The 113,379-nt window shown below is 70.9% G+C and carries 101 protein-coding genes and 1 riboswitch (1 of these 102 only partly in view); of the genes, 54 read left to right on the top strand and 47 right to left on the bottom strand.

The window, feature by feature from the left end; translation table 11 throughout:
• Both ACZ48Z_RS38875 and ACZ48Z_RS38870 read left to right on the top strand, forming a co-directional pair.
• Window positions 1-383, top strand: the 3' portion of a protein-coding gene (locus ACZ48Z_RS38875; protein WP_468740627.1) for a dihydrofolate reductase family protein. The gene continues 184 nt to the left of window position 1, outside the view; only the last 383 of its 567 coding nucleotides appear in the window; the start codon falls outside the window, past its left edge; it ends in the stop codon at window positions 381-383.
• Window positions 384-506: 123 nt separating this feature from the next.
• Complete coding sequence (locus ACZ48Z_RS38870) at window positions 507-1,886, top strand: alpha-amylase (RefSeq protein WP_468740626.1); 1,380 nt, start codon at window positions 507-509, stop codon at window positions 1,884-1,886.
• Here ACZ48Z_RS38870 and ACZ48Z_RS38865 read toward each other — a convergent pair.
• Window positions 1,862-2,200, bottom strand: coding sequence for a hypothetical protein (locus ACZ48Z_RS38865; RefSeq protein WP_468740625.1), 339 nt, complete (start codon window positions 2,198-2,200; stop codon window positions 1,862-1,864). The genes ACZ48Z_RS38870 and ACZ48Z_RS38865 overlap by 25 nt on opposite strands.
• A gap of 176 nt (window positions 2,201-2,376) precedes the next feature.
• Here ACZ48Z_RS38865 and pulA point away from each other — a divergent pair, with 176 nt between their 5' ends.
• The 3 genes from pulA (at window position 2,377) to ACZ48Z_RS38850 (ending at window position 9,854) form a co-directional block, all read left to right on the top strand.
• On the top strand, window positions 2,377-7,773 hold the full coding sequence (gene pulA / locus ACZ48Z_RS38860; protein ID WP_468740624.1) for a pullulanase-type alpha-1,6-glucosidase: 5,397 nt from the start codon (window positions 2,377-2,379) through the stop codon (window positions 7,771-7,773).
• A gap of 73 nt (window positions 7,774-7,846) precedes the next feature.
• Complete coding sequence (locus ACZ48Z_RS38855) at window positions 7,847-9,466, top strand: SpoIIE family protein phosphatase (RefSeq protein ID WP_468740623.1); 1,620 nt, start codon at window positions 7,847-7,849, stop codon at window positions 9,464-9,466.
• A gap of 28 nt (window positions 9,467-9,494) precedes the next feature.
• On the top strand, window positions 9,495-9,854 hold the full coding sequence (locus tag ACZ48Z_RS38850; RefSeq protein WP_468740622.1) for a 5-carboxymethyl-2-hydroxymuconate Delta-isomerase: 360 nt from the start codon (window positions 9,495-9,497) through the stop codon (window positions 9,852-9,854).
• Window positions 9,855-9,859: 5 nt separating this feature from the next.
• Here ACZ48Z_RS38850 and ACZ48Z_RS38845 read toward each other — a convergent pair whose 3' ends face one another.
• From ACZ48Z_RS38845 to ACZ48Z_RS38835, 3 genes are all read right to left on the bottom strand, one after another.
• A complete protein-coding gene (locus tag ACZ48Z_RS38845) occupies window positions 9,860-10,549 on the bottom strand; it encodes a TetR/AcrR family transcriptional regulator (protein ID WP_468740621.1) in 690 nt (229 codons plus the stop codon).
• Window positions 10,550-10,639: 90 nt separating this feature from the next.
• Window positions 10,640-12,565 (bottom strand): hypothetical protein, encoded by a 1,926-nt coding sequence (locus ACZ48Z_RS38840; protein WP_468740620.1) that lies wholly within the window; start codon window positions 12,563-12,565, stop codon window positions 10,640-10,642.
• A gap of 49 nt (window positions 12,566-12,614) precedes the next feature.
• Window positions 12,615-13,115: a tetratricopeptide repeat protein gene (locus ACZ48Z_RS38835; RefSeq protein WP_468740619.1), complete on the bottom strand. Its 501-nt coding sequence runs from the start codon at window positions 13,113-13,115 to the stop codon at window positions 12,615-12,617.
• Between the two features lie 126 nt (window positions 13,116-13,241).
• On the opposite strand from ACZ48Z_RS38835, the gene ACZ48Z_RS38830 reads away from it, so the two are divergent.
• The gene (locus tag ACZ48Z_RS38830; protein ID WP_468740618.1) at window positions 13,242-13,661 is read left to right on the top strand and encodes a hypothetical protein; all 420 of its coding nucleotides are present in this window, start codon (window positions 13,242-13,244) and stop codon (window positions 13,659-13,661) included.
• 82 nt (window positions 13,662-13,743) lie between these two features.
• Here the strand turns inward: ACZ48Z_RS38830 and ACZ48Z_RS38825 are convergent, their stop codons facing one another.
• From ACZ48Z_RS38825 to ACZ48Z_RS38815, 3 genes are all read right to left on the bottom strand, one after another.
• Window positions 13,744-15,324 carry a DUF1996 domain-containing protein gene (locus ACZ48Z_RS38825; protein WP_468740617.1) on the bottom strand — a complete coding sequence of 527 codons (1,581 nt, stop codon included), beginning with the start codon at window positions 15,322-15,324 and terminating at the stop codon, window positions 13,744-13,746.
• Between the two features lie 182 nt (window positions 15,325-15,506).
• A complete protein-coding gene (locus ACZ48Z_RS38820; protein WP_468740616.1) occupies window positions 15,507-16,160 on the bottom strand; it encodes a LuxR C-terminal-related transcriptional regulator in 654 nt (217 codons plus the stop codon).
• Window positions 16,151-17,416 (bottom strand): sensor histidine kinase, encoded by a 1,266-nt coding sequence (locus ACZ48Z_RS38815; RefSeq protein ID WP_468740615.1) that lies wholly within the window; start codon window positions 17,414-17,416, stop codon window positions 16,151-16,153. Before ACZ48Z_RS38815 ends, ACZ48Z_RS38820 begins: the two co-directional genes overlap by 10 nt.
• Before the next feature lie 320 nt (window positions 17,417-17,736).
• On the opposite strand from ACZ48Z_RS38815, the gene glnII reads away from it, so the two are divergent.
• The 5 genes from glnII to ACZ48Z_RS38790 all read left to right on the top strand — a co-directional run bounded on the left by glnII (window position 17,737) and on the right by ACZ48Z_RS38790 (window position 21,706).
• On the top strand, window positions 17,737-18,765 hold the full coding sequence (glnII, locus tag ACZ48Z_RS38810) for a glutamine synthetase (RefSeq protein ID WP_468740614.1): 1,029 nt from the start codon (window positions 17,737-17,739) through the stop codon (window positions 18,763-18,765).
• 86 nt (window positions 18,766-18,851) lie between these two features.
• On the top strand, window positions 18,852-19,775 hold the full coding sequence (locus ACZ48Z_RS38805; RefSeq protein WP_468740613.1) for a DUF6891 domain-containing protein: 924 nt from the start codon (window positions 18,852-18,854) through the stop codon (window positions 19,773-19,775).
• An 88-nt stretch (window positions 19,776-19,863) separates the two neighbouring features.
• Entirely contained in the window at window positions 19,864-19,986 is a 123-nt protein-coding gene (locus ACZ48Z_RS38800; RefSeq protein ID WP_106981153.1) for a hypothetical protein, read from the top strand.
• Window positions 19,987-20,067: 81 nt separating this feature from the next.
• Entirely contained in the window at window positions 20,068-20,643 is a 576-nt protein-coding gene (locus tag ACZ48Z_RS38795; protein WP_468740612.1) for a winged helix-turn-helix domain-containing protein, read from the top strand.
• A 61-nt stretch (window positions 20,644-20,704) separates the two neighbouring features.
• Window positions 20,705-21,706 carry an SDR family oxidoreductase gene (locus ACZ48Z_RS38790; RefSeq protein WP_468740611.1) on the top strand — a complete coding sequence of 334 codons (1,002 nt, stop codon included), beginning with the start codon at window positions 20,705-20,707 and terminating at the stop codon, window positions 21,704-21,706.
• Window positions 21,707-21,856: 150 nt separating this feature from the next.
• Here the strand turns inward: ACZ48Z_RS38790 and ACZ48Z_RS38785 are convergent, their stop codons facing one another.
• Both ACZ48Z_RS38785 and ACZ48Z_RS38780 read right to left on the bottom strand, forming a co-directional pair.
• Window positions 21,857-22,525: an RlpA-like double-psi beta-barrel domain-containing protein gene (locus tag ACZ48Z_RS38785; protein ID WP_468740610.1), complete on the bottom strand. Its 669-nt coding sequence runs from the start codon at window positions 22,523-22,525 to the stop codon at window positions 21,857-21,859.
• 107 nt (window positions 22,526-22,632) lie between these two features.
• Window positions 22,633-22,995, bottom strand: a complete 363-nt coding sequence (locus ACZ48Z_RS38780) for an arsenate reductase family protein (protein WP_468740609.1) — start codon at window positions 22,993-22,995, stop codon at window positions 22,633-22,635.
• A gap of 163 nt (window positions 22,996-23,158) precedes the next feature.
• Between ACZ48Z_RS38780 and ACZ48Z_RS38775 the strand changes: the two genes are divergently transcribed.
• On the top strand, window positions 23,159-23,473 hold the full coding sequence (locus tag ACZ48Z_RS38775) for a hypothetical protein (RefSeq protein ID WP_468740608.1): 315 nt from the start codon (window positions 23,159-23,161) through the stop codon (window positions 23,471-23,473).
• A 45-nt stretch (window positions 23,474-23,518) separates the two neighbouring features.
• On the opposite strand, the gene ACZ48Z_RS38770 is transcribed toward ACZ48Z_RS38775, so the two are convergent.
• A complete protein-coding gene (locus ACZ48Z_RS38770; RefSeq protein ID WP_468740607.1) occupies window positions 23,519-24,718 on the bottom strand; it encodes a winged helix DNA-binding domain-containing protein in 1,200 nt (399 codons plus the stop codon).
• A 248-nt stretch (window positions 24,719-24,966) separates the two neighbouring features.
• Here ACZ48Z_RS38770 and ACZ48Z_RS38765 point away from each other — a divergent pair, with 248 nt between their 5' ends.
• Window positions 24,967-26,325: a DUF2252 domain-containing protein gene (locus ACZ48Z_RS38765; RefSeq protein ID WP_468740606.1), complete on the top strand. Its 1,359-nt coding sequence runs from the start codon at window positions 24,967-24,969 to the stop codon at window positions 26,323-26,325.
• A 50-nt stretch (window positions 26,326-26,375) separates the two neighbouring features.
• On the opposite strand, the gene ACZ48Z_RS38760 is transcribed toward ACZ48Z_RS38765, so the two are convergent.
• Window positions 26,376-28,013, bottom strand: a complete 1,638-nt coding sequence (locus ACZ48Z_RS38760; protein WP_468740605.1) for an alpha/beta fold hydrolase — start codon at window positions 28,011-28,013, stop codon at window positions 26,376-26,378.
• A gap of 106 nt (window positions 28,014-28,119) precedes the next feature.
• On the opposite strand from ACZ48Z_RS38760, the gene ACZ48Z_RS38755 reads away from it, so the two are divergent.
• Window positions 28,120-28,422 (top strand): hypothetical protein, encoded by a 303-nt coding sequence (locus ACZ48Z_RS38755; RefSeq protein WP_468740604.1) that lies wholly within the window; start codon window positions 28,120-28,122, stop codon window positions 28,420-28,422.
• A 4-nt stretch (window positions 28,423-28,426) separates the two neighbouring features.
• Here ACZ48Z_RS38755 and pspAB read toward each other — a convergent pair whose 3' ends face one another.
• The 5 genes from pspAB to glnA all read right to left on the bottom strand — a co-directional run bounded on the left by pspAB (window position 28,427) and on the right by glnA (window position 33,350).
• Window positions 28,427-29,011 carry a PspA-associated protein PspAB gene (gene pspAB, locus ACZ48Z_RS38750; RefSeq protein ID WP_468740603.1) on the bottom strand — a complete coding sequence of 195 codons (585 nt, stop codon included), beginning with the start codon at window positions 29,009-29,011 and terminating at the stop codon, window positions 28,427-28,429.
• 2 nt (window positions 29,012-29,013) lie between these two features.
• A complete protein-coding gene (gene htpX, locus ACZ48Z_RS38745; RefSeq protein WP_468740602.1) occupies window positions 29,014-29,931 on the bottom strand; it encodes a zinc metalloprotease HtpX in 918 nt (305 codons plus the stop codon).
• A 97-nt stretch (window positions 29,932-30,028) separates the two neighbouring features.
• On the bottom strand, window positions 30,029-31,471 hold the full coding sequence (locus ACZ48Z_RS38740; protein ID WP_468740601.1) for a hypothetical protein: 1,443 nt from the start codon (window positions 31,469-31,471) through the stop codon (window positions 30,029-30,031).
• A gap of 79 nt (window positions 31,472-31,550) precedes the next feature.
• Window positions 31,551-31,808, bottom strand: a complete 258-nt coding sequence (locus tag ACZ48Z_RS38735; protein WP_468740600.1) for an SCO2583/SCO2584 N-terminal domain-containing protein — start codon at window positions 31,806-31,808, stop codon at window positions 31,551-31,553.
• 132 nt (window positions 31,809-31,940) lie between these two features.
• Window positions 31,941-33,350 (bottom strand): type I glutamate--ammonia ligase, encoded by a 1,410-nt coding sequence (gene glnA, locus ACZ48Z_RS38730; protein ID WP_468740599.1) that lies wholly within the window; start codon window positions 33,348-33,350, stop codon window positions 31,941-31,943.
• Window positions 33,351-33,550: 200 nt separating this feature from the next.
• Here glnA and ACZ48Z_RS38725 point away from each other — a divergent pair, with 200 nt between their 5' ends.
• Complete coding sequence (locus ACZ48Z_RS38725) at window positions 33,551-34,021, top strand: RDD family protein (RefSeq protein ID WP_468740598.1); 471 nt, start codon at window positions 33,551-33,553, stop codon at window positions 34,019-34,021.
• Between the two features lie 154 nt (window positions 34,022-34,175).
• Window positions 34,176-35,426, top strand: a complete 1,251-nt coding sequence (locus ACZ48Z_RS38720; RefSeq protein WP_468740597.1) for a lipase family protein — start codon at window positions 34,176-34,178, stop codon at window positions 35,424-35,426.
• 66 nt (window positions 35,427-35,492) lie between these two features.
• Here ACZ48Z_RS38720 and ACZ48Z_RS38715 read toward each other — a convergent pair whose 3' ends face one another.
• From ACZ48Z_RS38715 to lipB, 4 genes are all read right to left on the bottom strand, one after another.
• Window positions 35,493-36,194 (bottom strand): DUF4191 domain-containing protein, encoded by a 702-nt coding sequence (locus tag ACZ48Z_RS38715; RefSeq protein ID WP_468740596.1) that lies wholly within the window; start codon window positions 36,192-36,194, stop codon window positions 35,493-35,495.
• Between the two features lie 65 nt (window positions 36,195-36,259).
• Window positions 36,260-36,484, bottom strand: a complete 225-nt coding sequence (locus ACZ48Z_RS38710) for an SCO2195 family GlnR-regulated protein (protein WP_468740595.1) — start codon at window positions 36,482-36,484, stop codon at window positions 36,260-36,262.
• 255 nt (window positions 36,485-36,739) lie between these two features.
• Complete coding sequence (gene lipA, locus ACZ48Z_RS38705; protein WP_468740594.1) at window positions 36,740-37,705, bottom strand: lipoyl synthase; 966 nt, start codon at window positions 37,703-37,705, stop codon at window positions 36,740-36,742.
• 74 nt (window positions 37,706-37,779) lie between these two features.
• A complete protein-coding gene (lipB, locus tag ACZ48Z_RS38700) occupies window positions 37,780-38,580 on the bottom strand; it encodes a lipoyl(octanoyl) transferase LipB (protein WP_468740593.1) in 801 nt (266 codons plus the stop codon).
• Between the two features lie 244 nt (window positions 38,581-38,824).
• Between lipB and ACZ48Z_RS38695 the strand changes: the two genes are divergently transcribed.
• Entirely contained in the window at window positions 38,825-40,261 is a 1,437-nt protein-coding gene (locus tag ACZ48Z_RS38695; RefSeq protein WP_468740592.1) for a regulator, read from the top strand.
• Window positions 40,262-40,385: 124 nt separating this feature from the next.
• On the opposite strand, the gene ACZ48Z_RS38690 is transcribed toward ACZ48Z_RS38695, so the two are convergent.
• Both ACZ48Z_RS38690 and ACZ48Z_RS38685 read right to left on the bottom strand, forming a co-directional pair.
• Complete coding sequence (locus ACZ48Z_RS38690; protein ID WP_468740591.1) at window positions 40,386-41,771, bottom strand: NAD(P)/FAD-dependent oxidoreductase; 1,386 nt, start codon at window positions 41,769-41,771, stop codon at window positions 40,386-40,388.
• Window positions 41,772-42,019: 248 nt separating this feature from the next.
• Entirely contained in the window at window positions 42,020-42,916 is an 897-nt protein-coding gene (locus ACZ48Z_RS38685; protein WP_468740590.1) for a TIGR01777 family oxidoreductase, read from the bottom strand.
• Between the two features lie 71 nt (window positions 42,917-42,987).
• Here ACZ48Z_RS38685 and ACZ48Z_RS38680 point away from each other — a divergent pair, with 71 nt between their 5' ends.
• Complete coding sequence (locus ACZ48Z_RS38680) at window positions 42,988-43,476, top strand: GNAT family N-acetyltransferase (protein ID WP_468740589.1); 489 nt, start codon at window positions 42,988-42,990, stop codon at window positions 43,474-43,476.
• A gap of 29 nt (window positions 43,477-43,505) precedes the next feature.
• Here ACZ48Z_RS38680 and ACZ48Z_RS38675 read toward each other — a convergent pair whose 3' ends face one another.
• Window positions 43,506-44,690, bottom strand: a complete 1,185-nt coding sequence (locus ACZ48Z_RS38675) for a MarP family serine protease (RefSeq protein WP_468740588.1) — start codon at window positions 44,688-44,690, stop codon at window positions 43,506-43,508.
• Window positions 44,691-44,939: 249 nt separating this feature from the next.
• Here ACZ48Z_RS38675 and ACZ48Z_RS38670 point away from each other — a divergent pair, with 249 nt between their 5' ends.
• Entirely contained in the window at window positions 44,940-45,800 is an 861-nt protein-coding gene (locus ACZ48Z_RS38670) for a peptidoglycan recognition protein family protein (protein ID WP_468740587.1), read from the top strand.
• Between the two features lie 55 nt (window positions 45,801-45,855).
• Here ACZ48Z_RS38670 and ACZ48Z_RS38665 read toward each other — a convergent pair whose 3' ends face one another.
• The gene (locus tag ACZ48Z_RS38665; protein WP_468740586.1) at window positions 45,856-46,983 is read right to left on the bottom strand and encodes a lipid II:glycine glycyltransferase FemX; all 1,128 of its coding nucleotides are present in this window, start codon (window positions 46,981-46,983) and stop codon (window positions 45,856-45,858) included.
• Between the two features lie 159 nt (window positions 46,984-47,142).
• On the opposite strand from ACZ48Z_RS38665, the gene ACZ48Z_RS38660 reads away from it, so the two are divergent.
• Entirely contained in the window at window positions 47,143-47,379 is a 237-nt protein-coding gene (locus ACZ48Z_RS38660) for a hypothetical protein (protein ID WP_468740585.1), read from the top strand.
• A 7-nt stretch (window positions 47,380-47,386) separates the two neighbouring features.
• Here the strand turns inward: ACZ48Z_RS38660 and ACZ48Z_RS38655 are convergent, their stop codons facing one another.
• The 4 genes from ACZ48Z_RS38655 to ACZ48Z_RS38640 form a co-directional block, all read right to left on the bottom strand.
• Window positions 47,387-47,905, bottom strand: coding sequence for a DUF4240 domain-containing protein (locus ACZ48Z_RS38655; protein ID WP_468740642.1), 519 nt, complete (start codon window positions 47,903-47,905; stop codon window positions 47,387-47,389).
• A 77-nt stretch (window positions 47,906-47,982) separates the two neighbouring features.
• Window positions 47,983-48,957, bottom strand: a complete 975-nt coding sequence (locus ACZ48Z_RS38650) for a helix-turn-helix transcriptional regulator (protein ID WP_468740584.1) — start codon at window positions 48,955-48,957, stop codon at window positions 47,983-47,985.
• Window positions 48,958-49,134: 177 nt separating this feature from the next.
• Window positions 49,135-51,840 carry a pyruvate dehydrogenase (acetyl-transferring), homodimeric type gene (gene aceE / locus ACZ48Z_RS38645; RefSeq protein WP_468740583.1) on the bottom strand — a complete coding sequence of 902 codons (2,706 nt, stop codon included), beginning with the start codon at window positions 51,838-51,840 and terminating at the stop codon, window positions 49,135-49,137.
• Window positions 51,841-52,435: 595 nt separating this feature from the next.
• Complete coding sequence (locus ACZ48Z_RS38640) at window positions 52,436-53,059, bottom strand: GntR family transcriptional regulator (RefSeq protein ID WP_468740582.1); 624 nt, start codon at window positions 53,057-53,059, stop codon at window positions 52,436-52,438.
• Window positions 53,060-53,273: 214 nt separating this feature from the next.
• On the opposite strand from ACZ48Z_RS38640, the gene ACZ48Z_RS38635 reads away from it, so the two are divergent.
• The gene (locus ACZ48Z_RS38635; protein WP_468740581.1) at window positions 53,274-53,942 is read left to right on the top strand and encodes a hypothetical protein; all 669 of its coding nucleotides are present in this window, start codon (window positions 53,274-53,276) and stop codon (window positions 53,940-53,942) included.
• A 59-nt stretch (window positions 53,943-54,001) separates the two neighbouring features.
• Here ACZ48Z_RS38635 and sucB read toward each other — a convergent pair whose 3' ends face one another.
• The 3 genes from sucB to ACZ48Z_RS38620 form a co-directional block, all read right to left on the bottom strand.
• A complete protein-coding gene (gene sucB / locus ACZ48Z_RS38630) occupies window positions 54,002-55,795 on the bottom strand; it encodes a 2-oxoglutarate dehydrogenase, E2 component, dihydrolipoamide succinyltransferase (protein ID WP_468740580.1) in 1,794 nt (597 codons plus the stop codon).
• A 56-nt stretch (window positions 55,796-55,851) separates the two neighbouring features.
• Window positions 55,852-57,240 carry a dihydrolipoyl dehydrogenase gene (gene lpdA, locus ACZ48Z_RS38625; protein ID WP_468740579.1) on the bottom strand — a complete coding sequence of 463 codons (1,389 nt, stop codon included), beginning with the start codon at window positions 57,238-57,240 and terminating at the stop codon, window positions 55,852-55,854.
• 419 nt (window positions 57,241-57,659) lie between these two features.
• Entirely contained in the window at window positions 57,660-59,189 is a 1,530-nt protein-coding gene (locus ACZ48Z_RS38620) for a leucyl aminopeptidase (protein WP_468740578.1), read from the bottom strand.
• A 290-nt stretch (window positions 59,190-59,479) separates the two neighbouring features.
• Between ACZ48Z_RS38620 and ACZ48Z_RS38615 the strand changes: the two genes are divergently transcribed.
• Window positions 59,480-60,265: an endo alpha-1,4 polygalactosaminidase gene (locus tag ACZ48Z_RS38615; protein WP_468740577.1), complete on the top strand. Its 786-nt coding sequence runs from the start codon at window positions 59,480-59,482 to the stop codon at window positions 60,263-60,265.
• Window positions 60,266-60,273: 8 nt separating this feature from the next.
• Here ACZ48Z_RS38615 and ACZ48Z_RS38610 read toward each other — a convergent pair whose 3' ends face one another.
• Complete coding sequence (locus ACZ48Z_RS38610; protein ID WP_468740641.1) at window positions 60,274-61,071, bottom strand: adenosylcobinamide-GDP ribazoletransferase; 798 nt, start codon at window positions 61,069-61,071, stop codon at window positions 60,274-60,276.
• Window positions 61,072-61,144: 73 nt separating this feature from the next.
• On the opposite strand from ACZ48Z_RS38610, the gene ACZ48Z_RS38605 reads away from it, so the two are divergent.
• Window positions 61,145-61,909, top strand: coding sequence for a hypothetical protein (locus tag ACZ48Z_RS38605; protein WP_468740576.1), 765 nt, complete (start codon window positions 61,145-61,147; stop codon window positions 61,907-61,909).
• A gap of 286 nt (window positions 61,910-62,195) precedes the next feature.
• Here the strand turns inward: ACZ48Z_RS38605 and ACZ48Z_RS38600 are convergent, their stop codons facing one another.
• The 3 genes from ACZ48Z_RS38600 to cobT form a co-directional block, all read right to left on the bottom strand.
• Complete coding sequence (locus tag ACZ48Z_RS38600) at window positions 62,196-62,975, bottom strand: hypothetical protein (protein ID WP_468740575.1); 780 nt, start codon at window positions 62,973-62,975, stop codon at window positions 62,196-62,198.
• A gap of 10 nt (window positions 62,976-62,985) precedes the next feature.
• A complete protein-coding gene (locus ACZ48Z_RS38595; protein ID WP_468740574.1) occupies window positions 62,986-64,797 on the bottom strand; it encodes a phosphatidylglycerol lysyltransferase domain-containing protein in 1,812 nt (603 codons plus the stop codon).
• Window positions 64,798-64,927: 130 nt separating this feature from the next.
• Window positions 64,928-66,115 (bottom strand): nicotinate-nucleotide--dimethylbenzimidazole phosphoribosyltransferase, encoded by a 1,188-nt coding sequence (gene cobT, locus ACZ48Z_RS38590; RefSeq protein ID WP_468740573.1) that lies wholly within the window; start codon window positions 66,113-66,115, stop codon window positions 64,928-64,930.
• A 126-nt stretch (window positions 66,116-66,241) separates the two neighbouring features.
• Here cobT and ACZ48Z_RS38585 point away from each other — a divergent pair, with 126 nt between their 5' ends.
• The gene (locus tag ACZ48Z_RS38585; RefSeq protein ID WP_468740572.1) at window positions 66,242-67,021 is read left to right on the top strand and encodes a class I SAM-dependent methyltransferase; all 780 of its coding nucleotides are present in this window, start codon (window positions 66,242-66,244) and stop codon (window positions 67,019-67,021) included.
• On the opposite strand, the gene ACZ48Z_RS38580 is transcribed toward ACZ48Z_RS38585, so the two are convergent.
• Entirely contained in the window at window positions 67,010-68,212 is a 1,203-nt protein-coding gene (locus ACZ48Z_RS38580) for a bifunctional adenosylcobinamide kinase/adenosylcobinamide-phosphate guanylyltransferase (RefSeq protein WP_468740571.1), read from the bottom strand. The two genes, ACZ48Z_RS38585 and ACZ48Z_RS38580, sit on opposite strands and share 12 nt — an antisense overlap.
• 173 nt (window positions 68,213-68,385) lie before the next feature.
• Here ACZ48Z_RS38580 and ACZ48Z_RS38575 point away from each other — a divergent pair, with 173 nt between their 5' ends.
• A complete protein-coding gene (locus ACZ48Z_RS38575) occupies window positions 68,386-68,601 on the top strand; it encodes a hypothetical protein (protein ID WP_328746706.1) in 216 nt (71 codons plus the stop codon).
• A 224-nt stretch (window positions 68,602-68,825) separates the two neighbouring features.
• Here the strand turns inward: ACZ48Z_RS38575 and ACZ48Z_RS38570 are convergent, their stop codons facing one another.
• Together ACZ48Z_RS38570 and ACZ48Z_RS38565 are read right to left on the bottom strand one after the other, a co-directional pair.
• Entirely contained in the window at window positions 68,826-69,527 is a 702-nt protein-coding gene (locus ACZ48Z_RS38570) for a methyltransferase domain-containing protein (RefSeq protein ID WP_468740570.1), read from the bottom strand.
• An 83-nt stretch (window positions 69,528-69,610) separates the two neighbouring features.
• A complete protein-coding gene (locus tag ACZ48Z_RS38565) occupies window positions 69,611-70,288 on the bottom strand; it encodes a DUF3043 domain-containing protein (protein WP_468740569.1) in 678 nt (225 codons plus the stop codon).
• A gap of 261 nt (window positions 70,289-70,549) precedes the next feature.
• On the opposite strand from ACZ48Z_RS38565, the gene ACZ48Z_RS38560 reads away from it, so the two are divergent.
• The 7 genes from ACZ48Z_RS38560 (at window position 70,550) to ACZ48Z_RS38530 (ending at window position 77,573) form a co-directional block, all read left to right on the top strand.
• Window positions 70,550-71,335, top strand: a complete 786-nt coding sequence (locus ACZ48Z_RS38560) for a PspA/IM30 family protein (protein ID WP_389107146.1) — start codon at window positions 70,550-70,552, stop codon at window positions 71,333-71,335.
• Between the two features lie 22 nt (window positions 71,336-71,357).
• Window positions 71,358-71,636 (top strand): PspA-associated protein PspAA, encoded by a 279-nt coding sequence (gene pspAA, locus ACZ48Z_RS38555; protein ID WP_468740568.1) that lies wholly within the window; start codon window positions 71,358-71,360, stop codon window positions 71,634-71,636.
• 67 nt (window positions 71,637-71,703) lie between these two features.
• On the top strand, window positions 71,704-72,936 hold the full coding sequence (locus ACZ48Z_RS38550) for a sensor histidine kinase (RefSeq protein ID WP_468740567.1): 1,233 nt from the start codon (window positions 71,704-71,706) through the stop codon (window positions 72,934-72,936).
• Window positions 72,933-73,613 (top strand): response regulator, encoded by a 681-nt coding sequence (locus ACZ48Z_RS38545; RefSeq protein WP_468740566.1) that lies wholly within the window; start codon window positions 72,933-72,935, stop codon window positions 73,611-73,613. The genes ACZ48Z_RS38550 and ACZ48Z_RS38545 overlap by 4 nt, the downstream gene beginning before the upstream one ends.
• Window positions 73,614-73,713: 100 nt before the next feature.
• The gene (locus ACZ48Z_RS38540; protein ID WP_468740565.1) at window positions 73,714-74,136 is read left to right on the top strand and encodes a YciI family protein; all 423 of its coding nucleotides are present in this window, start codon (window positions 73,714-73,716) and stop codon (window positions 74,134-74,136) included.
• Window positions 74,129-75,274, top strand: a complete 1,146-nt coding sequence (locus ACZ48Z_RS38535) for an RNA polymerase sigma factor (RefSeq protein ID WP_468740564.1) — start codon at window positions 74,129-74,131, stop codon at window positions 75,272-75,274. Before ACZ48Z_RS38540 ends, ACZ48Z_RS38535 begins: the two co-directional genes overlap by 8 nt.
• Window positions 75,275-75,341: 67 nt before the next feature.
• Window positions 75,342-77,573 (top strand): protein kinase domain-containing protein, encoded by a 2,232-nt coding sequence (locus ACZ48Z_RS38530; RefSeq protein WP_468740563.1) that lies wholly within the window; start codon window positions 75,342-75,344, stop codon window positions 77,571-77,573.
• A gap of 18 nt (window positions 77,574-77,591) precedes the next feature.
• On the opposite strand, the gene nadA is transcribed toward ACZ48Z_RS38530, so the two are convergent.
• The gene (nadA, locus tag ACZ48Z_RS38525; protein ID WP_468740562.1) at window positions 77,592-78,776 is read right to left on the bottom strand and encodes a quinolinate synthase NadA; all 1,185 of its coding nucleotides are present in this window, start codon (window positions 78,774-78,776) and stop codon (window positions 77,592-77,594) included.
• 298 nt (window positions 78,777-79,074) lie between these two features.
• Between nadA and ACZ48Z_RS38520 the strand changes: the two genes are divergently transcribed.
• Window positions 79,075-79,431, top strand: a complete 357-nt coding sequence (locus tag ACZ48Z_RS38520) for a HesB/IscA family protein (RefSeq protein ID WP_468740561.1) — start codon at window positions 79,075-79,077, stop codon at window positions 79,429-79,431.
• Between the two features lie 102 nt (window positions 79,432-79,533).
• On the opposite strand, the gene ACZ48Z_RS38515 is transcribed toward ACZ48Z_RS38520, so the two are convergent.
• Window positions 79,534-81,528, bottom strand: a complete 1,995-nt coding sequence (locus ACZ48Z_RS38515; RefSeq protein WP_468740560.1) for a hypothetical protein — start codon at window positions 81,526-81,528, stop codon at window positions 79,534-79,536.
• Between the two features lie 164 nt (window positions 81,529-81,692).
• Window positions 81,693-81,902, bottom strand: a complete 210-nt coding sequence (locus tag ACZ48Z_RS38510) for a hypothetical protein (protein WP_468740559.1) — start codon at window positions 81,900-81,902, stop codon at window positions 81,693-81,695.
• 151 nt (window positions 81,903-82,053) lie between these two features.
• Here ACZ48Z_RS38510 and ACZ48Z_RS38505 point away from each other — a divergent pair, with 151 nt between their 5' ends.
• Window positions 82,054-83,028 carry a carbohydrate kinase family protein gene (locus ACZ48Z_RS38505; protein WP_468740558.1) on the top strand — a complete coding sequence of 325 codons (975 nt, stop codon included), beginning with the start codon at window positions 82,054-82,056 and terminating at the stop codon, window positions 83,026-83,028.
• Between the two features lie 57 nt (window positions 83,029-83,085).
• On the opposite strand, the gene ACZ48Z_RS38500 is transcribed toward ACZ48Z_RS38505, so the two are convergent.
• Complete coding sequence (locus ACZ48Z_RS38500) at window positions 83,086-84,447, bottom strand: aminotransferase class V-fold PLP-dependent enzyme (RefSeq protein ID WP_468740557.1); 1,362 nt, start codon at window positions 84,445-84,447, stop codon at window positions 83,086-83,088.
• A gap of 243 nt (window positions 84,448-84,690) precedes the next feature.
• On the opposite strand from ACZ48Z_RS38500, the gene ctaC reads away from it, so the two are divergent.
• The 4 genes from ctaC (at window position 84,691) to ACZ48Z_RS38480 (ending at window position 89,205) form a co-directional block, all read left to right on the top strand.
• Window positions 84,691-85,683, top strand: a complete 993-nt coding sequence (gene ctaC / locus ACZ48Z_RS38495; RefSeq protein WP_468740556.1) for an aa3-type cytochrome oxidase subunit II — start codon at window positions 84,691-84,693, stop codon at window positions 85,681-85,683.
• The gene (gene ctaD / locus ACZ48Z_RS38490; RefSeq protein ID WP_389107110.1) at window positions 85,680-87,416 is read left to right on the top strand and encodes an aa3-type cytochrome oxidase subunit I; all 1,737 of its coding nucleotides are present in this window, start codon (window positions 85,680-85,682) and stop codon (window positions 87,414-87,416) included. The genes ctaC and ctaD overlap by 4 nt, the downstream gene beginning before the upstream one ends.
• Window positions 87,413-87,811, top strand: coding sequence for a cytochrome c oxidase subunit 4 (locus ACZ48Z_RS38485; RefSeq protein WP_468740555.1), 399 nt, complete (start codon window positions 87,413-87,415; stop codon window positions 87,809-87,811). Before ctaD ends, ACZ48Z_RS38485 begins: the two co-directional genes overlap by 4 nt.
• A 131-nt stretch (window positions 87,812-87,942) precedes the next feature.
• The gene (locus tag ACZ48Z_RS38480) at window positions 87,943-89,205 is read left to right on the top strand and encodes a L,D-transpeptidase (RefSeq protein ID WP_468740554.1); all 1,263 of its coding nucleotides are present in this window, start codon (window positions 87,943-87,945) and stop codon (window positions 89,203-89,205) included.
• Between the two features lie 93 nt (window positions 89,206-89,298).
• On the opposite strand, the gene ACZ48Z_RS38475 is transcribed toward ACZ48Z_RS38480, so the two are convergent.
• Complete coding sequence (locus tag ACZ48Z_RS38475; RefSeq protein ID WP_468740553.1) at window positions 89,299-89,700, bottom strand: response regulator; 402 nt, start codon at window positions 89,698-89,700, stop codon at window positions 89,299-89,301.
• A gap of 145 nt (window positions 89,701-89,845) precedes the next feature.
• Between ACZ48Z_RS38475 and ctaE the strand changes: the two genes are divergently transcribed.
• The 7 genes from ctaE to ACZ48Z_RS38440 all read left to right on the top strand — a co-directional run bounded on the left by ctaE (window position 89,846) and on the right by ACZ48Z_RS38440 (window position 99,090).
• On the top strand, window positions 89,846-90,466 hold the full coding sequence (gene ctaE / locus ACZ48Z_RS38470) for an aa3-type cytochrome oxidase subunit III (protein ID WP_266565888.1): 621 nt from the start codon (window positions 89,846-89,848) through the stop codon (window positions 90,464-90,466).
• A 61-nt stretch (window positions 90,467-90,527) separates the two neighbouring features.
• A complete protein-coding gene (qcrC, locus tag ACZ48Z_RS38465) occupies window positions 90,528-91,337 on the top strand; it encodes a cytochrome bc1 complex diheme cytochrome c subunit (protein WP_468740552.1) in 810 nt (269 codons plus the stop codon).
• Window positions 91,334-92,389 carry a cytochrome bc1 complex Rieske iron-sulfur subunit gene (gene qcrA, locus ACZ48Z_RS38460; protein WP_468740551.1) on the top strand — a complete coding sequence of 352 codons (1,056 nt, stop codon included), beginning with the start codon at window positions 91,334-91,336 and terminating at the stop codon, window positions 92,387-92,389. The genes qcrC and qcrA overlap by 4 nt, the downstream gene beginning before the upstream one ends.
• A complete protein-coding gene (qcrB, locus tag ACZ48Z_RS38455; RefSeq protein WP_468740550.1) occupies window positions 92,386-94,023 on the top strand; it encodes a cytochrome bc1 complex cytochrome b subunit in 1,638 nt (545 codons plus the stop codon). The genes qcrA and qcrB overlap by 4 nt, the downstream gene beginning before the upstream one ends.
• Window positions 94,024-94,143: 120 nt before the next feature.
• On the top strand, window positions 94,144-95,208 hold the full coding sequence (gene trpD, locus ACZ48Z_RS38450) for an anthranilate phosphoribosyltransferase (protein WP_468740549.1): 1,065 nt from the start codon (window positions 94,144-94,146) through the stop codon (window positions 95,206-95,208).
• Between the two features lie 72 nt (window positions 95,209-95,280).
• Window positions 95,281-95,397, top strand: a riboswitch (SAM riboswitch).
• Window positions 95,398-95,521: 124 nt separating this feature from the next.
• Complete coding sequence (locus ACZ48Z_RS38445; protein ID WP_468740548.1) at window positions 95,522-96,883, top strand: aminotransferase class V-fold PLP-dependent enzyme; 1,362 nt, start codon at window positions 95,522-95,524, stop codon at window positions 96,881-96,883.
• A 68-nt stretch (window positions 96,884-96,951) separates the two neighbouring features.
• Entirely contained in the window at window positions 96,952-99,090 is a 2,139-nt protein-coding gene (locus tag ACZ48Z_RS38440) for a protein kinase domain-containing protein (RefSeq protein ID WP_468740547.1), read from the top strand.
• Here ACZ48Z_RS38440 and ACZ48Z_RS38435 read toward each other — a convergent pair whose 3' ends face one another.
• Both ACZ48Z_RS38435 and ACZ48Z_RS38430 read right to left on the bottom strand, forming a co-directional pair.
• A complete protein-coding gene (locus tag ACZ48Z_RS38435; protein WP_306982661.1) occupies window positions 99,091-99,372 on the bottom strand; it encodes an Lrp/AsnC family transcriptional regulator in 282 nt (93 codons plus the stop codon).
• Window positions 99,369-100,109, bottom strand: coding sequence for a rhomboid family intramembrane serine protease (locus tag ACZ48Z_RS38430; protein ID WP_468740546.1), 741 nt, complete (start codon window positions 100,107-100,109; stop codon window positions 99,369-99,371). Before ACZ48Z_RS38430 ends, ACZ48Z_RS38435 begins: the two co-directional genes overlap by 4 nt.
• Window positions 100,110-100,273: 164 nt before the next feature.
• On the opposite strand from ACZ48Z_RS38430, the gene ACZ48Z_RS38425 reads away from it, so the two are divergent.
• From ACZ48Z_RS38425 to ACZ48Z_RS38405, 5 genes are all read left to right on the top strand, one after another.
• Window positions 100,274-100,513 carry a hypothetical protein gene (locus ACZ48Z_RS38425; protein ID WP_020137397.1) on the top strand — a complete coding sequence of 80 codons (240 nt, stop codon included), beginning with the start codon at window positions 100,274-100,276 and terminating at the stop codon, window positions 100,511-100,513.
• A gap of 34 nt (window positions 100,514-100,547) precedes the next feature.
• Complete coding sequence (locus ACZ48Z_RS38420) at window positions 100,548-101,891, top strand: NYN domain-containing protein (RefSeq protein ID WP_468740545.1); 1,344 nt, start codon at window positions 100,548-100,550, stop codon at window positions 101,889-101,891.
• A 210-nt stretch (window positions 101,892-102,101) separates the two neighbouring features.
• Entirely contained in the window at window positions 102,102-103,136 is a 1,035-nt protein-coding gene (locus tag ACZ48Z_RS38415; protein WP_468740544.1) for a C40 family peptidase, read from the top strand.
• Window positions 103,137-103,374: 238 nt separating this feature from the next.
• Window positions 103,375-104,391, top strand: coding sequence for a C40 family peptidase (locus tag ACZ48Z_RS38410; protein WP_468740543.1), 1,017 nt, complete (start codon window positions 103,375-103,377; stop codon window positions 104,389-104,391).
• A 33-nt stretch (window positions 104,392-104,424) separates the two neighbouring features.
• Window positions 104,425-105,618, top strand: coding sequence for a hypothetical protein (locus ACZ48Z_RS38405; RefSeq protein WP_468740542.1), 1,194 nt, complete (start codon window positions 104,425-104,427; stop codon window positions 105,616-105,618).
• 30 nt (window positions 105,619-105,648) lie between these two features.
• Here the strand turns inward: ACZ48Z_RS38405 and ACZ48Z_RS38400 are convergent, their stop codons facing one another.
• Window positions 105,649-106,890 carry a glycosyltransferase 87 family protein gene (locus ACZ48Z_RS38400; protein WP_468740541.1) on the bottom strand — a complete coding sequence of 414 codons (1,242 nt, stop codon included), beginning with the start codon at window positions 106,888-106,890 and terminating at the stop codon, window positions 105,649-105,651.
• Window positions 106,891-107,011: 121 nt separating this feature from the next.
• Here ACZ48Z_RS38400 and ACZ48Z_RS38395 point away from each other — a divergent pair, with 121 nt between their 5' ends.
• Both ACZ48Z_RS38395 and ACZ48Z_RS38390 read left to right on the top strand, forming a co-directional pair.
• Window positions 107,012-108,154 carry a glycosyltransferase family 4 protein gene (locus tag ACZ48Z_RS38395; protein ID WP_468740540.1) on the top strand — a complete coding sequence of 381 codons (1,143 nt, stop codon included), beginning with the start codon at window positions 107,012-107,014 and terminating at the stop codon, window positions 108,152-108,154.
• A 32-nt stretch (window positions 108,155-108,186) separates the two neighbouring features.
• Window positions 108,187-109,818: a GMC oxidoreductase gene (locus tag ACZ48Z_RS38390; protein ID WP_468740539.1), complete on the top strand. Its 1,632-nt coding sequence runs from the start codon at window positions 108,187-108,189 to the stop codon at window positions 109,816-109,818.
• 19 nt (window positions 109,819-109,837) lie between these two features.
• Here the strand turns inward: ACZ48Z_RS38390 and ACZ48Z_RS38385 are convergent, their stop codons facing one another.
• A complete protein-coding gene (locus ACZ48Z_RS38385; RefSeq protein ID WP_468740538.1) occupies window positions 109,838-111,634 on the bottom strand; it encodes an AMP-dependent synthetase/ligase in 1,797 nt (598 codons plus the stop codon).
• A gap of 351 nt (window positions 111,635-111,985) precedes the next feature.
• Here ACZ48Z_RS38385 and ACZ48Z_RS38380 point away from each other — a divergent pair, with 351 nt between their 5' ends.
• Together ACZ48Z_RS38380 and ACZ48Z_RS38375 are read left to right on the top strand one after the other, a co-directional pair.
• Complete coding sequence (locus ACZ48Z_RS38380) at window positions 111,986-112,741, top strand: metallophosphoesterase family protein (RefSeq protein WP_468740640.1); 756 nt, start codon at window positions 111,986-111,988, stop codon at window positions 112,739-112,741.
• Between the two features lie 82 nt (window positions 112,742-112,823).
• Window positions 112,824-113,264 (top strand): SRPBCC family protein, encoded by a 441-nt coding sequence (locus tag ACZ48Z_RS38375; protein WP_468740537.1) that lies wholly within the window; start codon window positions 112,824-112,826, stop codon window positions 113,262-113,264.
• The last annotated feature ends 115 nt before the right edge of the window (window positions 113,265-113,379 follow it).

Below are 113,379 nucleotides of genomic sequence, written 5' to 3'. Positions count from 1 at the left end.
GCCGCTGGCCGTGGCCCGACCTCGACGTGTTCGTGCTGGGCTCGCACCGCCCGGAGGGCACCCCGGACCACGTCACCACCGACAGCGACCCGGCGCGGCTGCTGGAGAAGCTCCGCGCGGCCAACCGGGGCGGTGACGTCCACCTCATCGGCGGCCCGCGCACGATCGGCACCTTCCACGCCCTCGGCGCACTGGACCGCCTCGAACTGGTCGTCCTGCCGATGCTGTTCGGCGGCGGGACCCAGCTGACGCCCGCGCTGAGCCCCGAGACCGGACTGGTGTTCCAGAGCCAGCGCGCCCTGCCCGGAGGGGCGGTGGAGATCGTCTACGCCTGCGAGGGCAGCCGCGGCGACCTCCCGGGCAAGCCCGCCAGCCAGCGCTGAGGCACCGGGTGTGAAAATCCTTTCTCGTCCTTTCAGGACCCTTGCTGTAAACATTTCAACAGCGGTACGTTCTCGCCGGCGCCGGGCAAAGACGCCCGGCCGTCAGGCAAGGAGAACCCCCACGTGATATCGAGATGGTCCACCGCCGCGTCCGCCGCCGCCCTCGCCGCCTCGGTCGCCGTCCTGACCCCCACCACGGCCCAGGCCTCCCCGCCCGGCACCAAGGACGTCACCGCCGTCCTCTTCGAGTGGAACTTCGCCTCTGTCGCCAAGGAGTGCACCAGCACCCTCGGCCCCGCCGGATACGGCTACGTCCAGGTCTCCCCACCCGCCGAGCACATCCAGGGCGCGCAGTGGTGGACGTCGTACCAGCCGGTCGGCTACCGGATCGCCGGCCGGCTCGGGGACGCCACCGCCTTCCAGAACATGGTGAACACCTGCCACGCGGCGGGCGTGAAGGTCGTCGTCGACACCGTCATCAACCACATGTCCGCGGGCAGCGGCACCGGTACCGGCGGCTCGTCGTACTCGAAGTACAGCTACCCGGGCCTGTACTCGTCGTACGACATGGACGACTGCACGTCCGCGATCACCGACTACACCAACCGCGCCAACGTCCAGAACTGCGAACTCGTCAACCTCGCCGACCTGGACACCGGCGAGGAGTACGTCCGCGCCACCATCGCCGGGTACATGAACGGCCTGCTCGGCCGCGGAGTCGACGGGTTCCGCATCGACGCGGCCAAGCACATCCCGGCGGCCGACCTCGCCAACATCAAGTCCCGGCTGAGCAACCCGTCGGCGTACTGGAAGCAGGAGGTCATCTACGGCAGCGGAGAGGCCGTCCAGCCCACCGAGTACACGGGCAACGGGGACGTCCAGGAGTTCCGCTACGCCTTCGACCTCAAGCGCGTCTTCACCAACGAGAACCTCGCCTACCTGAAGAACTACGGCGAGGGCTGGGGCTACCTGAACAGCTCGGCCGCGGGCGTCTTCGTCGACAACCACGACACCGAGCGCAACGGCTCCACTCTCAGCTACAGGGACAACGCCGACTACACCCTCGCCAACGTCTTCATGCTGGCGTACCCGTACGGCGCCCCGGACATCAACTCCGGTTACGAGTGGTCGGACAAGGACGCGGGCCCGCCCAACAACGGCTCGGTGAACGCCTGTTGGCAGGACGGCTGGAAGTGCCAGCACGCCTGGCCGGAGATCCTCCGCATGGTCGCCTTCCGCAACGCGACCCGCGGCCAGTCGCTCACCGACTGGTGGGACAACGGCGGTGACGCGATCGCCTTCGGGCGGGGCGCCAAGGGGTACGTCGCCATCAACCACGAGTCGGGCAGCCTGAGCCGGACCTACCAGACGTCCCTCGCGGCGGGCACGTACTGCGACGTGCAGAACAACACGAGCGTGACGGTGAACTCCAGTGGCCAGTTCACGGCCACCCTCGGCCCCAACACGGCGCTTGCGATCTACGCGGGCAAGCCGAGCTGCTGAGCCGGCCGGCGCATGGGTGGCCTGCCGAGGACCTCGATGTACACGATCCGGCCGGCCACCACGTCGAGGATCAGATCGCCCGTAGAGGGCAGCAGCGGTACGCAGCGGTGGTCCGGGCCGTACGGCTGCCCGCCGGGGTGATCCGCCGTCCGGATGCTCTGGCAGAAGTCGTCGCCGCAGCCGCACTCACCCACCATCCGGACATCCCACACGATGATGGCCAGGTCGCGTTCCCCTTCCGCCTCCAGGAGGGCAACCAGTTCGTCGATCAGCTCCGGGAAGACCTCGCGCACGAGGGGAGGTTCCTGTTCCATGCCGGGAAGGTAGCCGCGTGACCGCGCGCGGGGCGACTGATTATGGGCGGTACGCGACGGTCCGGGTCCGCAATTTCTTTCCGAGTGTTTCAGGACTCTTGCTGTAAGTCTTACGGCGGCGATACGGTCGCGCGGGGTCGGACCCATAGAGCCGTCATCGCAAGGAGTCCACGTCAGTGATACCGAGATGGCCGGTGCCGTCGAGGCGCCGCACCGCGCAGGCCGGACGGGTCGCCGCGGTCACCGTGACCGCGCTGGCCGCAGCGCTCGTCCAGCCGCTGTCCGCCCGGGCGGACACCCCGCCCCCGCCGCCCTCCGACGCGAAGCTCGCCGCGGAACCGGCCCGGCACGACGACACCCGCGAGCAGTTCTACTTCGTCCTGCCGGACCGCTTCGCCAACGGCGACACGTCGAACGACCGGGGCGGGCTCACCGGTTCACGGCTGACCACCGGCTACGACCCCACCGACAAGGGCTTCTACCAGGGCGGCGATCTCAAGGGCCTGACCAAGAAGCTCGACTACATCAAGGATCTGGGCACCACCTCCATCTGGATGGCCCCGATCTTCAAGAACCGGCCCGTGCAGGGCACGGGAGCCAACGCCTCGGCTGGCTACCACGGTTACTGGATCACTGATTTCACTCAGGTCGACCCGCACTTCGGCACCAACAAGGACCTGGAGACCCTCATCGCCAAGGCACACGCCAAGGGCATGAAGGTCTTCTTCGACGTCATCACCAACCACACGGCCGACCTCGTCGACTACGAGGAGAAGTCCTACGACTACCTCTCCAAGGGCGCGTTCCCGTATCTGACGAAGGACGGGGAGCCGTTCGACGACGCGGACCACGCGGCCAGGGGGGACTTCCCCGCCGTGGACGCCGACTCCTTCCCGCGCACCCCCACGGTCACCAGCACAGACGCCAAGGTCCCCTCCTGGCTCAACGACCCCACGATGTACCACAACCGCGGCGACTCCACCTACGCCGGTGAATCCACGACCTACGGCGACTTCTCCGGCCTCGACGACCTGTGGACCGAGCGTCCCGAGGTCGTCAGCGGCATGGAGAAGATCTACCGGCGCTGGGTCAGGGACTTCGACATCGACGGCTTCCGGATCGACACCGTGAAGCACGTGAACATGGAGTTCTGGACCCAGTGGGCCACGGCCCTCGACGCCTACGCCGCCAAACAGGGCCGCAAGGACTTCTTCATGTTCGGCGAGGTCTACTCCGCCGACACGGCGGTCACGTCGCCGTACGTCACCCAGGGCCGCCTCGACGCCACACTCGACTTCCCCTTCCAGGAGGCGGCCCGGCAGTACGCCTCCCAGGGCGGCAGCGCGCAGAAGCTCGGATCCGTCTTCGGCGACGACTACAAGTACACGACCGACAAGGCCAACGCCTACGAACAGGTCACCTTCCTCGGCAACCACGACATGGGCCGCATCGGGTACTTCCTCGACCAGGACAACCCGAAGGCCGGCGACGCCGAACTCCTCGCCAAGGACAAGCTCGCCAACGAGCTGATGTTCCTCAGCCGCGGCAACCCCGTCGTCTACTACGGCGACGAACAGGGCTTCACCGGCGCGGGCGGCGACAAGGACGCCCGCCAGACGATGTTCGCGTCGAAGACCGCCGACTACCTCGACGACGACGAGATCGGCACCGCCCGCACCCACGCGAGCGACGGCTACGACCGGAACGCGCCGCTGTACCGGCAGATCAGCGCGCTGTCCAAGCTCCGCAAAGCCAACCCGGCGCTGACGGACGGCGTCCAGCAGGAGCGGTACGCGGCGGACGGGGCCGGGATCTACGCCTTCTCCCGCACGCAGGGGAACACCGAGTACGTCGTCGCCTTCAACAACGCCACCGAGGCCAGGTCGGCCTCCTTCGCGGCCGGTTCGGCGGGCATGTCCTTCAAGGGGATCTACGGCACCGACGTCACGACGAAGACCGGCGCCGACAAGAAGATCACCGTCACCGTCCCCGCCGGTTCCGCGATCGTCCTCAAGGCGGCCGGCAGGCTCGCCAAGCCCGCCACCAAGCCCACGATCACTCTCAGGGCCCCGGCCACCGGCGCAACCGGCACGGTCGAGCTCACCGCCGACGTGGACGGCGGACAGCTCAACCGGGTCGTCTTCGCGGCCCAGACCGGCAACGGCAAGTGGCAGACCCTCGGCTCCGCCGACCACGCCCCCTACAAGGTCACCCAGACCGTCGGCAAGGACATCGCGGCCGGAACAGCCCTGCGCTACAAGGCGGTTGTCGTCGACTCGACCGGGCGCACCGCCTCGGCCACGGCCGCGTCCGTGACCGGCACCCCGCCCGCCGAGGAGCCCCCCACCGCCTCCTCCCGCGACTACGCGGTCGTCCACTACAAGCGCACCGACGGCGACTACACCGACTGGGGCCTGTACGCGTGGGGCGACCTCGCCGACGGCGAGTCCACCACCTGGCCCGACAGCCATCCCTTCGCCGGCCGGGACGCGTACGGCGCCTTCGCCTACGTCAAGCTGAAGCCGGGTGCCTCGAACGTCGGCTTCCTCGTCATCGACAAGGACGGCGACAAGGACGTCTCCACCGACCGCACGATCGACGTCACGAAGACCGGCGAGGTGTGGATCGAGCAGGGCAAGGACGCCGTACGGACCGAACGGCCCGACTACCCCGCGCAGGACAAGTCCAAGGCGGTCGTCCACTACCACCGTGCCGGCGGGAACTACGACGGCTGGGGCCTGCACGTCTGGACGGGCGCCGCGAACCCCACCGACTGGTCGAAGCCGCTGGAGCCGGTGCGGACCGACACCTATGGCGCGGTCTTCGAGGTACCGCTGAACGACGGGGCCACGAGCCTCAGTTACATCATCCACAAGGGCGACGAGAAGGACCTGCCCACCGACCGGTCCCTGGACCTCACGGCCGACGGCCACGAGGTGTGGCTGCTGAACGGCCAGGAGAAGTACCTGCTCCCGCAGCCCGCCGGGTCCGCCGCCGCGCTCGACCCGACCACCGCCAAGGCGGTCTGGATCGACCGGAACACGGTCGCCTGGAACGGCTCCGAGGCCGCCGCCTCCACCCAGCTGCTGTACTCCCGGGACGGCTCGATCACCGTCGACCGTGCCACTCTGACCAGCGACGACGAGAGGTGGCTGCGGCTCACCAGGACCGCCCTCACCGACGCCCAGAAGGCCAGGTTCCCGCACCTGAAGGACTACACGGCCTGGTCCGTCGACCCCCGTGACCGCGACCGTGTGCGTGAGGCTTTGAGCGGTCAGCTCGTGGCCTCCCAACGCGCCGCGAACGGAGCCGTGTTGGCCGCGACGGGCGTCCAGATCGCCGGTGTCCTCGACGATCTGTACCCCGCCGCCACGAAGGCCGAGTTGGGCCCCGTCTTCCGCAACGGCCGCCCCACGCTGTCCGTCTGGGCCCCCACCGCGCAGTCGGTCCGGCTGGAGCTCGACGGAGCCCTCGTCGGGATGCGGCGGAACCGCAGCACCGGCGTCTGGTCCGTCACCGGCCCCAAGTCCTGGAAGGGCAAGGCCTATCGGTACGCCGTGCAGGTCTGGGCGCCCAGCGTCGGCAAGGTCGTCACCAACAAGGTCACCGACCCCTACTCGGTCGCCCTCACCACCGACTCCGGGCGCAGCCTCGTGGTCGACCTGGACGACAGGTCCCTGGCCCCGGGCGGCTGGTCGACGTACCGGAAGCCGGCCACCGTACCGCTGAGGGACGCCGAGATCCAGGAGCTGCACATCCGGGACTTCTCCACGGCGGACAGGACCGTGCCCGCAGCCGACCGGGGCACCTACCTCGCCTTCACCGACAAGGACAGCGACGGCTCCAGGCACCTGCGTGAGCTCGCGAAGGCGGGCACGTCGTACGTGCACCTGCTGCCCGCCTTCGACATCGCGACCATCCCCGAACGCCGGGAGGACCGGGCGACCCCCGACTGCGACCTCGCCTCGTACCCGGCCGACTCCGGCGCACAGCAGGAGTGCGTCGCGAAGGCCGCCGCGAAGGACGCCTACAACTGGGGTTACGACCCGTACCACTACACGGTCCCCGAAGGCTCGTACGCCACCGACCCGGACGGCACCGGCCGCACGGTCGAGTTCCGGAAGATGGTCAAGTCCCTCAACGAGGACGGCCTGCGCGTCGTCATGGACGTCGTCTACAACCACACCGCGGCGAGCGGACAGGCCGCCACGAGCGTGCTCGACCGGATCGTGCCCGGCTACTACCAGCGGCTCCTCGCCGACGGCTCGGTCGCCAACAGCACCTGCTGTGCGAACACCGCGACCGAGAACGCCATGATGGGCAAACTGGTCGTCGACTCCCTCGTCACCTGGGCCAGGGAGTACAAGGTCGACGGCTTCCGCTTCGACCTCATGGGCCACCACCCCAAGGCCAACATCCTGGCCGTCAGGAAGGCCCTCGACGCGCTGACCCCCGCAAAGGACGGCGTCGACGGCAGGAAGATCATCCTCTACGGCGAGGGCTGGAACTTCGGCGAGGTCGCCGACGACGCCCGCTTCGTGCAGGCCACGCAGAAGAACATGGCCGGCACGGGCATCGCGACCTTCTCCGACCGCGCCCGTGACGCCGTGCGCGGCGGCGGCCCCTTCGACGAGGACCCCGGCGTCCAGGGCTTCGCGTCCGGGCTGTACACCGACCCCAACACCTCGACGGCGAACGGGACCTCACAGGAGCAGAAGGCCCGCCTGCTGCACTACCAGGACCTGATCAAGGTCGGGCTCTCCGGCAACCTCGCCCGGTACCGGTTCACCGACACCGGCGGCAAGGAGGTCACCGGCGCCCAGGTCGACTACAACGGGCAGCCCGCCGGCTACGCGGACGCGCCCGGCGACGCCCTCGCCTACGCCGACGCACACGACAACGAGTCACTGTTCGACGCGCTGACGTACAAGCTGCCCGCCGGCACCGGTGCCGACGACCGGGCCCGGATGCAGGTCCTCGCCATGGCCACGGCAGCCCTCTCGCAGGGCCCGGCACTCTCCCAGGCGGGCACCGACCTGCTGCGCTCCAAGTCCCTGGACCGCAACTCCTTCGACAGCGGCGACTGGTTCAACGCCGTCCACTGGAACTGCGAGGACGGCAACGGCTTCGGACGCGGACTGCCCATGGCCGCCGACAACGCGACCAAGTGGCCGTACGCCAAGCCCCTGCTGGGCTCGGTGAAGGTCGGCTGCCCGCAGATCGAGGGAGCCTCGGCCGCCTACCGGGACCTGCTGCGGATCCGTACGACGGAGAAGGCGTTCTCGCTCGGCACGGCGGACCGGGTGCAGTCGCAGCTGTCCTTCCCGCTGTCCGGCAAGGACGAGACGCCCGGAGTGATCACGATGGAACTCGGTGATCTCGTCGTCGTGTTCAACGCGACGCCGAACGCCCGCACCCAGCGTGTCGACGCCCTGGCCGGACGGGCATACCGGCTGCATCCCGTGCAGGCGGCGGGGGCGGACTCTACCGTCAAGGAGGCGTCCTACGAGAAGAAATCGGGCACCTTCGCCGTTCCGGGGCGAACCGTGGCCGTTTTTCTTCGTCATCCCTAGCCGAACCCATTACCTTGGTGGGGCAGACCCTGAACCCCGGTCTGCTCCACCGGTGTTGCCCGAGGGGTGACAGATGGAAGCAAAAGGCAAGCTGACAGGCACGACCGTGCTCGTCGTGGATGACGTCGAGGCCAGCCGGTACGCCATGGGCACCGTGCTGAGCCGTGCCGGTCACCGGGTCGTCCCGGTCGCGACCGGCGGTGAGGCCCTCGCCGAACTCGACGTACGACTGCGCAAGGGCACCCTTCCGGACGTGGCTCTCGTCGACGTGGGCCTGCCGGACATGAGCGGCTTCGAACTGTGCCGCCTCTTCAAGGAGCAACCGCACACGGCCGGGATTCCCGTCGTGCACTTCTCCGCCGCCGCCGTGCCCCCGGCCGTGCACTGCGCGGGCATGGACACGGGCGTCGAGGCCTATCTGAAGGTCCCCGCCGAGCCGCTGGAGATCGAGGCAGTGGTCAGGTCCGCCGTACGCAACGCCCAACTGCGGGCCAGCGACCGGGCGTTGGTGCGACGGCTCACCCTGCTGTCGGAGATGATCGTCACCATCCAGGCGGCCCGCACCCTCCAGGAACTCTCCGACGCGGCCGCCGAGGGCGTCTCGCGGCTCACCGGCACCCCCGCCGCCGTCTTCGTCCTCGACCAGGACGACCAGCTCTACCGCGGCCTGTCCCGGGACCGCATCCCCGTGGCCCTGCCGGACGAGAACGCCGACCGGGCCGTGGCCGGCCTGCTGCGCAGGCTCACCCGGGGACAGGCCGGCGTGCAGCTCACCACCGTGCCCGCGCCGCTGTGGCCCGCCGGGTTCTTCCGGCCCGGCGTGGAGCACGACGCCCGGCTCGCGGTCGTCGCCACCCAGGACGGCCGGACACCGGTGTGCCTGGCCGCGCCCGCGCGCGGGATGCGCCGGATGGGACTGGAGGGCGAGACCCTGCTCGCCCAGTTGGCCCAGGCCACCGCGCTCGCCGCCCAGCCGCTGCTCATGTACAAGGTCGAGCGGCATGTCGCCCTCACCCTCCAGCACAGCTTCCTGCCCCAGCCGCACCGGCTGCCCGAGCTGCCGGGCCTCGACGTCGTCGTCCGCTACGTCCCCGCCTCCCGGCAGACCGAGATCGGCGGCGACTTCTACGCCGCGCTCCGCGTGGACGAGGGCGTGCTCACCGCGGTCGGCGATGTCGTCGGGCACTCGCTGGACGCGGCGACCGTCATGGTCGAGCTCCGGCACGCGCTGCGCGCCTACGCCGTCGACGAGAGCGACCCGGCCGTCCTCGCCGAGCGACTCGACCGGACGCTCCAGCGCTACCATCCCGACACCACGGCCACCGTCTGTCTGGCCCTGATCGACCCGGAGACCGGTCGCACCCGGATCGCCAACGCCGGCCACATCCCGCCATTGATCGTCCGTGACAACGGCACCTCCGACTACGCCAAGGCGGCCGGACCCCTGCTGGGCGTCGGGCTGCACCATCCGGCGGCCACCGAGATGTTCCTCGAACCCACCGACCGGCTCCTCATGGTCACCGACGGCCTCATCGAGACCCGCGGCACCGACCTCTCGGCCTCCCTGGAACAGCTGCGCGCGGCCGCCTCCGGTGCCCTGCCCGGCCTGGACGCCCTGTGCGACACCCTGCTGGACACCTTCGGCCACGACCGCGAGGACGACATCGCGATGCTGGCACTGCGGCTACGCTGACCTGTGTCGTCATAGAACAGGAGTGCCCATGCCGCAGATCACCGTCGACCACTCACGCTTCGTCCCGATCGACCGGGAGGCCTTCGCGCGGGACCTGCACACCGCCGTCGTCGAGATCGCGGCCGCCAAGCCGGAGGCGTGCAAGACGCAGTTCCGGGTGAGCGAGGTCACCGCGTTCGGGTACGAGAACCCGGGGGAGCACGGACACGCCGTCGTGCACGTCACGCTGGGCCTGCTCGCCGGGCGCACCGAGGAGACCAAGGCCAGGCTCACCGAGGCGGTCCTGGAACTGCTGAAGAAGCACGTGGAGGACGACGGCTCAGCGGTGCTGCACGCCTCGGCGGAGGTCCGGGACCTCGACGCCTCGTACCGGAAGTTCGAGCGCTAGGTTCTTCAGGACGCCAGCGAGATCAGCCGGGCGGCCAGGTCGGTGAACGGGCCGTCGTTCGGCTCGTCCTTCAGCATGTGGCGCAGCAGCGCGGTCATCTCCTCGTCGAAGGCCGCGCTCACGGCGGCCAGCGCCGCGAAGTCGTGCACGAGCTTCACCTCCAGCTCGGCGCGCGGGATGCGGCGGCCGTCCAGCCAGATCAGGGCCGTCGACTCGACGAGCGAGATCCAGGAGCGGACGACCAGTTCCAGTCGCGCCGGCGGATCGTCCACGCGCAGATGCGAAAGGATCTCGTCGTACGCGATCTGCCGGACGGAGTCGACGAGGGCGTTGGTCGTCGAGGAACCGACCGCGGGGCCGCCCCGCATCAACGCCGAGAAGCCGGGCCCGTGTTGGTCGACGAAGTCGAAGAACCGGCGCATCACCCGCAGCAGCCGCCCGCCCAGCGACCCCTCGTGCGGCTCCTCGAACCGGCTCGCCAGATCCTCCGCCGCCCGCTTCAACGCGGCTTCGTACAGGCTGAGTTTGCCGGGGAAGTAGTGGTAGACCAACGGCCGCGAGATACCGGCCGCCGACGCTATCTCGTCGATGGAGACCTCGTCGGGCGAGCGACGGGCGAACAGTTCGAGGGCGACGCCGATCAACTGCTGACGCCGTTCCTCGACTCCCATTCTTCGACGGACCCCGGTAGTCATACGAACACCTTACCGATCGAATCCGGCCCTGAACGGCCCGGTCCGGTCAGGGGTGTTCACAGGTCCGGCGCGCGTCGGCACGCTCCGCTCCTACCGGAGCCCACTCACCGCCCGCCCGTCCTGCAAGGTCCCCTTCAGCTCGGCCTGGGCCCCCTGCTTCACCCGCGCGGCCAGCAGATGACCGTTCGCAGTCGCCCGGACCCCGCCGGTGGCACTGATCGACGACGTCCCCCGGCTGCCCGCCGCCAGCAGGTACCAGGACCCCGTACCCGACTTCCACAGCACCCCGGCCAGCACCTGCGGGTCCTTCGCCCCGCACGACGGCACGTTCTGCGCCTTCGCCGCGACCGCCCCGTACGTTCCGCCCGGCGTGTGGAACTGGGCCAGTACCAGCTCCCCGCCGCCCTGCCAGGTCTCGGCCCGGGTGCACACCCAGTCCGCCGTCCCGCTCGCGTCGGGCAGCTGCTGGGCCGCGTACGCCCAGGCGTTCACGCTGCGCACGCCAGCGGAACGCATCGCACCCAGCGAGCAGGCGTACGGCGCCCAGGCGTGCAGCGCCGCCGCCCCGGAGGCGTCCTTCACGGACCCGGGACGGCCGGTGGTGAGGCGGGCCGGCACCAGCTCGCCGAGGTCGGTGAACAGCCGGGTACCGGAGGCGTCCGTCAGCTGGAGCACGTTCCAGGAGGTGCAGGCGCCGCTCTGCGCGGGGCCGGCCATCGGTGCCGTCGCACCGCCGGACAACGTGAGGTCCATGGCGCCCGCACCCGGCTTCAGCAGGTCCCGCTCGGCGGCCCCGGTCACCCAAGGAGCCGTCAGATAGCGGACGTTGCCGTCGGCACGGCCCAGGACGACCGCGCCCGCCCCCGCCCGGTCCGCGCCGTCGACCCGGGCGAAGTCGAGGGCGGCGCCCTTGGTGCTGTCCTTCAGCTCGGCGTAACGGACGATGCGCAGACCGTCGTAGAGGATCACCACGCGCGCGTTGTCCACGATCCCGGCGTACAGGAGCTGCGGCGGGCCCGACGGGCCGCCCGACGGGGTGCCGGGGGTCGCGGAGACCTGGACGGTCTCGCCGGGACGGGCCCAGACGGCGAGGGCGCGGCGCAGCAGGGCCGAGTCGCCGCTGAGCTCGCCGCGCGCGGGCCACACCGAGAAGTCGGTGCGGGCCGAGGTCTCCCACGCGGCGGCCGGGACCTTGAGCAGCAACGCCGGGTCCAGCGCTGCCTGAGCGGCCGGGTTCTGCGCGTAGGCGGGCGCGGCGGCGCCGTCGGGGCCCCAGCCGTCACCGGGCATGCCGAGCAGCGCCCCGCACACGGCGACGGCCGCCGCGGCGGCGAGCGCGGCCTTCATGTGCTGCCTGCGCCGCATCAGGTCGGTGGGCCTGGCCTGCAGCGAGCAGGGATCGAACTCGGGGGAGTCGAGAAGGGCGTACTGCGCGGTGACCTCGTCGGCCTCGTCGAGCGCCGCGTCCACGTCCGCGACGCCCGCCGCCGTCAGGACCTGGCGTACGTCGCCGTCGGGAAGCTTCTCCAGGCCGCGCAGCACGTAGGCGGCGCGGGCCGGACCGGAGAGCGCCGACAGGCTCTGGTCCAGGGCGAGTTCGTCGGCGCCCCCGGAGCGCGGGAAGAGCCGCAGACCCCACACCTGGGGAAGCAGCGGCGGCAGCTGGGAGCGCTTGGGCCACGCCCTGCGCCTGAGCGGCAGGCCCGCCTCCAGCGCCGTACGCACCACCTGGTGGCGGACGAAGGCGTAGCCGGGGTCGCCCTCGCGGCCGGCCGACTGGGACGGGATCACGGGCGCCGCGGCCCGGCCCCGGGGCAGGGCGCGCTGGGTGAGGGCGTGCGCGGTCAGGACCCGCCGGTTGCGGCCCAGGCCGGGCGGCAGCACCAGATAGGCGAGCCGGACCAGCCGGGGATAGTGCTCGACGAGCGCGGCCTCGGCCTGTTCGACGTCGACGACGGGGTCGGAGGCGGAGCCTGAGGCGGGTGCGGGGCGCGGGGCGACATCCTGTGACTGCACGTTCAGCAGAACGAGCGAATCGTCGGATGGTCACCGCCACCCGCGCGGATCAGCCCTCGGGGTCGACCAACGCGCGCGCGTAGTTCGCCATCGACCGCTGGTAGCGCGGCAGATGGGAGGCGAGCGCGCCCAGGACCAGCGACAGCCCCTCGCGGTCACGGCCGAGGCTGGACAGACACAGGGCGAGAGTGGCCCGTACGGCGTCGTCCAACTCGTCGGACGGGCCGTCCAGTTCGGGCGTGAGCAGCTTGACGCCCTCCTCCGCCCGCCCGATGTTCCGCAGGGAACTCGACAGTTGGATCTTGGCCCGTCGCCCCTTGTAACCCCGCAGCCCCTTCGCGAGCGCCTCCCGGTACAGCGGGGCCGCCTTGTCCGAGTGCCCCGTCGAGTCCCAGGCACAGGCCCGCTCGAAGGGGCCGTCCGGGCTGCCGTCCGGCAGCTCGGCCACGAGCACCTCGATCACGGCCCGGAAATCGGCCGCCCGCTCCTCCGGAAAGTCGTCGAAGGTGTCCCACGCGGCGGTCACTCGTTTTTCCCAGTCCTCGTTCACGGGCTCACTTTCGCACGGCTGTACCCTCGGCGGCACCTCGATTTGAGCGTCCCGCGCCTCACAGCCGTATGGGAGGAGACGGGCCCCCGCCGGGGTCCGTCGACGTGACCGTGACCGGAGGAACAGATGAGGTTGACCCGACCGATGCTCGCGCTGACCGGCGCGGCCGCCGTGCTGGCGCTGGCGGGCTGCGGAACCGGCGGTGACGCGGAGGCCGCCGCGGTGCCCTCCGCGGCCACCGGCAGCCTGGAGCACCTGGCCGCCGAGGTGAAGTGCACGCCCAACATCCAGATCGACGCCGACGAACTGCGCCAGGCCGTGTGCAAGAAGGCGGCGCACTCCCCGGGCAAGTTCATCCTCGCCACCTTCGCCACCGACCGCGGACAGCGCGAGTGGATCAACGGGGCCAAGGACTACGGCGGTCACTACCTCGTCGGCCGCAAGTGGGTCGCGGTGGGCGAGACCACCAAGACGGTGACGACGCTGCGCGCCACGCTCGGCGGGGACATCGAGGAGGGCACGGACCACTCGGCGCACACCGGTTAGCACTTGCATCCATCCGGACACGGACACAAGGAAGCCGGCGGTGGGATTCCCACCGCCGGCTTCCTCATGGGCTAGCCCTGGGTCACTGGCACTTCTTGCCGGTGTTGATGCAGTTGACCAGCTGGTTCATCGTGTTCGTGGAGAAGAAGTTGATGAAGTCGTTGTGGTCGGTGATCGGCTTGTGCAGGTTCTCCGGGAAGGTGTCCACCGCGTACGGGTTGACGACCGTGCCGTTCTGCAGCTTCGGGGCCGGGACGTTGTAGACGAGCCGGACCTGGAGCTGGGGGATCGCCTTGAAGCCGTTGGCGCAGCTGCCGTCCGCCGCGGCGAACGCCACGTGGGTGCGGTGGTTGGCGCTGTCGATGTTCTGACCGTCCCAGCAGCTCTGGAAGTCGGTCGTGCGTACCACCTGGCTGCCCTGCGGGCAGATCGGGTACTTGTCGTGCAGCTGCACCTTGTTCTCGAAGCCGGTGCAGGACCAGTTCACGTTGGCGTTGGCGTTGCCGTTGACGAAGGCCTTGGCGTCACCGGTGATGATGCGAAGGGCGGTCGGCATCGCGACGACGTTGCCCTTCTTGTTGCCGACGAACTTGATCTGCGCCTGGGAGGCCTGCAGGATCTTGCCGACGTTGCCTTCCTTGCCGCCGCCGTCCTTGTTCTGGTCGAAGTCCTGCGTGCCGTTCTGCAGACGCAGTACCGGCCAGAAGTACGAGGACTTGTCGCCCTGGTTCTGGCAGGTGGTCGTCGCCGCCGCCAGTTCCTGGTCGCTCGCGAACGCGTCGTTGCTCTGGTTGCCGACGTAGTCGTGCAGGTGGTGGGCACCGTTGGCGACACCGGGAGCCACGATCACGTTGTCCGTGTTGTGGTTCTTGTTCGCGTTGGTGCCGCACTTGGTGGTGAAGCTGCCCCGCGAGCCCGAGTTGCCGTTGGCGGGGAGGCCGTTCGCGCCCACACCGATCTGGGCGCTGCCGCCCTGGACCTTGGTGATGTCCACGAAGTCGGCTGCGACCGGGCCGTTGCCGCCCTGTCCGCCGTTGCCCTGCTGCTGGCCACCGTTGTTCTGCTGGCCACCGTTCTGCTGCTGGCCGCCGTTGTTCTGCTGGCCACCGTTCTGCTGCTGACCGCCGTTCTGCTGCTGGCCGCCGTTGTTCTGCTGACCGCCCGCGTTACCGGCGTTGGTCTGCGCGTTCTGCGTGGTGCAGGCCGCCAACTGGCTCAGCGAGCTGTTGAACTGGCCACCGACGCGCTGGATGTCGATGCGGATCCGGTCGATCGTGGCCGCCCGCTTCTCCTTCAGGGGGCCGACGATGGCGTTCTGGACGAAGCCGGCGTCACCGGCCTGCGCCTGGCGCGTCGAGGCGAGCCGGGCGTAGGCCTCGGTGATCTGCTTGTCCAGGTTCGCCAGCTCGGTGGCCACGCCGTTGCGGGCCGCCTGAGGCACATTCGTCAGCTTCTGCCCGACATCGGGGCAGGAGATGGTCGCCACCTGCGCGGCGGCGGCCTTGGTCTGATTCTGTGACCAGCCGTTGCTGTTGTTGGACTCGTGCGCCGAGGCGTAGAAGTTCGCCCAGATCAGCCCGCCCCCACCGAGCGCTAGGGCCGCCGAGGCGGCTATGGCCTTGTTGGCCATCGACGACCGGCGTTTACGTGTGTTGCGTCCCATGGAACTCCTCTGACTTCCTTTTCCGGGCCATCGAGGCGCCCGACAGGAGTGAAGCGGCTCCCTCCCTTACGCACGTGGTCCCAAGGGTGTTCAGCCGCCCCACAAACAAATCAGAGGTTTACCGGGCTCCGGGGTGCCAACAGTCCTGTGAGCAGCAGGAGTTACAGAGAATGAAGAAGTGGTCACCGGTCCCGGTCGAGAAAGGCGAGCACCGCCAGAACACGGCGATTGTCATCGTCCGACACCTCAAGACCCAGTTTGGTGAAGATGTTGGCGGTGTGCTTGGCGATGGCCCGTTCCGTCACCACGAGCCTGCCGGCGATCGCCGCGTTGGTCCGCCCCTGCGCCATGAGTTCCAGTACCTCCCGCTCCCGGGGCGTGAGCCGGCCGAGCGGCTGGTCGCCGGCCGTCCGCCGGGCCAGCAGCTGCTGGATCACCTGCGGGTCCATCGCCGTACCGCCCGCCGCCACCCGCCGTACCGCCTCCACGAACTGCTCCGCGTCGAAGACCCGGTCCTTGAGCAGGTAGCCCACCCCGCCGCTGCCGTCGGCGAGCAACTCGCGCGCGTACAGCTGCTCCACGTGCTGCGAGAGCACCAGCACCGGCAGCCCGGGTCTGTCCCGGCGGGCGGTCAGCGCGCACTGGAGCCCCTCGTCGGTGTGCGTCGGCGGCAGCCGTACGTCGACCACCGCGACGTCCGGCTCCAGCTCGGCCAGCGCGCGGGCCAGCTCCGGCCCGCTCTCGACGGCCGCGGCGATCTCGAAGCCGTGGGCCTCCAGGAGTCGTACGAGCCCGTCCCGCAGCAGGAAGAGGTCTTCGGCCAGGACTACGCGCAAGGGATCTCCAGGGTCACCATGGTGGGACCGCCCGCGGGTGAGCCGACGGCCAGGACGCCGTCGAATGTACCCAGCCGGCGCTCCACCCCGGCCAGCCCCGAACCGGCCGCGATCACCGCCCCGCCCCGGCCGTTGTCGGTGACGGAGATCCGCAGCATGCCCTCCGTGTGATGCAGGTCGATCCAGATCCGGTCCGCACCGGAGTGCTTGACGGCGTTGGTGAGGACCTCGCTGACGGCGAAGTAGGCGGCCGACTCCACGGGCGCGTCCGGCCGGGTGTCGAGCTCCACCGTCACCTCGGTCGCCACCGGCAGCCGCAGCGCCAACGCCCGTACGGCGTCGCCCAGTCCGCGTTCGGCCAGCACCGGCGGATGGATGCCGCGCACCAGGTCGCGCAGTTCGGTGAGCGCGTCCAGGGAGGACTGGCGGGCCTGCGCGAGCAGCCGCTTGGCCTGCGCGGGATCCTTGTCGAGGAGCATCTCGATGGTGCCGAGGTCCATGCCCATGGCGACCAGGCGGGCCTGCGCGCCGTCGTGCAGATCCCGTTCGATGCGGCGCAGTTCGGCCGCGGAGGTGTCCACGGCGTCACGCCGGGTCTCGGTCAACACCTTCACCCGCTCGGCCAGTTCGGCCTGGCTCGGGGCGAGGACGGCCCGGGTGAGCGCGAAGTGGGCGTGCAGCAGGCGGACGGTGAAGAAGTGCGCGGGGACGAGGAGGACGAGGGCCAGGGCGCCGGCGGCCAGTGCGGAGGTCTGGTCGCCGACACGCACGAAGCCGTACCAGTAGCCGCCCGTCTCCGAGAGCGGCCGCCACAGCCCGGCCGCGACCGCGAACCCCTCCAGCGGGTAGAGGACGAGCACCGCGGGCAGCAGTGCCGTCACGAACCCCGCCGTCATGTCCACCTGGAGCCACCGCAGGTCCCGCCAGGTCGCCGGGTCCCTGAGCAGCGCGTAGGTCCGCTGCCAGGGGTTGGCGCCCTCGGGCACCGGCCGGTACGCGGACGGGATCCGCACTCCGCCCCACTCGGCCGCGAGGACCCGCCGCCAGTTCGCGAAGGCCCGCACGCCCTTCAGCACCCAGGGGGTCGTGAAGACCCCGATCCCGACCGGCACGAGCACGACGGACACCAGGCTGAGCGTGAAACCGAGCAACGACCCCGGCAGCGACACCAGCGCCAGCGCGAGCCCCCGTACGGCCGCGAGCCCCGTGGCCCGCGCCCTCCTGCCCCTGCCGTCGTTCCGCGTCTCGAAGGTCATGCGGCCAGTCTGGTCGAGCGGGGGACGGCGGTCACTGGGCCTGGCCGCCCGATCCGGGGGTGGTGCCAGATACACCCTTTGCATACGAGGCGCACCGGCCTCCGACGCCGTGTCTCCGTATCGACTTTCCCGGCCGCCGCCGACGCTCACACGGTGAATCGCGCCACAGCACCACCAGGTAACACGGGGTTCACATTCGAGCAATGGCCGGGAAATCGCCTGTTGACAGGCTCGCGGGCGTACGAGAGGCGGCGTTTCAGTGCCGCAGCGCCGCTGCACCCGCAAGTGCGCCCAGACATACCCCCGAAGGATGTGGCCCCGTGAGCTTCAAGGCTGAGTACATCTGGATCGACGGCACCGAGCCGACGGCCAAGCTGCGTTCGAAGACCAAGATCCTGGCCGACGACGCCAAGGGTGCTGAGCTGGGGATCTGGGGCTTCGACGGGTCCTCCACGAACCAGGCCGAGGGGCACTCCTCGGACCGTGTCCTCAAGCCGGTCTTCTCCTGTCCCGACCCGATCCGCGGCGGCGACGACATCCTCGTCCTGTGCGAGGTCCTCAACATCGACATGACGCCGCACGAGTCCAACACCCGTGCCGCGCTGACCGAGGTCGCGGCGAAGTTCGCCTCCCAGGAGCCGATCTTCGGCATCGAGCAGGAGTACACGTTCTTCAAGGACGGCTACCCGCTCGGCTTCCCCAAGGGCGGCTTCCCGGCCCCGCAGGGCGGCTACTACTGCGGTGTCGGCGCGGACGAGATCTTCGGCCGTGACGTCGTGGAGGCGCACCTGGACAACTGCCTCAAGGCGGGCCTCGCGATCTCCGGCATCAACGCCGAGGTCATGCCCGGCCAGTGGGAGTTCCAGGTCGGCCCGGTCTCCCCTCTGGAGGTCTCCGACCACCTGTGGGTGGCCCGCTGGCTGCTCTACCGCACCGCCGAGGACTTCGGCGTCTCCGCCACCCTCGACCCCAAGCCGGTCAAGGGCGACTGGAACGGCGCCGGCGCGCACACCAACTTCTCCACCAGGGCGATGCGCGAGGGCTACGAGGCCATCATCACCGCGTGCGAGTCGCTCGGTGAGGGCTCCAAGCCGCTCGACCACGTCAAGCACTACGGCGCCGGCATCGACGACCGTCTGACGGGTCTGCACGAGACCGCCCCCTGGAACGAGTACTCCTACGGCGTCTCCAACCGCGGCGCCTCGGTGCGTATCCCGTGGCAGGTCGAGAAGGACGGCAAGGGCTACATCGAGGACCGCCGCCCCAACGCCAACGTCGACCCGTACCTGGTGACGCGCCTGATCGTCGACACCTGCTGCTCCGCGCTGGAGAAGGCCGGACAGGTCTGATCCCCGCCGCTGCTTCCCGAGGGGCGTCCACCGATCGCGGTGGGCGCCCCTCGGCGTTGTCAGTGGCGTCTGCCATCGTGAGGGACATGGAGATCTACGGGGGCCTGGCCGTCAAGGCCTGGACCGAACACGGACAGAAGTACACCGGGATGTCGGCCGGGGAGCTGCGCGAGGCGGTGACCGGCCTCGGCCGCGCGGGCAACCGCTTCCTCGTCGCCCAGCGCATCCCGGACCTGCCGCACGTGTTCGCGCAGGTGTGGCACGAGGAGGGCGGGGACTACCAGCTGGAACACCGCCTGAGCCGGGACCGCTTCTTCGGTGCGCGCCTCACCGACCCCGGCCGCGTCGCCGACCTGCTGACCGGCTGGGCGCGGCAGGAGGACGGCTGGGACGCGGACGTGGCGTGGGACCCGGTGGACCTCGGACCGGCCGAGGAGATCCCCGAGCTGCCGGACGCGGTCCGCGAGCAGGTCGAGGAGCGCATACGACTGCTGCTGCGCTGCGGGTACGACGACCGGGCCCGCCTCACCGAGGCCGCCGAGGACCTGCTGGTCGACGGCGACGACAGGCCCGTGTCGCGGGCGCAGGCCGGGGAGCTGGTGGACCGGCTCTGGGTGGAGCGGCTGACCGAGCAGCAGCGGTGGGAGGGCGTCACCGAGCCCGAACTGCTGGGCAGGGCCTTCGAGGCGCTCGACGCGAGCGGCATCACCGCCCGGGAGAACTTCGCCTGCTGCCGCACCTGCGGCACGACGGAGATCGGTGCGGAGCGCGCGGAGGGCGACCGCGGATTCGTCTACTTCCACACGCAGTGCACCGAGAGCGCCGCCGCCGGACAGGGACTGACGTTGCTGTACGGCGGCTTCGACGGCTCGGCCGACACGGACACCGCCGTGGGCCACGAGGTCGTGGCCGCTCTGCTGAGTGCCGGTCTGTCCACGCAGTGGGACGGCAGTCCGCACAAGGCGATCGAGGTCACGCCCCTGATATGGCGGAAACGCCTGGTGGGGTGAGCCGTCTCACGCCGATTTCACGCCAAGGAAGTGTCCAGGCAGTGAGAGAAGACTCCTGTCACGGGCCGGTGTCTGCTTCAATGAGCTCATGGCCAGCTTCCAGAAGTACACCGCGACGGGTCGCCATGACCTCGAGCCCTTCTGGCCCTCCCGTCAGCACCACGACTTCGACCGGGTGTGTTGCCGCGCGATGAACGCGCCGGCCCTCTAACGCCGTACACCCGGCCTTCGGCCAGCGCGCAGTCGACGTACGTCTCCTGACGACCTTCTCGCGCGAAAGAGCTGACCTCTCATGGCGACCACTCGTACTCTCCCCACCGCACCCCTCACCGGCCCGTCCGAGAACGGCGCACGGCACCGGCTCCGGGCCGTCGGCCCGGACGACGTCCCGAACGTCGCGGACTTCCTGCCACCGGGCGCCACCTGGCTGCCCGCCCCTCAGCACACCCTGCCGACGTTGCCGGGGCAGCCCCCGATGATCGGCTACCTGGTGCTCGTCCCGGCCGACCAGCGGCCGCCCTTCCTCCCGGAGCCGCCGCAGTCGCTGCCGCAGCCGCGGGGCGAGGGCGCCGGGGCCCCGCTCGTCCGCATCGACACCGTGCAGCGCACCGCCGCGGTGAACGGCACGGAACTCGACCTCACGTACCTGGAGTTCGAGCTGCTGGCCCACCTGGTCCAGCACCCGCACCGGGTGCACACCCGCGACCAGCTGGTCACCACGGTCTGGGGCTACGGCCACGTCGGCGACGGCCGGACCGTCGACGTCCACATCGCCCGGCTGCGCCGCAAGCTGGGCGCGGACTTCCGGGGCGCGATCCAGACCGTGCGCCGGGTCGGCTACAAGTACACCCCGCCGACCGGCGGCTGACCCGTCTGCCGACGGCAGATTCCCGTTCCGTTCCGCCGCCCCGCAGGGCACAGTCACCGGTATGAGACTTCTCCTGCTGGGTGGCACCGAGTTCGTCGGCCGGGCCGTCGCCGAGGCGGCCCTGGAGCACGGCTGGGACGTGACCGCCTTCCACCGGGGACGGCACGCACCCGTGGCCGGGGTGCGGTCGCTGCACGGCGACCGCACCGAGCCCGACGGACTCACCGCGCTCTCCGGCAGCGGTACCTGGGACCTGGTCGTCGACACCTGGTCGGCGGCGCCCCGCGCGGTCCGGGACACGGCGCGGTTGCTGCGGGACCGCGCCGACCGGTACGCGTACGTGTCGAGCCGCTCGGTGTACGCCTGGCCGCAGCCCCCCGGGTTCGCCGAGGACGCGCCCCTGGTGGAGGGCGCCGAGCCCGACGCGGACGGAACCGACTACGCGCGGGACAAACGGGGCGGCGAACTGGCGGTACTCGACGCCTTCGGTCCGGAGCGCTCCCTCCTGGTCCGGGCGGGCCTGATCCTCGGCCCGTACGAGAACATCGGACGCCTGCCGTGGTGGCTCGGCCGTGTCGCCCGCGGCGGCCCGGTCCTCGCCCCCGGTCCCCGGGACCTCCTGCTCCAGTACATCGACGTCCGTGACCTGGCGGAATGGGTGCTGGGCGCGGCCGTGGCCGGTCTGAACGGGCCGTACGACCTGGTCAGCCCGCGCGGTCACACGACCATGGGCGAACTCCTCGACGCATGTGTGGCGGTGACCGGCTCCACCGCCGAACTCCGCTGGACCGCCCCGGACATCGTCCTCGGCGAGGGCATCGCCCCCTGGACCGAACTCCCGATCTGGGTTCCGCCGGACACGGACCTCCACGACACCCTCCACGCGGGGGACACCTCCCGGGCCGCTGCGGCAGGCCTGCGGTGTCGCCCGGTCACCGAGACCGTGAGCGACACCTGGCGCTGGCTCCAGGAGCTCGGCGGGGTGGCCCCGCAGCGGCCGGACCGGCCGGTGGTCGGGCTCGATCCGGAGAGGGAGGCGAAGGCGCTGGCGCGGGTCCGGTAGGGCGTCGGGCGGCTGCGGGCCGGCGGGGGCCGGCCGCGCCGTTCCCCGCGCCCCTGGGAGTCGGGGGCGGCGCGGGTCACCATGAGCTGAGTGGTCCTGCTGTTCGTGGCCGCGAACAGCAGGACCGTCACCCACCAGGCGTGGCCGGTGTCACCCCACCTTCTCGATCACGACTCGGCGGATGAGGAACTTGCCCGGCTCCCGCACCTGTTCGAAGGCAGCGTTGTTGAGCAGGGCGCAGCTGCCGGAGACCGAAGTGACCTGCACCGTCGTGGACTTGTTGTTGTCCAGGTTGGTGACCTTCAGTTTCGTACCGGCCGGGAACTGGTTGCTGGACGCCGCGGGCGCACCGCCCTCCCCGGACAGCGTGACCGTCGAGCCGTTGCAGACCTGCTGCCCTGAACCGGCGTTCCCCGGCGCGGGGGCCTGGGACGCGGGAGGGGCCTGGGCCGCGGGTGTCGACGCGGAGGCGGTCTGCGAAGGCTGCTGCTGTGCGGCCTGGGAGCCCTGAGCCGACTCCCCGACCACACAGGTGGACGCCTTCTGCTGGACCTCGATCTGCGCGATCACCGCTTCCCGGTTGGCGATCCGGGCCGCCGACTGCGCGTCGGGAGCGGCCCGTTGGCCCTCGATGAACCGCTGGTTGTTGCCGAGCGCGGTGGCGAGTCCCTGGCAGACGGTGGACTCCGCCGCCGTCTGCGGACTCTGCGCGGCGTTGGAGGTGCCGGCCAGGACGAAGGCCCCGCCGCCCGCCACCGCCGCCGCGCTCACCAGCAGCGCGACCTTCTTCTTCGTACCGAGTGTTCTCCTGCGCGACATCCGCGCCTCCTGAGAGGTAGGGGAGCGTACGCCGCTATGTACGAGATACCGAACAAGGTTGCTCAGAGGTCAGAGGAGACGCGCGACGTGGCCTGCGTCACATCCCGTCATTTCCTGGCCAGGGCGTCCCGTACGGCGTCGTCGGTGCGGGCGACCAGGGCCGAGCCGTCCTCCGCGGTGATGATCGGGCGCTGGATGAGCTTGGGGTGTTCGGCGAGTGCCTTGATCCAGCGGTCGCGTGAACCGCTGTCCCGGGCCCACTCCTTGAGGCCGAGTTCCTTGGCGGCGGCCTCCTGGGTGCGGGTGATGTCCCACGGTTCGAGGCCGAGCCGGCCGAGCACCTCGCGGATCTCGTCCTCACTCGGGACGTCCTCCAGATAGCGGCGGACGGTGTAGTCGGCGCCCTCCGCATCGAGCACACCGATCGCGCTGCGGCACTTCGAACAGGCCGGATTGATCCAGATCTCCATGCCGCCCACGGTACGTGAAAACCCGTCCTCCACCTGCGTCACAGCACCCCCGACAGCCTTGTGGCCAGGGGCTTTTGTCAGTGGCGAGAGGTAGAATAGAAGCAGTGTTCGAGGGTGTCGCCGGGTCCCCGGCGGTCGCCCTTACCGCGACAGGAGGATGCCTGTGCCCGCTGCCGCACTGAAGCAGAAGCCGATGCCGACCCAGTCCACCGCGAAGCACCCCGTGCTGCTCGACCTCCCGTACACGCCCGTGGAGAAGCGCCCGTTGCCGCCGGGCCGCCCCCGCGAGTGGTACGTCACCCACAACCGCCGCCTCAAGGCGATGCGACTCGCGATCGCCCTGCTCGACTCCGGCGTCTTCGTCCCGAACCAGGCCCGCAACGAGACGATCCGGGACACCGCCGAGATGATCGGCGTCCACCCGCCGTCGGACACGACATGCCACATGGTGCGGGCGCTGATGCGGTACGCGCGGTAGCCGTGGCGCCGGGCGCCCTCGTGCCACGGGCGCCCGGTGTTCCGGTCAGTCGGCGGAGCCGGCCAGTTCCTTGTCCAGCGGGTTCCGGAAGCGCGGTGTCACCCGGGTCGAACCGACCCACCCGCGCAGCCGGTCCGCCTGCGCGGCGATGGCAGCCTTCTCCTCACGCCCCACCCCCTCCGGGTCCAGCAGGCGCCAGACGATCTCCCCGTCGGGCCGCTGACCCCAACCTCCCACCACCCGCCCGTTGCACCACACCGTCGGACCCACGTTGCCGCTCCGGTCGAACAGGGCGGGCCGCAGGGACGGGGCCAGATACCAGTCCCGCTGCTGCCAGCCCATCGCCGTCGGATCGAGGCCGGGCAGCAGCGCGACCCAGGGCTCGGCGGGGGCCGCGACCGGGTCCGCGTCGCCGTCGACGACGTAGGCCGGGCCCTCGTCGACGGACACCCTTGCCGCGCGGATCGCCGTGAGGGCGCGCCGCACGTCGGTCACCTTCCAGCCCGTCCACCACTTCAGGTCGGCCTCGGTGGCGGGGCCGCAGACGGTGAGCCAGCGCCGCAGCAGCTCCGCCTGCGCCTCGGCCACGTCCAGTTCGGGATGCGGCGGTGCCACCGCCCAGCGGAACTGCGTGGAGGTCCAGGAGCCGAGGGGACGGCCGCGGACCACCTTGCCCTCCAGCCCGAGCACCCTCAACAGGCGGCTCGAGACGCTGTGGACGCCCTCGTAGCTCTTCCCGGCCGCGTACGCGAACTGCTCCCGCAGCCGCGGCTCGTCCACGGCGAGCTCCGAGGCCGTCGCCTGCCCGCGCCGGGCGAGCGCGGCCAGCGCCGACTCCTCGACCTCCTTCAGCCAGGTCGCGTCCGGGGCACCCGCCTTCGCCATGTCCTTGATGAGCCCGGCCCGTTCGCGGGCGGCCACCGTGAGACCGGTGGAGGCGTGCACGACCGCGGCCAGTTCGGTGGGGAACGCGAACACCGTGTGCCGCATGCCGTGCATCCGTACCAGCGACCTGTCCTCGTACAGCGCCCGCCCGGTCTCTGCGACGGTCCCGGCGGGATCGGTGAGCCGCGCGCCGATCGCCAGATAGACCGTCGCGGGGTCGGATCCGTGCAGCGCGACCAGGGCGGCCGCCACCTCCTCCGGACTCCCCACGCGAGCCGTCCCGGCCAGCTGGTGCCGCAGCCCCAGCCGCCCCCGCCGCTCGGCCACCCCGATGTACCGCACCCCGTCATCCAAGACCATGGGACCCATCCTGACCCAGGGCACTGACAACGGGCCCCGCGGGGACGCGGGACCGCATCGACAGGCGTGACCGTGACCCACCACGTGACGGCGCCCCGGGTGACCGACGGCCTGCCGTACCGGCGGGACGCGCCGTCACCCGATCGCCGTACCCGGCATGCGTACCTCCCCGTCCCGGCCCTTCACTGCGATCAGGAGGTGAAGGACACCGGGAACCAGGAGGCGGGCGTGACGCACAGGCAGGGCGCATGAACACCCCCGGCTCCACGGGTACCCCCACCGCCCGAGCCGACCGCGGCCGTGCCGCCCGCAAACGCGTCAGCCGTTCCGCGCACGCCGTCTGGATCCCGTCCGCGGACCGCCGGGACCCCGTCGCCGTACTGGAACGGCAGGGCCGTGACCGTCTGCCGGAACTGCTGCCGATCCGGTACGGCAGGATGTCGGCCTCACCGTTCGCCTTCCTGCGCGGCGCCGCCGCCGTGATGGCCGCCGACCTCGCCGCCCAGCCCCACACGGGCCTCACCGTGCAGCTCTGCGGCGACGCCCACCTGCTCAACTTCGGCCTGTACGCCTCACCGGAACGTTCCCTCCTCTTCGACCTCAACGACTTCGACGAGACGTTCCCCGGCCCCTTCGAGTGGGACGTCAAACGACTCGCCGCGAGCATCGCCGTGGCCGCCGGGGAGAACGGGCACAGCGAGGCCAAGGCCCACCGGGCGGCCCGGGAGGCGACCACCGCCTACCGCACCGCCATGCACCGGTCGGCCCGCATGGGCGAGCTGGAGGTCTGGTACGAGACCGTCGACGCCGACAGCCTGCTGCCCCTGGTCCGCTCCGACCGCCATCGCCGCCGCGTCGCGTCCAGCCTCACCCGGGCCCGGCGCCGCACCAGCCTCCAGGCCCTCGGCAAGCTGACGGAGACCGTCGACGGCCGCCATCGCATCATCACCGACCCGCCGCTCCTCGAACCCGCCGGCGCCCTCGACGCGGCCGGCCTGCGCAAGCTCTTCAGCGACTACCGCTCCACGCTCTCCGAGGAACGCCGGCTGCTCCTGGACCGCTACCGCTTCGTCGACGCGGCCCGCAAGGTCGTCGGCGTCGGCAGCGTCGGCACCCGCTGCTTCATCGTGCTGCTGTCCGGGCGGGACGCCGACGACCCGCTGTTCCTCCAGATCAAGGAGGCGCGGGCATCCGTACTGGAGGAACACCTGCCGCAGGGACCGTACGTCCATCCCGGGCGCCGGGTGGTCGTGGGCCAGCGCCTGCTCCAGGCCGCGAGCGACATCTTCCTGGGCTGGATGAGCGGACCTCAGGGCCGTGCCTTCTACTGGCGTCAGCTGCGCGACATGAAGGGCTCCGTGGACGTGGCCGGCATGACCCCGGCCGACCTCACGGCCTACGCCCGCCTGTGCGGCACCACCCTGGCCCGCGCCCACGCCCGTTCCGGCGACCGCATCGCCATCGCCGGATACCTGGGCACCGCCGAGACCTTCGACCACGCGATCGCCGACTTCGCCCTCACCTACGCCACCCGGACGGCCAAGGACCACGCGACCCTGACGGCGGCCATCGCGGCGGGCGTCGTCGGAGCGGCTCCCGGCGAATAGGCGCGGGTGCGCGCGGGGGCGGCGTGCGCCGCCGACCCGGACCGCCCCCGTCACCCGTACCGCTCCACCAGCCCCCGCACGTACGCCTCCAGCCGTCCGCCCAGCACCCCCGGCGTCAGATCGGACCGGCCGAGCTCGCGCCAGGGGCCGGCGAGCTTCGCCGCGTCGGGGCAGTAGGCGAGGGCGTCGAGGAGCCGCCAGTACAGGTGGTCCGGCCCGTCGGCGAGGCTGCGGCCGCCGTGCGCCTCGTACCGTTCCCGGAAACCGAGACCGTGTTCGGGGCCGTGCAGAAGTGCGAGAGCGGTGGAGCAGTGGGCGACATCGAGGTCGGCCGGTCCCCACGAGGTCTCCACCCAGTCGACCACCCCGCTGACGGCGAGCCCGGCGCCCGCCCCGGTGAACAGCACGTTCCCGGGGTGGAAGTCCCGGTGCAGGAAGCACCCTTCGTACGGCGGCGGGTCCCGGCGGATCACCGCCACGGCCCGCTCCCACAGCGGGCCCCGCATCCCCCGCACCTTCTCCGGCGACGTCCACGGCTGGTAGCCGCGCGGCCGTTCCTCGGGAACGACCCGGTGAATCCGCACCAGTTGGGCGGCCAGCAGGTCCAGGCGCCGCTCCAGATCCTCCTCGTCGACCCGCACGCGGCCCGGCAGCCGGGACATCAGCAACGAGGGGTGGTCGCAGTGTTCGGCCGTGGCGTCGACGGCGATCGGCTCGGGCGCCGGAACGCCCTCACGAGCGGCGAGCAGCGCGAGGACCGACGCCTCGCGGTGCAGAAGCCCGGGCGCGTGGTGCCGGAAGAACGGCTTCACGAACGACCTCAGGACCAGCTCGGTGCCGTCGTCGAGGGTGAGCCGGCGCATCTGGGAGCTCCAACCTCCGGACAGGAAACCGGTGTCGACGACCGACCGGTCCTCGGGAAGCTGCTCGGCCACCCAGTGCCGGGTCGCCGTCCACCCCCGGTCGCCGAGGCCGGTCAGGAGCGCGGACACCAACTCCCGCCGGTCGGCCTGGTGATCGTGCAGCCACGCCCCCAACCGGTGGTCCGCGTCCGGCAGTTCGATGCGTGTGAACTGGGACCGGAAGGCCAGCGCATCCTGCACGGCCTCGGTCACCTCCGGCGGGATCACCGCGTCCGTACCCGGCACCGCGAGCACAGCCCGCCCCTGGTGGTCCCGCAGCGCATCGAGGGCCGGTGCCCGGTGCCAGCTGCCCGGCCGCCGGATGATCTCGCTGAACTCCCCGTCGCCGCGGCCGAACGGCACGTCCCAGGCCTCGGCCGCGTACACGGCGGGCGCACACAGGGCGAGTGCCGCGACCCGCTCGCGGTAGTGCCGGGTGAGGTCGGCCACCGTCTGCCCGCTCATGCTGAACCCGACCAGCACCAGCGGCCCGTCCGCCGGAGCATGCGCGTCGATCACGGCGACCGCCTGCCCGAAACGCCTGCGCAGACTCAACTCCGCGAGCTCACCGGTGCTTTCGCCGTGCCCGGAGAAGTCGAAGGCGAGCACACGGCAGCCGTGCGCCACGAACTCGTCGAGCAGCGGCAGGAGCCGCTCCTTGCTGCCGTTCCCGGCCCCGTGCAGCAGTACGACCGTCGCAGCCGCAGCAGCGGCCCGGTCGTCGTTGCCGTCGCGGACGCCGTGCAGGCGCTCGCCGTCGTGTTCCTGAGTGAAGGACTCGGGCATGCCGGTAACTCCCGGGTGAGGGGAAAGAGCTCGCGCAGGGCAGGCATCAGGCCGCCCCTGCGGGGCTACTCTTCTACACCACAACCCCGTACACGGAAGGCCCGTCATGGGCACCATGGTCATTTCCGGGACCGTCGTCCTGGTCGTCCTGGGCTTCGGGAACCACACCTGGTGGCTCGTCGCCGTAGCCGTGCTCTTCCTTTACACGCAGTACGGCCGTGGCGGCCGCAGCAGCCGGGGCGCCTCCGCGTCCTCGCCGGGCGGTTCGTCCGGGGGAGCGTCGGGTGTGTCGCCCGGCAGTTACCGGGCGTACCGCGACCGCCGGGACAAGCAGGCCAGGTGGGAACGCCGTTACCGCCGCGAGCACCCCCTGGAGGCCCGCCGACAGGCGCGCGAGAGAAAGGGCTAGGAGCTCAGAGGCCGGGGGCGCCCCACAGCGGGAACCAGCGGTTCAGGTCCTGTTCGATCCGCAGGTCGTTCGTGAGCGTGGCCTTCACCCGCAGCTCCAGCGGGTTGTCGCGGCGCTGTCCGTCACCGGGCAGCGGGGCGAAGGGGAAGAACGTGCCGCGCTTGTACAGGTAGACGAGCGCGAGCGACCGGCCCTCGTCGTCGTGGAACCCGGCGAGCGAGCACAGCAGTTGCGGCCCGAAGCCGTTGACCTCCATCGAACTGTTCACCGCGTGCAGGTCGTTGACCAGCTGCGGCAGCTGGTCCGGTCTGCGCTCGGAGACCAGCCAGGAGTAGCCGAAGTCGTCCCGCCGCAGCTCCACCGGCGGGCCGTCGCGGTCGGCGTCCGCGTCGAGCAGGGCCTGGACCTCCCGGTGCGTCTGCTCGAAGGCGGCGCCCTCGACCGTGGCGAAGCACACCGCTCCGCGCCCGGTCGGCGTGAAGGAGACCGCCGCCTCCAGCGTCACGGCCGCCGACGGCAGCGCGAAGAGCTGGTCGAGATCGGGCGCGACAGGCTTCGTGCGCCCGAGCAGGATGTCCAGCAGCCCCATCCTCAGCCCGCCTTCCCGGGCTCCGCGGCCTCACCCAACTCGGCGGAGATCCGCCCCAGTTGATCGAGCCGCTGTTCCAGGGACGGGTGGGTCGAGAAGTACCGCTCGATACCGGGCTCCTTGCCGGTGGCCGGGGTGAAGTAGAAGGCGTTGAAGGCCTGGGCCGTGCGCAGGTCCTTGGTGGGGATCCGGGCCAGCTCGCCGGAGACCTTGGTGAGCGCGGACGCCAGCGCCGAGGGCCGGCCCGTGAGGTGGGCCGCGGCCCGGTCCGCCGCCAGCTCCCGGTACCGCGACAGCGCCCTGATCAGCAGGAAGCTCAGCGCGTACACGGCCGCGGAGACGCCCATCACGGCGGCGAAGATCACGGCCGTGTTCTGGTCCTTCCGCCCGCCGAACAGCTGGCTGTAGAAGGCGAACCGGACGATCAGCCCGGCGATCACCCCGAGGAAGGACGCGATGGTGATCACGGCGACGTCCTTGTGCGCCACGTGCGACAGCTCGTGCGCCAGCACGCCCTCCAGCTCGGCCGGGTCCAGCCGCCTGAGCAGCCCGGTCGTCACACACACCACGGCGTTGTCAGCGTTGCGCCCGGTGGCGAACGCATTGGGCATGTCCATCGCGGACACCGCGATCACCGGCTTGGGCATGTCGGCGATGGCACACAACCGGTCGACCACGGCGTGCAGTTCGGGATACTCCTGCCGCCCCACGACCCGCCCGCGCATCGCGAACATCGCGATCTTGTCGGAGAACCAGAACTGCGCCACGAACATCACGGCGATCAGGCCCACGACCAGCAGCCAGGATTTCAACAACACGATCAACGCGGCGAAGAAGGCCACGTAGAGCAGTCCGAGCAGGAACATCGTGACCGTCATCCGCACGGTCAGCCGCCGGTCGCTCCGAAAACGACTCCGCATCTGCATCACCCCGCAGTCAGGCACTCGTCCCACCCTCCAGTGTGCACCCGGCCCCGGCCATGAAGTGGTCGCGATCAGCCCTAGGGCCAGCAAAGGCTCAGGTCTTGAGGCCGGTCTCCCACAGGCGCGTCCTGAGCACGTGGTCATCCAGCAGGTGCCGCACCCGCCCCAGCAGCTCACCCACCTCGGCCGCCCCACGCGGCACGTCCGCCGTCGGGTACCAGCGCCGCACGCACTGCCGGGCCCAGAGCCGCAGCCTGTCGTCCGGATCGTCGACCAGTGCGACGGCGGCCCGCAGCCGTACGAGCCCGTCGTGCGCGGTGAGCAGCCGGAACGCGGAGACCCGCGTCTCCCTGGCCCGCTCCACCGCCAGCCGCTCCAGCAGCCACCCGTCGTCCAGCAGCCGCGCGGACGGCATCAGCGCCAGGGTCGCCTCCCGCACCACAGCGGGCGCGGGATCGTCGAGCAGCGCCCGCAGCCGCGGTACGTCCAGCACGTCCAGCGTCCGCAATCCGCCCACGGCGCGTGCCCTGACCACCGGATCAGGGTGCGAGGTCAGCGCCCACAGGGCCTCGGCGTCACCCCGTTCCCCGCACTCCGCGAGCCCGCTCACCGCCCCCGCCGGCACCGCGACGGCGTCGGCACACCGGCGCCGGTACCACTGCACCGGCTCGCCCCCCAACTGCCGTACGACATACCGCGCGCAGGCCCGCACCACCCCGGCCCGGTCCCCGAGGAACCCGACGGCCCGCTCCCGCAGCCCGGCCCGCCGCAGCGCGGTCACCCCGGCCGACCGCACCCGCGGACTGCGGGCGGCGAGCAGGGTTTCCAGTACGTCGTCGTCCGCAGCGCCCTCCGCCAGGGCTGCCAGTGCGGCCTCCGCGCAGAGCCCCTGGACGACCGTGTCGTCGTCCCGGGCGGCGGTCCGGGCCAGCTCGGCGGGGGAGAGGAACCCCTCCTCGACCGCGAGCCGGTGGGCGAAGCGGCGCACGGTGCGGTCGGTGTGGGTCAGGAGCGGAAGCAGCGCCTCGCGGTCCGCGGAGCGCAGTACCTCGTCGACCAGGCCGACGGCGAAGTCCCCTCGGTGCCGGACGCCGATCCGCAGGGCGAGCGGCGCCAGCGCGACCGCGGTCTCCACGGTGACCGCCTCCGCCCACCGCGTCCGGGCCGGCTCCCGCACCGGTTCGGCCCAGTCCGCGCACCGCAGCACGACCAACGGCAACAGCTCCGGACGCCCCGTGGTCTCCGCGAGCGCCCGCTTGCGGATCTGTCCGTCCCGGTGGCACAGGGCGAGCGCGAGCTGCGGGTCGGTGAGCCGGTCGCCCCGCAGCAGGGCGTCGGTCAGCGTCCGCCCGTGCTCGGTCCGCTCCCAGGCCGGCAGACAGTCGCTGTCGGCCGCGGACCAGACGCCGTGCCGTACTCCGATGTCCAGCGCGAGCCAGTGAGCCGGGTCGGCCGCGTCGAGCAGGGCCGCCCGCAGTCCGGCCCCTTCAGCGAGGCGTACGGCTGCCTGCGGCCCGTTCCAGATGCTGCTGCGCACGCCCACTCCCCGCCTCGACATGTCCGGCGATCCTAGGCGGCCGATCCTGTCAGGGCGCGGGATTTACCTGCTCAGCCCGCTAGTACGGCCGGAAGTCCGCGTAGCCAAGCACCAGGATGAGCACCGCCATGCTTCCGAGGACGATCGCCGTCGACCGCCAGGACGAGCGGCTCGGTGTCCTCGGCCCCGGGTCGGCGCGGAAGGGCTGGGGCTTCGGCGGGTTCTCCTTCCAGCGGGCGGCGAGCATCCGGGCCCGCGCGGAGGGCTCCTTGAGCTCGGCCCCGTCGGCCCACCTGATGTCGAACTCCCGCTCGCCGTCGTCGTCCTGTGCGGACATCGCCGTATCCCCCGTCGTCCCCTGTCGAACAGCTGTGCAGAAAACGATACGACGGCGCCCCCGTCCCGGGAAACCGGGACGGGGGCGCCGTAGGACTGCCGTAGAACCGCCGCGGGACGGCCTACGTGCCGATCACACGTCGAAGTACAGCTCGAACTCGTGCGGGTGCGGACGCAGCTGGAGCGGGGCGATCTCGTTGGTGCGCTTGAAGTCGATCCACGTCTCGATCAGGTCCGGCGTGAAGACGTCGCCCTGGAGGAGGAACTCGTGGTCGGCCTCAAGGGAGTTGAGGACGGCCGGGAGGGAGGTCGGGACCTGCGCCACGTTCGCGTGCTCCTCGGGAGCCAGCTCGTAGAGGTCCTTGTCGATCGGCTCGGCCGGCTCGATCTTGTTCTTGATGCCGTCGAGGCCCGCCAGGAGCAGGGCCGAGAAGGCGAGGTACGGGTTGCCGGAGGAGTCGGGCGCACGGAACTCGACGCGCTTGGCCTTCGGGTTGGAGCCCGTGATCGGGATACGCATGGCCGCGGAGCGGTTGCGCTGGGAGTAGACGAGGTTGATCGGGGCCTCGAAGCCCGGGACCAGGCGGTGGTACGAGTTCACCGTCGGGTTGGTGAAGGCCAGCAGCGACGGGGCGTGCTTGAGGATGCCGCCGATGTAGTAGCGGGCGATGTCCGAGAGGCCCGCGTAACCGGCCTCGTCGTAGAAGAGCGGGGAGCCGCCGGTCCACAGGGACTGGTGGACGTGCATGCCCGAGCCGTTGTCACCGAAGATCGGCTTAGGCATGAAGGTCGCGGTCTTGCCGTTGCGCCAGGCGACGTTCTTCACGATGTACTTGAAGAGCTGGAGGTCGTCGGCCGCGGCGAGCAGCGTGTTGAACTTGTAGTTGATCTCGGCCTGGCCGGCGGTGCCCACCTCGTGGTGCTGGCGCTCGACCTGGAGGCCGGACTTGGCCAGCTCCAGAGAGATCTCCGCACGCAGGTCGGCGAAGTGGTCGACCGGCGGGGTCGGGAAGTAGCCGCCCTTGTAACGGACCTTGTAACCGCGGTTGTTCTCGACCGCACCGGTGTTCCAGGCGCCCGCCTCGGAGTCGATGTGGTAGAAGGACTCGTTCGCGCTGGTCGCGAAGCGCACGCTGTCGAACACGTAGAACTCGGCCTCGGGGCCGAAGTACGCGGTGTCGGCGATACCGGTGGAGGCGAGGTAGGCCTCGGCCTTCTTCGCCACGTTCCGCGGGTCACGGCTGTACTGCTCGCCGGTGATCGGGTCGTGGATGAAGAAGTTGATGTTCAGCGTCTTGTCGCGGCGGAAGGAGTCGACCCGGGCGGTCGACAGGTCGGCGCGCAGCGCCATGTCGGACTCGTGGATGGCCTGGAAGCCGCGGATCGACGAACCGTCGAACGCGAGCTCCTCGTCCGGGTCGAACGCCTCGACGGGCAGCGTGAAGTGCTGCATCACGCCCGGCAGGTCGCAGAAACGGACGTCGACGAACTTGACGTCCTCGTCCGCGATGAACTTCTTGGCCTCGTCGGCGTTCTGGAACATCCAGCTCCTCCTACTCCCGACCGTTCCTGGACCGGGGTGGTAGTTCGTTCGTGCGGCCAGTGCGGTGGCACACGCTGTCCACGACCCTAGGGACGGGTGGTTTCTCGGGCGTGACCCATTTGTTTCGCACAAGTTAACCGGACATCGTCGGCCCCGCCCCACCTGTCCGTATCCCGAAACGCGCGCAGTACCGTGGACGTGTGGACAACAGGGATGCAATCGGATCATGGCTCTCCGGACCCCGCGCGGCCGCTGAGGATGCCGGTGTCGACTTCGGATACCGCGGACAGCAGCTCGGCCTGCCGGAGCAGGGGCCGGGTTCGATCGCCCGTCCCGGCCGACGCCTGGGCGCACTGGCCGTGGACTGGGCGATGAGCGTCCTGATTGCATCCCGCCTGATCACGCAGAGCTACAGCGGCCAGGCGACCTCCAACTGGGCACTGCTGGTCTTCTTCGTGATGGGCGTCCTGACGGTCGGCACCATCGGGTTCACCCCGGGCAAGCGCCTCTTCGGGCTGCGCGTGGTCGCCCTCGACACCGGCCGGGTCAACCCCCTGCGGGCCCTGCTGCGCACGGTCCTGCTCTGCCTCGCCCTGCCGGCCCTGATCTGGGACCGCGACGGCAGGGGCCTGCACGACCGACTGGCGAAGACCGTCGAAGTGCGCATCTGACGAGGTCCCCCGTCCCTCATCTCCCTGTCTTTGTCGAGTCCTGACAGCCGTCGCGCCGAACTTGCGCGGCGGCTGACTATAAGTCAGTCGGTCCGGCTCCTAGCGTCGAGCACCCAGGCAACAGTCTTCCGTTGCGAAGGGACGCGCCGCGCCGATGAAGAGATCAGCCCTCTTGACCGCCCTCGCCACTGCCGCCCTGCTGGGCGGCGCCCTCGTGTCCGAGGCCCCCGCCGCCGAGCGATCGGCCGCCTGCACGGCCGCCGACCCGGACGTCTACACACCCCCCGCCACCGTGCCGTCCACCCCGGGCACCGTGCTGGCCTGCCGTTCCGTCACGCTGAGCCGGGTGCCGGGCAGTATCGCCATGTCCGCGTGGAAGGTGCTCTACAGCTCCACCGACAACAGGGGCCGTCCCACAGCCGTTTCCGGCACCGTGGCCGTCCCGACGGCGCCCTGGACCGGTTCCGGTCCCCGCCCCGTCGTCGCCTTCCACCCCGGCACGCTCGGCCTCGGCACCCAGTGCGCGTTCTCCAAGCAGCTGGCCGGGGCCTACCAGGACGAGTACGAGGGCGACAACATCGCGGCCCTGCTGAAGGCCGGGTACGCCGTCGCCGCGACCGACGGTCCGGGCTATCTGGACGGCCAGACGCACCGCTACGTCGCCGGCACCGACTCCGGTCACGCCCTGCTCGACATCGCCCGTGCCGCACCCGCAGTGCCGGGCAGCGGCCTCTCCCGGCAGGCCCAGGTCGGCCTGTGGGGCTACTCCGAGGGCGGCGCGGCCAGCCTCTGGGCGGCCCAGCTGGCGGCGGGCTACGCACCCGAACTCAACGTGGTCGGGGACGCGTCCGGTGGCATCCCCGGCGACCTGAAGGCGGTTGCGGCCGGACTCGACGGCAGCGCCTTCTCGGGCTTCCTCGCCGACGCGGCCGTCGGCATCCAGGCCGCCTACCCGGCCCTGCCCTTCGACTCGCTCCTGAACGACCAGGGCCGGGAGGCAGTGAAGACCGCCAAGTCCGTCTGCCTGGCCGGCACCGTCACCGCCCTCGCGGGCAAGAGCCTCAAGGACCTCACCACGGGCGCACTCACACTCGACCAGCTCTACCAGCAGCGCGGGAGCGACGGCCGTACCTGGGGCCAGGTACTGGACGCCCAGAAACTCGGCGTCGGTCTCGCCGCCCACCGGATCATCTTCCCCGTCCTCCAGTACCGCGGCGCTCTCGACGAAGTCATCCCCACCGCCACCGAGGACGCCGTCCGCGCCGACTACTGCGCCGCGGGCGTGAAGACCGGCTGGAAGATCTACGCCGGCGACCATCTGCTCACCGACAACCAGGCCGTCGGCGACGTCGTCGCCTGGCTCGGTGACCGGTTCGCGGGCAGGGCGGCTCAGAACGACTGCTGATGCCCCACGTCTGGGACGACGATGGGGCCCCCGGAGTGATCCGGGAGCCCCATCGTCGGGAAAGACTCAGCGGCCCCTGCCGCCGCCCTTCGGGAGTTTCATGCCCTTGGGCATCGGCCCCTTCGGCACCGGCATGTTGCTCATCAGGTCGCCCATCGCCCGCAGCCGGTCGTTGGTGGCGGTCACCTGGGGGCCGGTCAGCACGCGCGGCAGCTTGAGCATCGTGGTGCGGACCTTCTTGAGCTCGACCCGGCCCTCGCCCGTGCCGACGAGGATGTCGTGCACCGGCACGTCCGCCACGATGCGGTTCATCTTCTTCTTCTCGGCGGCCAGCAGACTCTTGACCCGGTTCGGGTTGCCCTCGGCGACCAGCACGATGCCGGCCTTGCCGACGGCCCGGTGCACCACGTCCTGGCTGCGGTTCATCGCCACCGCGGGGGTCGTCGTCCAGCCCCGGCCGATGTTGTCCAGCACGGCCGCCGCCGCTCCCGGCTGGCCTTCCATCTGCCCGAAGGCCGCTCGCTCGGCCCGGCGCCCGAAGATGACCGCCGTCCCGAGGAAGGCGAGCAGGACGCCCAGGATGCCGAGATAGACCGGGTGGCCGATCAGGAAACCGATCGCGAGAAAGACACCGAGGATGAGGATGAAGACGCCCGCGAGAACCAGGCCGATCTTCTTGTCGGCCTTCCGGGTCATCTTGTACGTCAGGGCGATCTGCTTCAGTCGCCCGGGGTTCGCGGCATCCGCCGCACTGTCACTTCTCGCCATGCCCCGAAGTCTACGTGGCCCCGGAGGCGCCGACGACGGCAGTGCCCGCCCTCCGGGAGGAGGGATCAGGAGCGGACGCTGTACGTGTCGGTGAGCGTCTTGGTGAGCGTCTGCTCCAGGATGTGCTGCGCCTCGACCCTGTCCTTGGCGCGGCGGCGGTCCTCCAGGACGGACGTCCAGGCGTTGCGGCGGGCGGTGCGCTGACCGCTGCTCAGGAGCAGCGACTCGACGGCACGGAGTGCATCGGTGAACGACGGGATGGCGGTGGCGCGAACCGGCGCGGCCTGCATGATGGAGGTCCCCCCTCGGGGTAGCGGCTCTGGTGAGTGGTGCACGGGGTGTACAGACAGGGTCACTGAATGGTGTTACCAGGGCGTGACCGACCGGTCAAACGCCGATGAAGCCTCGATGCGCTGCCCGAAAACACCGACGCGGCCCTGTAGGCCCCCTATCTGCGGGGACGTCCAGAACCGCGCCAATCAGCCGCTACCTGGGGGTAGTTGCTTGTGCTGGGATTCACACGTGCAGGGTGGCACTCCGTGCCATCAGACGGCCTGCGAGGCGACGTACGCCCCGCGCTTCTCCACGGCCATCTGGTAGAGCCGACCCGCCCGATAGGAGGACCGGACCAGCGGCCCGGACATCACGCCGGAGAAGCCGATCTGCTCGGCCTCGTCCTTCATCTCCACGAACTCGTGCGGCTTCACCCAGCGCTCCACCGGGTGGTGACGCACGCTCGGCCGCAGGTACTGCGTGATGGTGATCAGCTCGCAGCCGGCGTCGTGCAGCTGCTTCAGTGCCTCGCTGACCTCCTCGCGGGTCTCGCCCATGCCGAGGATCAGGTTGGACTTGGTCACCAGGCCGAAGTCACGGGCGTCGGTGATGACCTTCAGCGACCGGTCGTAGCGGAAGCCGGGGCGGATGCGCTTGAAGATCCGCGGGACCGTCTCGACGTTGTGCGCGAAGACCTCGGGGCGGGACTCGAAGACCTGCCGGAGCAGTTCCGGCACGGCATTGAAGTCCGGGGCCAGCAGCTCGACCTTGGTACGGCCGGCCTCGCGGCCCGCGGTCTGCTCGTGGATCTGGCGGACCGTCTCCGCGTACAGCCAGGCGCCGCCGTCCTCCAGGTCGTCGCGGGCGACGCCGGTGATGGTGGCGTAGTTCAGGTCCATGGTGATCACGGACTCGCCGACCCGCCGGGGTTCGTCGCGGTCCAGCGCCTCGGGCTTGCCGGTGTCGATCTGGCAGAAGTCGCAGCGCCGGGTGCACTGGTCGCCGCCGATGAGGAAGGTCGCCTCGCGGTCCTCCCAGCACTCGTAGATGTTGGGGCAGCCGGCTTCCTGGCAGACCGTGTGCAGGCCCTCGCTCTTCACGAGCTTCTGCATCGCGGTGTACTCGGGGCCCATTTTCGCCCGGGTCTTGATCCACTCGGGCTTGCGCTCGATGGGGGTCTGGGCGTTGCGGACCTCCAGGCGCAGCATCTTGCGTCCGTCGGGGGCGACTGCGGACACGACCGGCTCCCTAGCGTTTGATTCTTCGGCGTTGTTCAGGGTACGCCCGTTGATTTGAAAGTCTGCGGCGGTGTTCAGGCTGCCGGTGTCTTCTCGATCACCCTCGGCTTCAGTTCCGCGTTCTCCAGTACGTCCCGCAGGTGCCGTTCGGCGACGGGCAGCACCTCGTCGATCGTCACGTCCCGGCCGAGCTCGCCGGCGAGGGAGGCGACGCCGGCGTCGCGGATGCCGCAGGGGATGATCCGGTCGAACCACTTGTTGTCCGGGTTCACGTTCAGCGCGAAGCCGTGCATCGTCACGCCCTTGGCGACACGGATGCCGATCGCCGCGATCTTGCGGTCCTCGCGGCGCTGCCCGGCGTTGGAGGGGGCGTACTCCGGGCCGTTCATGCGCGGGTCGAACTCCTCGTCCGTGAGCCTGGGGTCGAAGTCCAGGGAGAGCCCGCCGATCGCCGGACGCGTCTCGACCGGGTCGCCGAGTATCCATACGCCACTGCGGCCCTCGACCCGGCTGGTCTCCAGGCCGAACTCCGCGCACGTGCGGATCAGGGCCTCCTCCAGGCGTCGTACGTGCGCCACCACGTCCACCGGGCGCGGGAGCTTCTGGATCGGGTAGCCCACCAGCTGGCCCGGGCCGTGCCAGGTGATCTTGCCGCCGCGGTCGACGTCGACGACCGGAGTGCCGTCGAGGGGGCGCTCGCTGTCCGCGGTGCGCCGGCCCGCCGTGTACACGGGGGGGTGTTCGAGCAGCAGGACCGTGTCGGGGACCTCGTCCTCGAACCGTGCCGCGTGCACCCGGCGCTGCTCGTCCCACGCCACCCGGTACTCGACCGCGTCCGCACCGAACCCCATGCGGACGAACCGCAACCCACTCACGGCAAGCGCCTCCCTAGAAGGTCGTAAGGCACGAAAGGTGCCTACGCCACTGTACGTCCGGTCCACGGTCGTCAGCCCTGGGGGCAATCCTCACACGATCGGATGAACGAGCGTCGAAGTGTGCGATCGTCTGCTCACTCTCCGCTACATTCGCGCCGTTCGCAGAGGCCATAAGGGCTGCTCACAGGCAATCCGGGCACCACGTTCGACGTGACGGCCCGAAAGGCAGGAGACCGCACCGCAGATGACGGAACGACCCGCGCAGCGCACTCCCAACCGACAGCTCGCCGCGCTCATCGCAGAAGCGGGGTTCTCCAACGCGGGTCTCGCCCGGCGCGTGGACCAGCTCGGACTCGAACACGGGCTGGATCTCAGATACGACAAGACATCCGTGACCCGATGGCTGCGCGGCCAGCAGCCCCGGGGCACCACACCCGCCCTCATCGCCGAGGTCTTCACCCGCAGACTCGGCCGCCGGCTCTCCGCGCAGGACCTGGGCCTCGACGCCTGCGCCCCGGTCTACGCCGGACTGGAGTTCGCCGCGGGGCCCGAGGAGGCCGTCGACATCGTCAGCGGGCTGTGGCGCAAGGACTCCGGCAGCCATGCCGAACTCCGCAAGATCGCCTTCACCCCGGCCGGCCTGGTCGTGCCGAGCCGCGACTGGCTGATCGGCCGCCCCGACGACCGGGTCGCCCGCGGCGAGCCCGCGATCCGGGTCCCGGCCCAGGGGCGCCCGGTGGTGCCCCGGCAGCGCTCCCAGGTCGAGCGCGGGCCGGGCCAGAAGGTCACCGGGGGCGACATCGCCGCGCTCGGCTCGGTCGGCGACCTCTTCCGCTCCCTCGACGACCAGTACGGCGGCGGGCACGCCCGGCAGGCCCTGGTGCGCTACCTGGAGCACGAGTGCGAGCCGATGCTGCGCGGCACCTACGGCGAGACGACCGGCCGCAGACTGTTCGCCGCGGCGGCCGACCTGACCCGGCTCGCGGGCTGGACGTCGTACGACATCGCGGCGCACGGGCTCGCGCAGCGCTACTTCGTGCAGGCCCTGCGGCTCGCACAGGCCGCGGGGGACCGGGCGTACGGGGCGTACGTGCTGGTCACGATGAGCCGGCAGGCCGTGTATCTCGGGCACGGCCGGGAGGCGATCCAGCTGGCGAGGGTCGCCCAGCAGGGGGTCGGCACGAACGCGCCGCCGGTCGTCCAGGCGCTGCTGCACTCGGCCGAGGCGCGGGGGCACGGGGTGCTGGGGGAGGTGCGGGCGTGCACGGCCTCGCTGGTGCGCGCGGAACGTTCCCTGGAGACGGCGCGTCCGGCCGACGAGGTCCCGCACTGGGCACGCTTCTTCGACGAGGCGCAGCTGGCGGACGAGTTCGGCCACTGCCACCGGGATCTGCAGCAGTTCCGGGCGGCGGCGCAACACGCTGAGCGCTCACTTCAGTTGAGGGCGCCGGCGTATGCGCGGAGCCGGCTGTTCTGCCGGGTGGTGCTGGCGTCGGCACGTCTGGGGCTGGGTGAGCTGGATCAGGCCTGCTCGCTGGCCGCGGAGGCCGCCGGGCAGGCCGCGGAGATGCGGTCGGTGCGGGCGGTGGAGTACGTGCGGGACTTCGAGCGGCGGTTGGAGCCGTACAAGGATGCGGCGCCGGTGCGGAGTTATCGCGACAAGGTCGCTGCGCTGGGGTAGGAGCCTCGCCGAAACTCCGCCGGTTGGATGCCGGGTGACGACTGCGTTGTGGCTGGTCGCGCCCACGCGGCGGCAGCCGCACATCGGATACAGCCCCGCGCCCCTTCAGGGGCGCGGGGGACCGTCAGGCTGCCTGGGCTGTTGGGGTCGGGTCTGCTCGGTGCATGGAACCCGCCGCTCCCAGGTCCTTGAGGATTGCCGTCGTGGCCCTGTGAGCCGAATGCAGCGCTCCCTGGACCGTGCTGGTGTCGCGGTGGTCGCCGCAGACGTACAGGCCCGCCAGCAGGCGGACCGGGCGGCGCAGGTCGTGCGGAGGGCGCATCGCGGGGACCGCCTCGGCGGTGTGGTGGACCGCCACCGTCTCCCAGCGGTGCGTCGGCGTGCCGTAGAGGCGGGCCAGGTGGGTGCGCACGGCCGTCTCCAGGTCCGGGGGAGGCGTGCCCAGGACCGTCGAGGAGATCAGGGCCCGGCCCGAGGGGGCCCGGCTCGGGTCGACCTCGCTGATCACCGCCGTGTGGGCGACGGGGCCGCCCCGGTCGGCGTCGAGCAGCAACGCGGAACCCGTGCGGGGCGGTTCGTCCGTCGTGTGGTGGACGACCGTCACCGGGTGGAACTCCGGTACCCGCAACCCCGGCAGCAGTTCCGCCGCCGCCCGCGCGTCCGTCGCCAACAGCACCGCCCGGCACCGGATCTCCCCGTGCCCGGCCGTGGTCACCGAGGTCGTCGCGACGGACGTGACCCGTACCCCCGTGTGCACGGTCCCCGCCGGCAACGTCTGCGCGAGCAGCTCCGGAAGCAGCTCGGCGCCCCCCTCCGGCACACACAACCGCCCGCCCGCGAAGGCCCGCAGCGCGAGGTCCGCGCACCGGCTGGACGTCGACAGGGCCGGGTCGCACAGCAGGGCGGCGAGCAGCGGACGCAGAAAGCCGTCGATCGTACGGGCGGGCACCCCGCGCTCCGCGAGTGCCTGCCCGGCGGGCTGCTCGGGACGGGCGAGAAGCCGCTCCACGGGCGTGTTCGCGAGCCGGACGAGCGCGGCACCGAGCCGGGCCTGGTCGACCGCGCCGCCGAGCGGAGCGACCCCACGGGCACCTCTGGCCACCGGCCCCTGACCGGCACCGGACGGCACCCCGGCCGCCCCCCGAGGGGCGCTCGCCAGGGCGCGCACCGCGTGCAGTGCGCCCCTCGCGCTCCCCGCGCCCGCCGGAGCGTCCACACGGTGGTGACGCCCGTCGGCGTGCAGCAGGACCCCCGGTGCGAAGGGGCGCAGCACGAGCCCGTCGAGCCCGGGTGTCAGCCGTAGTTCGGGATACGCGGTGGACAGCAGCTGCCCGATCCGGTCGAGCCGGAAGCCGTCGACCTTCTCGGTCGACATGCGGCCGCCCACACAGGGGGCGGCCTCCAACACCGCGACGGTCGTTCCTGCGCTGGTCAGCCGATGCGCGGCGGAGAGCCCGGCGACCCCGGCTCCCACGATCACGACGTCTGCCTGGTACGCGGGCTCAAGCACGTGCCCCTCCTCGAGGTTGCGCGGCCGATGGGGGCGTGATGCCCCCGACAGGCTCCGGGGATACCCGAGTTCGGGTCGAGGGTAGGGCTGGGAACGGTCGAGAACAGTCGCGCATCAGCAGGGCACGGTCGCACGCCGGTCGCATCTCGTCACAGACGGTCGCGAGACGGCGTACGGCATCACCCCTGGCGGTCGCCGACGGAGTACAGCAGCCTCGCCGCCTCCGTCGCCTTCTTCGCGCCGTGAACTCAGGCGGCCGCCCTGATCGCCCCGTCGATCTCCGGGAACGCGAAGGTGAATCCCGACTCCAGCAGTCGCGTCGGCCGTACCCGTGCGCTGCCCAGCACGTCTCCGGCCATCTCGCCGAGCGCGGTCCGCAGCACCGGCGCGGGCACCGTGAAGAGCGTCGGCCGGTGCAGCACGCGGCCCATCGCCTCGGTGATCTCGCCGTTCGTCAGGGGTTCGGGTGCGGTGAGGTTGAACGGTCCGGACAGCCCGTCGGTCTCCAGCAGATGGCGGATCGCGGCCACCTCGTCGTGCAGCGCGATGAACGACCAGTACTGCCGTCCGTCACCCATCCGGCCGCCCAGCCCAGCCTTGAACAGCGGGAACAGCTTGCCCCAGGCCCCACCCCCGCGGCCTACCACAAGGCCGGTGCGGGTGAACGCGGTCCGTACGCCGGCCTCCTGCGCGGGCGCGGCCGCCGCCTCCCACTCCACGCACAGTTCGGGCAGGAAGCCCTTCCCGGCGGGCGAGTCCTCGTCGACGATCCGGTCGCCCGTCTCGCCGTAGTACCCCATCGCGCTGCCGTTCACGAAGACCCGCGGCGGCTCGTCCAGCGAGGCGACGGCCTTGGCGAGGGCGGTCGTGCCGTTCACCCGGCTGTCGTGGATGCGGGTCTTGTACTCCTCGGTCCAGCGCCGCGAACCGACGCCCGCCCCGGCGAGGTTGACCACGGCGTCGCACCCGGCGAGCCCGGCCGTGTCCACGCGGCCGGCCTCGGCGTCCCAGCGGACCTCGTCGTCGCCCCGGGGCTCCCGGCGCACCAGCCGCACCACCTGGTGTCCGTCCGCGGTGAGGGACCGCACCAGAGCCGAGCCGATCAGGCCGGACGCCCCGGCCACCGCGATTCTTGAAAGTTGCATGACTTCATCCTGCCTGGTGGATGCATAAAAGCGATGTCTGGTTCCGGTACCCCCGCCGTAAGGTGTCGCTCATGTCGCAGCTGTCCATACGCCTCGCCCTGCCCGACGACGACGAGGAACTGGCCCGCCTCGACCGCGCCGAATGGTCGACCCTGCACTCGGTCCAGCGCCGGCCGCAGCCGCCCTACGGGCCGTTCTTCGACGAACAGCACCTCTCCGACGACTGTATGGTCGCCGAGGCCGACCGTCGCATCCTGGGATACATCCGCCTCGGCCAGCCGACCGGGCTGGAAGCCAACGCGCACGTGTGCCAGATCCAGGGCTTCGCCGTCGCTGCGGAGGCCCGCGGCCGAGGCGTCGGCCGGGCCCTGATCCGCGCGATCACCGAGGAGGCCCGCCGCCGCGGCGCCCGACGCCTCAGCCTGCGCGTCCTCGGCCACAACACACCCGCCCGCAAGCTCTACGAGTCCGAGGGCTTCGCCGTCGAGGGGATCCTGCCCGAGGAGTTCCTGCTGGCGGGGGAGTACGTCGACGACGTGATCATGGGGCGCCGTCTCTGACCACCCCGCCGGCCCGGGCGAGGAGCGTGTCAGGAACTGACGAGTTCGCCCGTGTCGACCGGGGCCGTGGCGTCCGCGGCGCGCTCGGCGTCGACGGCGACCTCGTCGACCGTCAGGACGTAGCCCGTCTCGTTGTCGGAGGTGGAGCGGGCGAAGACCACGCCGAACACCTTGCCGGAGGTGGTCAGCAGCGGGCCGCCGGAGTTGCCGGGGCGGACGGTCGAGCGGATCGAGTAGATCTCCCGGGTGACGAGGGAGTTGTTGTAGATGTTCTGCCCGTTCGCCTTCACCCGGTTGGCCACGGTGGCCGCCTGGAGGTTCAGGTCGCCGTCCTGCGGATAGCCGGCGACCACCGCGGAGTCGCCCCGCGCGGCGCTGTTGTCGAAGCGCAGGACCGGCGCCCGGAGATCCGGGACGTACAGCACGGCCACGTCCTTGTCCGGATCGAAGAAGACCACCCGTGCCTCGTACGGCTGCCCGACCCCGCCGACGCGCACGCTGGGCCGGTCGATGCCGGCCACCACGTGGGCGTTGGTCATCACGTGCCGCGGCGCGTACACGAACCCGCTGCCCTCGCGGCCCTGGGTGCCCGAGGCGCCCTCGATCTTGACGGTGCTGAGCTTGGCGGCGGTCGTGGCGGCGGCCGTGACGCTGTCGCCGGTCGGCTTGGCGACCTCGGCCGTCGACTCGTTCTCGAACGGGTTGAAGACCTGCGGGAAGCCCGCCTCGGTGAGCGCGGAGGTGGCCCGCGCGAACCAGGAGGGAGTGGTGTCCGGCATGGCGTCCTGGACGGTGCCGAGCAGGGCGGAGTCCCGGATGGCCGTGGTCACCAGCGGGGACGAGGACGCGCCCAGGACACTCGCGGCGACCCACGCCACGACCAGCACCGACACCGAGTTGGCGGCGGCCCCGCCCACCCCGTCGGCCACCCGCAGCGGCCCCTGGTCCAGCTCCCGGCGCAGCCTGAGCGCCAGCCTGCCCGCCAGCTCGTGCCCCACCGCGGCCGGGACCAGCACGGTCAGCACCGCGGTCACCGTCGCCGCCGTGCTCCCCGGCGTCACCAGGTCCATGATCCACGGGAGCACCCACACGCCCACGATCGCGCCGCCCACGAACCCGGCGAACGAGACGCAGCCGGCCACCAGGCCGCGCCGGTAGCCGGAGGCCGCGTAGGCGGCGATCACCAGCAACAGCAGGATGTCGAGCAGGTCCACGTGGCCGCCTTTCTCTCAGATCCTTTAGTACGCGGGCGAGGGGCTCAGTGATCAGTCACGCGCACGCGTGCCGCCCTGAACCGGCCACACGTGCGTGCACCTGGAAATACGTCACGGACCAGGGCGATAGTTCCACCGGGTGGCACAGCACACATCGCGGACGGAGCGGATCCGGCCGACAGTGGGACCATGCGTGTCCGAAGATCGCGGGGGATGCGAAGGCGCCGGGCGACCCGAATACGCCCCGCGGTGCGCCCACGTCACGCGGCCCGCACACGGCTCACGCGACGCCGACGCCCCGCGGCCCACACCGGGCCCGCACTTCTCGCCCGGCTGCCCCGCCCGCTTCTCCTGGTGCTCGCCTGCGTCCCCGGTCTCACCGTCGTCCTCGTCCTGGTGCTGTGCGCGCACGGCATCGAGCGGGCGGCCACCGGGCCCGCGCCGACCGTCGCCGAGGCCCGGCGCGGGCACGTCGCGCACACCGCGGCCAGGCCGCACATCGTGCCGAGATCGGTGTGGGCGAAGGGTACGGGCGAGGCGAACACCGCCGCCCGCACCCCGCCGGCCCCGCGCTACGACGACAAGGTGCTCGTGGTCTTCGTGCACCACACCGACTCGCCCAACGGTTACGACTGCTCCGACGCGCCCCGCATCATCCGTTACCTCGCCGCCGGCCAGATGGGGGCCCGGAACTGGGACGACATCGGCTACAACTTCCTCGTCGACCGCTGCGGCACCATCTACGAGGGCCGTGCGGGCGGCGTCGACCGTCCCGTCACCGGCGCGCACACCCAGGGCTTCAACCACCGCACGACGGGCATCGCCGCCCTCGGCACCTTCACCGCCGGCGTCCCCGTCCCGCGGGCGATGACCGACGCGATCGCCGCCCTGACCGCCTGGAAGCTGGGCCTGGCCGGAATCGACCCGCGCGCCACCGTCCGGCTGACCTCCAGCAACAGTCTCAGCCGGTACGCCGCCGGCACCGCCGCCGAACTTCCCGCCCTCGCCGGCCACAACGACGGCTACATGACGACCTGCCCGGGCGCCGCCCTCAGGGCCCGGCTGCCGGAGATCAGGGAACGGGCCGCCCGACTCCAGGGCAGGACATGACACACCGAGCCGCACCGCGCCCCCGCGCCCTGTGCGCCCCCTTCGGCGTCCTCCGTCACCTGCGCCCGAGATAGACCCGCAGCGCCCGTTGGAGCACCTTGCCCTGGATGCCCACCGGCCGTTCCCACTCCCCGAGGTACTCCACGACCCGGCCGCCCGCCCCCGTCTTGAAGCGGAGCCGGCCCAGCAGACGGTCACCGGACAGGGAGGGGGTGACGGAACGCAGGTCGTACGTCTCGGCGCCCGCCACCCGCGCGTCGCACAGCATCCGCCACAACAGCGCGCTGCTGGGCCGCAGTTCGCGCCCCCGACGGCCGGACGCGGCGTAGGAGTGCCAGACCCGGGAGCCGACGTTGATCATCAGCGCGGCGGACAGCACCTCGCCGTCGTACTCGGCGAGATAGAGCCGCAGCCGGTCGGAGTCCTCGGCGTTCAGCGCCTCCCACATGCGCCGGAAGTACTCCGGAGGCCGGGCCTTGAAACCGTCGCGGACGGCGGTCACGGCGTACAGGCGGTAGAAGTCGGGCAGGTCGGCGGCCGTGCCCCAGGAGACCCGCACGCCCGCCGACCCGGCCGTGCGCAGGGACTGCTCGAAGTGGGGTGCGAGAGCCTCCCGCAACTCGTCCACCGAGCGGCCGGCGAGCGGGATGTGACAGCCGTAGCGCGGCTGCCCGAGACCGAGGCCGCTGTCCTCGTCCTGTGCGCACCGCCGCCAGCCGAGCTGCCGCAACCGCTCTCCGGCGTCCAGCGCGAAGCCGTCGACGCCGGCCGCGGGCAGCTCACGCAGGTGGTGGATGCCGGGGTCGGCGATGCCCGCCGTCACGGCGTCCGCGTCCCAGTGCCGGACGACGACCGGCGGCCCGATCCGGACCGAGAACGCCCCGCGCGTCTCCAGGTGCGCGACCAGCGGGTCCAGCAGGCGTTCCGGGCGCGGGCCGAGCCAGTCGATCGCGGGTCCGTCGGGGAGGTAGGCGAGACAGCGCCGGGTGCCGGGCAGCGGCCGGTACAGCACGAGTGCCGTCGCGAGCATCGCGTCGCCCTCGAACCAGCCGACGCTCTCCGCCAGCCAGTCGGGCTTCACGTCGGCCCACTCGGGGATCTGGAGGTGACTCGCCTCGGGATGCAGCCGCAGATGGGCGAGATGGTCCTCGCGCGTGATCTCGCGCACGTACGGGCTGGTCATGGGCGGGGTGCTCCTGTTCGGGGCGGCCACGGTAAGCCGGGAGTCACGGCGGCGGTCAAGAGCCCGAGGTCTCACAGGTTCCTCGCAGGCGGCTCATGGATCACGCCGAAACTGCCGCCCTATCGTCATGCACACGCACTGACCGGAGGTGGGGAAGAAATGAACAACAGTGACACCGACAGCACGGAGAAGACCGGCGGCAGGACCGGGAGCGCCCGCGGACCCTGGGCGGTCGTCTGCGCCGTCGCGGCCGTACTCCTCGGCCCGGCGGCCGTCACCGCGAGCGCGCTCGACCAGGCCAACGCGGCCCCGATGCACCACACGGTGAGGGCCGACCAGACGCAGGCCTACATCCCGGCGGACACGACCCGCCGCCGCGCCACCGCGGGAAACTGAGCACGGCTCAGGCCCTGAACCGCTCCCACAGCTTCGGATAGCGCTCCGCCAGCACCCGGTCGCTCTCCAGGTCCAGCGGCGGGCCGAGCGGCTCGGAGGCCGCGGGCGGGATACCGAGGTCCGGAGCGACGGTCCCGGTGAGCTGTTCGTAGGCCTCGTCGGCCGCGAAGCCCAGTTCCTCGCCGTCGCCGTCGATCTCCTCGTCGAAGTCGTCCAGGAACCCGGCGAGCGAGTCGGGGTCGTGCACGGCCCCCTCGTACACCTCGCGCCCCTGGCCGATCAGCCAGCAGCGGAAGAAGTCGAAGGCGTCGTCGCTCGCCCCGTCCAGCAGGATCCACGCGGCGCCCCAGAGGTCCCAGGTGTACGCGCGGTTGTAGCGGGCCTCGAAGTGACGGGCGAAGTCGAGGACCATCTCGGGGTCCAGCGCCAGCAGCCGGTCCACGAGCAGGTCGGCCTGCTCCTCGGGGTCGCCCTCGGCGGCCTCGCGGGTGCCGTCCACCAGCTCCCAGAACTCCGTCTCGTCCATCACGGGTCCAGCATCGGGCCTGAAGGGGTGGGGCGCACGTGGAGTGCGGCGGATTGTTATGTCCCGAACAGAGTCCTTCACGACTCGTACAGCCTCGCCAGACGTACGGCGTCCCTCGCGAACCGCGCCCGCAGGCTCTGCGGCGCCAGTACCTCGGCCTCCGGTCCCAGCGAGGCCAGCTGCGCGTGCGCGACCTCCTCGGACTCCACCGGCAAAGCCGCCGTCACCCACCCGTCGCCGTCCGGCGCCCCGGCTGCCGCCAGCGCCTCCCGGGCGATGACGGCGTCGACGGCGTACGGCAGCGCGCGCACCCCGTCCTCGGACAGCCGTACGACGACCTCGGCGTGCAGGATCGACCGCGCGAACTGCCGCGCCCGCTCCTCCCAGAACCGCGGCAGGTCGAACTCCCCGTCCCGCTCGAACCGCTCCTCGCCGGCCGTCACCGCGGTGAACCGGTCGATCCGGTACACCCGGAAGTCGCCGTCCCCCGGGATCCGCGCGCACAGGTACCAGACCCCCGCCTTCAGCACGAGCCCGTACGGCTCCAACTCCCGCTCCACCTCGGCCGCCCGGCTCCGATAGCGCGCGGTGACCCGCCGGTCGTCCCACACCGCGCCCGCGACGGCGGGCAGCAGCTCGGGGGACTTCGGCTCGGCGAACCAGTTGGGCGCGTCGAGATGGAACCGCTGAGCGGCCGTACGGGAGGCGTCGCTGAGGGAGGGCAGGAGGGCGGCGGACACCTTCAGCCGGGCGGCGGAGGCGGTGTCCTCCAAGCCCATCTCGCGCAGTGCCCCCGGCACACCGGAGAGGAACAGGGCCTCGGCCTCGCCGCGGGCCAGCCCGGTCAGCCGGGTCCGGTACCCGCCGACCAGCCGGTACCCGCCGGCCCGCCCCCGGTCGGCGTACACCGGGACCCCCGCCTCCGACAGCGCCTGCGCGTCCCGTGTCACGGTGCGCTCCGACACCTCCAGCTCGCGGGCGAGCTCGGCGGCGGTCATGGAGGACCGGTACTGGAGCAGGAGCACCATCTTGATGAGCCGGGCAGCACGCATGGGGTCATCATGGTGCGTCGTCGGGTGCGGGCTGTACGTGGCTGGTCGCGCAGTTCCCCGCGCCCCCAAAAAAGACAGGTCCGCCGTAGCCGGCCTGCTTTTAAGGGGCGCGGGACTGTATCGATTTGCGGCTACCGCCGCGTGGGCGCGACCAGCCCCCACTGACCCGCGGTCGAACTACAACCCGTACTTCTCGCGCGCTTCCTTCACCGCGGTCGCCTTGACCTCGCCGCGCCGCGCCAGCTGCGCCAGCGCCGCCACGACCACCGACTCGGCGTCGACTCCGAAGTGCCGCCGCGCACCCTCACGCGTGTCCGACAGACCGAAACCGTCCGCGCCGAGCGAGGACCAGTCCTGCTCCACCCACTGCGCGATCTGGTCGGGGACCTGACGCATGTAGTCGGAGACCGCGAGGACGGGGCCCTCCGCGCCGTTCAGCGCCTGCCGGACGTACGGCACCCGCTCCTCGCCGCGCAGCAGGGCCGCGTCCGCCTCCAGGGCGTCCCGGCGCAGCTCCGTCCAGGACGTCGCCGACCAGACGTCGGCCGCGACCCCCCACTCCTCGGCCAGCATCCGCTGGGCCTGAAGAACCCAGTGGATCGCGGTGCCGGAGGCGAGCAGCTGGACGCGCGGGGCGTTGGCCGCGGCCACGCTGATGCCCGCCGACTCGGCCGTGTTGAAGCGGTACAGGCCCTTGACGATGCCCTCGTCGATGCCGGGGGCGGACGGCTTGGCCGGCTGCGGGATCGGCTCGTTGTAGACCGTCAGGTAGTAGAAGACGTTCTGGTCCTCGCCCGGGGCGGCCTCGCCGTACATGCGGCGCAGACCGTCCTTGACGATCGTGGCGACCTCGTACGCGAACGCCGGGTCGTACGACAGCGCCGCCGGGTTCGTCGCCGCGATCACCGGCGAGTGACCGTCCGCGTGCTGCAGGCCCTCGCCCGTCAGCGTCGTACGGCCCGCCGTCGCACCGACCAGGAAGCCGCGGCCCAGCTGGTCGCCGAGCTGCCACATCTGGTCGGCCGTGCGCTGCCAGCCGAACATCGAGTAGAAGATGTAGAACGGGATCATCGTCTCGCCGTGCGTGGAGTACGCGGTGGACGCGGCGATGAAGTCGGCCATCGAACCGGCTTCGGTGATCCCCTCGTTGAGGATCTGGCCGTTCTTGGCCTCCTTGTAGTACATCAGCTGGTCGCGGTCGACCGGCTCGTACGTCTGGCCCTTGGGGGAGTAGATGCCCAGGGACGGGAAGAGGCTCTCCATGCCGAAGGTGCGCGCCTCGTCGGGGACGATCGGCACCCAGCGTTTGCCCGTCTCCTTGTCGCGGACCAGGTCCTTGACGAGGCGGACGAAGGCCATGGTGGTGGCCACGTTCTGCGTGCCCGAGCCCTTGTCGAAGGACGTGAAGGCCTTCTCCGCCGGCGCGGGCAGCGGGGCGAGCGCGTGCGTACGGCGGGCCGGGGCCGGACCGCCGAGGGCCGCGCGGCGCTCCTGGAGGTAGCGGACCTCGGGGGAGTCGGCGCCCGGGTGGCCGTAAGGCACCACACCGTCGACGAAGTCGCTGTCCTTGATGGGGAGTTCGAGCAGGTCGCGCATCGTCTTGAACTCGTCCACCGAGAGCTTCTTCATCTGGTGGTTGGCGTTCTTCGACGCGAAGCCCTCGCCCAGGGTGTGGCCCTTGACCGTCTGGGCCAGGATCACGGTCGGCGCGCCCTTGAACTCGACGGCGGCCTTGTAGGCGGCGTACACCTTGCGCGCCTCGTGGCCACCGCGGGAGAGGTGGAAACACTCCAGGATCTTGTCGTCGGACAGCAGCTTCGCCATCTCGGCGAGCGCCGGGTCCTTGCCGAAGAAGTCCTGGCGGATGTAGGCGGCGTCACGCGTCTGGTACGTCTGCACCTGCGCGTCGGGTACCTCGCGCAGTCGCCGTACGAGCGCGCCGGTGGTGTCGAGCTGGAACAGCTCGTCCCAGGCGTTGCCCCACAGCGACTTGATGACGTTCCAGCCGGCGCCGCGGAACTGGGCCTCCAGCTCCTGCACGATCTTGAAGTTCGCGCGGACCGGGCCGTCGAGGCGCTGCAGGTTGCAGTTGATGACGAAGGTCAGGTTGTCGAGACCCTCGCGGCTCGCGAGTGCGAGGGCGGCCGTGGACTCCGGCTCGTCCATCTCGCCGTCACCGAGGAACGCCCACACGTGGGACGCGGAGACGTCCTTGATGTCGCGGTTGGTGAGGTAGCGGTTGAAGCGCGCCTGGTAGATCGCGGAGAGCGGGCCGAGGCCCATCGACACCGTCGGGAACTCCCACAGCCAGGGCAGGCGGCGGGGGTGCGGGTAGGACGGGAGGCCGTCGCCGCCCGACTCGCGGCGGAAGTGGTCGAGCTGCTGCTCGTTCAGCCGGCCGTCGAGAAAGGCGCGGGCGTAGATGCCGGGGGAGGCGTGGCCCTGGATGTAGAGCTGGTCGCCGGACCCGTCGGCCTCCTTGCCCTTGAAGAAGTGGTTGAACCCGGTCTCGTAGAGCCAGGCCGCGGAGGCGAAGGTGGCGATGTGGCCGCCGACGCCGTACTTGGAGCCGCGGGTGACCATCGCGGCCGCGTTCCAGCGGTTCCACGCGGTGATGCGGGCCTCCATCTCCGGGTCACCGGGCAGGCCCGGCTCCGCGGAGGTGGGGATGGTGTTGACGTAGTCCGTCTCGAGGAGCTTCGGCAGCGCGATGCCGTTGCCCTCCGCCCTCTCCAGCGTGCGGCGCATCAGGTACGCGGCGCGGTGCGGGCCGGCCGCCTTGGCGACCGCGTCCAGGGAGGCCTGCCATTCGGCGGTCTCCTCGGGGTCCCGGTCGGGGAGCTGGTCGAGCTCGCTCGGCTGGATGGCGTTGGGGTCGGTCATCACGCCGCCTTCCTCAGTCGAAGGGGGTTCCCTCAATCAGGCAGGGTTTCGGGGGGTGCCCTTTGTCTTTGGCAGGACAGGGCGGCGGGCCTCTGTGAAGGCCCGTCGGCGACTGTAACTCGCTGATCGATGATCGATCAAAGGGTTGAGGGGCAAAACTTCTCGATATCGAGAAAATAGGCACGCGGTGCCTTCGACGATGGCACCGGGTGACTGCCGAAGCGTGGGGTTTTTGCAGGTCGGGGGCGTTTGAGCGGGGGTGTGCTCGGGTGTTCGACGACCTCGCGGACGGGACGTTTCCCTGGGGAAGCTGGGTGGGCGCGGGAGTGTCGGGGGCGCGGGCGGGTGGCCGTACGGCTGCGGCTGCTGGGCCAGACCGAGGACGAGAAGCGCGTTCCCTCGCGCCGGAGCACGGCGGCGGTGCCGGTCCCGCGGCGGACGTGGAGGGTGGAGGGTGCTGGGCAGGGGGACCGAACCCCTGTCACCTCACGCCCCGGCGCCCTTCCTCACGGCTCGCTCGCCTCCGGGGCGCTCTCCGCCCGGACGGAGAGGCCGACCGTGCTCAGCCCTTCGGCCCTCCACGTGCCCGCCGTCGTCACGGCCTCGGCGCGCACCCCAGCACATGGGCCTTCACGATGTCCGCGATCCGCGGATCCCGCCTCCGGAACGCCGCCACCAGTTCCTCGTGCTCCTCGGCGTACGACTGCTGGACCGTCCCCAGCCAGCGGATCGACAGGGCCGTGAAGACCTCGATGCCCAGGCCCTCCCAGGTGTGCAGCAGCACCGAGTTGCCGGCCGCCCGCACCAGCTCCCGGTGGAAGCCCACCGTGTGCCGCACCTGCCCCGTACCGTCCGACTCCCGGTCGGCCTCGTACAGCGCGACGACATGCGGTTCCAGGGCCGAGCAGTCCTCCGCCAGCCGGGACGCCGCCAGCTCCGCCGCGATCGCCTCCAGACCGGCCCGGACCGGATAGCTCTCCTCCAGGTCGGCCGCCGTCAGGTTCCGCACCCGTACGCCCTTGTTGGGCGCGGACTCGATCAGCCGCAGCGACTCCAGCTCGCGCAGCGCCTCCCGCACCGGCGTCTGGCTGACCTCCAGCTCGGTCGCGATCCGGCGCTCCACGATCCGCTCGCCCGGCTGCCAGCGCCCGCTGACGATCCCCTCCACGATGTGCTCGCGGATCTGTTCGCGCAGCGAGTGGACGACGGGCGCGGTCATGAGAGCTCCTTAAGGGCGTTTGACGCTTAGACAATAAGGCCGAGCACCCGCCCGGGAGGGGCGCACGGGGGCGCTTCCCCGCAGGTGAGACGAGGCTTACACGCTCCCAGTCGCACGGCTTCTGTCAAGTCACGGAACCTTGCGGACTCCAGAAGTGTCGCGTTCGGCAGGGGGTTCCCGCGCGGGGCGCCCCTTCGCACCAGAGGGGGACGGCATGGACATCGGGCAACGGCGGCACCTGGCCGCGGCGGTCGTGATCGGCGCGATCGTCGCCGTGTCGGGCTGCGGACAGTCGGCCACACGGGCGACGGCCGAGACGGCACCGAGCAGCACCGAAGCGGTCATCGGCATGGCGGGCGCGGCGCCGAGCGGGGGATCAGGCGCCGCCTGTGTCTTCGTCAAGCCCGACGGGGCGCAGAAGTTCGGCCACGTCGGCTGGGGCTTCAAGGTCCCGGGCACCGGCCGCTGGGTCTACGGGGCCGTCGAGAATCCCAGCGCAAAGCTCTACACCCCGCCGGGCGGCGACATCGGAGCCTGGCACGCGGAGGGGTCGTACGACCGCATGCTCAGCGAGATGTCCACCGACGCGAATTACCCCGGGCGGGCCGAGCACCCCTACAGCCGCTACCGCTGCACGAAGTCCGCGACCCACGACGTGCACCACGCCCGGGCCGTGATCCGCACCGTCGAGGCCCGCGGGTTCCTCGTCGGCGTCGACCCGAGGACCGGGAAACTCACCTCGCGGGACTGCCTGGACGCCACCTACGACGTCCTCAAGGCGTACCGCACGAAGCACCTCACGCGCGCGCCCAGGCTGTCCATCCCGAACGTGTGGGTGGAGGAGCTGTGGGGCTGGTCGGACAAGAAGCTGACGCCCCGGTGAGACGACGGTGCCCCCGCCCGGAGAACTCCGGACGGGGGCACCGCGCACGACAAGGTGGCTTACAGGCCGAGCTCGACCTCGAACTCGCCCGCCTCCAGGATCGCCTTGACCGCGGTCAGGTAACGGGCCGCGTCGGCGCCGTCCACCAGACGGTGGTCGTAGGAGAGGGTCAGGTAGGTCATGTCGCGGATGCCGATGACCGTGCCCTCCTCGGTCTCGATGACCGCCGGACGCTTGACCGTGGCACCGATACCGAGGATCGCGACCTGGCCCGGCGGCACGATGATCGTGTCGAAGAGCGCACCGCGCGAACCGGTGTTGGAGATGGTGAAGGTCGCGCCGGACAGCTCGTCCGGAGTGATCTTGTTCGCCCGGACCTTGCCCGCGAGCTCGGCGGTGGCCTTGGCGATACCGGCGATGTTGAGGTCACCGGCGTGCTTGATGACCGGGGTCATCAGGCCCTTCTCGGAGTCCACCGCGATACCGATGCTCTCGGTGTCGAAGTAGGTGATCGTGCCCTCGTCGACGTTGATCCGGGCGTTGACGGGCGCGTGCGCCTTCAGTGCCTGGGCCGCGGCCTTGACGAAGAACGGCATCGGGGAGAGCTTGACGCCCTCACGGGCCGCGAAGGAGTCCTTCGCCCGGGCGCGCAGCTTCATCAGGCGCGTGACGTCGACCTCGACGACCGACGACAGCTGCGCCTGCTCGTGCAGCGCCTTGACCATGTTGTCGCCGATGACCTTGCGGATGCGCGGCATCTTGACGGTCTGGCCACGGAGGGGAGAGGCCTCCAGGCTCGGCGCCTTCTTGGCGGCGGCGGCCGGGGCAGTGGCGGCCGGAGCCGGAGCCGGAGCGGCGGCGGCCTTCGCGGCCTCGGCGGCGGCGACGACGTCCTGCTTGCGGATACGGCCACCGACGCCGGTGCCCTTGACGGCGGCCAGGTCGACGCCGTGCTCGGCGGCGAGCTTGCGCACCAGCGGGGTCACGTAGGCACCGTCGTCACCGGAGGGTGCGGCGGGCGCGGGCGCCGGGGTGACCGGAGCCGGAGCGGCCTGCGCGGGCGCCGGGGCGGCCGGAGCCGGGGCAGCGGCCTGGACCGGAGCCGGGGCGGGCGCGGGGGCCGGAGCGGGTGCCGGAGCCGCGGGGGCGGGCGCCGGAGCCGGGGCGGGGGCCTCGGCAGCAGGAGCCGGAGCCGGGGCGGCGGGCGCCGGAGCAGCGGCCGGAGCCGCACCCGGGGCGCCGATGACGGCGAGCTTCGCGCCGACCTCGGCGGTCTCGTCCTCGCCGACCGTGATCTCCAACAGGACACCGGAGGTGGGCGCCGGGATCTCGGTGTCCACCTTGTCGGTCGACACCTCCAGCAGCGGCTCGTCGGCCTCCACCGAGTCGCCGACCGACTTCAGCCAGCGGGTGACGGTGCCCTCGGTGACGGACTCGCCCAGCGCGGGCAGAACGACGTCCGTGCCCTCGGCGGAGCCGCCGCCGGACGCGGCCTCGGCGGTGGGAGCGGGCGCCGGAGCGGCCTGCTCGGTGGACGGGGCGGCCTGAGCCGGCTCGGGAGCGGGCTCGGCGACCGGCTCGGCCGCCGGGGCCGGGGCAGCGGCGGGAGCGCCGGTGCCGTCGTCGATGACGGCCAGCTCGGCGCCGACCTCGACCGTCTCGTCCTCGGCGACCTTGATGGAGGCCAGGACACCGGCTGCGGGGGAGGGGATCTCGGTGTCGACCTTGTCCGTCGACACCTCGAGCAGCGGCTCGTCGGCCTCGACGCGCTCACCCTCGGCCTTCAGCCAGCGGGTGACAGTGCCCTCGGTGACGCTCTCGCCGAGCGCCGGAAGGGTTACGGAAACCGCCATGGTTTCGGTTGCTCCTTACGAATTGCGGAAGTCTGAGTCGCTTCTCGACCGAGGGATCAGTCGTGCGAGTGCAGGGGCTTGCCCGCGAGGGCCAGGTGGGCCTCGCCGAGCGCCTCGCTCTGCGTCGGGTGGGCGTGGATGAGCTGCGCGACCTCGGCGGGCAGCGCCTCCCAGTTGTAGATCAGCTGGGCTTCGCCGACCTGCTCGCCCATACGGTCGCCGACCATGTGGACGCCGACCACGGCACCGTCCTTGACCTGGACGAGCTTGATCTCGCCCGAGGTGTTCAGGATCTTGCTCTTGCCGTTGCCCGCGAGGTTGTACTTCAGAGCGACGACCTTGTCCGCGCCGTAGATCTCCTTGGCCTTGGCCTCGGTGATACCCACGGAGGCGACCTCGGGGTGGCAGTAGGTCACCCGGGGGACGCCGTCGTAGTCGATCGGAACGGTCTTCAGACCGGCCAGACGCTCCGCGACCAGGATGCCCTCGGCGAAGCCGACGTGCGCGAGCTGGAGCGTGGGGACGAGGTCGCCGACGGCGGAGATCGTCGGGACGTTGGTGCGCATGTACTCGTCGACCAGGACGTAACCGCGGTCCATCGCGACGCCCTGCTCCTCGTAGCCGAGACCGGCGGAGACCGGGCCGCGGCCCACGGCGACCAGCAGGAGCTCGGCCTCGAACTCCTTGCCGTCGGCGAGGGTGACCTTGACACCGTCCTGGGTGTACTCGGCCTTCGAGAAGAAGGTGCCCAGGTTGAACTTGATGCCGCGCTTGCGGAACGCGCGCTCAAGAAGCTTGGAGGAGTTCTCGTCCTCGAGAGGGGCCAGGTGCTTGAGACCCTCGATGATCGTGATGTCGGTCCCGAAGGACTTCCAGGCGGAGGCGAACTCGACGCCGATCACACCGCCGCCGAGGACGATCGCCGACTTCGGCACGCGGTCCAGGACGAGGGCGTGGTCCGAGGAGATGATCCGGTTGCCGTCGATCTCCAGGCCCGGCAGCGACTTCGGCACGGAGCCGGTCGCCAGCAGGATGTGACGGCCCTCGACCCGGCGGCCGTTCACGTCCACGGAGGTCGGGGAGGAGAGCCGCCCCTCACCCTCGATGTACGTCACCTTCCGGGAGGCGACGAGTCCCTGGAGGCCCTTGTACAGGCCGGCGATCACGCCGTCCTTGTACTTGTGGACCCCGGCGATGTCGATGCCCTCGAAGGTGGTCTTCACACCGAACTGCTCGCTCTCGCGGGCCTGGTCGGCGATCTCACCCGCGTGCAGCAGGGCCTTGGTGGGGATGCACCCTCGGTGCAGGCAGGTACCGCCGACCTTGTCCTTCTCGATCAGGGCGACGTCAAGCCCCAGCTGCGCCCCGCGCAGGGCCGCGGCGTAACCGCCACTACCACCGCCGAGGATCACTAGGTCGAAAACGGTGCTGGCGTCGTTCGCCACGTCACGTCCTCCATGCATGTGCGCCGTACGCCGGTCTCCAGTGACCGCGCGGCGGCTGGTGTCCGGCCGCTCTTTCTCGGCCCTGTGGTGGGGGCCCTGTCCTGCCGAGCCCCATCTTCGCACTTGTCGGCCCTGAACGAGACGCCGGGCCGGGGTGTGAGACACCACACGCTCACATGTGAAAGCGAGACTTTCACCCAGGGGCGCGGTGACCCACCCAGCGGTGCGGGGCCGTATCGATATGCGGCGCTCCGCCGCGCGGGCGCGACCGGCTCCACGCTCATAGGTGGACGGAGGCCGAGGTGACCCCCCAGGGGCGCGGGGCTGTGCCGATATGCGGCTCCGCCGCGCGGGCGCGACAAGCCACAACCGGCCCGCAGCCGCCCACGCCCCTCGGGGACCGAGCTCCTAGGCGGATGTCACCCCAGGTCACCGGAGCCGACAAGCTCCGCCAGCCGCACCAGCGTACGGACCGCGGTCCCGGTCCCGCCCTTGGGCGTGTACCCGAACGGCCCGCCGTCGTTGAACGCCGGACCCGCGATGTCGAGGTGCGCCCAGGTGATCCCCTCGCCCACGAACTCCCGCAGGAAGAGCCCGGCGACCAGCCCGCCGCCCATCCGCTCACCCATGTTCGCGATGTCCGCGGTGGGGGAGTCCATCCCCTTGCGCAGGTGCTCCGGCAGCGGCATCGGCCACGCCGGCTCCCCGACCTCCTCCGCGGCCTCGTGCACCGCCGTACGGAAGGCGTCGTCGTTGGACATGATGCCGAACGTCCGGCTGCCCAGCGCCAGCATCATCGCGCCGGTGAGGGTCGCGACGTCCACGATGGCGTCCGGCTTCTCCGCCGACGCGGCCCACAGCGCGTCGGCCAGCACCAGCCGGCCCTCCGCGTCGGTGTTCAGCACCTCCACCGTCTTGCCGCTGTACATCCGCAGCACGTCGCCGGGACGCGTCGCGGACCCCGACGGCATGTTCTCGGCCAGCGCCAGCCACCCGGTCACGTTGACGTCGAGGCCCAGACGCGCGGCCGAGACGACGGCCGCGAACACCGCGGCCGCCCCGCTCATGTCGCACTTCATCGTCTCGTTGTGGCCCGCGGGCTTCAGCGAGATGCCGCCCGAGTCGTACGTGATGCCCTTGCCGACCAGCGCGAGGTGCTTCTTCGCCTTGGACGAGGTGTACGACAGCTTCACCAGCCGCGGCCCCGACGCCGACCCCGCGCCGACGCCGAGGATGCCGCCGTAGCCGCCCTTCTCCAGGGCCTTCACGTCGAGCACCTGCACCTTGAGGCCGTGCTCCTTGCCCGCGGCCTGCACGATGGCGGCGAAGGCCTCGGGGTTCAGGTCGTTCGGCGGCATGTTGATCAGGTCGCGCGCGCGGTTGAGCTCCTCGGCGACGGCGGTGGCCCGGGCGAGCGCGGCCTTGTACGCGGCGTCCCGCGGCTTGCCGCCCAGCAGAGCGGCCTCGGCGAGCGGGGCCTTGCCGTTCTTGGCCTTGGCGCCGCCCGCGTTGTTCTCCTTGTAGGTGTCGAAGGAGTACGCCCCGAGCAGCACGCCCTCGGCGACCGCGCCGACGTCGCCGGCATCACCCAGCGGCAGCACGAACGCGGCCTTCTTCGCGCCGGTCAGGGCGCGGGCGGCGGCACCGGCGGCCTTGCGCAGCGTCTCCGGGGCGAAGGAGGAGTCCTTCTCGGGCTCGGCGCCCAGGCCCACCGCCACCACGAGCGGGGCCTTGAGGCCGGCGGGTGCGGGCAGCTTCGTCACCTCGCCCTCGGCGCCCGAGGCGCCGAGGGTTTCCAGGACGCCGGCGAGGCGGCCGTCGTAGGCCTTGTCCACGGCCTCGGCGCCCGGCGCGGGGACCGGGCCGTTCGCGCCCTTGGCGACACCGATCACGATCGCGTCGGCCCGGAGGCCGGGCGCCGCGGCGGTGCTGAGAGTGAGAGCAGTCACGGTGGTGAATTCTCGCTTCCGATGTGAGGTTGCTGGGGGTCGAGCGGGTGGGGTCGACCGGGCCCGACGGCCGACCCTGTTTCTCGTCCGGGAATCGTCCGAGCGCGGGTACCGATCGGGGCCTTCACCCCTGTCGGCGACCACCCGGGACGAGCCTACGCTCGGGGCGGTGGCCGATCGTTCCTGCGGTCCGGCTCCCCCGCCTCCGGTGAGGTGGGTCACACTCACCTGATTCCGGCGAGCGTACCGCTCGACGCCCGCACAATCGCCACGGTCCTGGAGCCCATCCCTTGCCCCCGAAACCCCTTCTCCTGCTCGTCACCCTGCTGCTCCTGGTGGCGGGCTGCTCGGCCGCCCCCGGCTCCGGGCCCGGTGAGACCCGTTGGCAGCCCCGGCCCGGCGTCGCCTGGCAGTGGCAGCTGACCGGCCGTGTCGACACCTCCGTGGACGTGCCGGTGTACGACATCGACGGCTTCGACCAGTCCAGGTCCGTCGTGACCGCCCTGCACCGCGAGGACCGCAAGGTCATCTGCTACCTCTCCACGGGCGCCTGGGAGGACTGGCGGCCCGACGCGGAGAAGTTCCCCGCATCGGTGATCGGCCGTGGCAACGGCTGGGAGGGGGAGCGCTGGCTCGACATCCGCCGCACGGACGTGCTGGAGCCGTTGATGGCCGCCCGCTTCGACATGTGCCGCACCAAGGGATTCGACGCGATCGAGCCCGACAACATGGACGGCTACAAGAACCGCACGGGCTTCGACCTGACGGCGTCCGACCAGCTCCGCTACAACCGGCTGATCGCGAGACTGGCTCACGACCGGGGAATGGCGGTGGGCTTGAAGAACGACCTCGACCAGATCCCGGACCTGGTCGACGACTTCGACTTCGCGGTCAACGAACAGTGCGCTCAGTACGGCGAGTGCGGGGACATGAAGCCGTTCATCGCGGCGGACAAGGCGGTCTTCCACGTCGAGTACGAACTCCCGACGAGCCGCTTCTGCGCGGACTCCCGCCGCCTGAAGCTGAGTTCGATACTCAAGAAGTACGAGCTGGGAGTGTGGCGCAGGCCCTGCTAGCGGACCTGTCAGGGGTTCATGGAAAGGGGGTTCATGGAAAGGATCACCAGCGCCGTCGTCGCCGCCGTCTCCGCCAGCCCCCCGAACACGTCCCCGGTCACCCCGCCGAAGCGGCGTGTGCAGTGCCGCAGGAGAAGCTCGGCCGCCCCCACGGCGGCGGCGACCGCAACGACCGCACGGACCAGGTCGTACGGTCCGAAGACCGCTCCTGCTCCGGCCGCGCCCAGCGTCACCGCGGCGGCCACCGGCACCGCCGCCCGGCGCGGGACGACCCCGGCCACCGCCGCCCCCAGCCCCTCAGGGCGCGCCGCCGGCACCCCGGCGCGCGCCGCCAGGGTCAGCGCGAGGCGTGCGGCCGTCGCCGAGACCACCGCCGCCACCGCACCCCGCGCCCAGGAGTCGCCGTACGACTGCGCCAGCGCGGCCACCTGGGCGAACAGCACGAGGACGAGGGTGATCACACCGAACGGGCCGATGTCCGACTGTTTCATGATCCGCAGCGCGTCCTCGGCGGGCCTGCCGCTGCCCAGGCCGTCCGCCGTGTCCGCGAGCCCGTCGAGGTGCAGGCCCCGCGTGAGCACCGCGGGTACGGCCACCGTGGCGACCGCGGCGAGCAGCGCGGAGGCGCCCAGGAACAGGAGCAGGAGTCCCAGCGCGGCCGACAGACCGCCCAGCACCACCCCGACCAGCGGAGCGCAGAGCATGCCGCCCCGTGCCGCCTCCCGGTCCCAGCGGGTCACCTTCACGGGGAGCACGCTGAGCGTGCCGAAGGCGAAGCGGAGGCCGTCGAGAGGGAGGGGGGTCATGGACACGTCCGCAGGGTAGCCCGGACGCCGGATCCGCCGGGCGGACCGCCCCGTGCCCCGGGAGACTGGGCCCATGGGCCACTGGCTGCACCGCAACATCGTCGAACCCGGCAAGCTGCCGCTCCTCCTCGCCCTGACCGCGTTCGTGTTCACCTTCCTGATCACCCGGGTCATCACCCGCCTCATCCGGGCGGGCAAGGGCCCCTTCGGCAACGTCAGTTCCGGCGGGGTGCACATCCACCACGTGGTCCCCGGTGTCGTGCTCAGCGTCGTCGGGGGCTTCGGCGCGGTCGCGAGCGGGCGGCACGGCTTCGGGGCGGCGGTGTGCGCGGTCGTGTTCGGGATCGGCGCGGGTCTGGTGCTGGACGAGTTCGCGCTGATCCTGCACCTCGACGACGTCTACTGGAGCGAGGAGGGCCGCAAGAGCGTCGAGGTCGTCGTCCTCACCGCGGCGCTGGTCGGCCTGGTGCTCGCGGGCTTCTCACCGTTCGGCGTCAACGACGTGACGCAGGCGGAGGCGCAGGACCGCGGCGGCGTCATCACCAGCGTCGTGGTCAACTTCCTCTTCGCGATGCTCGTCCTACTCAAGGGCAAGACCCGGATGGCGATCTTCAGCGTGATCGTTCCGCTGGTCGGGCTCATCGGTCTGGTCCGGCTGGCCCGCCCCGGCTCACCCTGGGCCCGCCGCTTCTACGGCCGCCGCCCGCGCGCCCGCGCCCGCGCCACCCTGCGCGCCTACCACCGCGACAAGCGCTGGTCGGGCCCCCGCAGAAGGTTCCAGGACCTGATCGGCGGCAAACCGAACCCGATGGCACCCCCACCTCCGGAACGCCTCTGACACGGCGCGGGCGGGTCGGATCTGTCAGCTCCCCGAGGGCGTCCCGGCCGCTGTCGTCGCCGTCCGGGTAGTTCGGGGGCGTGACTGGTGGCGGGTGGGAGCCGGCCCGTCCTCCGAGGTCGGCCGCCCTTGCTGCGGTAGCGGGCGGTATCGCGGGGCCGTCCCTGCCGCTGTCGTCGTCGCCGTCAGCGCGGATCGGGGGGTTCCCGGTGGCGGGTGGGAGCCGGGCTGCCTGTCCGAGGCCGGACGCCGCCGCCGACGCGGTGCCGGGGTCCGACTTCCGTCCTCAGCGTCGTCGGCCGGGTCCGGGCCGTAGGTGTCGGGCCCTGATCTGCGGCGGCCCGGACCCGGCGTCCTTGCTGTCCCCGGAACCGTCCCCCAACACACCTCCGGAACCGGAACCGCCACCGCCCCCGGAACGCCGGCGGCGTGCCGCCGAGATTCCGCACAGCACGAGCATCGCCGCGATCGCCGCCAGGTGTTCCTTGCCGGCGAGGTTCCCCTTGACCAGCACCTCCACCACCATGGCGCCGACCACGACACTCGCGGTGACCCGGGCGCCGTAGCGCCAGCCCAGGAAGACGGCGAGGCCCACCACGGCCGCCGAGGGGCCGGTGTCGACCACATGCGCGTCCGAGGCGTGCAGGCCGAACAGGCTGTCCGGGCCCAGCCAGATGCCCACGCGCGCGTACAGCGTCCCGGCGAGCGTGGCCGTGTACGCCAGCGCGAGCGTCCGCCACCGGCCCAGACCGATCTCGGCGAGCCCGAACACGAACAGGATCTGCGCCAGCGCACCCCACACCGGCAGGTCCAGGGCGGGGACGAACAGGGAGAGGGGAGTGCGGAGCAGGGCCAGCCACAGCGGGTCCGCGGCGCGCACGCCACCCACGTCCTGGACGAAGCCGTAACCCCACGACTGGTTGTGCACGAAATGCAGGGCCGCCGTCAGACCGACCGCCGTCAGCGCCATGGGGACCGCCCGCCATCTCCGCCGGAGCAGGGCCTCGCGCACGGTGACGTACAGCTGCCCCCACTCCGCGCATGCCCAGCGGGCGAGTGTCTTCATCCCACGGTCCTCATCTGTGCGTACTCAGGTGCTCCCGACGCCGTAGCCACCTCGGCAGTCCCGGCACCTCCAGGAACCCCTCCGCACGGGCCGAGGCGAGGCCGATGCGGGGCAGGTCCGCGCTCTTCTCGAAGAGCAGGAAACGCGGCTCCCAGATGGGCCGGTACTTGGCGTTGGCCCGGTACAGCGACTCGATCTGCCACCAGCGGGAGAAGAAGCTGAGCAGCGACCGCCACAGCCGCAGCACCGGTCCGGCACCAAGACGTGCGCCACGTTCGAAGACCGAACGGAACATGGCGAAGTTGAGTGAGACCTGGGTGATCTGAATCTCCTGGGCCCGGTTCAGGAGCTCGATGACCATGAACTCCATGAGTCCGTTCTCGGAGTCGCGGTCCCGGCGCATCAGGTCGAGGGACAGTCCGTGCGGCCCCCACGGCACGAACGAGAGCACGGCCTTGAGCTCACCGTCCGCGTCGCTGCACTCCAGCGCCACGCACCGCCCGTCCTCCGGGTCCCCGAGCCGGCCCAGCGCCATGCTGAACCCGCGTTCGGTGGCCCCGTCCCGCCAGTCGTCGGCCCGCCGTACGAGAGCCTCCATCTCGTCGGCGGGGATGTCCTCGTGGCGCCGGATCCGTACCGTGTACCCGGCCCGTTTGACCCGGTTGTAGGCCTGCCGGACGGTCCGCATCGCCCGTCCCTCCAAGGTGAACTCGGCGACCTCGACGATCGCCTCGTCGCCCAGCTCCAGGGCGTCCAGGCCGTGCCGCGCGTACACCGTCCCGGCGTCCTCGCCCGCGCCCATCACCGCGGGCAGCCACCCGTGTGCCCGCGCCTCGGCCAGCCACGGTTCGATCGCACCCGGCCAGGCCTCCGGGTCGCCGATCGGATCGCCCGAGGCCAGCGACACCCCGCCGACGACCCGGTAGGTGACGGCCGCCTTGCCCGTCGGCGACCACACCACGCTCTTCTCCCTGCGCAGCGCGAAGTACCCGAGCGAGTCCCGCTCGCCGTGCCGCTCCAGCAGTTCCCGCAGGCGCCGCTCGTCGTCCTCGGTGAGCGGGTCGACGGCACGCCTGGAGCGGAAGGCGGCGTAGAAGACGGCCAGCACGAGGGCCGTGCTGAGCACGTTGATGACGACGTTGACCCAGTTCGGCGTGAGGATCCCGTCGAAGCGGGAGTCGTCGGCGGCGACGGAGACCAGCCGCAGCGTGCCGTACCACCAGCGTTCCGTGAAGCTCGACGACCTCGACGCCTCGTTGGTGACGGTCACCAGCAGCGCGGCGAGCAGTGAGGACACCAGCAGTCCGCCGACGGCGACCGCGGCGGCGAGCCGCGGGTTGGACCGGTCTCCCTTGGCGTAGAACTCCCGCCGTCCGGCCAGCAGCGCGGCGACGAACGCGGCGGTGAGGGCCAGCGAGATCCAGTTCTGCGCGTACCGCCGGATCTCCGGGAACGCCATCGCGAGCACGAACAGCGCGAGGAACGCCCCGGACAACACCAGGTTCAGGATCCACGCCGCGCGCTTGCGCCGCCGCATGGTGATGGCGAGGAAGGCCGTGAACACCCCGGAGGCGAAGCCCGCCGTCAGCAGATACGGCGTGAAGTAGTCCTCCTGGTTGTGCCGCCGCACGTCCTGCCCCAGCGAAACCCACGCCGCGCTGAGGAAGTTGACGAACGCGACGACCCGCAGGTACCAGACGGCGAACCCGGCCGCCCGCCGGGAGGCGGTGGTGGAGGCCCGCCGGACACCGGCGAGCCGTGCCGGGTCTGCGGGCGGTTCGGCGGACTGGTCCTGCTTCGCGGCATTTCGGACGTCTCCCATAAGGGGCGATCATGCCCCTTGCGCCCGCGCTTGCGCAGCCGCGGCACTCGCCTGTCTCTCTTTTCCGCCGCGAGAGCGCTCGGCCGCACCGCCGGAACCGGCAGTGCCCAGCCGGTCGGGCGGCTACCCCCTACTCGTCCTTCTTCTCGTCCACGAATTCCACGGGTTCTACGGGTTCTACGGCGACCGCCGCTTCCGTCACAGCTTCCGTCGCCGTCTCCGCCTCTGCCGCCTCCGCCTGCGTCTGTGCCTCCGGCTCGTCCTCGGCGGGCGAGGGCTTCTCGGGCAGCTCGGCGGCCAGTGCCGCCGCGGCCTGCACCAGGGGCAGCGCCAGCAGCCCGCCCGCGCCCTCACCGACCGTCACGCCGTGGTCGAGCAGCGGTTCCAGAGCCATCCGGTCCAGTGCCTTCGCCTGCCCCGGCTCACCGCTGTTGTGCCCGGCCAGCCACCAGTCCGGCGCCCGGAACGCGATCCGCTGCCCCACCAGGGCGCAGGCGGCCACGACCACCCCGTCCAGCACCACGGGCAGCTTGCGCACCGCGCTCTGGAGCAGAAAGCCCGTGATCGCGGCCAGGTCGGCCCCGCCCACCGTCGCCAGCAACTGCAACTGGTGCCCGAGCACCGGCCGCGCCCGCCGCAGCGCGTCCCGGATCGCCGCGCACTTGCGCATCCACGCCAGGTCGTCGATCCCGGTCCCGCCCCGCCCGGTCACGACGGACGCGTCGGTTCCGCACAGCGCGGCGACCAGCACCCCGGCCACCGTGGTGCCGCCCACGCTCACATCGCCGAGCACCACGAGATCGGTCCCGGAGTCGGCCTCCTCGTCGGCCACCGCGACCCCGGCCCGGAAGGCGGCCTCCGCCTCCTCGGCCGTCAGCGCGTCCTCGACGTCGATACGACCGCTCCCGCGCCGCACCCGGTGCCGTACGACGTCCTCCGGCAGCTCGGCCGGATCGCAGTCCAGCGCCATGTCGACGACCCGCACCGGCACGCCCAGCCGCCGCGCGAGGACGGACACCGGGCGGCCGCCCTCCAGGACCTCCCGCACCAGCTCCGAGGCGCTGCCCGCGGGCCGCCCGGAGACGCCCTGGCCGGCGATCCCGTGGTCACCGGCGAACAGGACGACCCGCGGCCGTTCGATCGCTCGTACCGGAACGGCCGACTGCGCCGCGGCCAGCCACTCACCCAGTTCGTCGAGGCGGCCCAGCGCCCCGGGCGGCACGATCTGACGTTCCCGGCGCGCCTCGGCGTCGCGACGCACCCCGCCGTCGGGGCGCTCGATCAGATCGGAGAAGTCGTCGAGATTAAGCGAGCTCATTCGCCGAACAGTACCGGCCCTGATCGAACACGGGGGCGCCACGTGGCCCTGGTGTCATTGCACCCAAGATCGAGATCCCATACGTTCCGTTTTGTAGTGAATTGACGTGCGTCGCCGGGAGGCCTCATGACCGCATCAACCGCCCCTTCCGTACGGCGTCTTCGCTCCACCGCCCGCGCGATGCTGGCGTTCCCCGAACCGGAGAGCTGGCTGGACGTGGAGACGGGGTACGCGGACTTCCCGGAGGCGGCGAGAGCCTTCTTCCCCTACACGGCCTTCGACGGCCTGGACCCCTCACCCCGCGTGGTGTACGCCCAGGCGGTCGAACGCCTTGAGGAGGCCCATCTGGGCCGGCTGACGGACCCGCGGATCACCACCCGCCTGGGGGGCCGCTACGACGTCGTCAGCCTGCTGGGCCGGAGCCCGGGCCCCGAGGACCTCCGGGCCGCCCTCGCAGTGCTGCGCACCGGCGGCCACCTCCTCGTGGAGTCCCCGGACGACCCCCGCGCCGAACTGGAGTCCCAGGGCTGCGCGATCGTCACCACGACCCGTAGATCCGCGCACGTCCCGGACCGCGTGACGACCCGTCTGACCCGGGCCCTGCCCCCGAGGGTGGCCAAACCGCTGATCCCGGCCGCGAGAGCACTGGACCACACCCTGGCCCTCCTCCTCGCGGGCACCCGCTTCGCGAAGGCGTACCGGGTGATCGCCCGCAAGAGCGCAGAGGCAGGCAACGCGGCCGCAGGGGCCGTGAACACCGGCCGCATGGACGCAGGCATCGCGGACACCGATGGTGCGGAGCCGGGGAGCGCGGACGCAGGCATCACGGACACCGGCAGCACGGAGGCAGGAAACGCGGAGGCCCGGACCGCGGACACCCGCAGCGCGGACGCCTCAGCCCCGTAGCACCAGCGCCTGTCCCGCCACCACCAGCACCACCTGCTCGCACTCGCCCGCGAACGCCGCGTTCAGCCGCCCCAGCTCATCCCGGTACCGGCGTCCGGACGCGGTGGCCGGCACGATCCCCGACCCCACCTCGTTCGTCACGGCGACCACGGTCCGCCGCGCGGCCCGCACCGAATCCGTCAACTCCCGTACCCGCGCCCGCAGTTCACGCTCCCCTCCGTCGGCCCACTCGGCGTCGTCCCACGCCCCCACGGCGTCCATCGCATCCGTCAGCCACAGCGACAGACAGTCGATCAGCAGCGGCGCCCCGTCGTCCTTCAGCAGCGGCACCAGATCGCACGTCTCGGTCGTACGCCAGGATCCGGGCCGCCGCTCCCGGTGCACGGAGACCCGGGAGGCCCACTCGGTGTCCCCGTTCCGGGACCCGCCCGTCGCGACATACAGCACCTCGGGAAAGGCCTCCAGCCGGCGCTCGGCCTCCACCGACTTCCCGGACCGCGCGCCGCCCAGCACCAGCGTCCGCCGCGGCACGTCCGGTACGTCCTCGTAGGCCCCGACCGTCAGCGTCGTCCCGTCGGGAACGGCCCGCGCCCCGGCGGCCGCCAGCCTCCGCCGCAACTCGGCACCGGGAGGCACGTCGTGATCGAGATGGACGGCGACGACGTCGGTCGTGGGCCCGACCGCTCCCACGGCCCGCAGCCGGGCCAGCGCGTCCGGCCGCCGTACGACATCGGCGAGCACCATGTCGTACGACTCGACGGCCCTCTCCTCCAGCCCGGCGGGCGCGCCTCCGGGCGGCAGATACAGTGCGCGCTGCCCGTCGGGTCCGGTGACGGCGTAGCCGGTCCCCGGCGCGTCCATGGCGACGGCCCGCACCCGGTGCCCCGTCAGCAACGCCAACTCCCGCCCGTCCGGCACCCGGGCCGGCTGCGGAAGCCCGGCAGGCACCTCGACCGCCGGCCCGTCATGAGGATGCGACAGCAGTACCTGCCGTACGCCTGCGAGTGAACGCCCCGCGCGGGCGGCGGCGAAGGCGGCACCGGGGGTCAGATCGAGCAGCAGGGCCCCGTCGACGAGCACCGCGGTGGCACCACGGGCGTCCGCCCCGACGGCGACGGCACAGGCGGCGCAGGGACAGCCGGGGTGGGGAAGACCGTCGGGGGCACCGGTACCGAGAAGAGTGAGTTCCACGAGCCGATTCTCGCCGGTGCCCGTTGACCCTGCCCGCGCAGAGGTGCCTTCAAGGGGCGCGGGGCTGTGCCGGCATCCGGCCGAGGACGACGAACTGTCGCGATCTTGTTCCGTCCGGCCCAGCGGAACGCATAGGCTCGACCACGGAACGTGCCCATACGAGGGAGGCCTGCATGGCGACATGGATCTGGCGGTTCGAGAAGGCCGACGGCGCGGAGACCCAGCCCGCGGTGGAGCCGGAGGAGTTCACCACCCAGGGAGACGCGGAGTCCTGGCTCGGCGAGTACTGGAAGCCCCTGCTCGCCGGCGGTGCCGAACAGGTGCGGCTGTTCGAGGACGCCACGGAGATCTACGGCCCGATGAGCCTGCGCGCGGCCGAGGAGGCCTGACACGGACGGGCGAGGGTAGTCGCACACCCTCGCCCACCTCCTCCGTCCCTGCTCACCCGGCGTCACAGGGACGGTCCTCGCGCCGACGCCAGGCGTGAAGGCCACGGACCTTTCGACCCTGCCGCTCTCGGCGATCGTCGGCACCGTCGGCGAGACCGCCGCCGCTGTCGCCCTCGCCGGAGGGCCCGTCCGGTCCGGGTCAGGCTCAGGGCATCCGAGCGGGCTCAGCCCCGCACACCGCACAGATGCAGCAGCGCGGCGACCCCCCGGTACGGATCCGTCCGGCCCGCCCGCTCCTCGCAGGCCAGCAGGGTCTCCGCGTCGGCGGGGACCTCCGCTTCGTCCGTGGCCGTGTCCGTGAACACCCGCACGCCGTACCAGGCCCGGAGCGGCGCCCCGATCCCCGCGAGCGTCGCCGTAAGCGTGCTCAGCCGGTCGGCGCGAACGTCGAGCCCCAGCCGGTTCCGGTACGCCACCGAGTCGAAGGCGTCCCACGTGCCGGCCCAGTCCCCGGCCAGCCCCGGCCGCATCGCCAGCGCGTCGGCGTTCCGCACGAGCAGCGACAGCAGTCCGCCCGGTGCCAGCATCCGCGCCAGTCCCGCCAGCAGCGGATCAGGCTCCTCGACGTACATGAGCACACCGTGGCAGAGCACGACGTCGAAACTGCCCGGCAGGAAGTGCACCCCGGTGTCCCGGCCGTCGCCCTCGATGATCCGCATCCGCTCCCGGATGCCCTCCGGCTCGGCGGACAGGGACTCCCGGGCCGCCGCGACCATCCTGGCGTCCTTCTCGAGCCCGGTCACCTGATGCCCGGCCCGGGCCAGCCGCAGCGCCTGCGTGCCCTGGCCCATGCCCACGTCGAGCACCCGCAGCCGCTGTCCGACCGGGTACCGCCCGACTATCTGCTCGTCGAGCTGCCGGGCCACCAGCTCCTGACGTACGACGTTCCGCAGCCCGCCCAGCTTGTCCAGCCAGGCATCGGCCGCGCCCCCGGAGAAAGACGTCGTACTCAGGGCCGCTCTCCGCGCTTGACCTGCGGCTTCGGCAACCGGAGGCGACGCATCTGCAGAGAGCGCATGAGGGCGTAGGCGACCGCGCCCTTCCGGTTGTGGTCCGGGAAGCGCTCGGCGAGCCGCTTCTTCAGACGGAAGCCGTTGAGGATCGCGTCGAGCACGATCAGCACGATCACGACGAGCCACAGCATCAGCGCGATGCTCTGGAGCGCACCCACCCGCACCAGGCTCAGCACGAGGATGACCACGGCCATCGGGAGGAAGAACTCCGCCACGTTGAACCGGGAGTCGATGAAGTCGCGGGCGTACTTGCGCACCGGGCCCTTGTCGCGTGCGGGCAGGTATCGCTCGTCGCCGCCGGCCAGCGCCTGGCGCTGCCTCTCCAGCGCGGCACGGCGGTCGTCACGCTGGCGCTTGGAGGCCTCCTTGCGCGTCGACGGCGTGTTGGCGACGCTGCGGCGCTGGGACTGGGCCGCACTGCGCTTGGGCGTGGGCCTGCCCTTGGGGGCCTGCGGGTCACGGATCTGCTTGGAGTCGGTCAGCTGCGCCTTGTCGGCGACGGCGGCCTTCTCTTCCTTGGTGGCACGGCTACGGAACACAAAACCCAAGGGTAAGGGGTGTCCGGGGTTGGACCCCAGCCCGGTGGGGAACGATCCGGCAACGCCAGTCGTCATCCATGGGGACAGAGGGGACGTCCGGTGACCGAATGCAGACCCGTGCCGAACCCGTGCGGGACGTGTGCCGAACCCGAGCGGACCCTGAAGGTCACCTACTCCTCACGCCGGAGCAAGGGATTGGTCAGTCGTCCTTGGGGATGACCGCATCCGTCCCGGAACAGTGCGTCAATGGATGCAGGGCCCGTACTGTGGGTTCTGTCGCAGAGCTGGTGCTGGAAGTCCGTCAGAAGGGGGCGCGCGAAGCCCATGAGCGGTGTCATGAAGCGTATGGGGATGATCTTCCGCGCGAAGGCGAACAAGGCCCTTGACCGGGCCGAGGATCCGCGCGAGACCCTCGATTACTCGTACCAGAAACAGCTGGAGCTGCTTCAGAAGGTACGCCGGGGCGTGGCCGACGTGGCCACCTCCCGCAAGCGTCTGGAGCTCCAGCTCAACCAGCTTCAGTCGCAGTCCTCGAAGCTGGAGGACCAGGGCCGCAAGGCCCTCGCGCTCGGCCGGGAGGACCTCGCCCGCGAGGCGCTGTCCCGTCGTGCCGCGCTCCAGCAGCAGGTGACGGACCTCGAGACACAGCACTCCACGCTGCAGGGCGAGGAGGAGAAGCTCACCCTTGCGGCCCAGCGCCTCCAGGCCAAGGTGGACGCCTTCCGTACGAAGAAGGAGACCATCAAGGCCACGTACACGGCGGCCCAGGCGCAGACCCGGATCGGTGAGGCCTTTTCCGGCATCTCCGAGGAGATGGGCGACGTGGGCCTGGCCATTCAGCGGGCCGAGGACAAGACGGCCCAGCTCCAGGCCAGGGCCGGTGCGATCGACGAACTGCTGGCCTCCGGCGTCCTGGACGACCAGTCCGGCATGCACAAGGACGACATCCAGGCCGAGCTGGACCGCCTCTCCGGTGGTACGGATGTGGAGCTGGAACTCCAGCGCATGAAGGCGGAGCTGGCGGGAGGTTCCTCCTCGTCGCAGCAGGCGATCGAGGGCGGCACCGGACAGGCGCAGTCCCAGCAGCAGCCGCAGGACACCCCTCGCTTCGACAAGCAGTAGGGGCCACGCCGAGGAGGGCGACATGATCGTACGGATCATGGGGGAGGGTCAGGTGAGGCTGGCCGACAGCCACCTCACCGACCTGGACAAGCTGGACGACGAGCTGTTGGCCGAGATGGAGAACGGCGACGGTCCGGGCTTCCGTCGCACCCTGACAGCCCTCCTCACCAGGGTCCGTGAACTGGGCGAGCCCCTCCCGGACGACTCCCTGGAACCCTCGCAGCTGATCCTCCCGGCCGAGGACGCGACCCTGGAAGAGGTACGGGACCTCCTGAGCGACGACGGTCTGATCCCGGGGTGACCGCGGTCGTCCCGGGCCACGGCCACCACCGGTTCCGGGGTGGACAGGCGCCCTCCATCGTTCAGACGTGAGCAGCACACTCGACCGCGTCCACAAGCAGCTCAAGGCGCACCCCTTGGCACTGGACGCGATACTCGCGTCGGGCGTCCTCGCCTGCATGGTGGCCGGCTCCTTCGTCGCCCCCCATCAGAACGACGCCGTCAGCTGGAGCATCCGCACCCCTGCCCCGCTCAGTCTCGTCCTCATGGCCCTCGGCGCCGTCGCCCTGGTCTTCCGCCGCCGCGCCCCCCTCACGGTCCTCGCCCTCACCGGCACCGTCTCCCTGATCGAGTCCGTCACCGGCGACCCCCGCGCCCCCGTCGCCATGTCCGCGGTCATCGCCCTGTTCACCGTCGCCTCCCGCACCGACCGCCCCACCACCTGGCGCGTCGGCCTGCTCACCATGACCGTGCTCACCGGCGCCGCGATGCTGGCGGGACCCCTGCCCTGGTACGCCCAGGAGAACCTCGGCATCTTCGCCTGGACCGGTATCGGCGCCACCGCGGGCGACGCCGTCCGCAGCCGCCGCGCCTTCGTCCAGGCCATCAGGGAGCGCGCCGAGAAGGCCGAGCGCACCCGTGAGGAGGAGGCCCGCCGCCGGGTCGCCGAGGAACGCCTGCGCATCGCCCGTGACCTGCACGACGTCGTCGCCCACCACATCGCCCTGGTCAACGTCCAGGCCGGCGTCGCCGCCCATGTGATGGACAAGCGGCCCGACCAGGCCAAGGAGGCCCTCGCCCACGTCCGCGAGGCCAGCCGTTCCGCACTCAACGAACTGCGCGCCACGGTGGGTCTGCTCCGGCAGTCCGGCGACCCCGAGGCCCCCACCGAACCCGCCCCCGGCCTCGCCCGCCTCGACGAACTCGTCGGCACCTTCCGCAACGCGGGGCTGCGGGTCGAGGTCGCCCGCGCCGACCACGGCACCGCGCTCCCCGCCGCCGTGGACCTGGCCGCCTACCGCGTCATCCAGGAAGCCCTCACCAACGTCCAGAAGCACGCCGGTACCGAGCCGAAGGCCGAGGTCAGCGTCGTACGCGTCGGCCCGAACGTGGAGATCACGGTCCTCGACAACGGCCCCGGCGAGGAGGACCACCCCGACGACGGCGGCGGCCACGGCCTCCTCGGCATGCGCGAGCGCGTCACCGCCCTGCGCGGCACCCTCACCACCGGCCCCCGCTACGGAGGCGGTTTCCGCGTCCACGCGATCCTGCCGGTCAAGACCCGAAGCACAGCCAGGGACCACCCGGGAGAGCCCGTATGACGATCCGTGTCCTGCTCGCCGACGACCAGGCGCTGCTGCGCAGTGCCTTCCGGGTGCTCGTCGACTCGGAGCCGGACATGGAGGTGGTCGGCGAGGCGTCGGACGGTGCCGAGGCCGTACGTCTGGCCAGGCAGGAGCGTGCCGACGTGGTCCTCATGGACATCCGGATGCCCGGCACGGACGGTCTCGCGGCCACCCGCATGATCAGCGCCGACCCGACCCTCGCCCACGTCCGCGTGGTCATCCTGACGACCTTCGAGGTCGACGACTACGTCGTGCAGTCCCTGCGCGCCGGCGCCTCCGGCTTCCTCGGCAAGGGCAGCGAGCCCGAGGAACTCCTCGCCGCCATCCGTGTCGCGGCCGGCGGCGAGGCACTGCTGTCCCCGGCCGCCACCAAGGGCCTGATCGCCCGTTTCCTCGCCCAGCGGGACGTGGACGACGAGCACGACCCCCTCCGCTCCGAGCGCCTCGCCGCCCTCACCCACCGCGAACGCGAGGTCCTCGTCCAGGTCGCCGGAGGTCACTCCAACGACGAGATCGCCGAGCGCCTGGAGGTCAGTCCGCTCACCGTCAAGACCCACGTCAACCGGGCCATGGCCAAGCTAGGCGCCCGCGACCGGGCCCAGCTCGTGGTCATCGCGTACGAGTCGGGGCTGGTACGTCCGAGGGTGGAGTGAAAAAAGGAATTCTCGCGACGATGTCGAGAACCCGTGCCCCGCTCCGTCCCCGTTGTGAGAGCGGCCAGAATGGGTCGCATCAGGACCGAGGAGAGACACCATGGCCAAGTACCTGCTGCTGAAGCACTACCGTGGCGCCCCGGCTCCGGCCAACGACGTGCCCATGGAGAAGTGGACGCCGGAGGAGATCTCGGCACACGTGCAGTACATGCGGGACTTCGCGGCCCGGCTGGAGGAGAGCGGGGAGTACGTCGAGGGACAGGCGCTCGCTCCCGAGGGGGAGTGGGTCCGGTACGACGGTGAGGGGCGCCCTCCGGTCACCGACGGGCCGTTCGCCGAGACGAAGGACCTCATCGCCGGCTGGATGGTGATCGACGTCGACAGTCACGAGCGGGCCGTCGAACTGGCCGGGGAGCTGTCGGCAGCCCCCGGCGCGGGCGGCAAGCCGATCCACGAGTGGCTGGAGCTGCGCCCGTTCTACGCGGCGGATCCCAACGTCGCGGACTGCCACGCCGGTGGATGAGGCCCTGCTCAGGAGCCTCACACCGAGCGTGCTCGCCGTCCTCGTCCGCCGCGGAGCCGACTTCGCGGCGGCCGAGGACGCCGTGCAGGACGCGCTCGTCGAGGCGGTCCGCGTCTGGCCGGCCGACCCGCCGCGCGACGCGAAGGGCTGGCTGGTCACCGTGGCCTGGCGGAAGTTCCTCGACGCGACCCGGTCGGACTCCGCCCGCCGCCGCCGTGAGGACCGTATCGACGAGGAACCGGCGCCCGGACCCGCCCCCGACGTCGACGACACGCTCCAGCTGTACTTCCTGTGCGCCCATCCCTCGCTGACCCCGTCCTCGGCCGTCGCCCTCACCCTGCGCGCCGTCGGCGGGCTCACCACCCGCCAGATCGCCCAGGCCTACCTGGTGCCCGAGGCGACCATGGCGCAGCGGATCAGCCGCGCCAAGCGGACCGTCTCCGGCGTGCGCCTCGACCGTCCCGGTGACGTCGCCACCGTGCTGCGCGTCCTCTATCTCGTCTTCAACGAGGGCTACTCCGGCGATGTCGACCTCGCCGCCGAGGCCGTCCGGCTCACCCGGCAGCTCGCCGCGGTCATCGACCACCCCGAGGTCGCCGGGCTGCTCGCCCTCATGCTGCTCCACCACGCCCGCCGCGCCTCCCGGACCGCCCCCGACGGCAGCCTGGTGCCACTCGCCGAGCAGGACCGCACCCGCTGGGACACCGCGGCGATCGCCGAGGGCGTGCGGATCCTCCAGAACGCCCTCGCGCGTGACCGGCTGGGCGAGTTCCAGGCCCAGGCCGCCGTCGCCGCCCTCCACGCCGACGCGCCCACCGCCGAGGAGACCGACTGGGTGCAGATCGTCGAGTGGTACGACGAACTCGCCCGTCTGACCGACAGCCCCGTCGTCCGCCTCAACCGCGCGGTCGCCGTCGGAGAGGCCGACGGACCCCGGGCGGGCCTCGCCGCCCTCGCCGCCCTGGACGACTCCCTGCCCCGCCACACGGCCGTCGCGGCCTACCTCCACGAGCGCGACGGCGACCTGACGACAGCGGCCCGTCTGTACGCCGAGGCCGCCCGCAAGGCCCCGAACCTGGCCGAACGCGACTATCTGACCCGCCGGGCCGCCCGCCTCAACACCTGCGGCGGTCACTGAGGGCACCCTCCGCTCCCGTTACATATGCTGTGCGCGCGAACTGCCGCACGCGGAAGGGGATTCGGGCGTGCCACTGCACAAGGACGACCCGAGATCGGTCGGCGGGTACAAACTGGTCGACCGGCTCGGCGCCGGCGGCATGGGCATCGTCTACCGCGGCCGGGCGCGTTCCGGACGCGAGGTCGCCGTGAAGGTCGTACACGCCCAGCACGCCGCGGACAAGGTCTTCCGCGCCCGTTTCCGCCAGGAGATCGAGGCCGTCCGCAAGGTGAGCGGTGCCTTCACCGCCCCGGTCGTGGACGCCGACCCTGAGGCGGTACGGCCCTGGATGGCCACCCAGTACGTACCCGGCCGCTCCCTAGCCGAGCGGATCCGCGAGCGGGGCGCGCTGAAGGACGGCGAACTGCGGCAGCTGGCCCTCGGGTTGGTGGAGGCGCTGCGGGACATCCACCGGGCCGGCGTCGTGCACCGCGACCTCAAGCCCGCCAACGTCCTGATGGCCGAGGACGGCCCGCGTGTCATCGACTTCGGCATCTCGCGCGCCGCCGAGAACCACAACACCCTCACCGAGACCGGGCAGATGATCGGCACTCCGCCCTTCATGTCCCCGGAACAGTTCACCGACGCCCGCACGGTCGGTCCTGCCTCCGACGTCTTCTCGCTCGGCGCGCTGCTGGTGTTCTCGGCCACAGGTCGCGGGCCGTTCGACGCCGACAGCCCCTATCTGACCGCGTTCCGGGTCGTCCACGAGTCACCCGTCCTCGACGGCGTGGCACAGCCGCTGCGCGCGATCCTGGAACGCTGTCTGGCCAAGGAGGCCGCGGACCGGCCCGAACTCGACCGGCTGGCCAAGGAGTTCGCGGACACCCTGCCCGAACCGGGCCCGGGCGACCAGGCCACAGTGACCCTGAGCGCGGAACGGCTGCGCACCGCCCAGGAGACCTCCGCCGAGGGCGACGCGGCCGCGACGACGAGGTCCGGGCGCGGCAGCCGTGTCCGCCGTCCCGTGCTCGTGGCGACCGGCACCGTGGGGGTGCTGGCCCTGGGACTGCTGGGGTACCTGCGGTTCGGGCCGGGGTTCGCGGACAGCCCCCGGGCGGCGAGTGCCGCCCCGGCCGTGACCTCCCGGTGGGCGGCGGTCCCCGCAGGCTGGCAGCCCTGGCAGACGACGGTGCACGAGACGTCGCCGCGGGGCGCGGCCAAGGCGCTGGGGGTGAAGAGCGGCGACCCGGGCGACGCCACCTGCGGGACGTACGAGGACGCGGTCTACTGCGCGGGCAACAACATCCTTCCGGTCCGCCTGGACGGCCGTACCGGCAGGACCGTCTGGCGCTCCGCCCTCGCGTCCGACGGCTCCGGCAGGAAGGGGCTGAACAGCTTCACGCTCCTCGGTGTGCGGGACGGCGCGGTGCTCGTCCGGCAGGTCGTCTACCCGGTCGGCGCCGGGGACGGCACGGTCAGCGTCGTCGCCCTCGACGCGGGCAGCGGCGAGAAGCTGTGGGCCCGCAAGGTGAACGACGTGAGCGTCGACCTGGCCCTGTCCGGCGACCTGGTCCTGACCACCGACGCCGACGGCCGGTCGGTGACGGCCCGCGACCCGCGCACCGGCGCCGACCGGTGGACCGCACGGATGCCCGCCCACAACTACTGCATGTTCCCGACGGCCGGCTCCGCCCTGTACGCGCACTGCTTCCCGGGCGACGAGACCCGGACCGCCGAGGTCCTGGAGCTGAACCGGAGCGACGGATCGGTCGTCAGGCGGCTGAAGACCCCGTACACGAGCGGCCTGCTCGGCGTCATCGACGGCCGGCCTGCCCTTGTGATCGGGGGCACCGTCGGTCCGGCGCGCCCCGAGGAGCTGACGTTCGGCAAGATCATGCTCCTCGACCCGGACGGCGGCGCCGGTACCACGACGAAGCTGTCGAAGACCTACGAGGGCGCGGTGACGCTGGCCGCCGACACCCTGTGGATCACCGAGGCCAACGGCCAGGTGACCGCCGTGTCCCCGCTGACCGGCAAGCAGCTGTGGCAGACCCGGACCGGCGCCGAGGGCTCGGGCCAGCCCACGTACGACAGCCGCACCCGCACTCTGTACCTGGTCAGTACCAGCGGCCGGGTCGCGGCTCTCGACGCGCGCAAGGGCACGCTGCTGTGGGAGACGGGCGCGCACGCCGAGCAGCTCGCGAGCGGCGACGTGATCAAGTCCGAGGTGCTGCCGTACGGCGGCGCGCTGATCGCCGGGACCCCGGACGGCACCGTCTTCAGCCTCGACCCCGCTCACCCCGGGGCGTCGGGGTGAGCGGAGTCCGCGGCCGTCCTACGGCAGCGCCAGCATCCGCTCCAGCGCCAGCTTCGCGAACGCCTCCGTCTCCTTGTCGACCTCGATCCGGTTGACGAGTTTGCCCGCGGCCAGCGACTCCAGGGTCCAGACCAGGTGGGGCAGGTCGATGCGGTTCATGGTCGAGCAGAAGCAGACGGTCTTGTCGAGGAAGACGATCTCCTTGCCCTCCGGTGCGAAACGGTTCGCGAGGCGTCGTACGAGATTGAGCTCAGTGCCGATGGCCCACTTCGAGCCGGCCGGGGCCGCCTCCAGGGCCTTGATGATGTACTCGGTCGAGCCGACGTAGTCCGCCGCGGCCACGACCTCGTGCGTGCACTCGGGGTGCACCAGGACGTTCACCCCGGGGATCCGGGCGCGCACGTCCTCCACGGACTCCAGCGAGAAACGGCCGTGCACCGAGCAGTGCCCGCGCCACAGGATCATCTTCGCGTCCCGCAGCTGCTCGGCGGTCAGACCGCCGTTCGGCTTGTGGGGGTTGTAGACGACGCAGTCCTCCAGGGACAGGCCCAGGTCACGGACCGCGGTGTTGCGGCCGAGGTGCTGGTCGGGCAGGAACAGGACCTTCTCGCCCTGCTCGAAGGCCCAGTTGAGCGCGCGCTCGGCGTTCGACGAGGTGCAGATCAGGCCCCCGTGCTTGCCGGTGAACGCCTTGATGTCCGCCGAGGAGTTCATGTACGACACCGGCACGACCTGCTCGGCGATGCCGGCCTCGGTGAGGACGTCCCAGCACTCGGCGACCTGTTCGGCCGTCGCCATGTCGGCCATGGAGCAGCCGGCGGCGAGGTCGGGGAGGACGACCTTCTGGTCGTCGCCCGTCAGGATGTCCGCGGACTCCGCCATGAAGTGCACACCGCAGAACACGATGTACTCGGCCTCGGGGCGCGCGGCCGCGTCCCGGGCCAGCTTGAAGGAGTCGCCCGTGACGTCGGCGAACTGGATGACCTCGTCACGCTGGTAGTGGTGGCCGAGAACGAACACCTTGTCGCCGAGCTTCTCCTTGGCCGCGCGGGCGCGCTCGACCAGGTCGGGGTCGGACGGCGAGGGCAGATCGCCGGGACACTCGACGCCCCGCTCGCTCCTCGGGTCGGCCTCGCGGCCGAGCAGCAACAGGGCGAGCGGAGTCGGCTGTACGTCGAGCTCCGTGGTCTGGGCGGTGGTCACGACACGCACCCTTTCTACTTTTCGTCGAACTGACGTTATCTATCATAACCCGCTTCACGTCACTTTGACGATGCTCATAACGTCGATGTGACGTGAATCCCCATCGGGAATCGACCGGGAGTCGATCGGCGGTCGACCGGGAAATGACCGGGAGCCGATCGGACATTTTCCGACCGCCAACGCATGTGCGAGCATGAAGGGGGCGCCGGAAAACCGGCGTCCGGCCCGGAATGAATCCGCGGCCTTGCCGGTTGCACCAGTCGGCAAGCAGTCTCCGTACAACCCGGGAGAGATGTAGATGTCCGTATCGGACGAGACCGGCACCGTCACCGACGGCATCATCGTGTCCGACGCCGCCGCGGCGAAGGTCAGGGCCCTGCTCGAGCAGGAAGGCCGTGACGACCTGGCTCTGCGTGTCGCCGTTCAGCCCGGCGGCTGCTCCGGCCTGCGTTACCAGCTCTTCTTCGACGAGCGTTCGCTCGACGGTGACGTCGTCAAGGACTTCGACGGCGTCAAGGTCGTCACCGACCGCATGAGCGCCCCGTACCTGGGCGGCGCGTCCATCGACTTCGTGGACACCATCGAGAAGCAGGGCTTCACGATCGACAACCCCAACGCGACCGGCTCCTGCGCCTGCGGCGACTCCTTCAGCTGAGTCGGCCCGGACCGGCATCGGCACAGTCCGGTACCGACACAGAGCCACGAACGAAGGCGGCGGCCCCTCCAACGGGGCCGCCGCCTTCGTTCGTCGTCGGGACTACCGGGCCCCGGAGGTCTCCGGCAGCCGCGCCGAACCCGCCTTCTCCAGCGGGATCTCCTTGCCGTCCGAGCCCACGACCTCACGGTCACCGAGCGGCTCGTCCAGGGTCACGGTCTTCTGGAGCTCCTTGGCGATCATGATGCAGACCTTGCCCTGCCACGGCGTCTCGGTCACCGTGACCGTCACCTTGCCCGAGCTCTCGCTCGCCGCCGCCGCGTAGTCCCCGCACACCCCGCCCGTGAAGCTCACGGTCAGCTGGTCGCCGTCGGCCGAGTAGCCGTCCACCTTGACGTCCCGCGTCTTCGGCGCGGAGGTCGGGTCGCCGGAAGGCGCCGTGGGGGTGGCGGGCGCCGAGGGCGACGCGGTCGCCGGGGAGGCGATGTACTTCGGGTCCACCGCCGGATACGTCACCGTGAAGGCCTTCTGCGCGCCCGCCGCCCGCACCTCGAACAGCCAGGACGGCACGAGCGCCTGCCGGCCGTCCACCAGCTGCGAGGCCAGCCCGAACACCGCCTTCTCGACCGTGAGCGTGTTGCCCGGCGCGGGGCTCGCCGTCGACTCCCCGCAGGGCGCCTCCAGCCGGTCCTTCAGCGGTACGGGACTGGCGCAGCCGCCGATGCCCATGCGGTGGTCGGTGCCGGGCACCTTGTTCAGCAGGCTCAACGTCTTCTGCGCGCTCAGCACGGGATACGTGTCGCTCTTGACCGGCGCCTTCAGCTGACCGGAGCCACCGACCACGTCACCCTGCGCGTTCACGGTGACGCCGGTCGACCAGCCGTACGTGGGCAGCCCGCCCACCACCGGATCGGCGTTCACGATCCGGTTGGCCCCCATGACCTGGCTCGCGTCGAGCTTCGCGCCGTCCTGACCCACCGCCTTCAGCACCGGCGCCGCGGCCTTCTCCGCGACCGCGACCGTCGCGCTCACCGGATCGCCGACGGAGCCGTCGAGCCCGCACACGGTGGCGCTCTTGCAGTCGTCGGTGACGGGGGAGTAGCGCTGGAAGGTCCACGCGCCCGGCGCCTGCCGGTTCACCGTGAGCGACGGCCCCGAGCCGTCCATGACCCCGATCCGCCAGACCTGCCCGCGCACCACCGGAGTTCCGTCGATCCCCAGCGCCTCGGCGAGCCGCGCCACCTCGGCCTTGGTGACCTGTCCCCCGGTCCGGTAGACGGGCGCCGAACCGGGCCCCTGCGGGAGGCTGCCGTCGAGGCGGTAGGTCGCGCCGTACGGGTTCGGTTCCCCGGGCGCGATGCCGTTGCCGGTCCCGCCGGCCGCGCTGTAACCGTCGAGTGCGAGGGGCGGGGGAGTGTCGTCGCCGGACGCGCCGGACGTGGTGTCCTTGGCGGAACCTCCGGAGGCACTGGCGGCGAGGTACGCCCCACCGCCTCCGACCAGCAGTACGGCGGCCGCGACGGCGGCAACGGCGACGGGCGACCGCCGCCGGACGGAACGGAGATCGTCGCCCTCGTCGTCCCGGGGGACCTCGGAGCCGGAGGCCGGGAGCTCTGCGGCGGGGTGAGGGGCCGAGGCCTCGTCGGCGGCAGCCGCGAGAGAGGCCGTGGGCTCGTCGGAACCGACTGCGGCCTCGGAGGCCGCGGGCTCGTCCGGTCCGGCAGCGGCAGCGGCGTCGGTGGCCAGGGAGGCGTCCTCGTCCGAGGAACCATCCCGGTCGGCGTCGGCGTCGGCGCCGTCGGCGGCACCGGAAGTCTCTTCGGTGCCGAGCGTCTCCCCGTCCCGGTCGGTCCCGCCGCGGAGCTGTTGCGCGCCGTCTGTCTCCACCGCCGGAGCGGTCTCGGTACGGCTCGACTCCTCGTCACCGGAATCCCCGGAGCCCGGTTCCTCTCCGGCGCCGCTCGCATCCTCCGCGCCGAGCGCGTCCGTGCCGTCGGCTTCCCGCGCGACAGGAGCTTCCGCAGCGCTCCCGTCCCCGCCGCCGGAGGCCTCGGCGGAGGCGCCGGTGTCGTCGTTGTCGGGTCGCTCGGTGTCCACCGCATCGCTCCTTCTGCTGTGCAACTGTCCCTCGACCCTGACCCGGCCCTGTCAAATAGGTCGGCACAGGGGTCGTATCCCGCATCCCCTTTCCGGGGGACGCCGATGGGACGCAGCGGGGGAGCGCACGGTTCCCTTCTGCGCGCCGACTCGCGCGCCGTGAGTCAGTCGCCGTACTCCGACATGGCGTCCAGCAGCCGGGCGGAGCCCTCGGGAACCGTCACGCCGTGGATGAGGGAGGGAGACACCGGGAGGGAAACGCTTCGGTCGGGCACCGCCCAGTGGGGAGCCATCCGGGCACAGTCGCCGCGCAGCGAGGCGAGGTCCCCGTCCACGTCGGCCGGGGCGGAGGCGTACAGCTCAAGGTTCGTCATGACCGCACCGTATGCACGCCGGGGCCCGCGAAGAAAGATCTACTATCGGGTAGTTTTACCTGCTTCGCCGAGCCGTCGGCCGCTCGCAGTCCCCTATACGGACCCGGTAGCGTTAAACGTCAATTCACCCTCCCTCAGGAGAGTCCACGCCGTGCGCATCGCAGTCACCGGCTCCATCGCCACCGACCACCTCATGACCTTCCCCGGCCGTTTCGCCGACCAGTTCGTCGCGGACCAGCTGCACACGGTCTCGCTCTCCTTCCTGGTCGACAACCTCGACGTACGCAGGGGCGGCGTCGGGGCGAACATCGCCTTCGGTATGGGACAGCTCGGCACGAACCCGATCCTCGTCGGAGCCGCGGGCTTCGACTTCGACGAGTACCGCGCCTGGCTCGACCGGCACGGCGTCGACACCGCGTCCGTCCGGATCTCCGAGACGCTGCACACCGCCCGTTTCGTGTGCACCACCGACGCCGACCACAACCAGATCGGCTCCTTCTACACGGGCGCGATGAGCGAGGCCCGCCAGATCGAGCTCAAGACGGTCGCCGACCGGGTGGACGGGCTGGACCTCGTCCTCATCGGCGCCGACGACCCCGAGGCGATGCTCCGCCACACCGAGGAGTGCCGTTCGCGCGGCATCCCGTTCGCCGCGGACTTCTCCCAGCAGATCGCCCGCATGAACGGCGACGAGATCCGGATCCTGCTGGACGGCGCCACGTACCTCTTCTCGAACGAGTACGAGAAGGGCCTCATCGAGTCCAAGACCGGCTGGTCCGACACGGAGATCCTGGCGAAGGTCGGGCACCGGGTCACCACGCTGGGCGCGCAGGGCGTGCGGATCGAGCGGACCGGCGAGGAGCCGATCGTCGTCGGCTGCGCGGAGGAGGAGCGCAAGGCGGACCCCACGGGCGTCGGTGACGCCTTCCGCGCCGGGTTCCTGTCGGGACTTTCCTGGGGGGTGTCGCTGGAGCGGGCGGCCCAGGTCGGCTGCATGCTGGCGACGCTCGTCATCGAGACGGTGGGGACGCAGGAGTACCGGCTGCGGCGGGAGAGCTTCATGGAGCGGTTCACCAAGGCGTACGGGGACGAGGCCGCGAGCGAGGTTCAGGGGCATCTGGGCTGAGTGTCGTCTGCGGGCGCGTGGGGGCTGGTCGCGCAGTTCCCCGCGCCCCTGGGTTGGTCACCTCGACCGGCGGATCACATATGCCGTTCCCTTTTCCGCCTGCTCCTCGCCCACGTACTCCTGCTCCCGCATCTCGCACCACGCCGGGATGTCCAGGCGGGCCGCCTCGTCGTCCGAGAGGACGCGGACGGTCCCGCCCACCGGCACGTCCCCGATGACCTTCGCCAGTTCGATGACCGGGATCGGGCACCGCTTGCCGAGGGCGTCCACGACCAGGGAGCCCTCGTGCGCAGCGGTCGAGGGTGTCGGCGCGCCCAGCTTGGCCCGCACCCTCGCCACCGCCCCCGGCAACACCTCCAGGAACCGGTCGACCTCCTCGGAAGTCGCTCCCCACGGCAGGGAAACCCGCACATTTCCCTCACTCAGCACCCCCATCGCCTTCAGCACATGGCTCGGCGTCAGCGTGCTGCTCGTGCAGGACGACCCGGAGGAAACGGAGAAACCCGCCTGGTCCAGCTCATGCAGCAACGTCTCTCCGTCGACATAGAGACACGAGAAGGTGACGATCCCCGGCAGCCGCCGCTCGGGATCCCCGACCACGTCCACATCGGCGACCAGCCGCGGCACCCGTGCCCGGATCCGCGCCGTCAGCTCCCGCAGTCGTACGGCCTCTTGCGCCGCCTCGGCCCGCACCGCCCGCAGCGAGGCCGCCGCCGCGACGATCGCCGGCAGGTTCTCGAACCCCGGCGCCCGCCCCGACTCCCGCTCGTCGGCGGGTCCTTGGACCGAGAACCGGACGCCCTTCCGCACGGCGAGCAGACCGACCCCCGACGGCCCACCCCACTTGTGCGCACTGGCCGCCAACAGGGACCACGCACCCTCGACCGGCCCCCACCCGAGCGACTGCGCCGCGTCCACCAGCAACGGCACCCCGGCCTCCCGGCATACGGCGGCCACCTCGGCCACCGGCTGCACGGTTCCCACCTCATGATTGGCCGACTGGAGACACGCCAGAGCGGTGTCAGGGCGCAGAGCGTCGACGTACGACTGCGGGCTCACCGCCCCCGTACGGCCCACCGGAACCTCGGTCACCTCGAACGGCTCCGCCGAATGGAGAACCGAGGAGTGTTCGACGGCTGACACGATCAGGTGACGTCCGATGCGCCGCCGCCCGGCGAGTGCCCCGCTGATCCCGGTATGGACGGCCTGAGTGCCGGAGGAGGTGAACGTCAGCTCATCGGGACGGCATCCCACGGCTTCAGCGGCCGCCTCCCGAGCGGCATCCAGCAGCAACCGAGCCCGCCGCCCTTCCCGATAGAGCCGGGACGGATCAGCCCACCCCTCGTCAAGGGCGGCCAACAGGGCCTGACAAGCAACGGGATGGAGCGGAGCACTGGAAGCAGCGTCAAAGTAAGACACACGCCAACGCTAACCCCCAGGGGCGCGGGGAACTGCGCGACCAGCCACGAACAGCCCGCAGCCGCCAATCCAGCGAACCCCCAACTCAGTAGGCCCCCCTCCTCGCGACCCCCGGATGGGCGTCGGCTAGGGTTTGGTCCGCATAAACATCCAAACCCCTGCCCGACGCAGGGCGGCGACCGACCACCGAAGCAGGCAGGCCGCAGCCAACACGCGCGGGCGAGACTCTCGGGAAGGCGCTACGTGAGTCCCAACGGCTCCGACCTCCCCCGCTGCCTGAAGGGCGCGGGTGGTACCCCCACGTCGCGGCGCCCGATGCGGCGGAAGCTGCTGCAGGCAATGACCGCGGGCCTGGTCCTGGCGACCGCCACCGGTTGCACATACAAGGACTTCCCCCGCCTTGGTATGCCCACCCCCACCACCGAAGAGGCTCCGCGGATCCTCTCTCTCTGGCAGGGTTCCTGGGCAGCCGCGCTGGCCACCGGCGTACTGGTGTGGGGCCTGATCCTGTGGAGCACGATCTACCACCGGCGCAGCCGCACCAAGGTCGAAGTTCCTCCGCAGACCCGGTACAACATGCCCATCGAGGCGCTGTACACGGTGGTTCCGCTCGTCATCGTCTCGGTCCTGTTCTACTTCACGGCCCGTGACGAGTCGAAGATCCTCAGCCTCAAGAAGGACCCCGACGTCACCGTCAACGTCGTCGGCTACCAATGGAGCTGGGCCTTCAACTACATCGAGCCCGTCGCGGGCTCGACGGGCGACGCGAAGACCGACAAGAACCTGGACGCGATCCCGACCCGGTTCAAGAACGCCTTCCCGGCGAACGCCGGCGGTGTCTACGACTTCGGGACGCCCGCGACGAAGAACCCGCAGACCGGCAACCCGGGCCCGACCCTCTGGCTCCCCAAGGGCAAGACGGTCCGCTTCGTCCTCACCTCGCGTGACGTCATCCACTCCTTCTGGGTGGTGCCGTTCCTGATGAAGATGGACGTCATCCCCGGCCACACCAACTCCTTCGAGGTGACTCCGAACAAGGAGGGCACCTTCATGGGCAAGTGCGCCGAGCTCTGCGGCGTCGACCACTCCCGGATGCTGTTCAACGTGAAGGTCGTCTCCCCCGAGCGCTACGAGCAGCACCTCAAGGACCTCGCGAAGAAGGGGCAGACCGGTTACGTTCCCGCGGGCATCGAGCAGACCGCCCACGAGAAGGACCGGGAGACGACGAACCTGTGAGCATCCTCAACGAACCCCAGGGTGCCGCCGAAGCAGGGTCCCACTACGCGGACGAACTGCCGGTCCGGCGCCAGAACCGCGGCAGCGTGGTCATCAAGTGGCTCACCACCACTGACCACAAGACGATCGGCACGATGTACCTGGCCACGTCGTTCGCGTTCTTCCTCATCGGCGGCGTGATGGCGCTGTTCATGCGCGCCGAGCTGGCCCGGCCGGGTCTGCAGATCATGTCGAACGAGCAGTTCAACCAGGCGTTCACGATGCACGGCACGATCATGCTGCTGATGTTCGCGACGCCGCTGTTCGCCGGTTTCACCAACTGGATCATGCCGCTGCAGATCGGCGCGCCCGACGTGGCGTTCCCGCGGCTGAACATGTTCGCCTACTGGCTCTACCTGTTCGGCTCGACGATCGCGGTCGGTGGCTTCCTCACCCCCTCGGGTGCGGCCGACTTCGGCTGGTTCGCCTACTCCCCGCTCTCCGACGCCGTCCGCTCCCCGGGCATCGGCGCCGACCTGTGGATCATGGGTCTGGCCTTCTCCGGCTTCGGCACGATCCTCGGTGCGGTCAACTTCATCACCACGATCATCTGCATGCGCGCGCCCGGCATGACCATGTTCCGCATGCCGATCTTCGTGTGGAACGTGCTGCTGACCGCGGTGCTGGTCCTGCTCGCCTTCCCCGTTCTCGCCGCCGCGCTCTTCGCGCTGGAGGCGGATCGGAAATTCGGGGCACACGTCTTCGACGCCGCGAACGGCGGAGCGTTGCTGTGGCAACACCTCTTCTGGTTCTTCGGCCATCCAGAGGTGTACATCATCGCCCTGCCGTTCTTCGGCATCATCTCCGAGGTCATCCCGGTCTTCTCCCGCAAGCCGATGTTCGGCTACATGGGTCTGATCGCGGCGACCATCGCGATCGCGGGTCTGTCCGTGACGGTGTGGGCGCACCACATGTACGTCACCGGCGGTGTGCTCCTGCCGTTCTTCTCCTTCATGACGTTCCTCATCGCCGTACCGACGGGCGTGAAGTTCTTCAACTGGATCGGAACGATGTGGAAGGGGTCACTGAGTTTCGAGACCCCGATGCTCTGGGCCACCGGCTTCCTGATCACCTTCACCTTCGGTGGTCTGACCGGTGTCATCCTGGCCTCGCCGCCGCTGGACTTCCACGTCTCGGACTCGTACTTCGTGGTGGCGCACTTCCACTACGTCGTCTTCGGCACCGTCGTCTTCGCGATGTTCTCCGGCTTCCACTTCTGGTGGCCGAAGTTCACCGGCAAGATGCTCGACGAGCGCCTCGGCAAGATCACGTTCTGGACGCTGTTCATCGGCTTCCACGGCACCTTCCTGGTCCAGCACTGGCTGGGTGCCGAGGGCATGCCGCGTCGGTACGCCGACTACCTGGCGGCCGACGGCTTCACCGCCCTGAACACGATCTCGACGATCAGCTCGTTCGTGCTCGGCCTGTCGATCCTGCCGTTCCTCTACAACGTGTGGAAGACGGCCAAGTACGGCAAGCCGGTCGGCGTCGACGACCCGTGGGGCTACGGCCGCTCGCTCGAGTGGGCGACCTCCTGCCCGCCGCCGCGGCACAACTTCCTCACCCTGCCGCGGATCCGCAGCGAATCCCCGGCGTTCGACCTTCACCACCCGGAGATCGCCGCTCTCGACCAGCTCGAGAACGCCGGTCACGGTGAGAAGGCCCTCTCCGGTGGCAAGGAGGCCGGCAAGTGAAGATCCAAGGACGGATGTTCTTCTGGCTGAGCATCTTCATCCTCGTCATGGCGATCGTCTATGGCGTGTGGTCGAAGGAGCCGGCCGGTACCACCGCGCTCTTCCTGGCCTTCGGCCTGTCCATCATGATCGGCTTCTACCTGGGCTTCACGGCCAAGCGGGTGGACGCCGGCGCGCAGGACAACAAGGAGGCAGACGTCGCGGACGACGCCGGCGAGGTCGGGTTCTTCAGCCCGCACAGCTGGCAGCCGCTCGCCCTCGGCTTCGGCGGTGCCCTCGCCTTCCTGTCGGTCGCGATCGGCTGGTGGCTGCTGTACTTCTCGGTGCCGGTGATCATGATCGGCCTGTACGGCTGGGTCTTCGAGTACTACCGCGGTGAGAACCGCACCCAGTAGCACGAGCTGAGCTCATCAGGAGCCCGGACACTCCGTCAGGAGCGTCCGGGCTCCTGCGTTTGCCGCAAGAGTGATCACTCTTACGAGTCGCCCGGCGTGCCGCAATTGACTTCGCTTCCTAGCGTGAAGACATGAACCACACACCGCGAACCCGCACCGTCGTCAGCTGCACGATGCTGGTGATCGCCTTCGGCATAAGCACCTCAGCCTGCGGGTCCGACGGGAACCCGCTGGCGGCCACGCCGTACGACGCGGCGGACCAGATCGCCTTCAACGCGCCCACGGGCGGCGGGAAGAAGGCCGACCCGGACAAGCCCCTGGAGGTGACCGCCGACGACGGCGACGGGCGCCTCACCGACGTCACGGCCACGGACGCCACAGGGCGCCATGTGGCGGGCGAACTCTCCGCCGACGGCACCCGCTGGCACAGCACCTCCCCGCTGGCCGCGAACGCCCACTACACGGTCCGGGTGAGCACCGAGGACGACGACGGGGCGCCCGGCCGCAAGGTCCTCGACTTCGACACCAGCAGGCCCGTAGGCAAGAAGCGCCTGACGGTCACCTTCGGCCCCAAGTCCGGCTCGTACGGAGTGGGCCAGCCCGTCACCGCCGTACTGGACAAGCCCGTCAAGGAGAAGGCGCAGCGGGCCGTCATCGAGCGCGCCCTCCGGGTCGAGTCCACGCCCGCCGTACCGGGCGCCTGGCACTGGGTGGGCGACAAGGAGCTCCACTACCGCCCCAAGGAGTACTGGCCCAGCCACGCCACCATCCAGGTCCGCAGTGACCTGGAGGGCGTCAAGATCGGCGACCGGCTCTGGGGCGGAAAGGCCAAGCCCCTCAAGCTGACCACCGGCGACCGCATCATCGCCGTGACGGACGCCTCGTCACACTCGATGAAGGTCTACAAGAACGACGCGGTCATCAACGAACTCCCGGTCACCACCGGCAAGCCCGGCTTCGAGACCCGCAACGGCGTCAAGGTCGTGCTGGGCAAGGAGTACTTCGTACGTATGCGCGGAACCAGCATCGGCATCGCCGAGGGCTCCTCCGAGTCGTACGACCTCCCGGTCTACTACGCGACCCGCCTCACCTGGAGCGGCGAGTACGTGCACGCCGCCCCCTGGTCCACCGGCTCCCAGGGCTACGAGAACGTCAGCCACGGCTGCACCGGTATGAGCACCTCGAACGCCGAGTGGTTCTTCGACACCGTTCACGAGGGTGATGTGGTGAAGGTCATCAACTCGAACGGCGACACGATGGAGACCTTCGGCAACGGCTTCGGGGACTGGAACCTGGACTGGAAGAAGTGGCGCGACGGCAGCGCCCTGGTGGCGGGCACCCCGGACGCCCCCAGCGCGGACCAGACGGCACGGCTGCGACCGGAGAGCGTCTAGAGACACGCAAGGGGCACCCACATAGGGGCGTGGGGAACTGCGCGACCAGCCACAACGGACCCGCAGCCGCCCGCGAACCGCAGAGCCGAGCTCCTAGGCGCTCAGGGCCTTCCGATCCCGCAACAAAGAGGCGAGCGCGGAGGCGAACTCCACCGGATCCACCGGATGCGTCACCGCGGCCTCGGCCCGGCTCCACGTCGCCAACCAGGCATCCTGCGGCCGTCCGATCAGCAGCAGCACCGGCGGGCAGTCGAACACCTCGTCCTTGATCTGCCGGCAGATCCCCATGCCGCCCATCGGCACGGCCTCACCGTCGAGGACGCAGACGTCGATCCCGCCCTTGTCCAGCTCCTTCAGCACCGCGGCAGGCGTGGCGCACTCCAGGAACTCGATCAACGGGACGTCGGGAGCCGGCCGCCGGCCGGCGGCGAGCCGTACCTGCTCGCGGGTGTTGGAATCGTCGCTGTAGACCAGCACCGTGGCGGTCGGCTGCATTGTTCCTCCGTGACGTCAGCGTCGTAAGGACAGGCCCGTTGGGCCGGATGCTACTCCCTTGAACACCACGTCAACACCGGTCCGGAGGAGGGAGACACTCCGAACGGCACCCCCCGGGGTGAGGGCGGGATAAGCGACCGACATAATGTCGGTCGTGGCGACAGCAACGACAGTAGAAACCGGGCACGCGCACCCGTCGGTCAACCGGCCGAACCTCACCAGCGTCGGAACCATCATCTGGCTGAGTTCCGAGCTGATGTTCTTCGCGGCCCTCTTCGCGATGTACTTCACCCTGCGATCGGTGACGGGTCCCGACCACTGGAAGGAAATGGCGTCCAGCCTGAACTTCCCGTTCTCGGCGACGAACACCACGATCCTGGTGCTCTCCTCCCTCACCTGCCAGCTCGGCGTCTTCGCTGCCGAGCGCGGTGACGTGAAGAAGCTCCGGGGCTGGTTCATCATCACCTTCATCATGGGCGCGATCTTCATCGGCGGTCAGATCTTCGAGTACACGGAGCTGGTGAAGAAGGACGGGCTCTCGCTCTCCTCCGATCCGTACGGCTCGGTGTTCTACCTGACCACCGGCTTCCACGGCATGCACGTGACGGGAGGCCTGATCGCGTTCCTGTTCGTCCTCGGGCGTACCTACGCGGCCAAGAGGTTCACCCACGAACAGGCGACCGCGGCCATCGTCGTGTCCTACTACTGGCACTTCGTCGACGTCGTCTGGATCGGTCTCTTCGCCACGATCTACATGATCAAGTAGCCCGGGCCCGCTCCCGACATCGCAAGCATCGACGCAGAAGATCCTGACACCGGGGTAATCCGTGAAAAAGCTCTCCGCACGACGACGCCACCCGCTGGCCGCGCTCGTCGTCCTACTCCTCGCGCTGGCATGCACCGGGGGGCTGTACGCCGTGTTCGCACCCGCGAGCAAGGCGCAGGCAGATGAAACCGCCCAGTCCCTGGCCATCGACGAGGGCAAGAAGCTCTTCGCCGTAGGCTGCGCCAGCTGCCACGGCGCCGGCGGTCAGGGCAGTTCCGACGGTCCGAGCCTCGTAGGCGTCGGCGCGGCGGCCGTCGACTTCCAGGTCGGCACCGGCCGTATGCCGGCCCAGCAGCCGGGCGCGCAGATTCCGCGCAAGAAGGTCATCTACTCGCAGGCCGAGATCGACCAGCTGGCGGCGTACATCGCGTCGCTCGGCGCGGGTCCGACGATCCCGACCGCGGCGCAGTACGGCCCCGACGGCGCCGACATCGCCAAGGGTGGCGAGCTGTTCCGTGACAACTGCACGCAGTGCCACAACTTCACCGGCAAGGGTGGTGCGCTGACGCACGGCAAGTTCGCGCCGAGCCTTGACGGGGTCGACCCGAAGCACATCTACGAGGCCATGCAGACCGGCCCGCAGAACATGCCGTCGTTCCCCGACACCACGCTGTCGGAGCAGAACAAGAAGGACATCATCGCGTACCTGAACGCGGTCAACGGCGACGACACCGTGAGCCCCGGCGGTCTTGAGCTGGGCGGTCTCGGCCCGGTCTCCGAAGGCCTGTTCGGCTGGATCTTCGGCCTCGGCGCGCTGATCGCAGTCGCCATCTGGGTCGCCGCTCGGACCGCAAAGGCCAAGAAGTCATGAGTAGCCAAGACATTCCAGAAGAGAACCTGCCCGCTGGGCAGGACGGGCACGGCGCGGTAGGCGTCGCGGACGACAAGAACCCGTTCGCCGACCCCGGACTGCCGCCCCACGAGCACCGGGTGCAGGACATCGACGAGCGGGCCGCCAGGCGGTCCGAGCGCACGGTGGCCATGCTCTTCACGGTCTCGATGCTCGCCACGATCGGGTTCATCGCCTCCTACGTGGGCATCCCCCACGACAGGGCGATCTTCGTCTTCCCGATCGGGCACATCAACGCGCTCAACTTCGCGCTGGGCCTGACCCTCGGGCTCGCCCTCTTCTCGATCGGCGCGGGCGCGGTCCACTGGGCCCGCACCCTGATGTCCGACGAGGAGATCGCCGACGAGCGTCACCCGATCGAGGCGTCCCCCGAGGTCCGCGCGAAGGTCCACGCGGACTTCAAGCAGGGCGCCAAGGAGTCGGCGCTCGGCCGTCGCAAGCTGATCCGCAACACGATGTTCGGCGCGCTGGCCCTGTTCCCGCTCTCCGGCGTCATGCTGCTGCGCGACCTCGGCCCGCTGCCCGGCACCAAGCTCCGCCACACCCTGTGGTCCAAGGGCAAGCTGCTGGTCAACGTGAACACCGACCAGCCGCTGCGTGCCTCCGACATCGCGGTCGGCTCGCTGACCTTCGCCAGGCCCGAGGGCCTGGAGGAGCACGACGAGGACTTCCAGACCGAGATCGCCAAGGCCGCCCTGATGATCGTCCGCATCCAGCCGGACAACATCAAGGACAAGCGCGAGCTCGAGTGGTCGCACGAGGGAATCGTCGCGTACTCGAAGATCTGCACCCACGTCGGTTGCCCGATCTCCCTGTACGAGCAGCAGACGCACCACGTGCTCTGCCCCTGCCACCAGTCCACCTTCGACCTCTCCGACGGTGCCCGGGTGATCTTCGGCCCCGCCGGTCACGCCCTGCCGCAGCTGCGGATCGGCGTGAACGACGAGGGCTACCTCGAGGCGCTCGGCGACTTCGAAGAGCCCGTCGGCCCTGCATTCTGGGAGCGCGGATGAGCACTACGAACTCCACCGACTCGCGCTCGCGCGAGAAGGCCCCGGCCGGCGAGCGCGTCGCCGACTGGGCCGACGGACGGCTCGGGATCTACTCCCTCGCCAAGTCCAACATGCGCAAGATCTTCCCCGACCACTGGTCGTTCATGCTGGGCGAGATCTGCATGTACAGCTTCATCATCATCATCCTCACGGGTGTGTATCTGACGCTGTTCTTCCACCCGTCGATGAACGAGGTGGAGTACCACGGCAGTTACGTCCCGCTGCAGGGACAGCTGATGTCCGAGGCGTTCAACTCGACCATGCACATCTCCTTCGATGTGCGCGGTGGTCTGCTGATCCGGCAGATCCACCACTGGGCGGCGCTGATCTTCCTCGCCGGCATGTTCGTGCACATGATGCGTGTGTTCTTCACGGGCGCGTTCCGCAAGCCGCGTGAGGTCAACTGGCTGTTCGGCTTCCTGCTGTTCGTCCTCGGCATGTTCACCGGCTTCACCGGTTACTCGCTCCCGGACGACCTGCTCTCCGGCACCGGTGTCCGCTTCATGGAGGGCGCGGTCCTGTCCGTGCCGATCGTCGGCACGTACCTGTCGTTCTTCCTGTTCGGCGGAGAGTTCCCGGGCGGCGACTTCGTGGCCCGCTTCTACTCGATCCACGTCCTGCTGCTGCCGGGCATCATGCTCGGCCTGATGGTGGCGCACCTGATCCTGGTCTTCTACCACAAGCACACGCAGTTCGCGGGCCCCGGCAAGACCAACAACAACGTGGTCGGCATGCCCCTGCTGCCGGTCTACATGGCCAAGGCCGGAGGCTTCTTCTTCCTGGTCTTCGGTGTCATCGCGGCCATCGCGGCGATCGCCTCCATCAACCCGATCTGGGCGATGGGCCCCTACCGTCCCGACCAGGTGTCCACGGGCGCCCAGCCGGACTGGTACATGGGCTTCTCCGAGGGCCTGATCCGTGTCATGCCGGGCTGGGAGATCAACTTCTGGGGTCACACGCTCGTCCTGGGCGTGTTCATCCCGCTGGTGATCTTCCCGCTGGTCCTGGTCGCGATCGCGGTCTACCCGTTCATCGAGTCCTGGGTCACCGGCGACAAGCGCGAGCACCACATCCTGGACCGCCCGCGCAACGCCCCGACGCGTACGGCCTTCGGCGTCGCGTGGATCACCTGGTACCTGGTGCTGCTGATCGGTGGTGGAAACGACCTCTGGGCCACCCACTTCCACCTGTCGATCAACGCCATCACCTGGTTCGTCCGGGTCGCGTTCTTCGTCGCCCCGGTCCTCGCGTTCATCGCCACCAAGCGGATCTGCCTCGGCCTCCAGCGCCGCGACAAGGACAAGGTGCTGCACGGCCGCGAGTCCGGCATCATCAAGCGCCTGCCGCACGGTGAGTTCGTCGAGATCCACGAGCCGCTCAGCCAGGAGCAGCTGCACACGCTCACGGCGCACGAGCAGTACGAGCCGGCTGCGATCGGCGCCACGGTCGACGAGAACGGCGTCGAGCGCAAGGTGAAGGGCTCCGAGAAGCTGCGCGCCAAGCTGAGCGAGGCGTACTACGGCGAGGAAGCCCAGATCGCCAAGCCGACCGTCGAGGAGTACAAGGAGATCACGAGCGGCCACGGCCACCACTGATCGCTGCCCTCGCCACACGAGGCAGAAGGGCCCCGTCCGATCACCGGACGGGGCCCTTCGCCGTGCACCGGGCTGGATAGGGTGGGGGCAGACTTTCCCCACGACATCTGGAGCGGCCCCATGAGCGCTGTGACCCCCGCTGGAGGCGACACCGCGGCGGGCCGTTCCTGGCCCGCCCTGCTCAACGGCCTGCTGGACGGCCGTGACCTGTCCGCCGACGACACCGCCTGGGCGATGGACCTGATCATGCGCGGCGAGGCGACGGACGCGCAGATCGCCGGCTTCGCGGTGGCGCTGCGGGCCAAGGGCGAGACCGTCGAGGAGATCACCGGGCTCGTCCGCACGATGTACGAGCACGCGAACGTCATTGAGGTGCCGGGACGGACCGTCGACATCGTCGGCACCGGCGGCGACGGCGCGAAGACGGTGAACATCTCCACGATGTCGTCGATCGTCATCGCCGGCACGGGCGCGAAGGTCGTCAAGCACGGCAACCGGGCCGCCTCCTCGGCGTCCGGCGCCTCGGACGTCCTGGAGAAGCTCGGCGTCAATCTGGAACTGACGCCGAAGCGGGTGGCCGAGGTGGCGGAGGAGGCCGGGATCACCTTCTGCTTCGCGATCAAGTTCCATCCGGCGCTGCGTCATGTGGCCGCCGCGCGAGGGCAGTTGGGGATCCGGACCACCTTCAACGCACTCGGCCCGCTGACCAACCCGGCCAGGGTGAAGGCACAGGCCGTGGGCGTCGCCGACCCCCGCCTGGCACCGCTCATCGCCGGTGTCCTGGCCGAGCGGGGCAACTCCTCCCTCGTCTTCCGCGGCGACGACGGCTTCGACGAGCTGACCACGACGTCCACGTCCCGGGTGTGGATCGTGCGCGACGGCAAGGTCACCGAGGAGAGCTTCGACCCGCGGGACGTCGGCATCGAGCTGGTCCCGGTGGAGGCGCTGCGGGGCGCGGACCCCTCCTACAACGCCGATGTGGCGCTGCGCCTGCTGGACGGCGAGACGGGCCCCGTACGGGATGCCGTACTGCTGAACTCGGCGGCCGCGCTGGTGGCCCTGGACCCCGGTACCGGGACGCTCGCCGAGCAGCTGCGGGCCGGGATGGACAGGGCCGCGGAGTCGGTCGACTCGGGCGCGGCGAAGCGGACGCTTGAGCGCTGGGTGGCCGCGAGCAACGCGTAGCAGGGCGTCGCGGTCCCGTAGTTCGGACACGGGTTGCGGGACCGCGATCACTTCCCGTAGGTTTTTGTGTCAGGTCATGAGTGACAGTCATGAGGCCCCGGCCGACTGTCCGGCAACCCTCCGTCCGTGGCGGGGTGCCCCGGGTGAAGACCAGGCCGTAGGCAGTGAGGTCTACGGCAAGCGCGGGCCCCTCTCGACACCAGGGGTCCTGGTCGTTCGAGGGAGTCTTCCGTGAGCAATCGAATGCGATAGGGCCGCCGAGCCCCGCCTCCGCGCACCCATCTCACCTTTCTCTTTTCACGGGAGTTCCCCCATGTCCGTCTCCACCGCTGCCCCCGTTCAGACCATTTGTGCCCAACTGCCCGTTCTGGGCCGGGATGTCACCGTCCCGCTCGTCACGGGCGGCGAGGTCACCTACGCGGCGCTCGACTACGCGGCCAGCGCCCCCGCACTCCAGCGCGTCTGGGACGACGTGGCGGCGTACGCGCCCTACTACGGCAGCGTGCACCGCGGTGCCGGCTACCTCTCCCAGCTGTCGACCGACCTCTTCGAGAACGCCCGCAGGACCGTCGCGGAGTTCCTCGACTGCCGGGACGACGACCAGCTGGTCTTCACCCGGTCGACCACCGACTCGCTCAACCTCCTCGCCGCCGCCCTGCCCGCCGACTGCCAGGTCTTCGTCTTCGAGACCGAGCACCACGCGAGCCTGCTGCCCTGGCAGGACGCCCGGGTCAGCTACCTCGACGCCCCGCGCACCCCGCGGCAGGCCGTCGAGACCCTGGAGAAGGCCCTCGCCGACCGGGACCCCCAGGGCCCGGCCCTGGTCTGCGTCACCGGCGCCTCCAACGTCACCGGCGAGCTGTGGCCGGTACGCGAGCTGGCCGCCGCCGCCCACGCGCACGGCGCCCGCATCGTCCTCGACGCCGCCCAGCTCGCCCCGCACCACCCGGTCTCCGTGCAGGACCTCGACGTCGACTGGATCGCGTTCTCCGGCCACAAGCTGTACGCCCCCTTCGGCTCCGGCGTCCTGGCCGGCCGCGCCGACTGGCTGCGGGCAGCCGACCCCTACCTCGCCGGCGGCGGGGCCAGCCGCAAGGTCACCCGGCGTGAGGACGGGGGAGTGGACGTGGAGTGGCACGAGAGCGCCGCCCGCCACGAGGCCGGCTCCCCGAACGTCATCGGCGCCTACTCCATCGCGTCGGCCTGCAAGGCGCTGACCGAAGCCGGCTTCGACAGCCTGGTGGCCCGCGAGCAGTACCTGATCGAGAAGGTCCGCCAGGGTCTCGCCGACGTACCCGAGGTCCGCGTCCTGTCCCTCTTCGGCGACGACGCCCCCCGCGTCGGCGTGATCTCCTTCGTCGTCGAGGGCTGGAACAGCTCCCACTTCGCCGCCGCCCTGTCCGCCGAGTACGGCATCGGCGTCCGCGACGGCCTCTTCTGCGCCCACCCCCTCCTGCGCACCCTCCTCGGCAGCGACCCGCAGGCCCAGGGCGAGTGCGGGGCCCCCGAGGCGGCGCCCGGCGAGAAGTCCCTCAACGCGATCCGGGTCAGCTTCGGCGCGGGCACGCCGGACGAGCACGTCGAGCGGTTTGTGCAGGCTGTGAAGGAACTGGTCGCGGACGGTGCGAAGTGGACGTACCGCACCGAGGACGGCCGCTGCGTCCCGGCCGTCTGACGTACTGACGTCCGACGCGCGTATACGCTCCCCCTCAGCAGCCGTACGGAAAGCAGGGGGAGCACGGGGTGCAGGAGCTGCGCGAGACGGACCCGGGGACCATCGGGCCCTACGAGGTCCTGGGCAGACTCGGGTCCGGCGGCATGGGCGAGGTGTATCTCGCCGAGGCGCGGGGCGGGCTGCGGCTGGCCGTGAAGGTCGTACGGGCCGAGCACGCCGAGGACCGCACCTTCCGCGCCCGGTTCCGGCACGAGGTGCGGGCCGCGCAGACCGTCGGCGGGGCGGGTACGTACACAGCGCGGGTCGTGGACGCGGACACCGAGGCCGCGCGGCCGTGGATGGCCACCGAGTTCGTGCCGGGCCCCAACCTGCGGGACGCGGTGCTCGACCGGGGGCCGCTGCCCGCGGACGCGGTACGGCTGCTGGCGGCCGCGCTCGCCGAGGCACTCGCGGCGATCCACGCCAAGGGGCTGGTGCACCGGGACCTCAAGCCCTCCAACATCCTGCTCTCGCCCGACGGGCCCCGGGTCATCGACTTCGGGATCGTGCGGGCCCTGGAAGGGACCGCGCTCACCCGGACCGGGGTGGTCGTCGGATCGGTCGGCTATCTCTCGCCCGAACAGATCCGCAACGGCGCCCAGGTGGTGCCGGCCAGTGACGTGTTCTCCCTGGGCGCGGTTCTCGCGTACGCGTCCGGCGGGAAGGAACCGTTCGGCGAGGGGCAGGACTCGGTCGTCCTGCTGCGGATCCTGACCGGGGACGTCGACCTGTCCGCCGTACCCGAGGAACAGCTGGCGCTGGTGGAGTCGTGTCTGCGGGACGACCCCGGCGCGCGGCCGACGACCACGGAGCTGGTCGCGGCCGCCGGGCACACCGCGCAGTCGCTGCGCGAGGGACTGCGGGCGGGGTGGTACGCCCCCGGTGCCGTGCAGGAACCCGAGGCCGCTCCGAGCGGGGCGCGCTGGGTTCCCGGGCACGACTCGGGGGAGCGGGAGAGCCGGGTCGAGTACGTGGCGCCCATGACCCTCACGGACGTCCCCGCGGTCACCCACGTCCCGCCGGTGCCGCCCGCCCCGCCGTCCCGGCGCCGGCTGCTGCGGGCCGTGGCGGGCGGTGCCGGAGTGGCGGCCGGCGGCGTGGGCGGGTGGCTGTGGCTGCGGGACCCGTCGGACTCCGTCAAGGGCGGGGCGGGGTCCCCGGCGGGCACGGCCACGACGGGCTGGCAGTACAAGGTCCAGGGGCTCGGCGGACGGCGCGGCCCCTGCGCCGCCCTCTCGCCGGACGGCACGCGGGTGTACGTCGGCGGCGCGGACGGCTCCCTGCATGCGCTGGACCTGGACGGACGGACCGTCTGGCACACCGCGCTGGGCACCGAGACCATGTCGCCGCTCGCCACCGCCCAGGGCGTGTACTGCCTGCTGGAGGACGGCCAGGAGGGCGCCTCCAAGCTGTGCGCGCTCGGCAGCGACGGCAAGGTCCGCTGGACCAAGGCCTTCGCCGCGAACAGTCAGTTCCCGGTCGCCGCGGGGCAACTGGTCCTGGTGTCCTACAGCGGCGGTTCGGACGCGGGCGGGGTGCGGGCCTACGCCCCCGACGGCAGCGTGCGCTGGTCCACGCCGACCGGGCCGGCGCCCACCGCCGAGCCCGTGGTGGCGGACGGCGTGGTGTACGTGGGCACCTTCGGGGACCAGGTGCAGGCGCTGGACGCCAAAAGCGGCAGGCGGATCTGGGCGACGAAGGCCGGCGCCGACCCCGGGCGGCCCGCGCCGGTCGGCGACACACTGCTGGTCGGATCGGGCGGCGAGCAGATGCTGCACGGCCTCAGCCGCGCGGGCACACTCCTCTGGAGCGCGACCAACACCAGGGTGTACGGCAGCCGCTACTTCACCTGCGTGCCCTTCGGCGGCCTGGGCGTCACCGCGTCCGACTACGAGCTCGTGGCTCTCGACCCCGCCGACGGATCGACGGCGTGGTCCTTCCATTTCACCGACGAGGGAAGCCAGTACAGCAACCCGACGGTCGTCGGCGACACCGTCTACGTCCGCCGCGGCTCGACGCTTTATGGCATCGACCGCAAAGGCAAGCAGGTCTGGCACAAGCGCGTCGAGGGCGGGGCGTCCGTCGGGACCCAGAGCCCGGTCGTCCGGGGCGGCCGCGTGTACGTCGCGACCGCCGACGGCATCACCGTGCTCCCGCTCGACTCCTAGCTAGCCGTCGAGGCCGATCGCGAACGCGGCCTCCAGGTCGTGCTGGGAGTACGTGCGGAACGCCACGTGGGTGTCCGTGCCCTCCACGCCCGGGATCTTGCTGATGCTGCCGGGGATGACCTCCGCGAGGTCCTCGTGCTGCTTCACCCGGACCATGGCGATCAGGTCGTACGTGCCAGTGACGGAGAAGACCTCACTCACGGAATCCAGTGCGGCGATCCGTTCCGCGATCTCGGGGATCCGGTCCACGCTGGTCTTGATGAGGACGATCGCGGTGATCACGGTTGGTTCTCTCCCTCGGGGGACGGAGCTGGGGCGGCCTTCACTCTAGTGGTACGGCCGAATCGCACCCAGGCGAAGACCAGGCCCAGGCCGAAGCCCACCAGGTGGGCCAGATAGGCCACCCCCGGTCCCTCGCTCGCGCGGCCCGCCGCCAGCCACTGCAGGGAGGCCCAGAAAGGGAGGACGACCCAGGCGGGGAAGCGCAGCGGGAGGAAGAAGAGGAACGGCAGGAGACTGGTCACCCGGGCCCCGGGGAACAGGTAGAGGAACGCTCCGAGGACCGCGGAGATCGCCCCGGAGGCTCCGACCAGGGACTGCTCGGAGCCGGCGTTGGCAGCCGCGTAGCCCACCAGTGCGAGGTAGCCGCAGACGACGTAGAAGAGGAGGAACTGCGCCCGGCCCATCCGTTCCTCGGTCATCACGCCGAAGACGTACAGGAAGAGCATGTTGCCCAGCAGGTGCACCCAGCTGCCGTGGATGAACAGTGCGGTGGCCGGGGTGAGGACGGCGCCGGGGGAGCCCTGGAAGAGCTCGGCCGGGACCACGCCCCAGCGGTGGAAATAGGCCTGCTGGGTGGCCAGGAGCGCGTCCCCGGAGCCGTACGACGGATTGAGGCCCGAGGCGGGGCCGGCAAGGAAGACGAGGCAGCACAGGGCGATGAGGCCGTAGGTGACCGGTGCAGGCCCCCACAGCGACCCGCGTGCTCCACCGACCGTCACCCTCCGGTTGCTGATCATGAACACAGAGCATGACGTAACCGGACGCAACGGAACAGACCGCCTCGCCGCGATGGACGCCCGAGCGGCGAGTACCCGCCAGGCCTTAGGGTTACGAGCCACACACCGGGGACCACGGTGTGTCGCGGACAATAGAAGGCCTAGAAGGAAAGAGCACAGTCACGATGACGGTTCCCCTCCCGACCGCCTCGACGCGGTGGCGCTGCACCCTCTGCGGCAACCTCACGCGCTTCGACGTGACCCGCTCGTCGAAGGTGGTCGAGTACGTCCACCTCGACCTGGCCGGGGAACCGAAGGTCGAGGAGCGCGAGGTGGTCAGTGAGACCATCGAGTCGGTGCGGTGCCGCTGGTGCAACGCCGTGGATCAGGTGGAACTCGTGGACAGGCCGGGCGCCGACTCCTGAGCGGAGCGGCCCCGCGGGCATTGGGGTGTGACGGATGGTGGAGACCACGGGCGGGGAGCCGGGCGACGGCACCGCCGAGGTGCTCGACCGTCCGCTGCCCGACGGTGTGCGGCGCAGGGTCGTGCACATCGTCTCGGACGGCTTCGGCGGCCTGACCGTCGGGGAACTGCCCGCACAGCTGCGGCAGTACGCGCGCTTCGCGCCGAACCGGCGGGCCAAGTTCGCCGGCAACGCGATGGCGGCCGCGCTGGAGACCGATCCGCTGTTCCGCCAGCGCATCGGGGAGAAGTTCAGAGAGGTCCAGCCGGAGCTGGCCGGTGCCCTCGACTCCGGTGCTCCGCCCCCGGCCGCGGACCCGCTCGACGTGGCGGCCGCGGCCTACGTTCTGCGGCCCACCGGCTGGGTCAAGCTGGTCGCCGCGGCCGGCGAGGAGGCCCAGCGGGCGGACGCCGAGCGGGCCGACGAGGAGAGCCGCGCCGAACTGGAGCGGCTGCGCGAGGAGCTCACGGCCGCCCGCAGTCAGACGCGGACCGAGACCGAGCGGCTGCGCACCGAGCTGGAGTCCGCCAAGAAGGAAGCCGAATCGCTTCACCGCAAGCTCCGCGCGGCACTCAGTGACGTCAAGCGCGGCGAGGCGGCCCTGCGCAAGCTGCAGGCCGAGACGGAGACCGCCCGCACCGAGGCGCAGGTCCAGGTGTCCGCCGCCGAGAGCGAGAGCCGGCGCCTCAAGGGTCGCCTCGCGGAGGTGGAGGCCGCCCTGGAGGCCACGCGCAGAGCGGCACGGGAGGGGCGCAGTGTCGAGGACATGCGCGTACGGCTGCTCCTCGACACCGTTCTGGACGCGGCCCAGGGTCTGCGCCGGGAGCTGGCGTTGCCGCCTGTGTCCGTGCGTCCCGCCGAGACCGTGGACGCGGTCGAACCGGGCCGTATGACCCCGAAGGACATCGCCGCGCGGGCGCTGTCGGAGAACGACCCCGCGATCCTGGACCAGCTTCTCGCCCTGCCCCAGGCGCACTTGGTGGTCGACGGCTACAACGTCACCAAGACCGGCTATCCGCAGATGCCGCTGGAGAAGCAGCGCCTCAGGCTCCTCGGGCAGCTCTCCCAGCTCGCCGCGCAGACCGGGGCGGAGGTGACCTGTGTCTTCGACGGGGCCGAGCTGGTCGCGCCGGTGCTGCTCGCGCCGCCGCGCGGGGTGCGGGTGCTGTTCTCCAAGCCGGGTGTCACCGCCGACGAGTTGATCCGTCAGCTGGTGCGCGCCGAGCCGCCCGGACGGCCGGTGATCGTCGCCTCGACCGACCGTGAGGTCGCCGACGGGATCGCCAAGGCGGGGGCTCGGCCGGTCGCTTCCGCGGTGCTGCTGAAGCGCCTGTCCTAAACATCGAAGTTGCAGGTTTATTGCCCGAATTGACCCTATCGTCACGCAACGTAGTGTCAATCGGGCATCACTGCATGTGAGTTATGTGCAAAGAATGCATGGCGTGACGAGATTTTCCTCCTGAGGATTTGAACTGATCACGGGAAGGTCACTAGGGTTGCGCCTCGAACCTCCGAGCGGGTGATCACTCAAAAGAAGGAGTTCACCTCCGTGGCGTCCCACCGTCGACCCAAGCAGCCGAGCCGTACGCGCGTGACCGTGCTCACGACCGCAGCCGCTGCCGCCGTGGCCCTCAGTGCCAATGCCGCCAATGCCGCGCCGAGCGAGAAGCCGAGCAAGGACGAGGTCAAGGCGAAGGTCGACGCGCTCTACGAGCAGGCCGAGCAGGCCACCGAGAAGCTCAACGGCGCCAAGGAGAAGCAGGAGACGCTCCAGAAGGAGATCTCCACCATCCAGGACAACGTGGCCCGCGGCCAGGGCGACCTGAACGAACTCCGGGACTCCATGGGCCTCGCGGCCGCCGCGCAGTACCGCACCGGCTCCATCGATCCCTCGCTCCAGCTGTTCCTGTCGTCGAACCCGGACGACTACCTGGACAAGGCATCCACCGCGGACCAGCTCAGCTCCCAGCAGGTCGAGGCGCTGAAGAAGATCCAGGAGAAGCAGCGCGAGCTGGCCCAGGACCGCGCCGAGGCCTCCGAGAAGCTCCAGGACCTCGCGAGCACGCGCACCGAACTGGCCAAGCAGAAGAAGGCCGTTCAGGGCAAGCTCGCCGAGGCGCAGAAGCTCCTCAACTCGCTGACGGCCGCCGAGAAGGCCGCCCTCGCCGCCGCCGACTCCCGCGCCAGCCGCTCCGCCACCGAGCGCGTGGACCTCGGTGACGCCCCCGCGTCCTCCGCCCGGGCCCAGGCGGCCTTCAACGCCGCCCAGACCCAGCTCGGCAAGCCGTACGTCTACGGCGCCACCGGCACCGCCTCCTACGACTGCTCGGGCCTGACCTCCTGGGCCTACGCCCAGGCCGGCATCACCATCCCGCGCACCTCCCAGGCCCAGGCCAACGCCGGTACGCGCATCTACAGCATGGCCGACCTCAAGGTCGGCGACCTGGTCATCTTCTACGGCGACCTGCACCACGTCGCCCTGTACGCGGGCAACGGCCAGGTCATCCACGCGCCGCGCACCGGCACCGTCGTGCGCTACGAGTCGATCAACAACATGCCGTTCCAGTTCGGCGTGCGGATCTGAGCCGCGGGATCCGAGCCTCTTGACGGCTCAAGATCGCGACGACTCGCCGCCCGTTCGGGCGAATCGCGACAACCACGACTGACTCCACGCCCCGCCCATGACCTGCGTCATAGGCGGGGCGTCACGTTGTGTGCCCGCGGAGGTCGTTGGATACCCCCCTGTCCCGGGGCTACTGTCGGCCGCGTTTCCCCTCGCCGGGGAACGTCTCTGTCCGTCAGTGGAAGGAGCGCGGCTTCCCGTGGGGTTCCATCGCCGCCTTGTCCAGACGTCCGGGTTCAACCGGGGCGCAGGTGTCGCCCTGTGCGCGCTGTCCGCGGCGGCCGCCGCGCTCGGCGCGGTACCGGCGCACGCCGCCCCGTCCGAAGGCACCCGGGCCGAGGTGGACCGTCTCTACGAGCAGGCAGAGCAGGCCACCGACGCCTACAACAAGGCCGACGAGCGCGCCGACGCGCTGCGCGAGGAGGTCGGCACCGCACAGGACACGATCGCCCGGCAGCAGGAGCGCATCAACTCCATGCGGGAGTCGCTCGGTTCGCTGGCCGGTGCGCAGTACCGCTCCGGCGGACTCGACCCGTCCCTCGCGCTGCTGTTCTCCGACGACCCGGACGACTACCTCGACAAGGCCGCCGTCCTCGACCGGATCAACGCCCGCCAGGCAGGTGAGCTCAAGGACCTCCAGGAGGCCATGCGCGAACTCGCCCAGGAGCGCACCGAGGCGGCCCGCAAACTCGACGAGCTGGAGACGAGCCGCAAGGCCGTCGCCTCCCACAAGCGGATCGTGGAGAGGAAACTCGCCAGGGCGCGCGCACTGCTCAACTCCCTGCCCTCCGACGAACGCGCGGCCTACGACCGGGCCTCCCGCTCCGGCCGCGACGAACTGCCCGACCTCACCGGTGCCGTGGCACCCTCGGGCCGGGCGGCCGCCGCCGTGGCCGCCGCGCAGTCCGCGATCGGCAAGCCGTACGTGTGGGGCGCCAACGGGCCCAACGGCTTCGACTGTTCGGGCCTGATGCAGTGGTCGTACGCAAAGGCCGGGGTCTCCCTGCCGCGCACCTCGCAGGCCCAGCGTTACGCGGGCCGACAGGTCCCCCTCTCCGAGGCCCGGCCGGGCGACCTGGTCACCTACCGGGGCGACGCCAGCCACGTCGGCATGTACGTCGGCAACGGCCAGGTCGTCCACGCGCCCTACCCCGGCGCCCCGGTCCGCTACGACCCGGTGGGCATGATGCCGGGCGCGACGGTCACGCGCCCCTGACCGGGAACCCGTGAGCCCGTACGATCGGGAAACATGGCTGGTCGAAGGCGGGCGTCGGGACATGGTGCAGTGGTGGTGTGCCTGCTGCTCGTCTCCCTCGTGGGATGCGGCGGCAGGCCGACGGCCGCCGACACCGCGAGAGCCGACGTACAGCACGTCCTCGACCGGCGGGCGGCCGCGGTCCTCGACCGGGACAGGGCGGAGATAGCCGAGACAGGTGCGGCGGGCTGGTTCCAGGACGTCAGCGCGGTGCCGCTCGCCACCTGGTCCTACAGGGTCACCGCAGTGCACCGCGACGGCTCCACGGCCACCGCCGACGCCGAACTGCGCTATCAGGTCCAGGGCTACGACCGGGCCCCCGTCACCGCAGCCCGCGTCCTGGACCTCTCCCTGGACGCGTCCGGCCAGTGGTACGTCGTCGGTGAGAAGCCCGCCCGGAAGGCCTCGCAACAGCTGTGGGACCAGGGCGAGGTGACCGTGGTCCGGGGGGCCCACAGCCTCGTCCTGGGCGTCGGGCAGTCCGGCGAGAGGCTGCACTCCTTCGCGGATCTGGCCGACCGGGCGGTGCCGGCGGTGTCGGACGCCTGGGGCACCGAGTGGTCCCGCCACGTCGTCGTGCTCGTCCCGAAGTCCCTGGAGGGCATGGCGGGCCTGCTCGGCTCGCCCGCCTCCTCGTACCGCGGGATCGCCGCCGTCACCACCGGCGAGACGGGCGCCCCGGCCCGGGCGCCCGCGGACCGGATCATCGTCAACCCCGACGCGTACGGCCTCCTCGGCACCCTGGGCAGGCAGGTCGTGCTCACCCACGAGACCACCCATGTCGCCACCCGTGCCGACACCTCCGCCGCGACCCCGCTGTGGCTGTCCGAGGGGTACGCGGACTGGGTCGGCTACCGGGGCACCGGGCGCACCCCGGCCGAGGCCGCGCCGGAGCTGGGTGAGGCCGTCGCCGAGCGCCGGGTGCCGGCGGCCCTGCCGTCCGACGCGGACTTCGGCTTCGGCGGCACCGCGACCGGGCTCGCGCTGTCCTACGAGGGCGGCTGGATGGCCTGCCGGATGATCGCGGACCGCTGGGGCGAGGCGAAGCTGGGCGAGTTCTACCGGGCCGTGGGCGCCCACAGGAAGCGGCCCGGCGCGGTCGAGGGCGCCATGGCGAAGGTGCTCGACACCGACCTCGCCGGCTTCACCGCCGAGTGGCGGCAGTACCTGCGCTCTCAGCTCGGCTGACATGCGCCCCCTGGAGGCGGGCGGCTCGGTTCAGGACGAGGCGGAGGCCTCCTGGGCCGGGGCCTCGGTCTGATCCGGTACGGGGGCCGCCGGGGCGGGGTTCGGGACCGTCGCCTTCCACAGCTCGCGCATGCCGATGACGGTGGCGAGGACGAGCAGGCCGTTGCGGACGAGCAGGAGGCCGATACCGCGCGGGGTGCTGCCCACGACGTCCGCGAACCAGATCGGGAACTCCAGGACCGTCACGAAGCACGCCGTCAGCACCAGCGCGGCCGGCACGCCCATCCGGCTGCCGCGGAAGCACAGGCACACCGCGGCGAGACCGACCAGCCACACCATGTACTGCGGGCTGATCACCCGGCTGGTCGTGGTGAACATCAGCACCGCCACCAGCGCCGCGTCAGCCGTGGTGTGCGCCTCGAACCGGGTGGCCGTCAGCCGCCACAGCAGCAGCAGTCCGAAGGCCATGCCGGTCAGCACGAGCGCGGCCGTGCTGACGAGGGTCACCCAGGGGCCGAGGAACTCGACCGAGCCGTAGTTCAGCAGCACCTCGCCGCCCCAGCCGTAGTGGCGGGCGATGTGGAAGACCAGGGAGCCCAGCGACTCCACCTCGGTGCCCCGCTCCCGCTGGAAGGTCAGGAAGGCGAAGGCCCCGGGCATCGCGACGGAGAACAGTCCGGCCACGACCGCGACCGTCACCGCCGCCGAGGCCCACACGCTGCGCCTGCGGATCCCGACGAGGATCAGCGCCGGCCACACCTTCAGCAGGGCCCCGAAGCCCACCAGCGCCCCCGCCACCCGTGGATGCCGGGCGGCCGCGAGCACCGCGGCGACCGCGACCGCAGTCACCATCACGTCGTAGCGGGAGTAGACGGTCGGACCGAGCAGGGGTACGCCCGCCACCCACACCCAGGCCCCCCGCAACCGCCGCCCGGGGCGGCGGCCCGCGTACAGCAGCAGGAGGAGGACGACCAGGTCGGCGGCGAAGGCGACGACGAAGAAGGCCTGCGTGTACTCCAGGAAGGGCAGCAGGGCGGGGGAGAGGATCGCGAGGGCCGCGGCGGGCGGATACTGCCAGGTCACGTCGGACTGCGGGAACGTTCCGGTGCGCAGGACGTCGTACCAGCCCTGGTAGATGACCGACACGTCACTGGTGACGTCCGGGCCCGGGAAGACGTACACCTTGTAGACCCACAGCAGGAGCAGCAGCCTGGTCACGCCCCAGGTCAGCAGCAGTCCGGTCAGGGACCGCCGCCCGGCCTTCGTCTCCACGTGATCCCCTGCCGTTCTCGTCCGCGCGTTGAGGAGAACATGATGTCCCGCTCTCCTGTGAGGGTGCCATAAACGCGGCCGCGCCCGGCTGTGAGCAGCCGGTTCGGTAGGGTCTGCGGCGATGCACAAGACCCTGATCGTGACGAACGACTTCCCGCCCCGCCCCGGTGGCATCCAGGCGTTCCTGCACAACATGGCGCTGCGGCTCGACCCCGAGCGGCTGGTCGTCCTCGCCTCCACCTGGAAGCGCGGCCGGGAGGGTGCCGAGGCCACCGCCGCCTTCGACGCGGAACAGCCCTTCACCGTCGTACGGGACCCGACGACCATGCTGCTGCCCACACCGGGGGCCACCCGCAAGGCCGTCGGGCTGCTGCGGGAACACGGCTGTACGTCGGTGTGGTTCGGGGCGGCGGCGCCGCTCGGGCTGATGGCGCCCGCGCTGCGGAGGGCCGGTGCCGGGCGGCTGGTGGCGACCACCCACGGGCATGAGGCCGGGTGGGCCCAACTGCCCGCCGCGCGGCAGCTGTTGGGGCGCATCGGGGAGTCGACCGACACCATCACCTACCTCGGCGAGTACACGCGGTCGCGGATCGCTTCCGCTCTGACTCCTCAGGCCGCCCGGCGGATGGTGCAGCTGCCGCCCGGGGTCGACGAGAAGACCTTCCACCCCGGGTCCGGCGGCGACGCCGTGCGGGCCCGGCTGGGGCTGAGCGACCGGCCGGTGGTCGTGTGTGTCTCGCGGCTGGTGCCGCGCAAGGGGCAGGACACGCTGATCCTCGCCATGCCGCGGATCCTCATGAAGGAGCCCGACGCCGTTCTGCTCATCGTCGGCGGCGGCCCGTACGAGAAGGAGTTGCGCAGGCTCGCCCGGGAGACCGGGGTCGCCGCCTCCGTCCGCTTCACCGGAGCCGTGCCCTGGGCGGAACTGCCCGCGCACTACGGCGCCGGGGACGTGTTCGCCATGCCGTGCCGGACGCGCCGGGGCGGGCTGGACGTCGAGGGGCTCGGGATCGTCTATCTGGAGGCCTCCGCGACCGGGCTGCCCGTCGTCGCCGGGGACTCCGGAGGCGCCCCGGACGCCGTGCTCGACGGTGAGACCGGCTGGGTCGTGCGCGGCGGTTCGGTCGAGGAGGCCGCCGAGCGGATCGTGGTCCTCCTCGGCGACGCGGAACTGCGGAGGCGGATGGGGGAGCGGGGGCGGGAGTGGGTCGAAGAGAAGTGGCGCTGGGATTTGTTGGCGGAAAAGTTGAAGACGTTGCTATAGCCGGACGCGGATAATCCGCCGATGCTGCGCGCATGACAGGAAAACTGATACAGCGTCAGCTGAGTAGACGTCAGATCCTTGGTATGGCCGCCCTCCAGACGGCGGCCACTCTCGGCTTCACCCGCGTCGGGCTCCAGTCGGCCCAGGCGGCCGAGCCCGCCGCGGTCGAGTCCGCACCCGCCATCGTCGTCGGCTCCGGCTACGGCGCCTCCGTCGCCGCCCTCCGCCTCGGCCAGGCCGGCATCCGCACACTCGTCCTGGAGATGGGACGGCTCTGGAACACCGCAGGACCCGACGGCAAGGTCTTCTGCAACACCGCAAGCCCAGACCAGCGTTCCATGTGGTTCCGCACCCGCACCGAGGCGCCACTGGCCAGCTTCCTGTGGCTGGACGTCGTCAACAAGGACATCAACCCCTACCCCGGCGTCCTGGACCGGGTGCACTTCGACAACATGTCCGTCTTCGTGGGCCGCGGTGTCGGCGGCGGCTCCCTCGTCAACGGCTCGATGGCCGTCACCCCGCTCCAGTCCTACTTCGCCGAGCAGTTCCCGACCGTCGACACCGCGGAGATGTACAGCACGTACTTCCCGCGGGCCCGCGCCATGCTCGGCGTCAACACGATCGACCCGGCCTGGTTCGAGTCGACCGAGTGGTACCAGTTCACCCGGGTCTCCCGGAAGCACGCCGGCAACACCGGCCTCAAGACCACCTTCGTGCCCAGCGTCTACGACTTCGGCTACATGCAGCGCGAGGCCGCGGGCACCGCCACCAAGTCCGCCCTCGGCCAGGAGGTCATCTACGGCAACAACTACGGCAAGAAGAGCCTCGACAAGACCTATCTGGCGTCCGCGCTCGGCACCGGCAACGTCACCATCCACACCATGGAGAAGGTCACCGGCATCAGCCGGGCGGCCAACGGCAGTTGGGTGCTGACCGCCGACCGCATCGACCAGACCGGCGCGGTCGTCGAGACCAAGCAGTACGGCTGCACCTACCTGTTCCTCGGCGGCGGCAGCCTGGGCACGAGTGAACTCCTGCTCCGGTCACGGCAGTCGGGGACGCTCCCGGCACTGGACACGAGCGTCGGGGCCGGCTGGGGACCCAACGGCAACACGATGCTCGGGCGCGCCAACCACCTGTGGGACACCGTCGGCGCCAACCAGTCGACCATGCCGGTCATGGGCATCGACGACTGGGCCAACACCGACAACCCCGTCTTCGCCGAGATCGCCCCGCTGCCCACGGGCCTCGAGCACTGGGTCAGCCTCTATCTGGCGATCACCAAGAACCCGCAGCGCGCCAGATTCTCGTACGGCAGCGGCGGGCTGGGCCTCGACTGGAGCGCGGCGCAGAGCGCGGTCTCCTCCGGCATGGCCAAGAAGCTCTTCGACCGGATCAACTCCGCCAACTCGACCATCTACCGGTACGACCTCTTCGGCTCCCCCAGCAAGGTCTTCGCCGACGACTTCACCTACCACCCGCTGGGCGGCTGCGTGCTGGGCAAGGCCACCGACAACTACGGCCGCGTGAAGGGCTATTCGAAGCTGTACGTCACCGACGGCTCGCTGATCCCCGGCAACATCGGGGTGAACCCGTTCGTCACCATCACCGCGCTCGCCGAACGCACGATGGCACGGGTCCTCGCCGAGGACACCGCGCCATGACGTGCTGCGAGAGGGCGTACTACTTCGCGTAGATCGCCTCGATCTCGTCCGCGTAGTCCTTCGCCACCACGTTCCGCTTGAGCTTCAGCGACGGCGTGAGGTGGCCCGTCTCCTCCGTGAACTGGGAGGACAGAATGCGGAACTTCCGCACCGATTCCGCCTTCGACACCGCGGCGTTGCCGTCGTCGACCGCGGCCTGGATCGCCGCGTTCAGGTCCGCGTCCCCGGCCAGCGACGCCGCGGTGGAACCCGCCGGCTTGCCGTGCTCGTCGGCCCAGCGGCCCAGGAACTCGTCGTCGATGGTGATCAGCGCGCCCACGAACGGCCGCCCGTCGCCCACCACCATGCACTCCGCGACCAGCGCGTGCGCCCGGATCCGGTCCTCGATCACGGCCGGGGCGACGTTCTTGCCGCCCGCCGTGACGATGATCTCCTTCTTGCGGCCGGTGATACGGAGGTAGCCGTCCTCGTCGAGGGTGCCGATGTCCCCCGTGTGGAACCAGCCGTCCCTCAGCGCCTCGGCCGTGGCGGCCTCGTTGTTCCAGTAGCCCTTGAACAGGTGCTCGCCGTGCAGCAGCACCTCGCCGTCGTCCGCGATCCGGATCACCGAACCCGGCAGCGGCTGCCCGACCGTGCCGATCTTCGTGCGGTCCCACGGGTTGAAGGCGGTCGCCGCACAGGACTCGGTCAGGCCGTAGCCCTCCAGGACCGTGAAGCCGATGCCGCGGAAGAAGTGCCCGAGCCGCTCGCCCAGCGGGGCGCCGCCGGAGATGGCGTACTCGCCCTTGCCGCCGAGGACCGCGCGCAGCTTGCTGTAGACGAGTTTGTCGAAGGTCTTGTACTTGATCTTCAGACCGAGGGACGGACCCGACGGGGTGTCCAGGGCCTTGCTGTAGGCGATCGCCGTGTCGGCGGCCTTGTCGAAGATCTTGCCCTTGCCGTCCGCCTGCGCCTTGGCGCGCGCCGAGTTGTAGACCTTCTCGAAGACGCGCGGGACGCCCAGGATCAGGGACGGTCGGAAGGACGCCAGCTCGTCGGTGAGGTTCTTGATGTCCGGGACCATGCCCAGCTTGATCGGCGCCATCATCGGCGCGATCTGCACCAGCCGGCCGAAGACGTGCGCGAGTGGCAGGAAGAGCAGCACCGAGCATTCGCCCGTGCGGAACAGCGGGCGCAGCCGCTCCACGATGTTGCCGCACTCCGCGAAGAAACTGCGGTGGGTGAGCACACAGCCCTTGGGACGGCCGGTGGTGCCACTCGTGTACACGATGGTCGCCGGGTCGTCGGCCTTCGCCAGCGAGCTGCGTTCCTCGACGGCCGCGTCGCTGATGTCCTTGCCCGCGCGGCCCAGCTCCTCGACCCCGCCGCCCTCGATCTGCCAGACGTGCTTGAGCGCGGGCAGACCCTCGCGCACCGACTCGACGGCCGCGGCGTGAGAGTCCAGCTCCACGACGCAGGCGGTCGCGCCCGAGTCGGAGAGGATCCACTGGATCTGCTCGGGCGAGCTGGTCTCGTACACCGGCACGGTGACCGCGCCCGCGCTCCAGATCGCGAAGTCGAGCAGCGTCCACTCGTAGCGGGTACGGGACATCAGACCGACCCGGTCGCCCGGCTGGACACCGGAGGCGATGAGCCCCTTGGCGGCGGCGTGCACCTCGGCCAGGAAGACCGTGGCGGTCACGTCCTGCCACTGGCCGCCCACCTTGCGGGCGATGACGGCGACATCGGGGTGCTGCGCGGCGTTTCTCCGGACGATGTCGGTGAGATTGCCGTCCGCAGGGACCTCGTACAAAGCCGGAAGGCTGAACTCGCGCAAGACTGCTGCTCCTCATAGGGCGCCGGCGCCACGACGTTGTGCGATGCGACGGAGCGGTCCACGGCTCGGGCAGTGCTCGGGTTCCCCAACGGTTTCAGCCACTGGTTGAAATCCTGAGCACGACTGGACTGCCCGGACGTTACCCGCCGGTATGGCTTCTTCGACAGGGGGTCCCGACGAGATGTTCGCTGCGTCACACGGATGGGCGTTCTCTGGCGCAGAATAGTCCACCTACTAACTGACTGGCCAGTAACCGCAGGTCCCGCCGCCACTGTTCACGTTTGCCGCACACGCTTACTCTTGATCGTCATGGCACCCACACCCGCCGGAACCGGCCGAACCCGTGTCCACGTGGTCAGCGACGTCCACGGCAACGCCCGTGACCTGGCCAGAGCCGGCGAGGGCGCCGACGCCCTGATCTGCCTGGGTGACCTCGTCCTCTTCCTCGACTACGCCGACCACTCACGCGGGATCTTCCCCGACCTGTTCGGCGTGGAGAACGCCGACCTGATCGTGGAGCTGCGCACCGCCCGCCGCTTCGAGGAGGCGCGGGAGCTCGGGGCCCGGCTCTGGGCCGGGATCGGCACCGACCGAGCCTCCGTGATCGAGAAGGCGGTGCGCAAGCAGTACGCCGAGATGTTCGCGGCCTTCCCGACACCGACGTACGCGACGTACGGCAATGTCGATATGCCGCAGCTCTGGCCGGAGTACGCCGGACCCGGCACGACCGTGCTCGACGGCGATCGGGTGGAGATCGGGGGACGGGTCTTCGGCTTCGTCGGCGGCGGGCTGCGGACGCCGATGCGCACGCCCTACGAGATCAGCGACGAGGAGTACGCGGCGAAGATCGAGGCGGTCGGCGAGGTCGACGTGCTGTGCACGCACATCCCGCCGGAGGTGCCGGAACTGGTCTACGACACGGTGGCGCGTCGCTTCGAACGGGGAAGCCGGGCCCTGCTGGCCGCGATCCACCGCACCCGCCCCCGGTACGCGCTCTTCGGCCACGTCCACCAGCCGCTCGCCCGCCGGATGCGGATCGGGGCGACCGAGTGCGTGAACGTGGGGCACTTCGCGGGGAGCGGGAAGCCGTGGGCGCTGGAATGGTGAGTCGGTCCGCGCGGTAGCCTTCACGCTGCACAGACGTGCGTACCACCCCTTCCTCACCGGATTATCTGGAGGAGCCACGGCGATGGCGGAACACACCAGTTCGAGCATCACGATCGAAGCTGCGCCGGCCGACGTCATGGACGTGATCGCCGACTTCGCCCGCTACCCGGACTGGACGGGCGAGGTGAAGCAGGCGGAGGTCCTTTCGACGGACGCGTCCGGCCGGGCCGAGCAGGTCCGGCTCGTCATGGACGCGGGCGCCATCAAGGACGACCAGGTTCTCGGCTACACGTGGACCGGTGAGAACGAGGTCTCCTGGACGCTGGTGAAGTCGCAGATGCTGCGGCAACTGGACGGCTCGTATGTGCTGAAGCCCACGGGTGCGGGGGCGACGGAGGTCACCTACCTGTTGACGGTCGACGTCAAGATCCCGATGCTCGGCATGATCAAGCGCAAGGCGGAGAAGGTCATCATCGACCGGGCGCTGGCGGGTCTGAAGAAGCGGGTCGAAGCGGGGCGGTAGGGGTCGTGTTCCGGGTGCGGCTGCGTCGTGGCCGGTCGCGCAGTTCCCCGCGCCCCTAGGTGGGTACAGCCGGGCATGCTCTGACTGCACCCCTCAGGGGCGCGGGGAACTGCGC

It is taken from the genome of Streptomyces sp. NPDC031225, assembly GCF_055570355.1.
This window is presented reverse-complemented; position numbering and strand designations above follow the sequence as displayed.

Bases quoted from the DNA above. Each gene is read 5' to 3' on its own strand.
- ACZ48Z_RS38865 (WP_468740625.1), bottom strand. From the start codon at position 2,200: ATGGAACAGGAACCTCCCCTCGTGCGCGAGGTCTTCCCGGAGCTGATC.
- ACZ48Z_RS38855 (WP_468740623.1), top strand. From the start codon at position 7,847: ATGGAAGCAAAAGGCAAGCTGACAGGCACGACCGTGCTCGTCGTGGAT.
- ACZ48Z_RS38850 (WP_468740622.1), top strand. From the start codon at position 9,495: ATGCCGCAGATCACCGTCGACCACTCACGCTTCGTCCCGATCGACCGG.
- ACZ48Z_RS38845 (WP_468740621.1), bottom strand. From the start codon at position 10,549: ATGACTACCGGGGTCCGTCGAAGAATGGGAGTCGAGGAACGGCGTCAG.
- ACZ48Z_RS38830 (WP_468740618.1), top strand. From the start codon at position 13,242: ATGAGGTTGACCCGACCGATGCTCGCGCTGACCGGCGCGGCCGCCGTG.
- ACZ48Z_RS38825 (WP_468740617.1), bottom strand. From the start codon at position 15,324: ATGGGACGCAACACACGTAAACGCCGGTCGTCGATGGCCAACAAGGCC.
- ACZ48Z_RS38815 (WP_468740615.1), bottom strand. From the start codon at position 17,416: ATGACCTTCGAGACGCGGAACGACGGCAGGGGCAGGAGGGCGCGGGCC.
- ACZ48Z_RS38805 (WP_468740613.1), top strand. From the start codon at position 18,852: ATGGAGATCTACGGGGGCCTGGCCGTCAAGGCCTGGACCGAACACGGA.
- ACZ48Z_RS38800 (WP_106981153.1), top strand. From the start codon at position 19,864: ATGGCCAGCTTCCAGAAGTACACCGCGACGGGTCGCCATGACCTCGAG.
- ACZ48Z_RS38795 (WP_468740612.1), top strand. From the start codon at position 20,068: ATGGCGACCACTCGTACTCTCCCCACCGCACCCCTCACCGGCCCGTCC.
- ACZ48Z_RS38790 (WP_468740611.1), top strand. From the start codon at position 20,705: ATGAGACTTCTCCTGCTGGGTGGCACCGAGTTCGTCGGCCGGGCCGTC.
- ACZ48Z_RS38785 (WP_468740610.1), bottom strand. From the start codon at position 22,525: ATGTCGCGCAGGAGAACACTCGGTACGAAGAAGAAGGTCGCGCTGCTG.
- ACZ48Z_RS38780 (WP_468740609.1), bottom strand. From the start codon at position 22,995: ATGGAGATCTGGATCAATCCGGCCTGTTCGAAGTGCCGCAGCGCGATC.
- ACZ48Z_RS38770 (WP_468740607.1), bottom strand. From the start codon at position 24,718: ATGGTCTTGGATGACGGGGTGCGGTACATCGGGGTGGCCGAGCGGCGG.
- ACZ48Z_RS38765 (WP_468740606.1), top strand. From the start codon at position 24,967: ATGAACACCCCCGGCTCCACGGGTACCCCCACCGCCCGAGCCGACCGC.
- ACZ48Z_RS38760 (WP_468740605.1), bottom strand. From the start codon at position 28,013: ATGCCCGAGTCCTTCACTCAGGAACACGACGGCGAGCGCCTGCACGGC.
- ACZ48Z_RS38755 (WP_468740604.1), top strand. From the start codon at position 28,120: ATGGGCACCATGGTCATTTCCGGGACCGTCGTCCTGGTCGTCCTGGGC.
- pspAB (WP_468740603.1), bottom strand. From the start codon at position 29,011: ATGGGGCTGCTGGACATCCTGCTCGGGCGCACGAAGCCTGTCGCGCCC.
- htpX (WP_468740602.1), bottom strand. From the start codon at position 29,931: ATGCGGAGTCGTTTTCGGAGCGACCGGCGGCTGACCGTGCGGATGACG.
- ACZ48Z_RS38735 (WP_468740600.1), bottom strand. From the start codon at position 31,808: ATGTCCGCACAGGACGACGACGGCGAGCGGGAGTTCGACATCAGGTGG.
- glnA (WP_468740599.1), bottom strand. From the start codon at position 33,350: ATGTTCCAGAACGCCGACGAGGCCAAGAAGTTCATCGCGGACGAGGAC.
- ACZ48Z_RS38720 (WP_468740597.1), top strand. From the start codon at position 34,176: ATGAAGAGATCAGCCCTCTTGACCGCCCTCGCCACTGCCGCCCTGCTG.
- ACZ48Z_RS38715 (WP_468740596.1), bottom strand. From the start codon at position 36,194: ATGGCGAGAAGTGACAGTGCGGCGGATGCCGCGAACCCCGGGCGACTG.
- ACZ48Z_RS38710 (WP_468740595.1), bottom strand. From the start codon at position 36,484: ATGCAGGCCGCGCCGGTTCGCGCCACCGCCATCCCGTCGTTCACCGAT.
- ACZ48Z_RS38695 (WP_468740592.1), top strand. From the start codon at position 38,825: ATGACGGAACGACCCGCGCAGCGCACTCCCAACCGACAGCTCGCCGCG.
- ACZ48Z_RS38685 (WP_468740590.1), bottom strand. From the start codon at position 42,916: ATGCAACTTTCAAGAATCGCGGTGGCCGGGGCGTCCGGCCTGATCGGC.
- ACZ48Z_RS38680 (WP_468740589.1), top strand. From the start codon at position 42,988: ATGTCGCAGCTGTCCATACGCCTCGCCCTGCCCGACGACGACGAGGAA.
- ACZ48Z_RS38665 (WP_468740586.1), bottom strand. From the start codon at position 46,983: ATGACCAGCCCGTACGTGCGCGAGATCACGCGCGAGGACCATCTCGCC.
- ACZ48Z_RS38660 (WP_468740585.1), top strand. From the start codon at position 47,143: ATGAACAACAGTGACACCGACAGCACGGAGAAGACCGGCGGCAGGACC.
- ACZ48Z_RS38655 (WP_468740642.1), bottom strand. From the start codon at position 47,905: ATGGACGAGACGGAGTTCTGGGAGCTGGTGGACGGCACCCGCGAGGCC.
- ACZ48Z_RS38650 (WP_468740584.1), bottom strand. From the start codon at position 48,957: ATGCGTGCTGCCCGGCTCATCAAGATGGTGCTCCTGCTCCAGTACCGG.
- aceE (WP_468740583.1), bottom strand. From the start codon at position 51,840: ATGACCGACCCCAACGCCATCCAGCCGAGCGAGCTCGACCAGCTCCCC.
- ACZ48Z_RS38640 (WP_468740582.1), bottom strand. From the start codon at position 53,059: ATGACCGCGCCCGTCGTCCACTCGCTGCGCGAACAGATCCGCGAGCAC.
- ACZ48Z_RS38635 (WP_468740581.1), top strand. From the start codon at position 53,274: ATGGACATCGGGCAACGGCGGCACCTGGCCGCGGCGGTCGTGATCGGC.
- sucB (WP_468740580.1), bottom strand. From the start codon at position 55,795: ATGGCGGTTTCCGTAACCCTTCCGGCGCTCGGCGAGAGCGTCACCGAG.
- ACZ48Z_RS38610 (WP_468740641.1), bottom strand. From the start codon at position 61,071: ATGACCCCCCTCCCTCTCGACGGCCTCCGCTTCGCCTTCGGCACGCTC.
- ACZ48Z_RS38605 (WP_468740576.1), top strand. From the start codon at position 61,145: ATGGGCCACTGGCTGCACCGCAACATCGTCGAACCCGGCAAGCTGCCG.
- ACZ48Z_RS38600 (WP_468740575.1), bottom strand. From the start codon at position 62,975: ATGAAGACACTCGCCCGCTGGGCATGCGCGGAGTGGGGGCAGCTGTAC.
- ACZ48Z_RS38595 (WP_468740574.1), bottom strand. From the start codon at position 64,797: ATGGGAGACGTCCGAAATGCCGCGAAGCAGGACCAGTCCGCCGAACCG.
- cobT (WP_468740573.1), bottom strand. From the start codon at position 66,115: ATGAGCTCGCTTAATCTCGACGACTTCTCCGATCTGATCGAGCGCCCC.
- ACZ48Z_RS38585 (WP_468740572.1), top strand. From the start codon at position 66,242: ATGACCGCATCAACCGCCCCTTCCGTACGGCGTCTTCGCTCCACCGCC.
- ACZ48Z_RS38575 (WP_328746706.1), top strand. From the start codon at position 68,386: ATGGCGACATGGATCTGGCGGTTCGAGAAGGCCGACGGCGCGGAGACC.
- ACZ48Z_RS38565 (WP_468740569.1), bottom strand. From the start codon at position 70,288: ATGACGACTGGCGTTGCCGGATCGTTCCCCACCGGGCTGGGGTCCAAC.
- ACZ48Z_RS38560 (WP_389107146.1), top strand. From the start codon at position 70,550: ATGAAGCGTATGGGGATGATCTTCCGCGCGAAGGCGAACAAGGCCCTT.
- pspAA (WP_468740568.1), top strand. From the start codon at position 71,358: ATGATCGTACGGATCATGGGGGAGGGTCAGGTGAGGCTGGCCGACAGC.
- ACZ48Z_RS38545 (WP_468740566.1), top strand. From the start codon at position 72,933: ATGACGATCCGTGTCCTGCTCGCCGACGACCAGGCGCTGCTGCGCAGT.
- ACZ48Z_RS38540 (WP_468740565.1), top strand. From the start codon at position 73,714: ATGGCCAAGTACCTGCTGCTGAAGCACTACCGTGGCGCCCCGGCTCCG.
- ACZ48Z_RS38520 (WP_468740561.1), top strand. From the start codon at position 79,075: ATGTCCGTATCGGACGAGACCGGCACCGTCACCGACGGCATCATCGTG.
- ACZ48Z_RS38510 (WP_468740559.1), bottom strand. From the start codon at position 81,902: ATGACGAACCTTGAGCTGTACGCCTCCGCCCCGGCCGACGTGGACGGG.
- ACZ48Z_RS38480 (WP_468740554.1), top strand. From the start codon at position 87,943: ATGAACCACACACCGCGAACCCGCACCGTCGTCAGCTGCACGATGCTG.
- ACZ48Z_RS38475 (WP_468740553.1), bottom strand. From the start codon at position 89,700: ATGCAGCCGACCGCCACGGTGCTGGTCTACAGCGACGATTCCAACACC.
- ctaE (WP_266565888.1), top strand. From the start codon at position 89,846: ATGTCGGTCGTGGCGACAGCAACGACAGTAGAAACCGGGCACGCGCAC.
- qcrA (WP_468740551.1), top strand. From the start codon at position 91,334: ATGAGTAGCCAAGACATTCCAGAAGAGAACCTGCCCGCTGGGCAGGAC.
- qcrB (WP_468740550.1), top strand. From the start codon at position 92,386: ATGAGCACTACGAACTCCACCGACTCGCGCTCGCGCGAGAAGGCCCCG.
- trpD (WP_468740549.1), top strand. From the start codon at position 94,144: ATGAGCGCTGTGACCCCCGCTGGAGGCGACACCGCGGCGGGCCGTTCC.
- ACZ48Z_RS38445 (WP_468740548.1), top strand. From the start codon at position 95,522: ATGTCCGTCTCCACCGCTGCCCCCGTTCAGACCATTTGTGCCCAACTG.
- ACZ48Z_RS38430 (WP_468740546.1), bottom strand. From the start codon at position 100,109: ATGATCAGCAACCGGAGGGTGACGGTCGGTGGAGCACGCGGGTCGCTG.
- ACZ48Z_RS38425 (WP_020137397.1), top strand. From the start codon at position 100,274: ATGACGGTTCCCCTCCCGACCGCCTCGACGCGGTGGCGCTGCACCCTC.
- ACZ48Z_RS38420 (WP_468740545.1), top strand. From the start codon at position 100,548: ATGGTGGAGACCACGGGCGGGGAGCCGGGCGACGGCACCGCCGAGGTG.
- ACZ48Z_RS38405 (WP_468740542.1), top strand. From the start codon at position 104,425: ATGGCTGGTCGAAGGCGGGCGTCGGGACATGGTGCAGTGGTGGTGTGC.
- ACZ48Z_RS38395 (WP_468740540.1), top strand. From the start codon at position 107,012: ATGCACAAGACCCTGATCGTGACGAACGACTTCCCGCCCCGCCCCGGT.
- ACZ48Z_RS38390 (WP_468740539.1), top strand. From the start codon at position 108,187: ATGACAGGAAAACTGATACAGCGTCAGCTGAGTAGACGTCAGATCCTT.
- ACZ48Z_RS38375 (WP_468740537.1), top strand. From the start codon at position 112,824: ATGGCGGAACACACCAGTTCGAGCATCACGATCGAAGCTGCGCCGGCC.